The 115,343-nt window shown below is 45.2% G+C and carries 98 protein-coding genes and 1 tRNA gene; 56 read left to right on the top strand and 43 right to left on the bottom strand.

The annotated features are described in order from the left end of the window. The first annotated feature begins 8 nt into the window (after positions 1-8). Complete coding sequence (locus L3C95_RS00500; RefSeq protein WP_236384090.1) at positions 9-2,663, top strand: alpha/beta hydrolase family protein; 2,655 nt, start codon at positions 9-11, stop codon at positions 2,661-2,663. Between the two features lie 109 nt (positions 2,664-2,772). On the opposite strand, the gene L3C95_RS00495 is transcribed toward L3C95_RS00500, so the two are convergent. Then, positions 2,773-3,039: a hypothetical protein gene (locus L3C95_RS00495; protein WP_236384089.1), complete on the bottom strand. Its 267-nt coding sequence runs from the start codon at positions 3,037-3,039 to the stop codon at positions 2,773-2,775. A 657-nt stretch (positions 3,040-3,696) separates the two neighbouring features. Between L3C95_RS00495 and L3C95_RS00490 the strand changes: the two genes are divergently transcribed. From L3C95_RS00490 to L3C95_RS00465, 6 genes are all read left to right on the top strand, one after another. Next, positions 3,697-3,996 carry a hypothetical protein gene (locus L3C95_RS00490; protein WP_236384088.1) on the top strand — a complete coding sequence of 100 codons (300 nt, stop codon included), beginning with the start codon at positions 3,697-3,699 and terminating at the stop codon, positions 3,994-3,996. A gap of 75 nt (positions 3,997-4,071) precedes the next feature. Continuing rightward, the gene (locus tag L3C95_RS00485) at positions 4,072-5,019 is read left to right on the top strand and encodes a helix-turn-helix domain-containing protein (protein ID WP_236384087.1); all 948 of its coding nucleotides are present in this window, start codon (positions 4,072-4,074) and stop codon (positions 5,017-5,019) included. A 95-nt stretch (positions 5,020-5,114) separates the two neighbouring features. Continuing rightward, positions 5,115-5,855, top strand: coding sequence for an SDR family oxidoreductase (locus L3C95_RS00480; protein WP_236384086.1), 741 nt, complete (start codon positions 5,115-5,117; stop codon positions 5,853-5,855). Positions 5,856-5,902: 47 nt separating this feature from the next. Then, complete coding sequence (locus L3C95_RS00475; protein WP_236384085.1) at positions 5,903-6,655, top strand: SDR family oxidoreductase; 753 nt, start codon at positions 5,903-5,905, stop codon at positions 6,653-6,655. A gap of 34 nt (positions 6,656-6,689) precedes the next feature. After that, on the top strand, positions 6,690-7,043 hold the full coding sequence (locus L3C95_RS00470; RefSeq protein WP_236384084.1) for a hypothetical protein: 354 nt from the start codon (positions 6,690-6,692) through the stop codon (positions 7,041-7,043). Further along, entirely contained in the window at positions 7,044-7,442 is a 399-nt protein-coding gene (locus L3C95_RS00465) for a hypothetical protein (RefSeq protein WP_236384083.1), read from the top strand. Between the two features lie 2 nt (positions 7,443-7,444). On the opposite strand, the gene L3C95_RS00460 is transcribed toward L3C95_RS00465, so the two are convergent. Beyond that, positions 7,445-8,005, bottom strand: coding sequence for a flavin reductase family protein (locus L3C95_RS00460; RefSeq protein WP_236384082.1), 561 nt, complete (start codon positions 8,003-8,005; stop codon positions 7,445-7,447). Positions 8,006-8,402: 397 nt separating this feature from the next. Here L3C95_RS00460 and L3C95_RS00455 point away from each other — a divergent pair, with 397 nt between their 5' ends. The 9 genes from L3C95_RS00455 to L3C95_RS00405 all read left to right on the top strand — a co-directional run bounded on the left by L3C95_RS00455 (position 8,403) and on the right by L3C95_RS00405 (position 21,153). After that, on the top strand, positions 8,403-9,395 hold the full coding sequence (locus L3C95_RS00455) for a hypothetical protein (protein WP_236384081.1): 993 nt from the start codon (positions 8,403-8,405) through the stop codon (positions 9,393-9,395). Between the two features lie 236 nt (positions 9,396-9,631). After that, positions 9,632-11,863: a TonB-dependent receptor gene (locus L3C95_RS00440; RefSeq protein WP_262915810.1), complete on the top strand. Its 2,232-nt coding sequence runs from the start codon at positions 9,632-9,634 to the stop codon at positions 11,861-11,863. Positions 11,864-11,903: 40 nt separating this feature from the next. After that, positions 11,904-12,323 carry a thioredoxin family protein gene (locus tag L3C95_RS00435; RefSeq protein WP_236384080.1) on the top strand — a complete coding sequence of 140 codons (420 nt, stop codon included), beginning with the start codon at positions 11,904-11,906 and terminating at the stop codon, positions 12,321-12,323. A gap of 183 nt (positions 12,324-12,506) precedes the next feature. Beyond that, a complete protein-coding gene (locus L3C95_RS00430) occupies positions 12,507-14,720 on the top strand; it encodes a tetratricopeptide repeat protein (protein WP_236384079.1) in 2,214 nt (737 codons plus the stop codon). A gap of 180 nt (positions 14,721-14,900) precedes the next feature. Then, positions 14,901-16,307, top strand: coding sequence for a sensor histidine kinase (locus L3C95_RS00425; protein ID WP_236384078.1), 1,407 nt, complete (start codon positions 14,901-14,903; stop codon positions 16,305-16,307). A gap of 79 nt (positions 16,308-16,386) precedes the next feature. Beyond that, positions 16,387-18,396, top strand: a complete 2,010-nt coding sequence (locus tag L3C95_RS00420; RefSeq protein ID WP_236384077.1) for a histidine kinase dimerization/phosphoacceptor domain -containing protein — start codon at positions 16,387-16,389, stop codon at positions 18,394-18,396. Between the two features lies 1 nt (position 18,397). Next, the gene (locus L3C95_RS00415; protein WP_236384076.1) at positions 18,398-19,837 is read left to right on the top strand and encodes a sigma-54-dependent transcriptional regulator; all 1,440 of its coding nucleotides are present in this window, start codon (positions 18,398-18,400) and stop codon (positions 19,835-19,837) included. A 506-nt stretch (positions 19,838-20,343) separates the two neighbouring features. Then, positions 20,344-20,829 carry a hypothetical protein gene (locus tag L3C95_RS00410; protein WP_236384075.1) on the top strand — a complete coding sequence of 162 codons (486 nt, stop codon included), beginning with the start codon at positions 20,344-20,346 and terminating at the stop codon, positions 20,827-20,829. Between the two features lie 27 nt (positions 20,830-20,856). Continuing rightward, the gene (locus L3C95_RS00405; RefSeq protein ID WP_236384074.1) at positions 20,857-21,153 is read left to right on the top strand and encodes a hypothetical protein; all 297 of its coding nucleotides are present in this window, start codon (positions 20,857-20,859) and stop codon (positions 21,151-21,153) included. Between the two features lie 10 nt (positions 21,154-21,163). On the opposite strand, the gene L3C95_RS00400 is transcribed toward L3C95_RS00405, so the two are convergent. The 3 genes from L3C95_RS00400 to L3C95_RS00390 form a co-directional block, all read right to left on the bottom strand. Next, positions 21,164-22,225 (bottom strand): ATP-grasp domain-containing protein, encoded by a 1,062-nt coding sequence (locus L3C95_RS00400; RefSeq protein WP_236384073.1) that lies wholly within the window; start codon positions 22,223-22,225, stop codon positions 21,164-21,166. A 78-nt stretch (positions 22,226-22,303) separates the two neighbouring features. Then, the gene (locus tag L3C95_RS00395) at positions 22,304-23,056 is read right to left on the bottom strand and encodes a hypothetical protein (protein ID WP_236384072.1); all 753 of its coding nucleotides are present in this window, start codon (positions 23,054-23,056) and stop codon (positions 22,304-22,306) included. A gap of 32 nt (positions 23,057-23,088) precedes the next feature. Next, positions 23,089-24,330: a multidrug effflux MFS transporter gene (locus L3C95_RS00390; RefSeq protein WP_236384071.1), complete on the bottom strand. Its 1,242-nt coding sequence runs from the start codon at positions 24,328-24,330 to the stop codon at positions 23,089-23,091. A gap of 141 nt (positions 24,331-24,471) precedes the next feature. Here L3C95_RS00390 and L3C95_RS00385 point away from each other — a divergent pair, with 141 nt between their 5' ends. Further along, positions 24,472-25,200 carry a YoaK family protein gene (locus tag L3C95_RS00385; protein WP_236384070.1) on the top strand — a complete coding sequence of 243 codons (729 nt, stop codon included), beginning with the start codon at positions 24,472-24,474 and terminating at the stop codon, positions 25,198-25,200. A gap of 156 nt (positions 25,201-25,356) precedes the next feature. Here L3C95_RS00385 and L3C95_RS00380 read toward each other — a convergent pair whose 3' ends face one another. Then, a complete protein-coding gene (locus L3C95_RS00380) occupies positions 25,357-27,810 on the bottom strand; it encodes a glycoside hydrolase family 2 TIM barrel-domain containing protein (RefSeq protein ID WP_236384069.1) in 2,454 nt (817 codons plus the stop codon). Positions 27,811-28,004: 194 nt separating this feature from the next. Between L3C95_RS00380 and L3C95_RS00375 the strand changes: the two genes are divergently transcribed. The 3 genes from L3C95_RS00375 to L3C95_RS00365 all read left to right on the top strand — a co-directional run bounded on the left by L3C95_RS00375 (position 28,005) and on the right by L3C95_RS00365 (position 30,416). After that, positions 28,005-28,078: transfer RNA gene (locus L3C95_RS00375), tRNA-Pro, on the top strand. A 125-nt stretch (positions 28,079-28,203) separates the two neighbouring features. Further along, positions 28,204-29,445, top strand: a complete 1,242-nt coding sequence (locus L3C95_RS00370; RefSeq protein ID WP_236384068.1) for an AAA family ATPase — start codon at positions 28,204-28,206, stop codon at positions 29,443-29,445. Positions 29,446-29,972: 527 nt separating this feature from the next. Beyond that, positions 29,973-30,416, top strand: a complete 444-nt coding sequence (locus L3C95_RS00365) for a hypothetical protein (RefSeq protein ID WP_236384067.1) — start codon at positions 29,973-29,975, stop codon at positions 30,414-30,416. 61 nt (positions 30,417-30,477) lie between these two features. Here L3C95_RS00365 and L3C95_RS00360 read toward each other — a convergent pair whose 3' ends face one another. After that, positions 30,478-31,149, bottom strand: a complete 672-nt coding sequence (locus L3C95_RS00360) for a YceI family protein (protein WP_236384066.1) — start codon at positions 31,147-31,149, stop codon at positions 30,478-30,480. Between the two features lie 583 nt (positions 31,150-31,732). On the opposite strand from L3C95_RS00360, the gene L3C95_RS00355 reads away from it, so the two are divergent. The 3 genes from L3C95_RS00355 (at position 31,733) to L3C95_RS00345 (ending at position 35,126) form a co-directional block, all read left to right on the top strand. Beyond that, positions 31,733-31,894: a hypothetical protein gene (locus tag L3C95_RS00355; protein ID WP_236384065.1), complete on the top strand. Its 162-nt coding sequence runs from the start codon at positions 31,733-31,735 to the stop codon at positions 31,892-31,894. Between the two features lie 270 nt (positions 31,895-32,164). After that, complete coding sequence (locus L3C95_RS00350) at positions 32,165-34,189, top strand: InlB B-repeat-containing protein (protein WP_236384064.1); 2,025 nt, start codon at positions 32,165-32,167, stop codon at positions 34,187-34,189. A gap of 223 nt (positions 34,190-34,412) precedes the next feature. Then, positions 34,413-35,126, top strand: coding sequence for a hypothetical protein (locus L3C95_RS00345; RefSeq protein WP_236384063.1), 714 nt, complete (start codon positions 34,413-34,415; stop codon positions 35,124-35,126). A 54-nt stretch (positions 35,127-35,180) separates the two neighbouring features. Here L3C95_RS00345 and L3C95_RS00340 read toward each other — a convergent pair whose 3' ends face one another. The 4 genes from L3C95_RS00340 to L3C95_RS00325 form a co-directional block, all read right to left on the bottom strand. After that, on the bottom strand, positions 35,181-36,137 hold the full coding sequence (locus L3C95_RS00340; RefSeq protein ID WP_236384062.1) for a nitrilase family protein: 957 nt from the start codon (positions 36,135-36,137) through the stop codon (positions 35,181-35,183). 117 nt (positions 36,138-36,254) lie between these two features. Beyond that, positions 36,255-37,499 (bottom strand): RNA polymerase sigma factor, encoded by a 1,245-nt coding sequence (locus tag L3C95_RS00335; RefSeq protein WP_236384061.1) that lies wholly within the window; start codon positions 37,497-37,499, stop codon positions 36,255-36,257. A 4-nt stretch (positions 37,500-37,503) separates the two neighbouring features. Beyond that, the gene (locus L3C95_RS00330; protein WP_236384060.1) at positions 37,504-37,848 is read right to left on the bottom strand and encodes a YciI family protein; all 345 of its coding nucleotides are present in this window, start codon (positions 37,846-37,848) and stop codon (positions 37,504-37,506) included. Positions 37,849-37,861: 13 nt separating this feature from the next. Beyond that, the gene (locus L3C95_RS00325) at positions 37,862-38,269 is read right to left on the bottom strand and encodes a DoxX family protein (RefSeq protein ID WP_236384059.1); all 408 of its coding nucleotides are present in this window, start codon (positions 38,267-38,269) and stop codon (positions 37,862-37,864) included. Between the two features lie 287 nt (positions 38,270-38,556). Here L3C95_RS00325 and L3C95_RS00320 point away from each other — a divergent pair, with 287 nt between their 5' ends. Further along, positions 38,557-39,786: an FAD-binding oxidoreductase gene (locus L3C95_RS00320; RefSeq protein ID WP_236384058.1), complete on the top strand. Its 1,230-nt coding sequence runs from the start codon at positions 38,557-38,559 to the stop codon at positions 39,784-39,786. Positions 39,787-39,874: 88 nt separating this feature from the next. Here the strand turns inward: L3C95_RS00320 and L3C95_RS00315 are convergent, their stop codons facing one another. The 5 genes from L3C95_RS00315 to L3C95_RS00295 form a co-directional block, all read right to left on the bottom strand. Further along, positions 39,875-42,067: a pyridoxal phosphate-dependent decarboxylase family protein gene (locus L3C95_RS00315; protein WP_236384057.1), complete on the bottom strand. Its 2,193-nt coding sequence runs from the start codon at positions 42,065-42,067 to the stop codon at positions 39,875-39,877. Between the two features lie 45 nt (positions 42,068-42,112). After that, a complete protein-coding gene (locus L3C95_RS00310) occupies positions 42,113-42,841 on the bottom strand; it encodes a hypothetical protein (protein ID WP_236384056.1) in 729 nt (242 codons plus the stop codon). Positions 42,842-43,126: 285 nt separating this feature from the next. Further along, entirely contained in the window at positions 43,127-43,945 is an 819-nt protein-coding gene (locus L3C95_RS00305) for a helix-turn-helix domain-containing protein (RefSeq protein WP_236384055.1), read from the bottom strand. 2 nt (positions 43,946-43,947) lie between these two features. Further along, on the bottom strand, positions 43,948-44,859 hold the full coding sequence (locus tag L3C95_RS00300) for a hypothetical protein (protein WP_236384054.1): 912 nt from the start codon (positions 44,857-44,859) through the stop codon (positions 43,948-43,950). A 1-nt stretch (position 44,860) separates the two neighbouring features. Further along, entirely contained in the window at positions 44,861-45,391 is a 531-nt protein-coding gene (locus tag L3C95_RS00295; protein WP_236384053.1) for a GNAT family N-acetyltransferase, read from the bottom strand. A gap of 139 nt (positions 45,392-45,530) precedes the next feature. Between L3C95_RS00295 and L3C95_RS00290 the strand changes: the two genes are divergently transcribed. From L3C95_RS00290 to L3C95_RS00270, 5 genes are all read left to right on the top strand, one after another. After that, positions 45,531-46,028, top strand: coding sequence for a hypothetical protein (locus L3C95_RS00290; RefSeq protein WP_236384052.1), 498 nt, complete (start codon positions 45,531-45,533; stop codon positions 46,026-46,028). 172 nt (positions 46,029-46,200) lie between these two features. Next, positions 46,201-48,240: a beta-L-arabinofuranosidase domain-containing protein gene (locus L3C95_RS00285; RefSeq protein WP_236384051.1), complete on the top strand. Its 2,040-nt coding sequence runs from the start codon at positions 46,201-46,203 to the stop codon at positions 48,238-48,240. A gap of 18 nt (positions 48,241-48,258) precedes the next feature. Next, a complete protein-coding gene (locus L3C95_RS00280) occupies positions 48,259-49,200 on the top strand; it encodes a WD40/YVTN/BNR-like repeat-containing protein (RefSeq protein ID WP_236384050.1) in 942 nt (313 codons plus the stop codon). A gap of 165 nt (positions 49,201-49,365) precedes the next feature. Beyond that, positions 49,366-50,940: an anti-phage dCTP deaminase gene (locus tag L3C95_RS00275; protein ID WP_236384049.1), complete on the top strand. Its 1,575-nt coding sequence runs from the start codon at positions 49,366-49,368 to the stop codon at positions 50,938-50,940. Next, on the top strand, positions 50,930-51,130 hold the full coding sequence (locus L3C95_RS00270) for a hypothetical protein (RefSeq protein ID WP_236384048.1): 201 nt from the start codon (positions 50,930-50,932) through the stop codon (positions 51,128-51,130). Before L3C95_RS00275 ends, L3C95_RS00270 begins: the two co-directional genes overlap by 11 nt. A gap of 151 nt (positions 51,131-51,281) precedes the next feature. On the opposite strand, the gene L3C95_RS00265 is transcribed toward L3C95_RS00270, so the two are convergent. Next, complete coding sequence (locus L3C95_RS00265) at positions 51,282-52,208, bottom strand: family 16 glycosylhydrolase (RefSeq protein WP_236384047.1); 927 nt, start codon at positions 52,206-52,208, stop codon at positions 51,282-51,284. An 89-nt stretch (positions 52,209-52,297) separates the two neighbouring features. After that, on the bottom strand, positions 52,298-53,137 hold the full coding sequence (locus L3C95_RS00260) for a hypothetical protein (protein WP_236384046.1): 840 nt from the start codon (positions 53,135-53,137) through the stop codon (positions 52,298-52,300). Between the two features lie 65 nt (positions 53,138-53,202). Between L3C95_RS00260 and L3C95_RS00255 the strand changes: the two genes are divergently transcribed. From L3C95_RS00255 to fusA, 4 genes are all read left to right on the top strand, one after another. Next, the gene (locus tag L3C95_RS00255) at positions 53,203-54,351 is read left to right on the top strand and encodes an alginate lyase family protein (RefSeq protein WP_236384045.1); all 1,149 of its coding nucleotides are present in this window, start codon (positions 53,203-53,205) and stop codon (positions 54,349-54,351) included. A 607-nt stretch (positions 54,352-54,958) separates the two neighbouring features. Next, positions 54,959-55,582, top strand: coding sequence for an alpha-ketoglutarate-dependent dioxygenase AlkB family protein (locus tag L3C95_RS00250; protein WP_236384044.1), 624 nt, complete (start codon positions 54,959-54,961; stop codon positions 55,580-55,582). Positions 55,583-55,645: 63 nt separating this feature from the next. Next, positions 55,646-56,389, top strand: a complete 744-nt coding sequence (locus L3C95_RS00245) for a DUF434 domain-containing protein (RefSeq protein WP_236384043.1) — start codon at positions 55,646-55,648, stop codon at positions 56,387-56,389. Positions 56,390-56,929: 540 nt separating this feature from the next. Beyond that, complete coding sequence (gene fusA / locus L3C95_RS00240; protein ID WP_236384042.1) at positions 56,930-59,008, top strand: elongation factor G; 2,079 nt, start codon at positions 56,930-56,932, stop codon at positions 59,006-59,008. A gap of 97 nt (positions 59,009-59,105) precedes the next feature. On the opposite strand, the gene L3C95_RS00235 is transcribed toward fusA, so the two are convergent. From L3C95_RS00235 to L3C95_RS00225, 3 genes are read right to left on the bottom strand one after another with little or no spacing between them, the layout of a single operon-like run. After that, a complete protein-coding gene (locus L3C95_RS00235; protein ID WP_236384041.1) occupies positions 59,106-60,089 on the bottom strand; it encodes a Hint domain-containing protein in 984 nt (327 codons plus the stop codon). Positions 60,090-60,101: 12 nt separating this feature from the next. Then, the gene (locus L3C95_RS00230; RefSeq protein ID WP_236384040.1) at positions 60,102-61,283 is read right to left on the bottom strand and encodes a pyridoxal phosphate-dependent aminotransferase; all 1,182 of its coding nucleotides are present in this window, start codon (positions 61,281-61,283) and stop codon (positions 60,102-60,104) included. A 36-nt stretch (positions 61,284-61,319) separates the two neighbouring features. Further along, positions 61,320-62,903, bottom strand: a complete 1,584-nt coding sequence (locus tag L3C95_RS00225) for a flavin monoamine oxidase family protein (protein WP_236384039.1) — start codon at positions 62,901-62,903, stop codon at positions 61,320-61,322. A 149-nt stretch (positions 62,904-63,052) separates the two neighbouring features. Here L3C95_RS00225 and L3C95_RS00220 point away from each other — a divergent pair, with 149 nt between their 5' ends. Together L3C95_RS00220 and L3C95_RS00215 are read left to right on the top strand one after the other, a co-directional pair. Beyond that, the gene (locus L3C95_RS00220) at positions 63,053-64,024 is read left to right on the top strand and encodes a tetratricopeptide repeat protein (RefSeq protein ID WP_236384038.1); all 972 of its coding nucleotides are present in this window, start codon (positions 63,053-63,055) and stop codon (positions 64,022-64,024) included. A 103-nt stretch (positions 64,025-64,127) separates the two neighbouring features. Then, entirely contained in the window at positions 64,128-64,631 is a 504-nt protein-coding gene (locus L3C95_RS00215) for a hypothetical protein (RefSeq protein WP_236384037.1), read from the top strand. 1 nt (position 64,632) lies between these two features. On the opposite strand, the gene L3C95_RS00210 is transcribed toward L3C95_RS00215, so the two are convergent. Further along, positions 64,633-66,882 carry an InlB B-repeat-containing protein gene (locus tag L3C95_RS00210; protein ID WP_236384036.1) on the bottom strand — a complete coding sequence of 750 codons (2,250 nt, stop codon included), beginning with the start codon at positions 66,880-66,882 and terminating at the stop codon, positions 64,633-64,635. A 347-nt stretch (positions 66,883-67,229) separates the two neighbouring features. On the opposite strand from L3C95_RS00210, the gene L3C95_RS00205 reads away from it, so the two are divergent. Continuing rightward, complete coding sequence (locus L3C95_RS00205; protein ID WP_236384035.1) at positions 67,230-67,790, top strand: hypothetical protein; 561 nt, start codon at positions 67,230-67,232, stop codon at positions 67,788-67,790. An 8-nt stretch (positions 67,791-67,798) separates the two neighbouring features. Here the strand turns inward: L3C95_RS00205 and L3C95_RS00200 are convergent, their stop codons facing one another. From L3C95_RS00200 to L3C95_RS00180, 5 genes are read right to left on the bottom strand one after another with little or no spacing between them, the layout of a single operon-like run. Next, positions 67,799-68,530, bottom strand: a complete 732-nt coding sequence (locus tag L3C95_RS00200; RefSeq protein ID WP_236384034.1) for a metallophosphoesterase family protein — start codon at positions 68,528-68,530, stop codon at positions 67,799-67,801. Beyond that, a complete protein-coding gene (locus L3C95_RS00195; RefSeq protein WP_236384033.1) occupies positions 68,531-68,770 on the bottom strand; it encodes a hypothetical protein in 240 nt (79 codons plus the stop codon). It lies immediately after the preceding gene. 9 nt (positions 68,771-68,779) lie between these two features. Further along, positions 68,780-69,322 carry an RNA 2'-phosphotransferase gene (locus L3C95_RS00190; protein WP_236384032.1) on the bottom strand — a complete coding sequence of 181 codons (543 nt, stop codon included), beginning with the start codon at positions 69,320-69,322 and terminating at the stop codon, positions 68,780-68,782. A gap of 5 nt (positions 69,323-69,327) precedes the next feature. Beyond that, on the bottom strand, positions 69,328-69,873 hold the full coding sequence (locus tag L3C95_RS00185) for an NADAR family protein (RefSeq protein ID WP_236384031.1): 546 nt from the start codon (positions 69,871-69,873) through the stop codon (positions 69,328-69,330). A 3-nt stretch (positions 69,874-69,876) separates the two neighbouring features. Continuing rightward, positions 69,877-70,554 carry an NUDIX hydrolase gene (locus L3C95_RS00180; protein ID WP_236384030.1) on the bottom strand — a complete coding sequence of 226 codons (678 nt, stop codon included), beginning with the start codon at positions 70,552-70,554 and terminating at the stop codon, positions 69,877-69,879. Positions 70,555-70,903: 349 nt separating this feature from the next. Between L3C95_RS00180 and L3C95_RS00175 the strand changes: the two genes are divergently transcribed. The 4 genes from L3C95_RS00175 (at position 70,904) to L3C95_RS00160 (ending at position 73,822) form a co-directional block, all read left to right on the top strand. Then, a complete protein-coding gene (locus L3C95_RS00175; RefSeq protein WP_236384029.1) occupies positions 70,904-71,167 on the top strand; it encodes a DUF6520 family protein in 264 nt (87 codons plus the stop codon). A 180-nt stretch (positions 71,168-71,347) separates the two neighbouring features. Beyond that, positions 71,348-72,184: a hypothetical protein gene (locus L3C95_RS00170; protein WP_236384028.1), complete on the top strand. Its 837-nt coding sequence runs from the start codon at positions 71,348-71,350 to the stop codon at positions 72,182-72,184. 162 nt (positions 72,185-72,346) lie between these two features. Further along, a complete protein-coding gene (locus tag L3C95_RS00165) occupies positions 72,347-72,844 on the top strand; it encodes a hypothetical protein (protein WP_236384027.1) in 498 nt (165 codons plus the stop codon). 12 nt (positions 72,845-72,856) lie between these two features. After that, on the top strand, positions 72,857-73,822 hold the full coding sequence (locus L3C95_RS00160; protein ID WP_236384026.1) for an HTTM domain-containing protein: 966 nt from the start codon (positions 72,857-72,859) through the stop codon (positions 73,820-73,822). A 20-nt stretch (positions 73,823-73,842) separates the two neighbouring features. Here the strand turns inward: L3C95_RS00160 and L3C95_RS00155 are convergent, their stop codons facing one another. Beyond that, positions 73,843-74,511 (bottom strand): DUF1345 domain-containing protein, encoded by a 669-nt coding sequence (locus L3C95_RS00155; RefSeq protein WP_236384025.1) that lies wholly within the window; start codon positions 74,509-74,511, stop codon positions 73,843-73,845. 135 nt (positions 74,512-74,646) lie between these two features. On the opposite strand from L3C95_RS00155, the gene L3C95_RS00150 reads away from it, so the two are divergent. After that, a complete protein-coding gene (locus tag L3C95_RS00150; RefSeq protein WP_236384024.1) occupies positions 74,647-75,891 on the top strand; it encodes a DEAD/DEAH box helicase in 1,245 nt (414 codons plus the stop codon). Positions 75,892-75,906: 15 nt separating this feature from the next. Here L3C95_RS00150 and L3C95_RS00145 read toward each other — a convergent pair whose 3' ends face one another. The 8 genes from L3C95_RS00145 to L3C95_RS00110 all read right to left on the bottom strand — a co-directional run bounded on the left by L3C95_RS00145 (position 75,907) and on the right by L3C95_RS00110 (position 86,686). Further along, complete coding sequence (locus L3C95_RS00145; RefSeq protein ID WP_236384023.1) at positions 75,907-77,106, bottom strand: hypothetical protein; 1,200 nt, start codon at positions 77,104-77,106, stop codon at positions 75,907-75,909. A 371-nt stretch (positions 77,107-77,477) separates the two neighbouring features. Beyond that, the gene (locus L3C95_RS00140; RefSeq protein ID WP_236384022.1) at positions 77,478-79,124 is read right to left on the bottom strand and encodes an NAD(P)/FAD-dependent oxidoreductase; all 1,647 of its coding nucleotides are present in this window, start codon (positions 79,122-79,124) and stop codon (positions 77,478-77,480) included. 179 nt (positions 79,125-79,303) lie between these two features. Next, positions 79,304-80,308, bottom strand: a complete 1,005-nt coding sequence (locus L3C95_RS00135) for a helix-turn-helix domain-containing protein (protein WP_236384021.1) — start codon at positions 80,306-80,308, stop codon at positions 79,304-79,306. A 197-nt stretch (positions 80,309-80,505) separates the two neighbouring features. Then, on the bottom strand, positions 80,506-81,045 hold the full coding sequence (locus tag L3C95_RS00130) for a hypothetical protein (protein WP_236384020.1): 540 nt from the start codon (positions 81,043-81,045) through the stop codon (positions 80,506-80,508). Positions 81,046-81,165: 120 nt separating this feature from the next. Further along, complete coding sequence (locus tag L3C95_RS00125) at positions 81,166-83,805, bottom strand: glycoside hydrolase family 2 protein (protein WP_236384019.1); 2,640 nt, start codon at positions 83,803-83,805, stop codon at positions 81,166-81,168. A gap of 125 nt (positions 83,806-83,930) precedes the next feature. Beyond that, positions 83,931-84,920, bottom strand: coding sequence for a hypothetical protein (locus L3C95_RS00120; protein WP_236384018.1), 990 nt, complete (start codon positions 84,918-84,920; stop codon positions 83,931-83,933). A 12-nt stretch (positions 84,921-84,932) separates the two neighbouring features. Then, positions 84,933-86,066 carry a FecR family protein gene (locus L3C95_RS00115; protein ID WP_236384017.1) on the bottom strand — a complete coding sequence of 378 codons (1,134 nt, stop codon included), beginning with the start codon at positions 86,064-86,066 and terminating at the stop codon, positions 84,933-84,935. Positions 86,067-86,137: 71 nt separating this feature from the next. Further along, the gene (locus L3C95_RS00110) at positions 86,138-86,686 is read right to left on the bottom strand and encodes a sigma-70 family RNA polymerase sigma factor (protein ID WP_236384016.1); all 549 of its coding nucleotides are present in this window, start codon (positions 86,684-86,686) and stop codon (positions 86,138-86,140) included. A 147-nt stretch (positions 86,687-86,833) separates the two neighbouring features. Here L3C95_RS00110 and L3C95_RS00105 point away from each other — a divergent pair, with 147 nt between their 5' ends. From L3C95_RS00105 to L3C95_RS00095, 3 genes are all read left to right on the top strand, one after another. Next, positions 86,834-89,881: a SusC/RagA family TonB-linked outer membrane protein gene (locus tag L3C95_RS00105; RefSeq protein WP_236384015.1), complete on the top strand. Its 3,048-nt coding sequence runs from the start codon at positions 86,834-86,836 to the stop codon at positions 89,879-89,881. 11 nt (positions 89,882-89,892) lie between these two features. Then, the gene (locus L3C95_RS00100; protein WP_236384014.1) at positions 89,893-91,245 is read left to right on the top strand and encodes a RagB/SusD family nutrient uptake outer membrane protein; all 1,353 of its coding nucleotides are present in this window, start codon (positions 89,893-89,895) and stop codon (positions 91,243-91,245) included. 88 nt (positions 91,246-91,333) lie between these two features. Continuing rightward, positions 91,334-91,678, top strand: a complete 345-nt coding sequence (locus L3C95_RS00095) for a hypothetical protein (RefSeq protein WP_236384013.1) — start codon at positions 91,334-91,336, stop codon at positions 91,676-91,678. On the opposite strand, the gene L3C95_RS35060 is transcribed toward L3C95_RS00095, so the two are convergent. Further along, the gene (locus L3C95_RS35060; protein ID WP_236384012.1) at positions 91,672-93,900 is read right to left on the bottom strand and encodes an alpha/beta hydrolase family protein; all 2,229 of its coding nucleotides are present in this window, start codon (positions 93,898-93,900) and stop codon (positions 91,672-91,674) included. The genes L3C95_RS00095 and L3C95_RS35060 overlap by 7 nt on opposite strands. A gap of 113 nt (positions 93,901-94,013) precedes the next feature. On the opposite strand from L3C95_RS35060, the gene L3C95_RS00085 reads away from it, so the two are divergent. After that, positions 94,014-95,453, top strand: a complete 1,440-nt coding sequence (locus L3C95_RS00085) for a hypothetical protein (RefSeq protein WP_236384011.1) — start codon at positions 94,014-94,016, stop codon at positions 95,451-95,453. 599 nt (positions 95,454-96,052) lie between these two features. Beyond that, positions 96,053-96,451 (top strand): hypothetical protein, encoded by a 399-nt coding sequence (locus tag L3C95_RS00080; RefSeq protein WP_236384010.1) that lies wholly within the window; start codon positions 96,053-96,055, stop codon positions 96,449-96,451. On the opposite strand, the gene L3C95_RS00075 is transcribed toward L3C95_RS00080, so the two are convergent. Next, a complete protein-coding gene (locus L3C95_RS00075; protein ID WP_236384009.1) occupies positions 96,448-97,440 on the bottom strand; it encodes a hypothetical protein in 993 nt (330 codons plus the stop codon). The two genes, L3C95_RS00080 and L3C95_RS00075, sit on opposite strands and share 4 nt — an antisense overlap. Positions 97,441-97,548: 108 nt before the next feature. Further along, a complete protein-coding gene (locus tag L3C95_RS00070; RefSeq protein WP_236384008.1) occupies positions 97,549-99,021 on the bottom strand; it encodes a hypothetical protein in 1,473 nt (490 codons plus the stop codon). Between the two features lie 180 nt (positions 99,022-99,201). Between L3C95_RS00070 and L3C95_RS00065 the strand changes: the two genes are divergently transcribed. Both L3C95_RS00065 and L3C95_RS00060 read left to right on the top strand, forming a co-directional pair. Continuing rightward, complete coding sequence (locus L3C95_RS00065; RefSeq protein ID WP_236384007.1) at positions 99,202-99,738, top strand: hypothetical protein; 537 nt, start codon at positions 99,202-99,204, stop codon at positions 99,736-99,738. 80 nt (positions 99,739-99,818) lie between these two features. Next, on the top strand, positions 99,819-100,310 hold the full coding sequence (locus L3C95_RS00060; RefSeq protein ID WP_236384006.1) for a TlpA family protein disulfide reductase: 492 nt from the start codon (positions 99,819-99,821) through the stop codon (positions 100,308-100,310). Here L3C95_RS00060 and L3C95_RS00055 read toward each other — a convergent pair. The 4 genes from L3C95_RS00055 to L3C95_RS00040 are packed head-to-tail and all read right to left on the bottom strand — an operon-like array spanning position 100,297 to position 103,636. Next, positions 100,297-101,292 carry a hypothetical protein gene (locus tag L3C95_RS00055; RefSeq protein ID WP_236384005.1) on the bottom strand — a complete coding sequence of 332 codons (996 nt, stop codon included), beginning with the start codon at positions 101,290-101,292 and terminating at the stop codon, positions 100,297-100,299. The genes L3C95_RS00060 and L3C95_RS00055 overlap by 14 nt on opposite strands. A gap of 38 nt (positions 101,293-101,330) precedes the next feature. Beyond that, positions 101,331-101,879 (bottom strand): RNA polymerase sigma factor, encoded by a 549-nt coding sequence (locus L3C95_RS00050; RefSeq protein WP_236384004.1) that lies wholly within the window; start codon positions 101,877-101,879, stop codon positions 101,331-101,333. Positions 101,880-101,923: 44 nt separating this feature from the next. Then, positions 101,924-103,051, bottom strand: coding sequence for a FecR domain-containing protein (locus L3C95_RS00045; protein ID WP_236384003.1), 1,128 nt, complete (start codon positions 103,049-103,051; stop codon positions 101,924-101,926). 36 nt (positions 103,052-103,087) lie between these two features. Continuing rightward, on the bottom strand, positions 103,088-103,636 hold the full coding sequence (locus tag L3C95_RS00040; protein ID WP_236384002.1) for an RNA polymerase sigma factor: 549 nt from the start codon (positions 103,634-103,636) through the stop codon (positions 103,088-103,090). 438 nt (positions 103,637-104,074) lie between these two features. Between L3C95_RS00040 and L3C95_RS00035 the strand changes: the two genes are divergently transcribed. The 8 genes from L3C95_RS00035 (at position 104,075) to tnpB (L3C95_RS35180) (ending at position 115,070) form a co-directional block, all read left to right on the top strand. Further along, a complete protein-coding gene (locus tag L3C95_RS00035; protein ID WP_236384001.1) occupies positions 104,075-107,338 on the top strand; it encodes a SusC/RagA family TonB-linked outer membrane protein in 3,264 nt (1,087 codons plus the stop codon). A 125-nt stretch (positions 107,339-107,463) separates the two neighbouring features. Then, on the top strand, positions 107,464-108,894 hold the full coding sequence (locus tag L3C95_RS00030; protein WP_236384000.1) for a RagB/SusD family nutrient uptake outer membrane protein: 1,431 nt from the start codon (positions 107,464-107,466) through the stop codon (positions 108,892-108,894). Positions 108,895-110,285: 1,391 nt separating this feature from the next. Then, positions 110,286-110,618 carry a DUF6520 family protein gene (locus L3C95_RS00025; protein WP_236383999.1) on the top strand — a complete coding sequence of 111 codons (333 nt, stop codon included), beginning with the start codon at positions 110,286-110,288 and terminating at the stop codon, positions 110,616-110,618. A gap of 351 nt (positions 110,619-110,969) precedes the next feature. Continuing rightward, on the top strand, positions 110,970-113,540 hold the full coding sequence (locus L3C95_RS00020; protein ID WP_236383998.1) for an alpha/beta hydrolase family protein: 2,571 nt from the start codon (positions 110,970-110,972) through the stop codon (positions 113,538-113,540). A gap of 107 nt (positions 113,541-113,647) precedes the next feature. After that, entirely contained in the window at positions 113,648-113,974 is a 327-nt protein-coding gene (gene tnpA, locus L3C95_RS00015; RefSeq protein WP_236383997.1) for an IS66 family insertion sequence element accessory protein TnpA, read from the top strand. A gap of 104 nt (positions 113,975-114,078) precedes the next feature. Then, the gene (gene tnpB, locus L3C95_RS00010) at positions 114,079-114,360 is read left to right on the top strand and encodes an IS66 family insertion sequence element accessory protein TnpB (RefSeq protein ID WP_236383996.1); all 282 of its coding nucleotides are present in this window, start codon (positions 114,079-114,081) and stop codon (positions 114,358-114,360) included. 158 nt (positions 114,361-114,518) lie between these two features. Continuing rightward, a complete protein-coding gene (gene tnpA, locus L3C95_RS00005) occupies positions 114,519-114,830 on the top strand; it encodes an IS66 family insertion sequence element accessory protein TnpA (protein WP_236383995.1) in 312 nt (103 codons plus the stop codon). A gap of 3 nt (positions 114,831-114,833) precedes the next feature. Beyond that, on the top strand, positions 114,834-115,070 hold the full coding sequence (tnpB, locus tag L3C95_RS35180) for an IS66 family insertion sequence element accessory protein TnpB (RefSeq protein WP_410682211.1): 237 nt from the start codon (positions 114,834-114,836) through the stop codon (positions 115,068-115,070). Positions 115,071-115,343: the final 273 nt, after the last annotated feature.

The raw sequence follows: 115,343 nt of genomic DNA, 5'->3' as shown, positions 1-115,343 counted from the left end.
GGGATTAAATGAAAAAGATAATTTTCTGCATCATATTTTTAACCAGCCTGAATGCTATTGCTCAAAAGATAATAGATGACGATGCGATGATTCACTGGCCTGTTGTAAATTCAGAATATGGGATATCGGGTAACGGAAAATATGTCTACTATACTGTTAGCGAAATGAAATATGATAGCAGCTGTCTTTTTATCTGTAACAATAACGGCAAGGTAATTAGGAAGTTTTATCATGCCGGCAATCCTACTTTCTCACCTCATAGCGATTACATATATTTTCAAGGTAGAGAGAATAAATTGTATTCATTGGATATTGTGAGAAATGTATTGGATTCTACAGAGTGTATAAAAGAATATAAGTCAATTGATTTAGGGGGTGATGAGATTGTTGTATTAAAAAGCTGTGATAATATACTTAGCGTTAAAAATGTGACAGAGCGCTCAAAGTTAACTTTGTCTAAATGTACTAGAACAATTTTTTGTTCGAATGAGAGCTACATGATTGCTCAGTTAAACGACAAGCAGAAGGGACTAGCTATAATCGATCTAGGCAAACTTACATATAAGCTTGTTATTACAGATACAGTATTGGATTTTAATATCAATAAAAACGGGACATATTGCGCGTATTTATCAGAAAGTGTAATTGACGGAAATAGTCAATTAGCCATGCATTTATATGACGTAAAAAAAGGCTTGGATACTATTGTTTTAAAAAGTGATAGTAAACTTCTCGGTAAAAAATATGTTATTAAAAGGAGTGGTTCGAATATTGAGTTTAACTCTGAAGGAAACCTTCTATTTCTGTCCATTACCTCCATTCCTTTGGTTCCCAAAGCATCTGATGACTTCAAATTGGACATATGGAATTATAGGGACAAAATTCTGACACCTGAATTGAACAGAAATTTGCGGGCAAATAATGAATTTCTTGTGTATTGCTATAATATCAGATATCAGAAGAATATAGTGCTTAACGATTCATTGGTATTGGCGGGAAACCATCTTGCTTGCAGACGATATTTATTAATTGACGAAAAGAGGAATTCACCGTGGTTTGACGAATATGAGGATTCAATTAAACTAAAATTGTTAGATTTAAATACTAACATTGCGATCCCATTAAGATTGGGGTTGAAGAGAAGTATACAAGATGTGACTATCTCACCGACTGAAGGATTTGTACTTTGGTTCGATTTTGATGCTAATGCTTGGTTTTCATACAATATCAAAAGCCGCATAGTTAAAAATATTACAGAGTCATGCTCAGCTGAATTTAGGCAACTTCATGCTAGGAAGCGGGGACGGTTGGGAAATTGGGGTATTGCAGCTTGGGGACATGAAGACGAGTTTTTATTACTTTATGACGAATTTGATATCTGGAAAGTATCGTTGGATAAGTCTTTTTCGCCACAGGAAATTTCTTGGGGATGGGGTAAAAAAAGTGGGTTAACTTTAAATATTTTAAGCATTCAACAAAAGTCGCTAAAGCATAATGATTACTTGCTCATATCTGGATATAACCATAAAACAAAAAAGGGACGATATTGGTTCAAGCGGCTGGATATGATGTTAGATATTGATACCTCCCATCTTGAAAATTATTCGGTTGCCACCAGATGGCCATTGGGTATATTCGGGCAGCCTGAAGGCAAAATAATTAAAGCGAAAGAAAAAAACGTGTTTGTTGTTTTAAGAGAAAACTCTACTTCTTCCAAAAATATATCACTTACTAAAAACCTAATAAATTATCAGCCAATATCGAACTGTCATCCCGAGAATGAGTATAATTGGTATAGGACCCAATTATTTACTTATAAATTAGCTAGCGGAGTTGAGGCTCAGGGTGTACTATATATACCCAATAGTTTGAACGAAGAAAAAAAATATCCCATTATATTAAATTATTATGAAATAAAAAGTGATGAAATAAATAAATTTCAGTTGCCAGATTATTCCAGACATAATATAAACATTCCACTTTTTGTTCAAGAAGGTTTTTTGGTATTTATTCCTGATATAATTTCGGAGCAGGGTGAAAATGGGAAGGGGACTTACAATAGCGTTATGGCAGGAATAGAAGCGATTAAACACCTACCATATCTTGATACTACAAGGATGGCTATTCAAGGGCATAGTTATGGTGGTTGGCAAACTAACTATTTAATTACACACACTCAAGTATTTAAAGCTGCAGTAGCGGCTGCGGGCGTAGCTGATTTAGTCAGCTCATATGGGCAGTTAATTTATAACAATGGCGGAACAAGACAGTCTCATTATGAACTTTCGTCGCAAGGAAGTGCCTACGGCTTTGGCGTGACACCTTGGACAAATCCGGAATTATACATAAAGAATTCACCAATCTTTAATATTGGGCGAATAACAACGCCATTACTCATGATGCATAACAGTGACGATTCGCAAGTGCCGTTTGAACAGGCGATTGAGATGTTTACGGCTATGAGACGTGCAGGCAAAAGAGTATGGTTACTTCAATATGAAGGAAATTATAATCATATTCTGAGCGGAAAGGCGGCAATTGACTATCATAATAAAATGTTATCCTTCTTTAAATTATATCTGAATGGTGATAAAATGCCTGAATGGATGTCCAAAACGAACGCTGAACTAATTGCGATATCTCCCAATTGTGGTTTAGAGTAATTAACACTTGGTAGCATCTGGTATTTATAACTGTTTTTTTTGACAAAAAAGATCTGGACTGTATAATATTATTATACAGCCCAGATCCTTTAATAAAACTTAACTTGCCTTACTGTACGGTAGTTGTAATTTTGCCGGTAAAGAAAGTTGTTGGACAAGCATTTCCTGCCAGGGTTGTTGTATAATAGGTAACTGTTGGCAGAAGTGCGTTTACCGTCGTAGTGTAACTTGGATTTGCAGAGCATTTAATTTGTGCTCCTTGTACATATGACAGTACTGGAGGATTAGGATTATAATATCTAGCTTTAAATGCAAATGCACCACCAACTACTGCGAACAATGCAACCGCAGACAAAACGATTTTTGCTTTCTTCATAATAAATTCACCTTTATAAATCAAAAGGCTAAACTTAAGTATGTGAGTTAACGCCTACTCTTTTCTAATGGTTTTCGGCTTCCCCATCGATGACCCACAAAAGGGGCCTGTTCTGGCCAGAACAATATTTTTTATATTAAATAATTACCAGAGTAAGTTCATACCGGATTACAGGTTTCTCAAAGCCATCTCGTCACAGGTCTCCCTATGGCCCAGATATCAAAATATATTATGCGGTGAATCGTTTACGGGTAACAAGTTTGTTTTTCATGAATATCTTCTTTAACAATCGTAATGATAACATGTGTTGAGGTTTAATGGTGAGAGTTTATCAACATCTCTAAATCAAAGATATGACCGACAACGATGCTTTTACTTAGGAACAAAACCTCAAACTTTGGAGATCACGGATAAAAAACAATAGACCCCGAACGTATATATACCAAAAGAGTTCTGTTGCGCAGACAGAACTCTTTTGACGAAAAAAGCTGTACATAGGGCAGTGGTCTACAGGTAACTGTGTATTCTACTGCAGCATACCTGCAAGTTAAATCATCAACAAATCCGCACTGTTACCAGACAGCAATAAAACTTTGGAGATCCTGTCACGTTTCTATGCTCTGCGCTGTCTATATCTATATAAAACGCATAAAAACCATGATAGCAGTAAAAGTAACGTACACCGTAAAACCTTCTTTCGCAGCACAGAACCTGGAGAATATCGCCAATTTCCTGCAGGATTTCCGGAAAATGGGTGCTGACTTCCAATACACCGTCTACACCAGCGAAAACACCTTCACTCACCTCTCCCACTACAAAAACGAAGAAATCCAGGCAGCGGTGTTAGATACACCATCCTTCAAAGCCTTCCAGCAATACCGGGACGACAGCGGTCTTATAATGCCTCCCCTGGTCGAAGTATTAACTCCGGTAGGCAGCGCAAAGGAGGTCTTATGATGATTAGGGGTTATATGTTACAAGGTAGCCCAAACCTTTTGTAACTTTAACCCTATCTAAACCTCCTCCATTACCATGACAAGGCAGAAAGCAACAGACAGGCCCCCCGTTTTTAATAATCTGATCGAGAATTACGAGTATCTCGGGTTACCGGTTGACCTGATCGACCCGAAAAACGACTTCACGATCCATAAATTGATGGACATCCACGGGGACCTGCCTTTTAAATCCTGCGTATACAGGGCGAATTTTTATTCTTTTCTGTTTATAAAGGACGGGGAGGGAAGATATACTACCGACGACCTGGAATTCTGTACGAAGCCTCATACTATATACTTTACCAATCCGGGGCATTATAAGTCTTTTGAATGGCGTTGCCTGAAGGAAGTCTACCTGGTCACCATGAGCGAGTCTTTCCTGAAGGAGAACGTCCACGCCAATATATTCGAGGAATTCCCCTTCCTGCTGGCGGAAACCGTCCCGGCCAGGGTGCTGACGCCGGAAGTGTTTGCGGAATTTGAACCATTATACCTGCAGATATATAAAGAGTACTTTTCAAACTCTCCTTATAAGAATAAGATGATCGGTAACCTGTTTGTGGTGTTACTACTAAAGATAAAGGAATACTTCTGGGAGGACTACAACCCGATCTATGAAGGAAACAGAAGCTCTCAGATCGTGAAGAACTTCAAAAGAACCCTGGAAAGACATTACCGCGAGTTAAGCACTGGGAAGGCCAAACGTGTTTTCAGAGCGCAAGACTATGCCAATGAACAAAACCTGCATCCCAACTACCTGAATAATGTGATCAAAGCGAAAACAGGTAAATCCGTCAGTACCTGGATCATTGATAAAACTATCACTGAGGCTAAATCATTACTACAGAATTCGGCTACACCTATCAAGCAGATCGCCGACCAGCTTGGGTTTGCAGAGACAGCGCACTTCAGTAATTATTTTAAAAAATATACAGATACCACCCCCGTTTTATACAGAAAACACCTCGGCACAGGGGTGTCTTAGGTTTTTGCAACTAATAGTGTAAATCTTGCAATTTTAGGGCGTGTTTATGTTCCATCTTTGTTATGTCAATAACGACAAACAAAAACAAGAGAAACATGAACACGCTAACAAACAAAGTAATCTTAGTAACAGGCGCATCAAGAGGTATCGGCGCTGCAATTGCCCGCAAACTTTCATCAGAAGGAGCGAAAATAATCGTCAACTATGCTGGTGGTAAAGATGCCGCTGATCAGGTAGTTGCTGAAATCAAAGAAAAAGGCGGCGACGCTATCGCTGTACAGGCAGATGTTAGCAAGAGCGCAGATGTAAAAAATCTGTTCGATGCAGCTATTGCACATTATGGCAGGATCGATGTACTGGTGAACAATGCAGGCATCATGCTCCTGAAACCAATCAAGGATACTACAGACGAAGATTTCGACCGTCAGTTTGATATCAACGTAAAAGGCACATTTAATACCCTCCGAGAAGCTGCTACCAGACTGGCCGATAAAGGATCCATCATCAACTTCTCCACTACAGTGAACCGTGTGATGATTCCAACTTACGCCACTTATGTAGCTACAAAATCAGCTGTAGAACAATTAACCCGCGTATTCTCAAAAGAAATGGGCGCCAGAGGTATCAATGTGAACTCTGTTTCTCCTGGCCCAACCAGCACCGACTTATTTATGAATGGAAAATCACAGGAAGTGATAGACCGCCTGGCATCTATGGCTGCTTTTAACCGTCTCGGTAAACCAGAAGAGATTGCAGAAGTAGTAGCATTCCTGGCAAGTGATGCGGCTAGCTGGATCACCGGGCAGAATATAGGCGTAAACGGTGGTATGGCTTAATAAGAACAAAGAAAAATAAACAATAACAATTAAAATAAATGTCAATCATGAATAACTTAAAAGGTAAAGTAGCAATCATTACTGGATCAGCAAGAGGATTAGGTAAAGCCATCGCAGAACGTTATGCTGCATTGGGCGCAGACATTGTGATCAATTATTCCAGAGATAAAGCATCGGCCGATGAAGTAGTAAGTAATATCAAAGCCATGGGTGCTAACGTGATCGCCATACAGGCAGACGTCAGCAAAGTAAAAGAGATCGAACGCCTGTTCGCTGAATCAAAAGCAGCTTTTGGAAAGATTGATATCGTTGTAGCGAATGCAGGTATTGAGCTTGTAGAAACACCGGTAACAGCATTTACAGAAGAACAGTTTGACCGGGTGTTCTCTATCAATACCAAAGGTACTTACTTCACGATGCAGCAGGCTGCAAAACATGTGGAAGACAATGGACGTATCATTTACATCGCCTCCAGCACTACTTCCTTCCCTGTACCAGGTATGGCCGTATATGGCGGTAGTAAAACAACTCCCCGCTACCTGGTGGATATCCTGTCAAAAGAGATCGGTCACAGAGGGGTTACAGTGAACTCTATCATTCCTTTCGCGGTAGACCATTCCGGTATCTTCGTAGATCCCGAAGCATACCCTGAGTTAAGAAAACAACTGCTGGACAGCTGTCCGATGGGCCGACTGGCAGAAGTGGAAGATGTAGCCAATATTGCAGAATTTTTCGCAAGCGATCTGTCTTCTTTCGTATCTGGTCAACACCTGTTGGTAAATGGCGGAGCCACAAACTAAGACTCCGCCCGCCATTCACTTAAAAATAGCAACAATGTTCATCAAAATATTAAATACTGCGCTGGTCCTGGTAATTGTGTTCATGGCCCTGAAGCAGGGATGGGCCATGATCGCCGGTAAACCGGAAATGGCAGCAATGCTGGGTCGCTTTCACTTCAACAGGCCGGCTATACTGATCAATGGGATCGTGACATTGATAAATGCTGTGCTGATCTTATTTCCCAGGACCTTCCTGGCCGGAAACTTCCTCATGGCCGCCGCCATTTTACTGATACTGTGCCTGCAGCTATCTTTAAAAGATCTCAAAGGGGCCGCTATAGAGCTACCATTCCTCCTGATGAACCTGATCGCTATTTTTTTACAGCACCCACTCGCAAAAAACAACTAAATGAAGATCTTGATCTATGCAATGGCAATCGTGATGTGCGCATTGACTGCTAAAGGACAAAGTAAATCTAATACAATGAACACTGATAAACTGACTAATACTACCGTCAAAAAAGCGATCGACGCGCTGCAGTCTGCCGATAGCAATGGCTGGTTCGCCCTCTTTACTGCAGACGCCGCGCTGTATGACGATGGTAATAAAATGAACTTCAGGAGCTTCTTCGAAAAGGCCTTGGGACATGAACGCTTCACCAGCATCGATAAGGTGGAAAACAATGGACTGGATCTCTACGGCAGATTTCATAGTGACCAGTGGGGCGATTTCAAGACCTATTTCAGGTTCCATATCGACGCAACGGGAAAGATCAACAGGCTGGACATAGGGCAGGCCAGCTACTAAGGCTACAGGTTCTGCGGTTTGAACCTGCCCGGGTAGGAAACGTTCTTTCCCGAGATCATGAAAGTTGCCTCCCCTCTGTAATGCACCGTTCGGGGAAATTTTGGAGACGTCGCCACATGGGCCTTGACCACTTCCAGGATAAAGAAGTTATATTTCGGTAACAGGTGTTCGTCAATCACCTTACACTCAAAATTGGCATAGCATTCCTTTATAAGGGGTGCTTTCACCTTTTCCGCCTTCTCTGCCGTCAGATCAAATTGCCTGAACTTATCCACTTCCGCCCCTGAACAGTTCCCGATACCGATAATAGTATCTATCAAGTCATCTGTAGGGATATTGATCACACACTCCTTGCTCTTCCTGATCATCTCAAAGCTGTAGTTCGCGCCTGTAATGAAACAACCGATCATCGATGGCGAAAACTCCATGACCGTATGCCAACCCATTGTCATGATATTCGTCTCATCTTTCCAGCGGGAGCTGACCAGTACAGTAGGTCCTGGTTCCAGGTACTTCCTGATGTCTTCAACTGGGAAATCCTTTTTCTTGTACGTCTTTTTCATGTCCTAAAGTTATCATGAGGTGGTGGGTGGTTGCTAATATTAATCAAACCATTACTTGTCTTATTCACCCCTGGCAGGAGTACAATTACCAGACCAGTATCACGACCAGGGATGATGGTTGTCAGTATCCGCGAAGTGCCCAGGGCTTAGTTTTGTATTACGATTAATTCACATTCAAAACGAGGCTTTTATATCCTATGCCCTATACTTTCCTGCTGACATTATCCATCACGATGCAGGTTCCCATGGCAGAAAAATGATGAAGGATAACAAAAAAAGCAGGCTCCCCGGGCATATTCATCCCGGGGATTTCTTTTTTTTGTGTAAATTAATGGGGCCAACTGAAATTGTTACCCGGCAGCTCAAGAGGGTCCGATTTGATAAGTTAGAAAATGATATGAGAAAAGTACTATTTATCCTATTGATTCCATTCACCGCATTCGCGCAACAGGTTGTTATTACAGGAAAAGTGCCGGATGCTCCGGATAGCATGGATGTATTTGTCTACAAGCCGATCGGAACATATTTCAACTCACTCTATAAACAAAGCGCCGGAAAAGTAACCAATCACGCGTTCACATTGAACGTGCCAATGGACGCAGCTGGTTATATCACCGTAGAGAATAAATACGTAAAGTCCGTCCTCTATGTGGAACCGGGCGATTCAATAGATATTGGCATCAGTCGGGAAGGCAGCACAGGTAAAAAGATCTATGCAGGCAGTAACGCTGCAGGGCATGATCTGTTCAATAATGATACCCCCCTTTCCCCCGACCGGCTAAGCAGCGCGATGGACTATGTCATGGATACGGCAAAATCAGTCAACGGGGCGCTGTGGGGCATGCGTTCCACCCTGTTCGACCTGAAAGCACCTTTACTGGTACACCTCAGAAAAGGCCAGATCTCCGTAGGATTTTACGAAAGTATGGTGACTGCCCTGGAAAGCCGGTTAATATACTACCTGCTCAACAGCGCCGGCAAACGCCTGGAAAATCCCGGCGACAGGAAAAACAAAGCACTGAACGAAAAAGAACTGAAACAGATTGTCCAGGACGCCTCAGACCTGTACGATCCTTTTGATACAAAATACGTTTCCTGCCCCGGTGCGGACCTCCTCATTGCCAAGAAATGCTACCTCATTAAAAAAGGATATGTCAGGGGCGGCGCTACTATGACCGACTTCTGGCAGCGCTTCGACGAGCCGTATAAGCTTTATGCCTACGCCCCTATCAACCTGCATGAGATGATGGCGGGCAACGAGTTCCTGGCCAATATCCCCGACCGTAATAAAGGAAATGGTGCTCAGATAGAACTGTTTTATTACTTCAAAACCAACTTTCCTAAGAGTCTCTACATTCCTGTAGTCCAGGAATTATTGAGCAGGAAATAACAGGATTCGCCTTAAATGCCTTGTGCGTTGCCGATATTTTTAACCGGTACGGATTGATATTCAATTTACTTTCTCTTAAAATTACCAGATTATTGACTTAAGGAGTACAACTTTTCGAATAAATTATTAGATTTGTCTAAAATAATAATTTAGACAAGGCTAAATAATATTGCGAAATGATCCGTACTTCTACTTTTGTGTATATAAAAATATCTTTATTGATATCCGCGGTTTGCATGGCATTTCCGTCGGTCGTGACAGCGCAATCCACTACGGGTACTATCAGCGGATATGTGCTGTCTGACGGTCAACCGGTATACCTGGCAAATGTATACCTGGCAGAAAATAAGGCTGGCGTAGCCACCGACTCTACTGGCTATTTCAGGTTGAACAATGTGAAAGCAGGAACTTATACATTGCGGTCCTCCGCTACAGGCTTCACCTCCTTTTCCAGGAAGGTAACTGTTACCGCAGGTGGAAAAACCTCCGTGCAGATCAGGTTGCAGCAAGACGTTACAAAGCTGAATGACGTAGTAGTGACCGGTACCCTGAAGCCAGTCAGCAGAACAGAAAGCCCCGTGCCGGTAGAAGTGTATACCCCGAAATATTTTCAGAAAAATCCTTCTCCCTCCCTGTTGGAATCCATCGGTATGGTGAATGGCGTACGCCCCCAGCTCAACTGTAACGTTTGTAACACCGGAGATATTCACATCAATGGAATGGAAGGCGCTTACACCATGATCCTGATAGACGGTATGCCTATCGTGAGTGCTTTATCCACCGTATACGGGCTCAGTGGCATTCCTATGAGTATGGTGGAACGCATAGAAGTGGTAAAAGGTCCCGGCTCCTCTTTATATGGCTCGGAAGCCATGGGAGGTATTGTGAACGTGATCACCAAAAATCCGTTAAATGCTCCTCTCGTTAGTGCCGATGTATTTGGTACCAGCTGGGGAGAATATAATGTTGACGCCGCCATGAAGGTGAATGCAGGTAAGGCTTCCGGATTGTTTGGCGTCAGCTGGTTTAACTACCAGCACCCGAAAGATAACAACGGGGACGGATTTACAGATCTGACCATACAAAACCGTATCTCCATCTTTAATAAATGGGGCTTCCGGCGGAAGGATAACAGGCAGGCCAGCATTGCTGCCAGATATGTATATGAGGACCGCTGGGGTGGAGAAATGAGATGGAGTAAAGCCTGGCGTGGAAGCGACAGCATTTATGGAGAAAGCGTCTATACTAAGAGAGTGGAGCTGATCGGCATGTACCAGCTGCCTGTGAAAGAAAAGATCATGCTGCAATACTCCTACAACAGGCATGAGCAGAACTCCTACTATGGTAAAATGCCCTACATGGCTACACAGCATGTGGGATTTGCACAGCTCTATTGGGATAAACAGCTGAGTGAAAAGCATACCCTGCTGACCGGCATTTCCTATCGTTATACCTGGTATGATGACAATACGCCTGGTACCCTTTCTGAGGATGGTAAGATCAACATGCCTGCTAAAACGCCTTTACCCGGCGCCTTTGTACAGGATGAGTGGGCATTTGCCAGGAAACATAAGTTCCTGCTGGGCTACCGCTACGATCATGACAAAAACCATGGTAGCATCCACTCGCCCCGTATCGCCTACAAATGGACGCCTGACGACAATAATACCCTCAGGGCCAGCCTGGGTACTGGTTTCCGCGTAGTAAACCTGTTTACGGAAGATCATGCTGCACTGACTGGCTCCCGGGAGGTGGTCATAGCAGAAGCGCTGAAGCCGGAGAAATCTTACAATGCAAACCTGAACTATGTAAGGAAAATCCCGATGAACAACGCCTTCATTAACCTCGATGCTACCGGCTTCTATTCTTATTTCACTAACAAGATCAACGGCGATTTTGATACGGACCCCAATAAGATCATCTATGATAATCTACGGGGACATGCCATTTCACAGGGTGTTTCCCTGAATGTGGATGCCGTGTTTTCTTTTCCGCTGAAAGTCCTGGCCGGTATCACCTACATGGACGTATACCAGGTGGATGAAAATGCAGCAGGCGTCCCCCTCAAAAGCAGACAAATAGACGCGCCTAAATGGGCCGGTACATTTACGATCAGCTATAGCCTGCCCGCTGGTTTCGGAATAGACCTGACGGGTAACTGGAATGGTCCTATGCGCCTGCCCATACAACCTAAGGACTATAGGCCGGAATATTCCCCCTGGTTCCTGTTGGCCAACGCCCAGGTCACAAAGAAGTTTGCCCGCGGATGGGAGGTATATGGTGGCGTAAAGAATCTGCTAAACTATGTACCCAGGTATGCATTGATGAGACCTTTTGATCCCTTCGATAAATATGTGAACGATCCGGTGAATAATCCTAACGGATATACATTCGATACTGAATACAACTATGCGCCTTTACAAGGTGCAAGAGGATTTCTGGGAGTGAGATATAATCTGTTTAAATAAAATGATACGGAAAGTTTTCATCTGCATAATATATAGCATCTTGCTAACAGTACCGGTCCTTGCGCAACAGGGACCGGTTACCTTTGCCCGTCTGCAGGATAGTATGGCGGTACACCCCAAACCTGTAGTTATTAAGATCTATACCGACTGGTGCAGCTATTGCCGGATGCAGGATATGCAGATCAAACGCTCTCCCGCACTGCAGCAACTGCTGTCTGAAGATTACTACTATGTGACCCTGAATGCGGAAAGCCGTCAACCCATTGTTTTTAACGACACCACTTATTCCTTTATCCCCTTCGGCGCACAAGGCATACATGCGCTGGCGGCAAAGTTAATGCAGCATCACGCGGCTTATCCCGCCTGGATCGTGCTGGATAGTTCTTATCGTATGAAGGCCTTTCACAGCGGCATGTTAAAAGATAAAACCCTGCTTGCGTTGCTACGTACTATTGAATAAATCCCTGCCCTGGCAATTGCCATTTTATCGATTCTCTTGTACATATTATCGAATAGAAATAATTATTAAAAACAATATCGGATTATTGTAACTGCCTACAACCTGCAGGGATAAAAACCATTTAATTTTATGTATAGGCTACCGCTGGTACTCCATTTCATGCTTTTGGGCATACTACACTGTATGGGCCAGCCTGGAACCTCTGTCCCTGTATTACGGTATCAGTTGCTGAACGCCAATGCCGATACACAAAAGATCAATATACTGCTGCAAATTGCCAATGCCTACGTGGACAGGGAAGGTGAGAATAAAGCCGATCTGGACAGCGGATTATCATATATAGAACGGGCCGCCCGGCTCGTTAAGCAGGTGAAAAGTACGCATTGGGAGGCCAGATGTCTCTACGCTTACTCAAAAGTTTACCGGGAAAAAAGAATGCCTGATGCAGGTAAGACAGCTATCCTGAAAGCGAGGACCATGCTACAGGCCGCAGATCTGCCGGCAGACCTTGGGGATGTGCTGATGGAGAATGGCAATTACTATTCAATTGATGCCGAATCACAGCTGCAGGAAAAGATCCGCTTGTATGAGGAGGCGCGTGTACAGTACCATAAGGCCGGTGATAAGAAAAATGAAGCCTATGCCATGAGAATGACCGGCGACTGCTACCATTGCTGGGGAAAATTCAGGGAGGCAGTAAGCATTTTAAATCAATCGCTGGCGCTCTATAAAGAAACAGGCAGCACCGACCTGCAGGGGTTATATGACCTGTTGGGTATTATCGCTACAGGTACGGGCGACTATAGCCTGGGTATGACTTATGGGCTGATGGCCGTAAAAACGGCAGAAGAACAGCATGATAGCAGCCTGCAGCTTTGTACTATTTACAACCGGCTGGGCATCACCTATTATCAGCTGGGCGACTACAAGGAGGCGCTGGAGAGCCTGCGCAAGGCGCTGAAAATTGCCAACCGCTATAAAGACACCGCATCTATACTGATTGTAAGTACGAATATTGTCGGCACTTATCTTGAAACCGGGCAGCCGGAAGCAGCCCTCACATTGCTCAATAATATTGTTGAAATATACCGGCAACCCATCTTCAAAGACCGTCTCTGGATCACTGCCAATATGGTAAAATGTTATACCGCCATGCAGCAGTATAATAAAGCAAAAGCGTTTATTCCAAGATTGCAAAGTCTATCCAGGGAGATGTCGGCATATAATTATTACCAGACGATGATCTACGATGCGTTGATCAAATATTACCTGGCCACGCAGCAATACATGGATGCGTCTTACTACTGCTCCCGGCAGGACGACGTATGTAAACACATAGGACTGATCAATTCGCTGTCCCATAATTACTTATGCTGGTTTCGGGCCGATTCTGCGTTAAAAGATTATCCCGCCGCTATTAAACATTACCAGGAGTATAAAATAATGAATGACTCATTATTTCATGTAGCGAAAGCTGGTCAGATCGCCAGGTTACAGGTCCAGTTTGACATCGATAAGAAAAACAAGGATATCCGGCTGCAACAACAGAATATTGAGCAACTGACCCGGCAGGGGCAGCTGCAGCAATCTGCACTGAAAGATGCAAGGCTTACACGCAATCTGATCATCCTGGGAGCCATCTTACTATTGGTGCTGCTGCTGCTGGCCTTGTGCCGCTACGTGATGAAGCAGCAGAATAACAAACAGCTGCAGCAGAAACAGGAGGAAATTTATAAACAGAACCTCTCCCTGCAGCAGCTGATCACCGCGCAGGATAAATTGCTGGAAGAAAAAGAATGGCTGGTAAAAGAGATCCACCACCGGGTGAAAAACAATCTGCAGATCGTTATGAGCCTGTTGAATACCCAGGCTGCCTACCTGCACGATGCAGATGCCCTGGAGGCCATCCGGGAAAGTAAACACCGCATGCAGGCAATTTCCCTGATCCATCAGAAATTATATCAGTCAGAAAACATGGCCCTGATAGATATGCAAACCTATACCCGTGAGTTGATCGGTTACCTGAGCGATAATTTTGAAGACGTACAGCGGATCTATTTTGATCTGCAGATTGCGCCGGTGCAGCTGGACGTATCCCAGGCAGTGCCGGTGGGACTCATACTCAATGAAGCCCTTACCAATGCCATTAAGTATGCGTTCCCGAAAAATGAACAGGGGACTATTGTTGTGTCTTTGGTGTGCACGCTGGACAGCCAGTTCATACTCAGTGTTACCGACAACGGACATGGTTTTCCTCCCGGATTTAATGTGTTTACGCAAGGAGCTATGGGCACGCGTCTTATGGAAACACTGGCAGAACAACTGGAAGGTACTATCAGCATCCGGCAAGAGCAGGGGGTATCTGTGATCGTGTCATTTAAACAACAAATAGGATAAACGGCATGTATAAGACATTGCCTAAACATAAAAAATGTTGTACTTTTCCTGTTCCTCAGGAAGTCGAGCCAATCTTTAAAATACAATGCCAGCTAGCCGTCCCAATATAAGACAAGATCAATTGGCGCAAATAGTAGAAAACCATAGGTTGTAATAGAGATGTATTAAAATAATTTACTTATGAATAGGCTACTGTTGCTTTCCTGTTGTTTGATTGGTTGCTTGTTACGGTGCGAGGCACAGGGTAAACTATTCCCGTCAGAAGTAATGTTGCAAAGGCTTTTGGATGAAACTCCGGATACAGAGGATAATATTGTGCTGGTGAGGGCGCATACCCGTTATGCACCCTTTATGGGAATGAAAAGCGGTAGTACTGATAGCATAACCATCTACACAGAACTGATCAGATATTATCTGGGCAAAAAGCAATATGAAACTGTCCGGCAGTATTCCGCTGCCCTGGCGGAAGCAGCACAAAGGGATGGAAGGCTGGAAGTACTTGCCCGCAGTTATGCCTCCTGGTTTAAGGCCGATTCTGCATTGGGACGTTATGAGGATGCCATTCTGCACTACCAGTTGTATAAGGCATCACATGATTCCTTGTTTAATATAATGAAGCGGCAGCAACTGAACCAGCTGGAGATCCAGTTTAAAACAGAACAGAAAGATCAGGCGCTGAAACTGAAACAACAGAACATTGAGTTGCTGACACGTGAAGCACAGCTGCAGGAAGCCAAATTACAAAGGGCAAGGTTTATCAGGAATGTGATCTTTGGCGGAGCCGGCATGTTGGTGTTGCTGCTCGTGCTGGGATTCAACCGCTACCAGCTGAAACTACGGAGCAACAGGCAGATGAAAGAACAACAGGATGAGATCTATAAGCAAAATCTGTCGCTGCAGGAGCTGATCAGCACACAGGATAAACTGCTGGAAGAAAAGGAATGGCTGCTGAAAGAGATCCATCACCGGGTGAAAAACAACCTCCAGATCGTTATGAGCCTGCTGAACACACAGTCTGCCTTCCTGAACGATAAAGATGCACTGAACGCCATCAGGGAGAGCAGGTACCGGATGCAGGCCATCTCATTGATCCACCAGAAGCTGTACCAGTCAGAGAACATGGCGCTGATAGACATGCATACCTACATCCATGACCTGGTGATATACCTTAAAGAGGGATTCACGGGCATAAACCGGATTAATTTCGATCTGCAGATCGCTCCCGTAAAACTGGACGTATCACAGTCCGTACCTGTGGGGCTGATCCTGAATGAAGCGATCAGCAATGCCATTAAATATGCCTTTGCCGGTAATGGTACCATCCTGGTATCTCTGCAGCAGACAGGTGAACAGCAGCTGACGCTAGTTGTTGCAGATAATGGCAAAGGGTTCCCGGCCGACGGTGGAACGCCTCATAAGAAGTCAATGGGAATAATGCTGATAAAAACATTAACTGAACAATTGGAGGGAACTTTGAACATACAGAGCCATAACGGTGTAATAATTACTGTCAACTTTAAATACCAGGAAAAACAAGCTTTTACCGGACCGGTAGCATTTGAGGAGGAAATCACGGACTATGCCTGAAAAATATGGGGGCCATATTAGCAGCTGCTATAAGTTGGTACGGTGCTTCTGTTTTGTGATATTATGTTCGTGCCCCACTGTGGCAGCAGCGCAATTTAGTTTGATTGAATCGCTTTCTTCCAGGCAGAAAGTGCAGTATGCTGTTCCGGAAGGCGCCGGAGATGCCTGGATGGAACTGGCAAGAAGATATGATACTTATTCGGAGAAGGAGCTCACACAAAAAATTGCCTGTTATGAATTGGCCATTCCACTGTATAAAATGGCTGCCAACAAGCTCAAACTGGCCATGGCATTGCAAATGCTGGGCGATTGCCACAATCACCAGGGTGTGCTGCCGCCTGCTCTGTCAGCACTGGAAGAGGCCCTTGCCGTTTACAGGGAGATTCAGTATCCCGCATTGCAGGGTATCTATGACCTGCTGGGAAATGTACATAGCCAGCTGGGGAATTATAAAATAGCGCTGAAAAATGGTTTTCTGGCAGTAAGGACAGCAGAAGAGCAGCACGATACGACGCTGATGCTGTGCACCATTTACAACAGGTTAGGACTTACCTTCTATCACCTGGCTGACTATATACAGGCGTTGACATATTTTAAAAAATCATTGGGCGTAGCGAAAAAATGGAATGATACCGCTTCTATTCTTACCCTGCTTCCGAACGTTGCCAGCGCGCTGCAACGCCTTGACCGGCCGCAGGAGGCCATCCAGATACTGGAGGATATGGAGAAACGCTACAACATTACTTCTGATGAAGACAAGGTAACTTTGTCGGCAGGCCTGGCCAACAGCTATATCAGTCTGGGGCGGTATGAAGAAGCATATGTTCGTGTGAGAAAGTTAAAATGCTTATCCTGGAGGTTCGGGGCCAACCATTATATGCAGGATGGCATATATACCGCTATGATCAACTATTTCCTGGCTATAAAAGATTACGGGAAGGTAAAATGGTATGGGGGCAATTACGAGACCTATTGTAAAAAAGGTGGGTATGCTTATGAACTGCTAAATGACTATAGATACCTTTTCCGGGCTGACTCCGCCCTGGGGAATTATCCTGAAGCGATTGTCTATTATCAGCAATATAAACAGCTGCAGGATTCTCTCTACGGGGAAGAAAAAACACGGGAGATCGCGCAGCTGCAGATGCAATATGATATGGAAAAAAAAGATCATGACCTGTTGCTGAAAGAACAGCATATACAGATACTCACCCGCCGGGGACTACTGCAAAAGAGTGACCTGCAGCGGGCCCGCCTGGAAGGAAATGTGATCATAGGCGGCACACTGATGCTGGTCATATTGCTGGTGTTGGGGTACAACCGTTACCAGCTGAAGCAGAACATCAACCGGCAGTTGCGGTTACAGCAGCGCGAGATCCGGGAGCAGCATAACTCCCTGCACGTCCTGCTCTGTACACAACGCAAACTGGTGGCAGAAAAAGAATGGCTCGTAAAAGAGATCCACCACCGGGTGAAAGATAACCTGCAGATCATTATGCGGCTGCTGAATGCGCAGGCGGCTCACCTGGACGATGAAAATGCCCTGGCGGCCATTCGGGAGAGCCGGCATCGCATGCAGGCTATTTCTCTTATTCATCAGAAATTGTATTCGTCAGAAAGTATGGCCGTCGTTGAGATGGATAGATATATCAGGGAACTTGTTGCATATTTTGAGGATAGTTTTGCCGGATTACGGCAGATTTCTTTTGATTTGCAGATAGCAGATATATATCTGGAAGTTTGTCAGGCGGTGCCCATCGGCCTGATCCTAAATGAGGCCATTACGAATTCATTCAAATATGCATTCGCTGCCGGTAGTGAAGGCGCCATCTCAGTTAACCTGCAGTATATCTCAGCAGATGATATCCTGCTTTCAGTGAAAGACAACGGGAAAGGCCTGCCGGTGGATTTTGAGAAAAGAAAAAATGCCTCCATGGGCATCATTCTCATGGAAACATTAAGCGAGCAACTGGAGGGAAAACTATCCATTAAGAATAAGGATGGAGTGTCCGTCGTTCTGATATTTAAACCACAACTTAATAGGGAAAAAATTCCCGGCTTACTGAAATTAGTAAACAAAACTGCTTAGTATGGAAGAAAAAATTATGATCGTAGAAGACGAGTTGATTGTTGCGGGCGATATACGATTAACGCTGGAACGAGCCGGCTATAAGGTTTCAGGCGTGGCCCGTTCTGTACACAGGGCCCTGGAGATCATAGAAACGGAAAGACCGGACCTGGTATTGCTGGACATCTACCTGAAGGGAGACCTGACAGGTATAGATCTGGCTGTTGAACTGAATAAAGCAAACATCCCCTTTGTATATCTCTCTGCCAATTGCAACCGCCAGGTGCTGGAAGCCGCAAAAGTGACCCAGCCCTATGGTTTTATTGTGAAACCGTTCCGGGAGAAAGACCTGCTGGTGACACTGGATATTGCCCGCTACCGTTATGAGCATAACCGTGCGCTGAAAGTACAGCCGGGTAATGAAAAGCAGGCAGAATCTCCGCGCTTGCCAGCATTCCAGCCAGATAAAGTGGTGGAGGCGCAGCAAGATGCCCGGCCGCCTATTCCCAATTTTGAAGGCATTATCGGACAAAGTGCGCCGATGTCACGTGTATTTGAACTGATCCGCCAGGTAGCACCGCTGGACACCTCTGTGCTGATATTGGGAGAAACAGGTACAGGTAAAGAAGGCGTGGCAAACTGTATTCATAAATTATCTCCCCGCAAAGCAAAAGCATTCATTAAAGTGAATTGTGCCGCCTTGCCTACTCACCTTATAGAATCTGAACTCTTCGGCCATGAGAAAGGCGCTTTCACAGGTGCATTGGAGAAAAGGATCGGGAAGTTCGAAAGGGCCGATGGCGGTACTATTTTCCTGGATGAAATAGGCGATATGCCGGCAGATCTGCAGGTAAAACTACTGCGTGTATTACAGGAAAAGGAAATTGAAAGGATCGGTGGTAACGGTCCACTGAAAGTCAATGTGCGCATCATTGCGGCTACCAACCGTAACCTGGAGAAAGAGATTGCTGAAGGGCGCTTCCGCCTGGACCTGTATTACAGGTTGCACGTGTTCCCCATCATGCTGTCAGCCCTGCGTGAGCGTCGGGAAGACATCCCGCTGCTCATCAATCATTTCGTGCGCTTATATGCTACCGCCACAGGAAAGATGGTAGAAGGCGTAGCGCCGGTTGCATTGAAGCAACTGATGGACTACAGCTGGCCGGGCAATGTACGTGAACTGCAAAACCTTATAGAAAGAAGTGTATTGCTGGCTCGTGAGAATACAATTAAGGAAGTATCACTGCCGGCGTCTTCTAAGAAAGAAACAGTGGTGGTGGCTGGTGAAACAGATATTAAGACAATTGTGGAATTAGAAAGAGAACACATACTTAGTGTACTGAAAAAGTGTAATCACAAGATATCAGGTCCGGGAGGCGCCGCAGAACTATTGAATCTGCCGCCTTCTACACTGGCCTCAAAAATGAAGAAACTTGGTATTGTGAAGAGACATACTTTATAGTGCTTCCCATAAAAAGTACAACAGAACATGTAATTAGGCAATTGACATTCAGGCGTTAGGAGGGTAGTTTTGTAGAGAAATTAACAGACAGTAAAAGACAGGGATCAACAGACAGAAAATTCATAGGTAAAGAGGATGAACACGTGATTTGGCAGTGTGTGACGGGAGTCAATCAGGAGCTTATAAGGATAGTGAGCAATCTGTAGACGATAGGCAATAGTTCATAGAAGATAGCGCTTGGAAATGAACAACAGCCCAATCAGACATAGTTAAATAGCCAGGAATATTCATCGGAGATTTACTATGGACTATTAGTCTATCGACTATGGAATGCGATGCGTAATGTGATGAGCTGCGGCATTATTTTCAAAGTATATCCTTCCTTTTATTCATACAGTGGAGCTTGATTGTTAATGGCCGTTTCTCTCCAGGAACGGTCCTTTTTTTACTTCAGGCTGCAGGGGTTGTTCGTATATTTGCCTTGAGTAACCCTTAATATGGATGATATGGAAGACAAATCTATTATTGCCGACAAGCTTGATGACCTGGAAGAATTACTGCTGCCAAGAAGAAGGACACTGTTAACCTGGTGGTTGAAGATATTCAGTTATTTCTTTTTATTCGCCGGAGTAGTTGCCCTGGCACTGTACCCACTGATGTTCCTGATGGGAAACGACTATCACGTGTCTTTGTACGGATTGGAGAGTTCGGATAAGCGTTCTTTTATCACGTTGGCAGTAGTGGTATTGTTCGTCTTAAAAGGTGCAGCCTCTTATGGTCTATTGCAGGAAAAGGACTGGGCCATTGAAGTGGGGTTGGTTGACGCGGCAGTGGGTATCCTTGTTTGTCTGTTCGTAGGTTTGTACACAATGTTCGGTACCGGCAGTTATATCGCTTCTTTCAGACTGGAACTTATTTTATTAGTTATCTATCTGATCAAGCTGTTGAAGATGCAGGCAATATGGAAGAAAAGCCCTGCTGGTTACAAATAAATATTTCTATCACCCAAAATAACAGATATGGAACACCATTATGACACTGTTTCGAACGCTATTAACGCGTTAAAAGGACAAGGATATACCGTCGATTTTAACCTGGAAGGAAATTATCTCGTAAATGAGGGAAACAAAATAGGTGTAAATGATTTCAGCATTGTAGACGTATATCGTTATGAGGGCAATACTGATCCATCTGATGAGGCAGCGGTGTATGCCATCGAATCAGCCAACGGTATAAAAGGTATACTGGTAACAGGATATGGTGCTTCCGCAGACGCCTTTACCGTAGAAATGCTGGAAAAACTGAAGGTCAAATAATTTCAGATACTTACATACGCCATTGCTGTCGCAGCATATTTATGAGCAGATCCGGAAAGCTCCAGCCTATTTTCCTTGCTGCTAATGCAGACAGACTGTCTTGATCCTGTCTGTGCGGACGCGCAGCTCCGGTCATATTAGGTTTCATATTCAGATCAAAGATGAAATAATTCCCCTGTTCATCCTGCCGGCAATCTATTCTCACAGGCGCTTTTGCGCCCACCAGGGCGGCAGCAGATTCACACTGTTTGCAAATAGCAATGATCTTTTGTGATTGCAGCTGGGCATCGTCCAGTACCCTGCTGTTGTGGACAACGGCAACAGTACCGTTGTAAGGGGCTATGCCGTTCTGGTGATTAAACCGTTCCACGGCAGGCAGGCTCCAGTAATTGATCTTTTCCTGGCAAACGCCTTTAATCTCATATCGGCCGGGTGGCATGACCGTAATGGTCACTTCCTGCCCCTGCAGGTACTTCTCCACATAAACAGCGCTGCCGTATTTTTCTCCGCTCAGCATCTCCCGGAGGATGGTATCCAGTTCCTCCTGAGTATTGGCAACACGTACACCTTCACTTCCCCTGCCGCGTATAGGCTTCGCCACTACGGGAAAGGAAAAGTTTAACTGATAGTCATACAGGTTGTCCTGGCTGATCAGTACGGCAGGCGGGATGGGTAGATTGTTCTTTTGCAGTAGTTTATTGGTTGTCCATTTGTCGTCGTACAGGTCTGTATTATGGGGCAGTTGGCCAACAGCGGCAATGCCCTTCTTCAGGAACGCTTCCACCGGGTGCCCGTTATATAAGATCGTATTCAGCCATAGTACCTGTGCGCCTTTAGCCAGGGCGTGCAGTATGCCGGCTTCCGTATCAGGAAATACCCAATCAAGATCAATGGAAAGTTGTGGGTGGATCACAGGAGTACTTACGAGCACTTGTTTTTCGCGTAGCGCATAGGCAATATCCGCCCCGCTATCAGAATATCCGCCGGGTTTCATAGGCTTGAGAATGCCATTCCGGGCTGGTGGCTGCTGCGCCTGATAGAGGAGGGCGACTGGGGTTCCGGTTATTGACATGGTCATCTTTTTCAAACGTGTTTATAACGTGAATGTATAAAATTTTACATTCACCTGGCAGCAGTGGCGACAGTCGTATCAGGGTTGTGCAAGTCTTCTTGCCAGTCTTTCATACCTGGCCGGCTGCACAAATATCAGGCTGTTATGATCACTGTACCGCACCAACCGCTCTTTTATATCAGTGCTCATCAGTATTTTGTTCAGTAAGAGGTAAATAGCGGTGTTGTCTGGTGTGCAGCCTTTGGTATTGGAGAATGTAACGGTATGCAGTGTATTGTCCAGTTTGGCGTAGATCGTATACTTGGTCTCAAAGGTGGAGATCTGTTTGAAACCATAACAGATCTCCAGTTTGATATTATTGTCGGCCAGAATGCCGCGCATGGCAGTCGTGATAAGATCACTGTAGTTAACAGGTTCGGCGATGCATTCGTCAGAGAGAGGCGCAAAAACCTTGTTGTATTCCAGCACAGCAATTTCCGGAGAAGCCGCAGTACTTTTCAGGTATTCACCGGGAGCAACCAGTTCCTTTTTGAAGGTTTCCATATCATTGGCAATACGGATATATTCCTGTATGGTGTATTTTGATTGCAACACCGGCATGGCTTCACGATCGCTTTCTGTCGTGCTCCTGCTACTGGTCAGTATCTGTTGCGGCCATGTTCTGGCGATATTACGCTTTAATACATGGAATTCTGCCTCTGTGACCGGATGGCGGGTGTACTTGTAGTTACCAATATCTACATTGATCTTCAGATCGAAGTTCTTATTGGCAGAATGCCTGTTGCATTGAAAACTCAATAGTGCAAGCAGAAATAAGAAAGTCTTTTTCATAGGATATATGGCTGACCGCAAGATAACATCTTTTAGTGAATGGCCACAGCCTCACTGCTTTCCTGTAGTAAAACAGGATTAGTGATCTGTGTACGTCCTGCCAGCAGCATGGTGAGTGACAACACAGCAGTAGCAGCCATGATAACGGTCATCGGCACAGCAGTGGTCATATCAAACAGGCTGCTGATCGTAGAGGCAAGTCCGCCAATACCCATCTGCAGAGCGCCCATCAACGCCGCCGCACTGCCTGCGTTCTTTTTAAAAGGTGCAATACTGAGCGCAGATGCATTTGGATTGACAAATCCGAGGCAGCTCAGGAAAAGGAACAACATGATAATGGTAGAACCTAATCCCAGCCATCCCATATATGTGCCGGCAGAAAAAACGATCCCGACTAATGCCTGCCCAAGCAGGGCAACACGGATGATCTGTTCACTGCGGAAATAGCGTATGGCCAGGCTGTTCAACTGGCTGCAGCCAATTAGTCCAACGGACAGGCCGGCGAAGATCCAGCCGAAATGCTTTTCTGATACATGGAAAATATCCATGAATACTACCGGCGAAGAAGATACATACACAAATAATCCGGAGAAGGCGAGGGCACCAGTCAGCGCATATGTATAAAACTGTGGTTCCCGCATCACTGCCCAGAAACCATTAATAATGGGGCCTGGTTTCAGCGACATGGAGGTATCCGGCTGATGACTTTCCGGCAGAAAGAAAATACAGGTCAGCATCAGAAAAAGTCCCATAAGTCCCAGCGCCACAAATATCATCTGCCAGCCCCAGGCCGCCGTGATATACCCGCCAATGGTCGGCGCCAGCATGGGAGAGGCACTTACTACCAGCATGAGCAGGGCAAATACTTTCGCACTGTCTTTTATCGGGAAGAAGTCGCGCACCATGGCTACAGAAGCTACCGCAGCAGCGCAACTGCCTACTGCCTGAATAAAACGCACTGCCACGAAGAAGTCCAGTGATTTAGCAACGATACAGCCGGCAGAAGCCAGGATGTAAACCGTCAATCCTGCATAAAGCGGTTTCTTTCTGCCAAAACGGTCCAGCAGCGGACCATAAAGTAATTGTCCGGCAGATATACCGATGAAATAGCTGGCAAGAGAAAGTCCTATCCTGGCTGTGGTCGTGTGCAGGTCTTCTGCAATGGCCTGGTAGCCGGAAAGGTACATATCAATCGAAAATGGCCCAAGCGCCGTCATTGTTCCTAGTATCAGTATCAGCGACCAATACTTCCGGCTCGTCATATTAGCTTCCATTGTTCATATTTAAGGTTGCAAAATTATTTAAACATATCGGGAAATTTCAATCTATCTATTTCTAGATAGGAATGGAGCAAACAGGACAAAATACTGGCATTACTCTTGCCGCCTCCATCATCTCATCAACCCACTTCTTGTATGCTTCGCGATGAACCCGGGCAGCGCAGCCTTAAAAAGAATCTGATGCTGGCTTCCTCTACCGCTTCTGTGGCCGGAATGACCAATGTGGTAGGGGTAATGGCCTTCTTATCTTTTGTCTCGAATGTCACCGGCCATGTTGCTACCCTGGCAGGAAAGATCACGGAGCAGGATATGGCGGAAGTATACACGGTGCTGTATTGGTTATTCATGTTCTTTTTCGGCGCTTTCGTTTCCAACTTTATTGTCAAATCCCTGGACTACAGAAGCGCTTATTTCGCACACTCGACACCGATCGTGCTCGAGATCATTATTCTGCTGGCAGTGGCCATTTATGGTAATGATGTGTATAACGGCAGTGATTTACAGCGGGAGGCGATCACGGGAGCGGTACTGTTCTGTATGGGATTGCAGAATGGCCTGGTGTCGAGGATTTCCGGTGGATTAATCAAAACATCCCATCTTACTGGCCTGATCACAGATCTGGCGGGTGAATTGTCTGATCTATTACATCCGCAGGTGGAGAATACCCGTGTATTGAGAGAGAAGATCTACATCCGTGTAACGGTGCTGGTATTTTTCATTATAGGAGGGATATTGGGAGGGTATCTGTTTAACGCGATAGGGATGGCTACTTTTTTTGTGATCCCTATGGTACTGCTTACAATCCTCCTTTATGACATATACCCGGTATTGTTACACCGTCTGAGGAAGTGGTGGATTACATGAGAGAGTAGGGTAAAATTATACCAGTTGAACGGAAATTCAACTGGTATAATGGTCAGATTTATGTCAATTTTGTCAGTCAGGCTCCGGATGATCACTGCCCGAAGCTCGAGAGAACAAGCAGAGAAGAAGCAGAGAAGACGGAGAGAACAAGCAGGCTTATTTTGCCCGGATGTTTATTTTAGCCGTTTTAAGCCCCTCACCCTCGATCTGGATGCTTATGTCGCCTGGTCGTCCATTTGCTCTTAAAATGGCTAATCCGCGTCCTCTGAAGGTAGTCAGCGCCGGTTGCTGGAAACTGGCGGGACAATTTGGACAGGCGCTACCGGCAGCTGCCAGTGTGGCTTGCCCGTTGACGGTGATCTTTAATGGTAAATTCGCATTGGGTACAATTCTTCCCAGATTATCTACAACATCCACATTCACATATACCAGTTCGTTCGCATCAGCAGGAATCTGTGTACGGTCGGCCGTTAGTTTGATGCCTTGTGGCGGATTGGTAAGTACAAGCGTCTTCACACCGATCTCATTGCCTTTGCTGTCATATGCAAAGGCTGTCAGCACGCCGGGCGTATAGGGAATGTCAAAGGTTGCTGTCAACGGAGTACTGTCTGATACGGTTTTTGTCGCCACCCGGAAGTCGTTCAATACAAGTTCAACTTTCTCACCTCTTGTAAAGACCCTTACCTGCATATTTTTACCGTTCATGCCCGGCCATGTCCAGGAAGGTACTTCGTCGGGCCATCCCCACCAGCTCACTTTTTCTTTCATTCCCTCAGGGATGGGCGTATGTACCAGCATTTCCACATTGCTTCTTCCCCATACCACATCCCGGAAGTAGGATTGAGGTTTTTTATTACCGATCAGGTCTATGTCGCCACACCAGGCATTGAACCAGGGGAACGTAAGCCTTCCCTGTCCCTTGCCGGTATATGTGCTATGCCCTATGCCTGCTTCTCCCAGGTAGTCCATTGCTGTCCACACGAAATCGCCTATCACAAAGGGAAGTCCCTGCACCTGGTTCCAGGCATGATACAACTCTGCCGGAACGGTTTCTGAGCCATACATCACACGGCCGGGTACACGTCTTTCGTCTATCGCATAGTTACGCCATTGGTAGTTATATCCTGCCACGTCCAGCAGTGAGAAGGAAGCATCTGTGGCGGTCCATTTATAGGGCCTTTCCCAAAACTCATTTTCTGCTTCTGTAATAGCGCGGGTGCTGTCCAGGCGGCGTATCTCTTTCACCATCTGGCGGGTGAGCACGAGTCCCGCACTATCTGCCCGTTCAGGTATCTCATTCCCTATACTCCACATGATGACACTCGGATGGTTCCTGTCGCGCAGTATCATGCTTTGCACGTCGCGTTGCCACCAGGCTTTAAAGAACCGGTGATAGTCCTGCGGATGTTTCTGATTCATCCACATATCAAAAGCCTCGTCGATCACCAGCATACCAAGCCGGTCGCAGGCCTCCAGGAATTTTTCAGAAGGAGGGTTATGGCTGGTGCGGATAGCGTTGAACCCGTAAGCCTTCATCAATTCCACTTTCCTTTCTTCCGCCCGGTCAAAGGCAGCAGCTCCCAGCAGGCCGTTGTCATGATGCAGGCAACCGCCTTTCAGCAGTACTTTCTCACCGTTGATGGTCAGTCCCCTGGTGGCGTTTATACTGATCTTCCGGATACCTGTTTTTATTGCAAGACGGTCTGCGGATGCGCTGTTCTTTATGTTGGTGGTATCGGTTAGACTGATCTCTGTGCTGTACAGGTAGGGCCTTCCCGGCGACCATAATGCCGGGTTATTGACAGTGAGTTGTTTAATGACAGTGGTGGTGTCGCCTGCAGTAATGCTGACAGGCTGTGACGCATATGCCACTACCTGGCCGGTACTGTCCTTCAGCCGGATCTGTAGCATGCGCTGTGCGGTAGCTGTGCCGCTGCCTGTCATGGCTGTGGCTATTTGTACGAGGGCTTTTTGTTTGCCAGCTTCCTGGCAGGTGATGAACGTGCCCTCTTTTATCAGGTGCACAGGAGGAGGCATCAGCAGATGTACATGCCGGTAGATACCTGCTCCGGTATACCATCGTGAATTGAGGCCCTCATTTTTTACCCGGACTGCCAGCACGTTCTTTTGTCCGGGAGCTGCCAGGTACGGTGTCAGGGCGTAGGTGAAGGGCGTATAACCATAGGGGTGGTTGCCCAAATGATGTCCGTTGATCCAGACGTCGCTGTCCATGTATACTCCCTCAAAGCGGATGGCAACGGTTTGTCCGGCGGGAAGAGCCGGCAGGACGAACTGTTTCCGATACCAGGCGGTGCCACCCACAACGTAGGCGCCGTGCTCCTGGGCCGGGCTGTATTTGTAGAAAGGACCGATGATGGTGCTGTCGTTCTGTCCGGGGAGATCTTCAATAGCCCAGTCATGCGGAAGGTGCAGCGTCCGCCAGCCAGCATCGGGATAGTTGGGCTGTTCTGCGCCGGTCAGACTGTCTTTTTTGAATCGCCAGTTGTCGTCGAAAAGCTGTTCCCTAACCAGCGGCAATTTTTTTGTTTGTCCATAGGATTGCAGGGCGAGCGCCAGGCTGCCCAGCCAGAATAGTTTAGCAAGGCTCATAGTATTCTACATTTTTCCAGTGTGGGCGCGTGTTTCCGTCTTTCCGGAAATGCGTCTCACTGACCGCGGCCGAAAGTTATTTTAAAAAATCTGATATTTTTTTTGAATCATTTTTGGTTATATCAAAAAATCATCTACCTTTGCAATCCCAAACATCGAAAGCGATGGCAACAAAGCGAGATGTTTAACGGGTTCGGGGCGTAGCGTAGCCCGGTATCGCGCCTGCTTTGGGAGCAGGAGGTCGCAGGTTCGAATCCTGCCGCCCCGACAAAAAGGAGATCAGAGATGATCTCCTTTTTTGTTTTTGCCTATTTCGAGTCTACGATTTTTCCTAATTGAGGTATATTTGGTCTACACCGGTCAGGGAAAAATTTAAGATGTTAATCTGTACGAATGGAAAAAATCAAGATTCAGAATTTCGCAGGTATAAAGGCGATGGAATTTGAGTTTAATTCCATCAATATTCTTATTGGTCCTCAGGGATCGGGAAAGAGTGTTACTGTGAAATTGCATTACTTTTTCAAGGATTTTTTCAAAGAATTGAGGAAGAATGTAGAGGAAGAAGAGTCTGAACAGGAACTTGACAATGCGCAGAAAGAGAAGTTTATTAAATTTTTTCCCAGAGACACATGGTCAGAGGGCGACTTCGACATTACTTATTTTGCCAATGATATTTGGATCTCTTTAAAACAAGTAAATAATCAAATTAAGCTTGAATATTCAGAGAACTTAAGGGAGGCAATTCATAGAATCAAGAAAAGGTATTCGGAAGGAAAAATTGAAAATAACGAGCTGGACATCCACAGGGTGTCCCGTGAAATAGATTTGCGGGAAGGAGTTAGTGGATTGATAAAAGAAGAAATTGGAAATAGCCCAATCCATAATCAATTCTTTATACCTGCTGGCAGAAGTTTTTTTGCCAATATTCAAAAAAGCATCTTCTCATTTTTAAATGACAATAGGTTCCTCGACCCGTTTCTCATTGAGTTTGGTGCTACCTATGAGGTCATGAAAGGGCTTCTTGTAAAATCTGAGGAGTCCGTAGACAAGGAGTTTGATAAAATTAGTGCCTGGATTTTAAATGGTGCTTACGTCAGAGAAAATAATAAAGACTATCTGATACATAAGGACAATCGTAAAGTTAACCTGTCAAATGCGTCTTCAGGCCAACAGGAAACACTACCTTTAATATTGATTTTAAAAGGTTTAAATAGTTTGCGGTCCAGCTCCAATGGCGAAATGGCCACTATCTATATTGAAGAGCCAGAAGCCCATTTATTTCCTGATGCACAAAAGGCAATTGTACAGCTGCTTGCACGTGTTTTTAATAACAAGCGGAACGACTTCCAGATATTTGTGACCACGCACAGTCCTTACATTTTATCTTCTTTTAATAATTTATTGGAAGCAGGAAGATTAAGCGAGTTGAAATCAGAGAAAGCTAAGGATATCGCGAAAATTGTTCCGGCAGCTGAGCAATTAAAACCTGGGTTATTAACTGCCTATTCTTTAAGTAATGGCAAAAAGGAAAATCTTATTGATAAAGAAACTAACCTCATTATACAAACGATACTAGACAATATTTCAAACGATATAGCAATAGAATTCGGGAAACTTTTAGATATCGAGTTTTAATGACAAACACAAATTGTAGGTTAACTTCCAATAATAAGATCTTCACATTCAAAGAGCAAAGAAGTGAGCTTATTTTAAAAAACGCAGATCAGGTAGATTCAGTCAAAAATCCATGTGGATGGTTGTGAAATAACTGAGGGCCTTCGGTGTGATTATCTCCATCTGGCTAAGGAGATTGAATTCTACATTGAGTTAAAGGGACAGGATTTGCTCCATGCTATAAAACAGCTGGAAAGAACTATTAGTTTATTAGGCGCCAAAGACAAACAGCAAAAGAGAATGTGTTATATTATTTGCACGCGAAGCCCATTGGCGTCAACAGAAATACAGCAACATGATCGTCAGTTTCGGGCAAAGTTTAATTCAAAGCTGGTGATCAAGTCAAGTCCTTATACTGACAGTTATTAAAGTTGTAGCGGTTGGGGGGGCGATAAAGTACAATTGAAAAAAATATTTATATATTCCATCCGGAAGACTATTTTCGGTACGCATTGTAATCGCATTATCACCTATATCAAACCTTTAACATGACAAATATCTTTAAGCCGGATTACGAACATTGGGAAGGGGTAGCGAAATATAAGATCTACCTTCTAAGGTTATTGTATGTATTGATGTTCCTTTTCCTTGGGAAGGATGCATGGATTTTTATAGTTAGGCATAAAGGGGCATGGGACCCAGCTCAGGCAATGAACTTCACTATCTGGGCATCTTATTCAGTATTGTCATTTTTCGGAATCCTACATCCGCTTAGAATGCTACCTATCGTGATGCTCGAAATACTTTATAAAACGATTTGGTTGATAATAGTGGCTTATCCACTATGGGTGTCAAATCAGTTAGCAGGTTCACCTGCTGAAGGAATGACGTTTGTTTTTGCACTGGTGGTGTTGCCGATTATTGCAATGCCGTGGAAGTATTTTGTAAAGAAGTATGTTCTTGTGCTTAGAAAGAATGGCAGTCAGGGATGAATGACACAGCCCGGCATGTGTTAAATGCCGGGCTGTTTCTTATATAAAGTCCTTCAGAAAATTATTTCTTCACGGCTTTCAGGTTAAAACCGATTTCAACATCTTTGCTGATTACCCAGTTTTCAGGGCTACCTTCCGTTTTATAGTTGATACCCCATGCAGTTCTGTCTATCACAAATTTTGCAGTAGCGGTAACGTCGTTTTCTCCAACAGTGATCTGTGCAGGGAAAGTGATGTTCAGGGTGCTGTCTTTCAGGGTCAGGTTACCACTGATAAGATTAGTAGCGCCAGGAAGAAGACTTTTCTCTTTGGTGCTATCGTACGGAGTAACACCGGTGATAACGAATTTAGCTGTAGGGTGGTTAGCTGCATCGAAGAAGTCAGGGCTTTTCAGATGGCCATCCAGATCAGTTGATTTTTTGTCTGGCTCTGTAACAGATGACGGATCGGTGGTCAATGTGTTCAGGTTTACATCAAAGCTACCGCCGGTAACAGCTCCGTTTTCAACGTTGAGACTACCATCTACGACTTTGATGCTTCCAAAGCGTGGCGCAAATCCACCTTTGTGTGTAGCACGCCAGCTAACGGAAGTGGCGGTTGTGTCAATGGTGTAAGCGACGCCAGTGGCTGCCGCAGCTTCTTTCTTTTCTTCTGTTTTCGCCTGATCTGTGGAGGCGCCACCACATGCGGCCAATGTAAGCAGCAGGATAAAAGCGGGGACTGTTTGCTTCATATATTTGAGTTTACGTTAAAAATGAACTGGTATGCTGTCCCAAATTAAGTAATTGAATTTAACTAACAAAGCAGGAAGCTACTATCCTAAGATGCAACGAATAATGATACAACTCATCCCTTCGTGTCCTGGTTCTGTATTTCAAAGATAAATTTATTGACCATTACTGTCGTTACCGGGAGTCTAGATAAGCAGTGATCCTGCAATGTTAATACAACATAATCAGGCTTATGCCATAAATTAAATTTCTCCTGCATCTGATAAAATGCATTAATAATAACTGGTTCATTCTAAAAGAATTATGCCCGCAATTTTCATTCTGTATGCAAATTATCAGTATATTTAACATCAGACTGACCTCAAAATGCAAAGACTAAGAAAACCATATTTGTACACTAATTAATCAACCTTGAATACCATTATCTAACGAGACCTTATCTGATAACCGCACGGCAATAGCCAGGTGCTTTTAATAAATCATGACTACTAATAAACCATACGCAGCAGCAGTGATGCTTGCTTTGTAATGCTATTGCCCTGTTTTCACTTTTCGCATCATGAATGATCAAATCATCCTTTAACAATGAAGGAAATCCTGCAACAAAGGATATGGCCGCTAGCCGTTATTATCGCATTGATCATTCTTATTGGATTGATAATGGCTCGCCGCAGAGCCACTAAAACAGTCGTCGATTCGCCTAAGCAATCATCTGAAATTTCCACGCAGCAAAAAAAGAAGAAATAATAGGAGGGTAAAAAATGAAAGGAGAAGTTACGGCCCGTTTCCGGGCTGTTTCTTTTTTATATAGCATGTAGCTTATACTGTCTGAAACCCTGCCTGCACATAAATAATTCCGGCAACGATTGCGTAAATAAATTATCAGCAGGATAAGAAAAACCAACAAAAATTAAGGAACTTGACGCTGTGAACAATTACGTTGCCCGGGCACTATGGCATTTTAACTGCCGTTCCACTTTATGAGTTTTTTTTAACCAATATCATAAAACAAACCCTATGCAATTAAATCGCTTACTCTCAGTGGCGCTAAGTGCCGTCGTATGCCTTGCCAGTTTATCCGCGCATAGCCAACAATGTGCTGTCGTTGGCTGGGCAAGTCAAAATGGAGGTGTAACAGGCGGCGGAACAGCTGCTGCCACAGTTGTTACCAATTACAATGATTTTAAAACCGCTGTTACTTCTGCTGCTGTAAAGGTTGTCCATATATCGGGTACCATTACTTTCCCGGCCGGCGGACGTATCAGTTTTCAGGACCAGTCAGGAAAGACTATTTATGGTTTGCCTGGCTCCAGATTAGTATCAAGTGATCAGACAAAAGATGGTTCAGGTCTGTTAAGCGTAAAAAGATGTTCGAATATCATCTTCCGGAACATCATATTTGAAGGCCCCGGTGCTTATGATGCCGACGGTTGGGATAACGTAACCCTGGACGCCAGCACAAATATCTGGGTAGATCATTGCGAATTCCAGGATGGTATGGATGGTAACCTGGATATTAAAAACGCGTCGGATTATATTACTGTAACCTGGTGTAAGTTCATTTACAACAAAACACCAAGGCCCGATGGTCCGGGTGGTTCAGACGATCACAGGTTCTCTAATCTCTTTGGCTCCAGTGATGGTGCTACCGGCGACAGAGGGAAGCTGCGTATTACTATGCAGCACTGCTGGTGGGCACAAGGCTGTAAGGCCCGTATGCCAAGAGTGCGGTTCGGAAAGGTGCATGTGGTCAACAACCTTTTTAATAGTACCGTTGCATCACAATGTGTGATGGCTGGCTTTGAGGCAGACCTGCTGATAGAAAGCAATGTCTTTGAAAATGTTGCCAGCCCCATAGATCTGATGGATAATACATTTACGGCTATCACTTCCAGGAATAACACTTTTACCAATACCTCCGGCAATACTGCCGGTAGTGGTACGGCATTTACACCTCCTTATTCGCTGACAGTAACACCTGCTGCGCAGGTAAAAGGCCTGGTTACAGCCAGTGCAGGCGCTACACTGACAAGTAATTCCTGTGGTGGTACGAATCCCAACCCTGATCCTACCACGTATACACTTGCTGTTACTGCAGTACCCGCTGCTGGTGGTAGCATAACAGGCGCCGGCACTTATGATTCCGGTACTGTGGTGACTGTAACCGCAGTCCCTGCATCAGGTTATACTTTTACAGGATGGAGTGGCGCAGCCACAGGAACATCTTCCTCCGTCAGCATAACAATGAACAGTAACAAATCTGTTACTGCCAATTTCCAGGCACAGGATCCAGGTGGTTCCGGCACTATCAGGATTGAAGACAATGCTACCACTGCCCAGGGCCTTTGTGCATACGAAGGTTCCATCAGCAATAATAGTGGCGCCAGCAATGGCAGGGTGATCAACCTGACCAATTCTGCTGGTAAAGGCGTGGATTGGAGGGTGACTGCGCCTGCTGCAGGTACCTATACGCTGACCTGGCGTTATGTGAACAGTAGCAGCAGCAACGCATATACTATGGCGCTGATAATAAACGGTGCTACGGTTAACAGTTCACAGTCGTTCCCAAGAACCAGCGGCAGTACAGTATTTGCGAACGCAACAGCGACAGTGTCATTAAATGCTGGTGCTAATACTATCCGGCTGCAGTCAGTAGCATCGAGTGCTACTGCCGATATCGACTGGATTGAAATAACAGGCAATGCGCCATCAGCGGCCAATTGTACCGGTACAACAGCCAGTACCCTTGCTATGTTGCTGCCCGGTAATACGACTGAAAGTCGGGAACTCACAGGTATCTACCCTAACCCGACAAGCAGTAACGCTACTATAAATGTGACATTAGGCAAAAATGAGCAGGCTGCTATAAGGATTTATGATGCACAGGGCCGTTTGGTAGAGAATGTTGGTATTGTCAGATCTGTTGCCGGTGGCACACAGAAGGTAGTCCTAAATCTAAGCAACAGGACACCAGGATTGTATTATGTAACTGTAATAGGTAACAAAGGATTGAAATCCAACTATAAACTGGTTGTGAAATAGCCTATTAGTCAGATGAAAGGAAAGGCCGGGATAGATCAGTTCTACTCCGGCCTTCCTTTTATTGTATTGATAATAAAGTGAAAATAAGCCTGTATTTATCCTGTTCCACTTTTTTTAAAAAAAATCTGCTGCCCCGTAGGAGTTTTCCAATATCCCCTGTCTTACTGTAAAATATTCACCAATTCACCTTTAAAACAAGTTCAAAGTTAAAGCCAATCGAACCATGAAAAAGATGCTGATTTTATTAGTAATGTGTACCTGTGTATTCGCCTGCAGTAAAGATGACAATGACTCTCCTGATTCCAGAAACGCATACCAGCCAGGCGATATGGTAACAGTAGACGAAACTGTTATGTACACCGGTAATACTCCTATATATGACAAAGCACTCATTAAAGATTATTTGACTCGCAGGGGGCGCGCTTCGGCCTACATATTAGATGCTGCTACCGGCTCAGGGGCTCATCTATCCTCTTATACGCTGGAATTCCAGGGCGAGAAAAATGTATTACTGGGAAATATACAAACAGAGATCATCAGTAAGAATGATACATTAATGATGCTGGCAGCGGTAGATTTTAAGGAAGATAGTCCAAAGCCTAATAACAATGTGGCTGATTCAATTATTAACCTGGTACAACTAGACGGTCCGGCGTCAGAGTGTCCGACTTATTACACTGATCCCTGTAAGTATAGAAAGAAATACCCGGTGAGGATCATAAATGGCCAATATTATCTTGCATATGTAGTGGCAACGGCCACTTCAACCTGGTGGAAGCCTTCGCCGTTTGGAGTACCGATGGAACTGACCGACTTAAGTCACCTGGCCGGACCAGCTATGCTTTTTAACAGTAAAGTGATTTCCAAATTGAGCCAGGAAAACAATAGAGACACACTTGTGGTGCAGATACTGCGCCGTCCTCTAACCAAGCAATAGAAACAGTGATAATGAATCAGGTCGCCCGTTTCCGGGCGGCCTTTTTTAATGCCTTTATTCTTCGGAAGGCTGCATCCATACCACTTTTTGTACTGCTTTATGGGGTGCAGAAAGAATCGCTCCATACAAGTCTGTTCGTCTTGCATTCCTGTAACGGTGGCCGCCAGCCTGCCTGAGTTTCTCTGGCGTAAGTGTGGCAATCGCGATGTCGTCACCTAAACGCCTGCACTCTGCAATGACATCTCCGAATGGATCAAGGATCATAGAGCAGCCGTTCTTCAATTGGTCGTCATCCATGCCAATAGGATTTGAGAAGATGGCGTAAATGCCGTTGTCATATGCCCTGGCTGGCAACCATTTCATTAACCAGCTGCGGCCTTTTAATCCGTCGAATTCCGCACGCAGAGTCGTCGGGTCTGTCTCCCGGGTGGCCCATAGCGCAGGATCTACAAAGCCGGCTCCCGGCCGGGTGGAAGGTGTGCACATCGTTACATGCGGCATGAAAATAATATCGGCTCCCAACAAAGCAGTAGCCCGGACATTTTCAATGACATTATTGTCATAGCAGATCAATATGCCGCATTTCCATCCCAGCAGGTCAAACACAACATATTCGTCGCCAGGTGTAAGGTGTGGATTAATGAAAGGATGCAGCTTGCGATATTTAGCCAGCAAGCCCGTTTTATCTACACATACATATGCTTTGTACAGCTTACCGTCATCTGTTTTTTCAAACAGTCCCGCCAGGATCGCAATATCGAGTTCTTTTGCAATGGCAATTAAAGCCTGTATGCTTTCTCCATCGGGAATAGATTCAGCAATGTCAGTTAGTTGTTGCTTGTCCAGATGCCGGGCAAATGTATAACCTGTGATAGAGCATTCATGAAAAGCGATCACCTGCGCACCCTGTGATTTTGCCTGTGCGGAAAGGGAACGGATGACACTGAGGTTATAAGTTTTATCGTTGCTTCGGTTTTCAAACTGTGCAGTAGCTATTTTTATTGGCAGCATGTGGAATGATTGTGTTGTGTAAATTAATACATATTTTGTTGGCGGATAAAATTGATTACATATATCATATCATAAAAAAGGGCTTTATTTTAGCCCACAGTCAATCGGCTGAGTAAATCACCCGGAAGACTTCAACCACTCTATCTCCTTCAACAACGTTCGCTTCTCCGCCGCTGACTTAGTCAGCTCAATGGCGCTATTATAATGCATAACAGCTTTATCAACATCCCTGTCTGCATATAAATATCCCAGCAGAGAATGATAATAACTATTACTTTCCAGCTGTAACTTTTCTGCTTCTATAATACCCTTTTCGTACCCATACACTTTGGCAAAAGCAAAGGTCCTGTTCAGGGCAGTCATAGAAGAATATTCCAGCAGAATAAGTTCATTGTACAGCTGCAGAATATGTTCCCACTTTTTATCGTCTGTAGGTGTTGTATGCCAGTAGGCAATACCCGCTTCAAGATGATATTTTGAAACTTCGTTCCCTGAACAGGCATTCACCAGATAGTAATTCCCTTTGTCAATCAACTCTTTGCTCCACAGATTTTTATCCTGTTGTTCAAATAGTATAGTGTCGCCCGCTTCATTTTCCCTTGCATCCAGCCTGGAGCTCTGATAACACATCAGCGCAAGAAGTGCATTCACTTTTGTAGTATTGGTTAATGGATGTTCTACCAGCATCAGCGTAAGCCGGATAGCTTCTGAGCACAGCTCTTTCCTTATAACATGATTATTAGATATAGAGAAGTATCCTTCATTGAATAGCAGGTATAAAGTTCTGAGAACCGTCTCGAGCCTGGACTGAATAGCCTCTTCCTGTAATGTAGTGATCTTGAAATCATCATTACGGAGATTGCTCCTTGCCCTTAGTAAGCGCTTCTTGATAGTTTCAGTTTTCGCAAGAAAAGCGTTCGCTATCTCTTCTACACTGAACCCACAGAGGATTTGCAATGCCAGGCAGATCTGAGCCTCAGGTGAATTAGCCGGGTTGCAAACAGCGAAGATCATTGCCAGCTGACTGTCATTGAATAGCTGCTGTGTAAATTCAATATCGGGTTCAGATTGCTGGTCTGCGGTTTGAATATTTCCCCTGACCTGCGTTTCAAAGATCTGCTGTCGCTTGAGAAAGTCTTTGGTTTTGTTTTTTGCTACGGTGTAAAGCCAGGCTGTAGGATTGGCAGGTATGCCATTTACACCCCAAAGCTCTGTTGCCTTCAGGAATGTTTCACTGACAATATCTTCAGCTATCTCTATATGCTGCAGGCCAAAATGACGGCATAATACGGCCGTCATTTTAGCGTACTCCAACCTGAATAAGTGAGGCAAAAGCTGTTGCGATGTTGCCTTTTCCTTCATAGCGTTAATTGCTGTTATCGCGTTTTATCACTTCCCTGACCTCCACATTACCGCCAGATTGCAGAACAGGATTGTTTTTAGCCAGTTCTGCTGCGTCGTCGAGACTATCCGCTCTGACAATCACATAGCCGGCCACAAATTCCTTGATCTCTGTATAAGGGCCGTCAGTTACAACATTGCCCGGTCTAACGGTCTTAGCACTGACAGGCGACAAAGAATTACCTTTGTCAACCAGTTTGTTTTGAGACGCAATACCCGCCAGCCAGTTCATTCTTTCCTGCATCTGCTCCGGAGATGGCTTGAAATCAGCATTGTTGCTGGTCCTGAAGATTAATACAAACTCTTTCATTACAATAGATTTTTTATTGTTCCCCTTTATGACGATCGAAAATACGGGATGGGGACAAGTGAGCTGTCCTGCAAAAGTAAACGTAAGAAATGATTAAGACCAGCAGTCCTATAACAGGTGATATGAAACTAACCGCCGGCGCCTGAATGGCGGAAAAGGAGATAATAGCGCATATGACATTGATGCCAATCCCGGCGTAAGCCCATTCCTTTACCCTGGCGGGAAGAGGTGCCAGTATTACCACACCACCAAGTATCTTAAATACCGCCAGGCTTATCCTGAAGTAACGGGGATACCCCATCACATGGACGGTGTCAATGAAAAAAGGCAGCGCCAACAGGCCCCAGGCGCCCAGGATGGAAAACATGGCCACAAAAACGGTCGTTGCCAGATAGATAATTTTGTCTGTTCTCTTTGTCATAATATAAAATTGTATTCCTGCCTATGACGATCGGAAATGCGATACGGGGACACATAACATAATTGGTGAGACAATCTCCCCAGCTTTGGTGACAACCTCAACTGCCTTTTATTCGAATCTTTGCATCATCAGATAATTATGATCAAAGGTGAACTATGAGCTACATGAAACAATCATCCCTTGATATGGTGTTTCCGCTGAAGAAAGAGCAGGTGCTGTTACCCGGCGAAAGTGAGTATAATAAAGAGATGCAGATATGGAATGGCGCAGTAAAACACTAGCCAGCCATGATCATACGGCCTTATAATTCCAGAGATGTGCAGGCTGCCCTCTGGCTGGCCCGGGAGAAGAAAATGCAGGTATCAGTACTGGGAGGAGGACATGACTGGGCCGGACGCAGCCTGAACGAAGGCGGTATTGTGATCAGCATGGGCAGAATGAACGACATTAAGATAGACCCGTTGCAGCATGTTGCGAGAGTAGGTGGAGGTATTAAGGCCAAAGAGCTGATCGCCGCTGCCGCTCCTTATAAGCAGCTAGCCGTTACAGGAAGCATCGGTATGGTAGGATTTGCGGGCTTTACACTGGGAGGTGGTTATGGCCCCTTAAGTCCTTCCTACGGCCTGTCTATTGATAACTTGCTGGGAGCAGAGCTGGTACTTGCCGACGGCAGTATTGTTTATGCCAGTGAGACTACCTATCCCGACTTATTCTGGGCCATACGTGGTGGTGGCGGGAACTTTGGCGTAGTGACTTCTCTGACCGTTCGCCTGCATGACGCAAAACCTATCTTATCCGGTCTCATATGCTTTCCCTGGTCGGAAGCTGAGACCATCCTTCAGCGGTATGCAGCATTTATAAAGCAGGCGCCCGATCAACTGTCATCGTCGATTGGACTGCTCCCCGCTCCGGATGGGTCGCCGTTGTTATTTATCGCCCCCACCTGGTATGGGGAAATTTCTGAAGGACAGCGAACCATCGATCAGTTCAGGGAAATGGGCACAATAGTCATGGAGCAGGTCACACCTATGGCATACGGAGACGTCTTGGCCATGTTTGATCAACATGTAGTAGTGGGGCGTCATACTAGCATACAAACAAGATGGATGGCTGATCTGTCGGCAGACGTGATCGGGGAAATTGGCATAGCCGGCAATGAGCGTACCTCTCCATTCTCCATGATGAACTTCCAATACTTTCATGGTGCGTCAACACGCGTGGCATTGGCCGATACAGCTTTCGGATTACGAAAGCCGCATTTTATGATAGAAATTCTTTCCATTTGGGAGCCGGACGATGCTGCCAATGCGCAGCGTCATATCCAATGGGCGGAAAAGCTGTCTGCGAAGATGGGTAAGGATAAAGCCGCGTTCCCGGGTGGTTACCCGAATATGCTGGGGCCGGAAGAATACGATCAGATTGATGAAGCATTTGGGACGAACCTGCCCCGCCTTCAGCTGCTTAAGCAGCAGTATGATCCCGGAAGAGTGTTCAATGGTATCTCAATCCCTCAATAATAGTTTGATAGTTTTAAACGACAAGTGAAAAGCCACATCGTTTTGATGTGGCTTCTCGTTTTTATGGCACCCTTGTTAACCGATCCTTTTATGCTTCTTCCAGCGCGCCTACCAGCTTCTCTACCTGCTCCAATACTGTCTGACGCAATACCTTCACCAGCTCTGGGATGAAGTTACCTTCTGAAGTATCTGTCAGCCACGGGTTCATGGTAGTGGAAATCAGGATATTCACCGGCTCATCGTTGTCGATGGATAGGCCCAGGCGTTTTTTGTAGTCATCTACAAATGACTTACCATATGATTCATTATCAAACTGTGATTGTGTTAAATACATCGGTGTCCTGGACGGATGATCGTGTTCGCCCGGAGAAAGACTCAACGCCTCGAAGATATTCAGGTTGAGTTCATTCAGTTTATCCACACTCTTGTTAAGCACTCCGTTTTCTTTGAAGTTGAAAGTGTAGGTAATAATGATCTGGTCACTGCCCAGTTCCGGCAATAATGCTACTGCCTGCGGATTGGCCATGATCTCTTCATTGGTTTTCGGTACGATCTCTTCCTTGATGAACTCATATTGCTGCTTTATCTTATCTGGCCCTTCGCCGTTTTTCTCTGCCGGCAGCCGCTGGAACGGTACAATGATGAACGGATCGTCCGGTTCTGCCATCGTGATAAAGGCACTATACAGGCGTTTGCTGTTGAACAGACATTTACCAAGGATCTGACCATAACCGCTCTGGTCCAGCGGAATTACCTGGTGGCTCATATAAGCAGCGGCTGCAGCAGCCCCTGGTTTGGAGCCTTCCAGTCCGTAGATGCCTACGGTCGGATCTACACCGCCGTGATAAACCACCGGTGCTGCGAATGCTACCAGGTTACGCATGGCGCCGTTTTTATAACAAAGACCACCTGCGGGATAAGGAATATATCCTGCTTTATGTGGATCGATGGTAATAGAATCCGACTGATGAATATGCGCATACTGTTCTGTTACATAAGCATTCATCGTGAGTGTAGGCGTGTACAACACAAATCTGTTGGATATCTGGCGTTCCGGTTTCCGTAGAATGGCAGTAAAATAACCACCCCAGGCTGCGTCAGAATGGATAACGAAGTTCAATCCCTGTTTCCTGAACTCTTCACGTACCTCTATGATATCCTTCAGTGGATCTACCGCACTTTCTTCTGTGGTGCCTATCACAGCCACTACCATCAGTACAGGCATGCGATTGTCCAGCGCGTTTTGTAGCTCTTCCTTTAAACGGCCTATATGCAGCCGTGCATTTTCGTCCACATACACCTTGATCAGGTTATTGGCGCCGATACCCAGTACTGCAGCCGATTTAGGCCATGAATAGTGACAGGTGGATGCCGCCATCAGTACAGGCGGTTTGATACCACTGTCAACGTACTTATTGACACCGTCGAAGCCGATATTCTGGATGCTGTAGCTCTCCATAATATCGTTGAGCAGGTCCAGGCTGATATGAAATTCTGCGTTTAATCTGTCCGGCAGGCTAAGTACCTCATCAACGGAAAGGTTCAGCAGGTCCCAGCTGCTTGCTTCGGCAATAGTAGTAACAGAGCCGTCGGCGAGCCTTATTTTCAGCGCGCCCGCTTTCTGCAGTAAAGGTTCATTTTTAATGGCAGCAGCCAGGCTGATAGCATAATACTTCAGGTTGCGTGCAGCCCACATGGCTTCATTATTGGCAATGGAGCCATCGCAGGTAATATGTCCCCAGGCCTTAGGTCCCAGTGTCGTTTCATCTGAAATATTATATCCCAGCATCTTGCATAGTTCGTCACCAACGATCATTTCGAGCACGGTGGTAACGGGCGATGCTTCAGCGGCGACGTTATTAGGGTTGTACAACATCGTGCCGAAATAACCGGCCATACTGGGCAGGGTGGTATCCCAATTCATATGCGACTGCCAGCGATAACTCCAGAAAGGTACGGAACCTTTCAGCTGCTGCAGCAATACATCCAGTTTTTCTTTCAGTACTCTTACCGTTTCCTGGTATTCCGGTGTTTGTTTCATTTCTTCTGTCACATATACCGGATCGTTCGGATACAGGTTCTTACGGTCGTTGCAGTGATTGTCCAGCGCGTGACGGATCAATGTCTGCAACAGTTCTGTATTTTCCGCTTTAGGCCCCAGGAACCAGCCGGCGAGGTCGTCGGAACCGGTTCCCTTTACCTTAAGCTTTGACAATAGTTCTTCATGTTGCTGCGTCAGGTTACGTGCAAAGCGTTGATGCGAGGTTAAAGGTTGTTTCATGACAGTGACGTTTGAATGGATGTGAATGTGATAATGGTTTCCTGATTATACATAGAAGCCTTTCGCAGCCGTTTGTTCGGCCGGCATGTTTACGATTTCTGTGTCAAAGAAAATATCCTCACCTACATGTAATTCATACAGATCTTCCTGGCCCTGGAAGGTTACTTTATAACTGCCCGGGGCCAACGGTGGTGTGTCTGGCATAGGGGTAGACGGTATGCCTATAAAGCCTACATTGGCGGAGATGGCCAGCTGCTCAGCGGGGAGCCAGTCAGGCACTTTGTCGAGCGCGATGATGCTCAGGAAGTCTTCTTCTTCCGTCAGGTAGTGGTCAAGAAAGGCTTCTTTTTCATTCCCGAAAATGATATAGGTCAGATCATCAGGATAAGGGATCGAGTAATCGAAATGGCGCGCATATACAATTCTGGTGATCGTTGTGGTTACATTGTGGATAAGCGGCTCGTCCTTGTTGGGGTCCGCAGGCATGCCCCTGAAAATGTCTGCCTGGAAATTTTTGGTTATGCCCAGCATGACATCAGGAATAGTGAACAGATCGGTTTGCAGGTTGCCTAGTACATAATAATTACCGGGATTGGTCTGCCGGTCATTCAGATAGGCTGCTTTCGCTTCAGGTGAGATGGTGATTTCCAGCGTTACCTGGTACATGTGGTTCTCCATATTGAACATGGGCAGATGGCATATGTATAATGCTTCTGTACCATTCAATATAAACCCATGTTGATCCGGGGTGTTGATAATGGAGTTTTTCATCATTAAATGGAATTAAAGTGGTTTGGACGATGTGACTGCGTGTGAGAAAAAAGTCTTCTTTCCGGTTGGTATATACCGGCATTTAGCTCAAGGATGTTGCGTCGACGCGTTATACGTTTTTTATGTACGAATAAATAGCTTAAAAAAAGAAATCTGGTAAACGTTGATGTTGATAGTGACCTGTTGTTTATGGTTTCTTTGAGGTGTAAAGAGAATAAAGCAATTCGCAGTTGTATTGTTAAGTTAAGGTATATTTCTAATTCGTAAAAATATTTTTCATCAGGTAGCTTATACCAAAAGGGATGGCGGCCGTCCCGTTATTTGCCTGCTGTCTTTAGCAAAATGGGAAAAATCAGTGTAGCCAAAATCCTCACAGTAAAAATGATAGCCATGTTTTTTATATGCTATTAACGCCTGTTTTAGCCTGCTGATCCGTTGGCAATATTTAGGCGTAAAGCCGATATACCTGAGAAAATCCCTTCTGGCTGATGCATAACTGATCCAGTTGGCCTGACATATTTTTTCTATTTCCTTTTCTCCTTTTAGTTGTAAGAAATGGAATGACTTCATCAGCTGATGCAGCCGTTGTAGTTTCAGATAGTGACGGTCATTGACCAGGCGTTTTAGCAGCACCTGCTGAAATAACAGTATCCTTTCCCTGAAACTGCCCGCTTCCATTAACTGTTCCAGCGGCAGCTCCTTTTTCCATAAACAGGAAAGGTCTGCATGTGTATTGACAAATGATGTGGCTTCTTCTCTGAACAATAAGGTGGCAATGCCGGGCCTTAATTTCACAAAGAAGGTATGCATGCCTCTGGTATAAATACCGGTATGTAAGACCGACGTGTGTCCCAGCAGGTGAGCATGACTGAACACGGCGGGAGTTTCACTGCCATCCTTTAAAGAATACCAGGACTGTTCATTCAGATTAAACGCTATTAGCGTATTGGAGGAAGGCAGGCCATTGATGTAAAAGTCAGCCGCATGAGGATGGGTGCTTATTTCGAAATAATAGTCAACATACTCCTCAAAGGGAGCGGCCGGATAAGCTATTTTAAAAAAATGGTCTTTGGCGTCTTCTGTTAAAAGCTGGCCTCTCTTTAGCATACTTACATTATTTGACTAAGATAATCGATGCCCAAACCGGATATAAAACATCGTTCCTTTTTATTCTCTAATAGCTGTTGTGTCCAGTTGACGAATCCTCCATCCGCAATTTCTATTTCTTCTCCATGTACATGGATGACGGCTTTGTATTGTATTCCCTGGTAGTAGTCATTAGGCGTTGCAGCTGTGTCTATTACAACCGGGAAAGTATTTTTAATGTCATTAAAGATCCTGTCTGCTAATTGACCTTCCTGTCTATATCCAGCCCTCGGCTGAAGTTTAAAATATTGTACTTCGACCTGGAAGACCTGCAGCAATACACTTTGTAATGCCAGAAAATGTTCCCTGATAGCGTTTATTTCGAAAGTGAAACTACCCGTATCCATGCCTGCACTTACAAAACCGGCAACGGTGAAATGCGGACTATGCCCTTTGACCTTCACCGGCGGCGTGCGCACGTGCCGGTGGGTGGTACAGTATTTCAGCACATCAGCACTTCTCTCTTTTTTCTTCTGATCAGCTATATGCAGGGCTATAGCGTTGGTCGCATCAGACAATACTTCCGTGCCCCTTGTCGCACTGACAATTTTCTTCTGGCTGACGGGTGCAACAGCGGCACAGGTACCCAATACTGAAACAGGCGATAATTCCAGGGGAACGAATCCGCATTGCTGTAGATGTTGGAGTGTATTCAACTCTTTCGTCCGCAGTTGCAATACATCCACAGCTGCCGGCTGTACGAACCGGTTCAGACGATATTGCTGTAATAGCTTTGATGGCGTTAGCTGACCGGCTTTCCGGTCAAATACTTCCAGTAACAGTGAGTTGAGTTCCGACCCCGACAGCTCTTCCGATAGGATGCTGACAAGATCGACGCCTGTTCTGTCTCGTATTTTTGCTAAGATCTCCTGCATGTCAATATTTTAATAATGCATAAAAATGCTCGTCAAATAATTCGTTATTCTTTAATACAGCTTTCTTTTTGATACCTTCCAGCACAAATCCATTCTTTACCAGCGCCGCAGCTGAGTACAGGTTATACGAAAACACACCCGCATAGATACGGATAATGCCTGTCTGACTGAAAGCATGCCGGCACATAAGACGGATCGCTTCTGTCATAATGCCTTTATGCCAGTAAGGTTCTCCCAGCCAATAACCTATTTCAGCAGTATGCCGGTACACATCCTGCTGTGGTACCAGGCCGATGACACCGGCAAAGGCATCCTCATAACAAATGGCCTGGCAATATCCCCACGCTCCTTCCCGGGCCTTTTCGATGTAAAAAACTGCATCCTCCCGTGTATAAGGGTGCGGAAATACATTCCTTAAGTTACGGGCAATTGCCGGATTGTTAGCCAGCACAGACATCACATCTGCATCCGCCGGTTCGAGGTTCCTTAAATATACACCATGTGCTCCCTCGATGATCGTAGTGATTTCCATGCATCAAAAATCGTCATTTCGTTCCTTTGTACTGGTGTAAGAAACTTGCAATTTTCACGAAGCCTTAACGCCAATCCTGCCGGCTAGATAAGAATATTTGAATTATTTCATTTAATTTTCGCCCTCAATTTTTATTTAAATGCGAAACCAGCTTATTACATTGGCAGCCTGTCTGTCCGTTTTTTCATTCACTGCCTGCAAACATGCGCAGAAAGCAGCATCTACCACATCTGTACCAACAACAGCAGAGGAACTTGTTACCACCATGTCTGTACCTGAAAAAGTAAAAGTGGGTAGCCCTGTTATGCTGAAATTTACCGTGAGCAATAATTCCGGAAAGGAATTGCAGTTCTGTAAATGGCATACTCCATTCGAAAAGTTCATGAACTCTTACTTTGACATCCAGGACAGCAAAGGCGAACCTGTTCAGTACAAAGGGATTATGGCAAAAAGGATCATGCCTCCTCCCGCAGACGCCTATATCAAAGTGCCTGCAAAGAACAAGGTATCCGCTGAGATCGACCTGCTGACCGGTTACAGGATCACTGCTCCCGGCACTTATAAAGTGACCTACCAGGATAGCGGTATGAGTGGTCTTACCAAAGTAAATGAAGTAACATTCACTGTGACGGAATAACGCCTCACCTTGATAATCAGAAGGTCCGTGAAGTATTTCACGGGCCTTCCGTATTTATAAGAATAGCAGGCCCGCCACTCATAAATTCTGCGCTGATAAACAGGCAATTATTTATATTTTAGTTCTTAGCCGAGGAGTACCCGCCCTCTTACTTTTATTCCAAGAACGCTATATGAAGAACATTGCTATTATTCCACTACTCGTTACGGGCCTCTCTTTCACCGCTGCAGGTCAGGTGAAGAAAATACACAAAATGGTCCCTCAGGTCCGGCAGTATACCGGCAACCGTGCTCCGCTCTATCAGAAGCCATACATCGAATTGCCTCTAGGCGCCATTGAGCCACAGGGATGGCTTAAAACAATGCTGATCAACCAGAAAGAAGGCGCTACCGGTCAGCTGGATAAGCTTTATCCACTTGTAATGGGCCCGCGCAATGGCTGGCTCGGTGGTGATGGCGACCAGTGGGAACGTGGCCCTTACTGGATAGATGGGCTCCTGCCGCTGGCCTATATTCTGAAAGACACGATGCTGATTGCCCAGGTGAAACCCTGGGTGGAATGGTCTATCAAAAGCCAGCAGCCGGATGGATATTTTGGCCCCTCCCACGACTATCCTTATGAACCCGGTATACAGCGCGATAATAGTCGTGACTGGTGGCCGAAGATGGTGATGCTGAAAGTGCTGAAACAATATTACACAGCTACCGGCGATGAGCGGGTCATTTCCCTGCTGACCAATTATTTCAGGTATCAGCTGAAACAACTACCCACCTTTCCGCTCGATCATTGGTCTTTCTGGGGCAGGTTCCGTGCCGGGGACAACCTGATGGTGATCTACTGGCTGTATAATATCACCGGCGATCAGTTCCTGCTGGACCTGGCGAACCTGATGCACAAGCAGACCTTCGACTTTACAGAAGCTTTTCTGCATAGTGACATGTTACACCGTCCCGGCAGTATTCATGGTGTAAACCTCGCACAGGGCATGAAAGAACCGCTTATCTATTATCAGCAGCATCCGGATAAAATATACCTGGAGGCCACTAAAAGAGGCTTTGACGATCTGCGAAGATATAATGGCATGGCCCATGGCCTGTACGGCGGAGATGAGGCATTGCATGGCAATAACCCCACACAGGGATCTGAACTCTGCACGGCTGTGGAAATGATGTTCACATTGGAAAGTATACTGGAGATCAGCGGTGATGTGAGTTATGCCGATCAGCTGGAGAAGATCGCATTTAATGCCTTGCCTTCTCAGATAGCAGAAGATTTTATTCAGCGACAATATTTCCAGCAGGCCAACCAGGTAATGGCTACCCGGCACACCCGCAACTTTGACGTGAACCATAGCGGCACTGACCTTTGTTATGGCTTACTCTCCGGATATCCCTGCTGTACGTCCAACATGCATCAGGGCTGGCCTAAGTTTACGCAGAACCTCTGGTATGCTACGGCCGACAAAGGCATTGCCGCATTACTCTATGCGCCAAGTGAGGTGACTACTTATGTGGGCGATCAGACGGTAATCTCTTTTAAGGAAGAGACCAGTTATCCGTTTGGAGAATCGATCCGTTTTACATTATCCACCGGAAAGAAAAATGCAACCGTGACATTCCCTTTTCATCTGCGCATTCCTGCCTGGTGTAAACAAGCTACAGTAAAGATAAACGGGCAAATATGGAAAGACGTGGAGGGTAATCAGATTGTAAAGGTAGACCGTACCTGGAAATCAGGTGATGTCGTGGAACTATTGTTACCCATGCAGATCTCCAAAAGCAGATGGTATGAAAACTCCATGTCTGTTGAGCGTGGGCCTATTACATACGCATTGAAAATAGGGGAGGAAATAAAGAAGGTGACAAATGATAAAGACCCGATAGAATATGGCGCTGGTTATTATGAAGTACGGCCTACTACTCCGTGGAACTATGGACTGATAGAAGTACCTGACGATAACCTGCAGGAGAATTATATCGTGGAAAAGAAGGATAGCACCGTTAACTTTCCATGGGATCTGGAACATGCACCAGTATTGATCAGAACAAAGGCTAAACGCATTCCTTCCTGGAATTTATACAATGAAATGAGCGGGCCGATCCCCTATAGCATGACGTACGGATTGGAGACCGGTGAGGCTGAGGATATTATACTGGTGCCTTATGGCTGTACAAAATTGAGAATATCGCAGTTTCCCGTAGTTGGCAGATAACATTACAAATTGTACGACATGAAATATCTGGCATTTCTATTTGTGTTGATCATCACCATACAAACAATACAAGCACAAAATACATCACCCGCTGCCGGGAGGATCTACCGCTCTGTTGATCAGGGGGAAAGCTGGCAGCGTATAGATAGTGGTTTTCCCGCCGCTGCTGTTGTAAATGATTTTGCCTTTCATAAAGGGATGTATTTTGCGGGTACGGAAGCGCATGGTATGTATGTAAGCAAAGATCATGTGCGTAGCTGGACGAAAACAGGAACCGGGCTTCCGACAAATATCAAGATTGATGCTGTGGAAGGAATAGGGGATGTATTGGTATTAGGCAGTAACCAACACGGTATTTATATTTCTGCTGACAATGGTGCTAGCTGGCAGGCCTCGAACAATGGACTGACAAATCAGACCGTACGCTGCCTGTATGTCTATAACACAATGATATTAGCAGGGACTAACGGAGGAATCTTCATTTCCCGTAACAGCGGAAAATCCTGGAAGCCTGTTTTCACCGACAGGCAGATCAACGGTTTAACATCACTCAACAGTAAGCTCTACGCAGGTACTAACAAAGGCCTTGTATTATCTGTGGATAATGGCGATAGCTGGCGCTCAATATACGATGCTCACACTTTGCATAATGTTTCCAATGACGGCGAATACATATTTGCGCTTTGCTATGGCCCTGTTGTATTGAAAACAAAAGATGACGGTGCACACTGGATACAATCGGATAAAGGGTTACCGGATTTATATACTTTCCAGTTGCAACGGACCGGAAAAAGATTGATCGCTTGTCAGTGGGATGGTGTATACAAGTCTGATAATAATGGCAGCAGTTGGGAGAAGACCAGTAATGGACTACCTCCGAAGGCTGCGTTTACGGAGTTGTTAATAACAAATGATGGTATAATTGCCGCCGGGCCATCCTTAAAAAGATTAAGGGAGTAATCAACTCCGTAATGCCCGTCTGTTCACATTGACTCCATGCACATCAACAATGTATTTATACTGCTGTGATATTGCCTAAAATAAATTAATAAATGAATGTTATGATTTTGTGGTTATAGCAACAGATTATAATAGTCAACAAATTTATTATTTAAAATTAGTCATATGGCAGAACCTGCACTTAAGATCGTTGAGTCGAGTGATGAAACTAGTAATATAAGGAAAAAGGAGGAGGAAAAGGAATTGAAAGAAAGAATATCTTCCACTCATACAGAAGAGCTTATAATAGGATTGTGCGGTCCGATTGGAACAGATATTCATTTCGTGGCAGACCAGTTTAAGCGTATTTTGGAAAACGAGTATAATTACGAGTGTCGTATTATTAAACTCAGTTCGATTATCAGGAAGAGGGCGCAGGCAGGTCTTGTTACTACGGTTGCCTCAAAATATGCAGAGCTTGAGGCATTAATCAATATGGGGAATGATTTTAGGCAACAGAATGGGGCCAATATATTGGCGCAATTAGCTATTAGCGAGATTGCGGCCCACCGGGAGAAATTGAAATTAAATGCGCAAGACGATACATTTAAAACAAAAAGGGTGTGCTATATTGTGGATTCTATAAAGAACCACGAAGAGTTGGAGCTATTTCGGCTCATTTACTCGGAACTTTTTTACTTTGTCGGTGTTTTTTCTAATGTTCATACACGGGAGAAAATGCTTGAAAAAATGGGATTAAAAAAAGAGGAGATATATAATCTTATCGACAGAGATTCAGGCGAGGAATTGAAGTTTGGGCAAAGAGTATCCGAAACATTTGTTCAGGCCGACTTTTTTCTTCGCCTTGAACAATCTCATCCTCCTGTTATTGTAGCTAAAATATCACGGTTCTTAAATTTAATATTTAATTCAGATATCGTAACTCCCACAGGTCATGAGACTGCTATGTATCAGGCATTTGCCGCGGCGGGTAATTCAGCATGTTTGAGTAGGCAAGTTGGCGCCTCAATCATAGATGAAAAAGGCGAAATCATCTCAGTCGGTTGGAATGATGTACCCAGATTTAAAGGAGGAGTATATAAATCAGTAGCCGGGGATCCATTAGGACAGGACGATCATAGATGTATGAATTTCGAAGGAGGTAAGTGCTCCAATGATGAAGAGAAAGCATTAATACGCGATGTTTTGGTCAATGAACTTGTGAAAAGAAATCTCGTTAAGAAGGAAGATATAGCAGAGGTAACTAATGTTATAAAAGGTTCCCGTTTAAAGGAGTTGATTGAGTTTTCAAGAGCTGTACATGCAGAAATGCATGCCATTATTGAAGGTGGTCTGAAAGGCGCTCAAGGCATGAAAGGTGGCAAGTTATATTGCACAACATATCCATGTCATAATTGTGCCAGGCATATTGTCGCCGCTGGTATTACCGAGGTTTATTATATTGAGCCTTATCGAAAAAGTCTGGCGCTTAAATTGCACTATGATTCTATTACAGAAAATGAAACGGAACTTAACAAGTTGAGAATTCTTTTATTTGATGGGGTTTCTCCGAGGCGGTTTCTTGAACTTTTTAGGATGTCTTCCGGTCATATAAGGAAGGACCAGGGGAAAAAAGTCGTAACAGAGAAAAAAAGCGCTTTGCCAAAGAAAACTATATCTTTGCAAGCAATTCCGATTTTGGAAAAAGAGGTTATTAAAGAGTTGAAAAGTAAGCATTTAATTAAAGCTGATGAAAGATAAGAAGGATAATATCAGTAATATTGAAGAGTCCAGACAGCGTTTGGACCAAGACGATACTGTAGACAAAGAATTGAATAGTCACAATACTCTTACCAGTTCCACGGTGAAAAAAACATCTGAGGCTAAGATTATTCGGATGGATACAGATGCCTACTTGTATAGAAGTATTCTCAATAGGCGGATGGAGTAATCAGTAAGTTAATTACTAGATATAAAACATTGAAACCTGCTAACAAGCAGGTTTTTTATTGCTTTTAGCATGGGTCTATCAGGCCCATAACGAAAGTACTAATTTCAGGGTAAGACAGCCGGCAACCACCCCGCCGGCTGTCTTATATTAATTACTTAGCCGTGTACACTCTCACCCAATCTACATAAGTATCGCCCAGTACAATTTTGGACGTATCTATTGTGCCAAACTGATCACCGCCAATAGCTGCATTCAAAGTAATGTGCTGCTCTCTGTTAAAGAACTTCGGAATGAATTTACCCGCTTCTGTAGAAGATACCAGCCTCCTGGTAATACTACCATCAAGCAGGAAGGTAACAGTATCTTTTTGCCAGATTGCTTCGTATACATGATAGCAGGTGGTCAGATTAGTCTGTGACTTAACATAGGTCATGGAAAGTGTATACTCATGGTCAGGCGTACCTGGCGTGCTGCCATACCAGATGTTGGTGTTATAGAAATCCTTTTCTCCAAATCCTTCCAGGATGTCCAGTTCTCCGTTGGTAGGCCATTCGCCGCCGTACGACCAGAAGGCAGGCCACATACCGAAGCCCAATGGCTGTTTTATGCGGGCTGAGATACGTACTTTCGGAGTAGTTGTAGAAGCTTTGAAATTATAATGAGATTCAATTCTGCCGGAAGTAAAATTGAATGTTTTCCTCGTAGGATTATCGGGATCGGTAGCCCCGGTTACTCTTTCCCTCACAGGTTTAATTAATAGCTTGCCATCAACAATACGGAGGTTTTTGGGTGTATACAGCTGTAGTTCGTTATTATAGCCACCACTGTTCCAGCGGTCCCATTTGGTACTGTCAAGCATATTGAAGTTGTCTTCAAATACTTTCGTATAACCCTGGGCTTTTAATGCAGCTTCATCCAGATCGTATTCGCAGACGCCTGGTACTGTTACTGTGGGTGGCTCAGCTGCTGCGAGAGCTGTTTCATGTTGTAGATTGGGTGGTGCATCATTCTTTTTTGAACATGCCGTAATACCTACCATTGCCAGCAGGCAATAGTTTAATAAGTGTGTTTTTCTCATGGTTATCTTTTTTTTGTTCCCGAACGGGTGTTTAAGAATTAGACAACACCGATTCAACATACTTTGATACCATGAGAAAAAATAACACACTACAAATAGATAGCTACCTTATATAAATACCATCCCCCACCAAGCGATCTTAACATCATCACCTTGTCCGGATTTAAGTCAGGCAGGTATTTTTTATGCGGCGTATAAAGATATCCTACCTGGTCGTTCAGTATATGAAAGTCGATACATTCAGCAGGTAGGAACCCACCGGTGGTGACATTACTGATTAGTAAAGGGCTGTATATAGGTGTTCGTGTGTTTACTAATGTAGGTGTTTCTGTTTCGGGAGATTTTGACGTCTTATTTACTTCTTTCAACAGTTGATTAAAGGTTGCTTTATGGCGATAGAAATGCGCCACAAGACTATCGTCTGGTGCTAATTTCAACCGCAGACTGTTCAATATAAAAGAGAACTCTTCTTTACTTTTATACGGAGCATACTCCTGATGTTGGTATATGGTGAGAAGACTATCCAGCTCATTCGCGGTGATTGCTTCCATTTCGTTCTTCATGCGCTCATGCAAACGTGCCAGCGTAGGTGTTGCCAATGCATACATTTTCCATCGGGCACTGTCTTTGGTAAAATAAAGGTACTTGTCTGTTGCTTTGCCGTTGTTGTTCGCAATTGTCATTGCAACGACTGCCTTTTTCGCTGATTGCTGGATAAGCAGGAACGAAGTATTTAGCTCATTAGGGAAGTCCTGTCCATTTGGATGACCGCTATAGTCACCGGTGCTGTGTTTCGCAACAAAATCGGGGGACACTGTCGGATTAAAGATCGCTTTTGCTACATCAAGCGGCTGAAGCGCCTGTCTTGAGCAGGAGGATAAGCATACAATGCAGGCAGTCAGGATAAATATAGGTAGTCCTTTTCTCATCCGGGCAAATTAGGAAAAATTATCACAGGAGTTTTGTATTATGTAGGACAGAATGTTGATAACCCATGAAACACGTTACGATTTTACTGATAATACTCTTATGCAGCGCATTTAATCCACCGGATAAAGCAGTTGTTAATGTACTGCGTGAGCAGATACTCAAAGAAGCTGCCTGGGCAAAGCAACAAGCGCCGGCAACTGTAACAGCAGCAACCTGTACACGCAGTGCAGGCAGCAAGCATGATTTTTACTCTGAGGGCGATTATTGGTGGCCCAATCCCGCTCATCCCGATAGTCCTTATATTCAGCGCGATGGTATGACCAACCCCGATAACTTTGTGGCCCATCGTCATGCAATGATCCGTTTTAGTCGTATCATCGGTGCACTGGCATCTGCTTATCGCATTACCGGCAATACTAATTATGTGCGTGAAGCCCTCCCGCATTTAAAGGCATGGTTTACTGATACCGCCACTTTAATGCATCCGAACCTGCAATATGCACAGGCTATCAAAGGAAGATTCACCGGCAGGGGTATTGGTATCATTGACGCCATTCACCTGATGGAAGTAGCTCAGGGTGTAATGGTCATGCAAAAGGACCGCGCCTTCGATAGGGAATTGGCGAAAGGTATCCGGACGTGGTTTGCTGACTACCTCCATTGGCTGACAACCCATCAGTATGGTAAGGATGAGATGAACGCAAAGAATAACCACGGCACCTGCTGGGTGATGCAGACAGCCTGCTTTGCCCGCCTGATCAACGATACTGCTTTATTGCGCTTTTGCCGGGACAGGTACAAACAGGTATTATTGCCCAACCAGATGGCCGCCGATGGCAGTTTCCCGCTGGAATTGGCCAGAACGAAACCTTATGGCTATTCCCTGTTCAATCTCGATGCCATGGTCACCATCTGCCAGATCCTGTCCGATAAGGAAAATGACCTGTGGGCCTACCAGTTGCCGGACGGTCGTAGTATCAAAAAAGGGATTGCTTTCCTGTATCCTTATATAGTAGATAAGGGAAAATGGCCCTATAAAAAGGACGTCATGTATTGGGATGAATGGCCGGTGGCACATCCGTCCCTGGTATTCGGTGCAGCAGCTTATCAGCAGCAGGAGTGGTTTGGTACCTGGAAAAGATTGGACCATCAGCCCTCCAATGCGGAAGTGGTGCGTAACCTTCCGGTACGGCATCCGCTGATATGGTTATAACGTAATAGCAAGGAACATGGATATAAAAATGGTCATCTTAATTATTGCCATCATTGTCTTGGTCATATGGGATGCACGCACTAAGCTCAAGAAGCAAAAAAGGCATAGGGAGGAGGAGAATTAGGTGTCAGCAATGTATGATATGAGGTTGCAGTGTGCAAAATTGGTATTTTACTTTGCCAGCGCCCGGATAGTACCTCAACGAATTAAGTGGAAGAACTAAAGGAACCGGCGGTGTCAGGTGGAAATCCCTGGCCTCCGTTGTTTGAAGTATGCTGATGCGATCTACCAGGGGTTTAATAGATAAAGAAAGCCCAACACGCCTTCAAAATGCCCAATAGCAAAAAACTTCAAAGAACGCAGCCAGGGATTCCACCTGATAACCGCTTATCAGCCGGTTCATGCTGTTATGAAGAGCCTTTTTGACACATTCCCGGCCAATATCGGTGGACGAACAAGGGACGAACAAGCAACGAATCTCGGACGGCGAAGCGACGGCCAGGCAAGTAGTGCCAAACTGGCATAAAAGCGGGCTTATTTCAAGTGCCTTGATATTGAAATGCTAAAAATTTTAGTATTTCGGTCTTAATTCCTACCTTCGTACCCTATGCAACTTTTTGATGATTGTGAACTGTTTGATGAGGGGAAAAGGCGTTTCGTAGACTTCCAGCTACCCGGTGCAGAATTGAGGCTTTGGGAGCAGTTTTTCACTAAGGAAGAATCAGATAGATACTTCAAAATATTCAAAGACACCACCCCCTGGCAGCAGCGAACCCGGAAAATGTATGACAGGATCCTGCCGGATCCCCGTTTAACCGCCTATTACGGAGGCACAAATGGCTTCGAATGGACGCCCGAGCTCCTGGCTATCAAAGCCAGAGTTGAGGCAGAGTGCGGCATCCAATTTGACCGGATATTGCTCAACTACTATCGGGATGGGAATGACTCCGTCTCCTGGCACAGCGATACTTTACCGAAGGATGGCCGGCATCACCCTATCGCTTCTGTTACCTTCGGGGAAACCAGGTTGTTTAAGGTTAGACCAAAGAACCACGTAGGTACTTCCCTCCTGGACATTCCCTTAACACATGGCAGCTTCCTGCTGATGGGAGAAACCATGCAGGACCTTTACGAACATCATATTCCTAAAACTTCCAGAAAGATCGGGGCTCGTATCAACCTCACCTTCCGTATATCTGAGCCTGGAAAACCTGTTTATTACGTTAGTTAACTGCGCAGGTCCTAAATTTGAGAAAAATGCCGTATCTGGCGCCGAAAATTATTACTCCCTGCTATGGACGATAATGCACTACAAACTGAAAGGAATCAGGATAAACATCCGGAAGACAATACACTATTCGGTAATCCGATCGTAAAGGAGCAACTACGGCAGGGGCTGGAAGATATGTATTATCTACTCAGCAGGGATTATCCGTTAAAAGCATCCATCTCTCTCGTTGGCAACAGATATAATCTGATCAAACGCCAGTTGCTGGCACTGCAGGGCATGTGTTGTTCCGAACAGCAACTACAGATCAGAAAAAAGAAAGAACTGCATGCCGATCAATTAAGAAACAACACCATTTATATTGATGGATTCAATCTGTTGATCCTGTTAGAAACACTTTATTCCGGCGGTTTTGTATTTAAAGGTTTGGATGGATGTTACCGCGATATCTCATCGGTCCATGGAACCTATAAAATGATCAATCAAACCGGTGATGTGCTGGTATTGATAGGCGAGATGTTACGCAAACTCGAAGTAGAAAAAGTGATCTGGATCTTCGATGCTCCTGTTTCTAACAGTGGAAAGTTGAAAGGCTTTTGTTATGAACTGTCAGAAAAACATCAATTCCCCTGGGAAATCCATCTTGATAATTCACCTGATAAATTGCTGATAGCAGGTGATAAAATAGTGTGTAGCTCAGACGCCTGGATATTGGATGAATGTGCTGCCTGGTTTAATCTGGGTGCATGGATCATCAATAGTGAAAAGGACAGACAGTTGAATATTGTTGACGGTCAATTACAGTTGTAGTTGAAACCATCGCCTCTGCATGCACTTGTTTTTTATATCGAAATTCTTCGTACATTTGTGCACGAATTTTAAAAGCATTAATCACAATGACAAACATTCTTTCATATCAATCAGCGTTCAACGCAAGTGCTGCTATCAGGGCAGTAATTGCAAGCACCTGCATTGTCTTAATTAAGGACGGGGAGGCAGATCCTTGCCCGGATATGAGAGGTTAATTATTGTGTCTGAATATTCTTCAGAGGCCTCTTCATCCGAAGGGGCCTTTTTATTTGTCTCCCCCTGCTTCTTCAGCCAATTTACGTTTAGTTGTATGTTAATAGCAGTTACATAAAACTGCTACACGGGGTACGTGTATCCATTAACTAGACAATATTCTATTTTCAATAACAACATTTATAACACGCAATATGATAGCTATTATCAAAACATTGACAATATTCTTTACACGGCAAGTCCGGTAACGTATAGTGCTATGCATATTGCAGCAAGCCTTCCGTTACCAGAGCGGAAGGCTTTTTTATTGCTTTAAAATCATTAGAAATGAAACGACAGGAACTATTCAGAAATATAGGGATCATGGCGCATGTGGATGCCGGTAAAACAACCGTTACAGAACGCATGCTTTATTATACAGGGCTTACACACAAGTTAGGTAGTGTTGATGAAGGAAACACCGTCATGGATAGTGATCCGCAGGAAGAAAAACGTGGTATCACCATTTCTTCTGCAGCCATCACTACCTGGTGGCAACTTGATGGTAATAAATACCAGGTGAATATTATAGATACTCCAGGCCACGTTGATTTCACTGCCGAAGTGGAACGTTCCCTGCGTGTGCTGGATGGCGCCATCGCCGTGTTTTGTGCGAAGTCGGGTGTACAGCCGCAGTCGGAAACAGTGTGGCTGCAGGCTAACCGTTATCATGTGCCACGTATTGTGATGATCAATAAGATGGACAGGCAGGGTGCTGACTTCCGTCGTGTGGTGAAAGAGATCCGTGATGTGTTACATACCAATGCGGTGCCAGTACAATTGCCGATTGGCGCGGAAGATGCTTTCTCCGGTGTCATTGACCTTCTCACCATGAAAGCTTATGTATGGGATAGTCAGGATGGTAAAACATACATTGTCACCGATATTCCTGCCGACATGCTGACCGAAGCGGAACAGGCGCGTGTTAATTTGCTGGAAGAACTCTCATTATATGATGAGCGCATTTTTGAAAGCTACACCACTGATCCCGCTACAGTATCTGCAGAAGATATCTATCGTGCCTTGCGCAGTGCCACCTTACAGATGCAGGTCATCCCTGTACTGGCAGGCGCCGCCTATCGCAATAAGGGTGTACAGCCATTGCTGGATGCTGTGGTGCGTTACCTACCTGCTCCGGCTGATGTGCCCGAAATACATGCAACCAGTCAGGAAACAGATGAAAGTCTGCAGATCGCCACTACGGAAGAAAGTCCGTTTGCTGCGCTGGCCTTCAAGATCATCTCTGATGATTATGCCGGTAAGCTGACGTTTGTGAGAGTGTATGCCGGTACTTTACGTACGGGTGATGCCGTATGGAACAGCCGCACGGGCAAGAAAGTGCGTATCAGTCGTCTGATGCGTATCATGTCTGACAAGTATGAAACTGCAGATGTGATCAGTGCCGGCGATATTGGTGCCGTAGTTGGATTGAAGGATGTGCGTACCGGCGATACCCTGTCTGATGCTGACAGACCGGTGTTGCTGGAGAAGATCAGCTTCCCTGAACCGATGATGGGTTATGCTATCGAGGCGAAGGTGGCTAAAGATGTGAACAGGCTGGGTGAAGCACTTGCTAAGTTGGTGGAAGAAGATCCTACCTTGTCCGTAACAGTGGATGCGGCTTCCGGTCAGACTATCCTCAAGGGAATGGGTGAATTACATCTGGAAGTGGTGCTGGAAAAACTGGCCACCAATTATCAGCTGGAGGTCAATAAAGGACAACCACAGATCGCTTACAAAGAAGTGTTCACCAAAGCTGTGCAACACAAAGAAGTGTATAAGAAACAGAATGGTGGCTCGGGCAACTTTGCTGAGATCGTGTTTGAACTGTCGCCACGTGAAGATGGACAGCCAGGGCTGGAGTTTGTGAATGAGGTTACCGGTGGTGCTATTCCCCGCGAGTTCATTCCTGCTGTGAAGAAAGGTTTTGAAGAAGCGATGCAGAACGGTGTGCTGGCGGGTTATCCTGTACAATCCATGCGGGTGCGTTTACTGGATGGCGACATCCATGAAAAAGACTCTCATGCGCTGGACTTTGAACATGCAGCCTTAATGGGCTTCCGTGTAGCAGCTGCGAAAGCGGCGCCCCGCTTACTGGAACCTTTCATGAGTGTGGAAGTGACCCTGCCGGAAGAACATACCGGCGCTATTACCGGAGACCTCAACAGGCGTCGCGGTGTGATCAAAGGAATGGAAATGAAGGCGAGTGCCCAGTATATCAAGGCAGAGGTGCCCTTGTCTGATCTGTTTGGATATGTGACCACGTTGCGCACCCTTTCTTCAGGAAGAGCTGCTGCATCTGTCACGTTCCAGGATTATCAACTGGTGCCTAATAACGTTGCCAGTAAAGTGCTGGTGGAACACTAACAAAAAGAGCCCGTCTTGCCTTCTGGCGGACGGGCTCTCTTCATCAGGTATCTTTTATATGCTTCCAGGGGACGCCGTTTATTTTACTACATCTCTTCTATTTCTGTAGCACCATGATGTTGTTCATCATAAAGGCATCTCCCCCTTCTGCTACGATGTTGTAAACAGCCTGCTTGCCTCCGGCGGCTTCGGTCTTATTTACAACGGTATATGTGACGAGTGTTTTGGTGTGTTCATCCATGCAAAGCAGCTGATCGCCCGTTGTTACAGCTCCCATCTGCTTTTTACCTGCAATGGTCAGTACGGGATGATTAGGTGTTGCCTGCAATACCTTGCCTGACAAGGTCACCACATGTATACCTGCCTCTTCCTGTTCTGTGGCATGCATGACCAGCAAGCGAGTGATGGCATAGTTTTCAGCAGTATGCTTTACCAGCTCTTTTACGCGAATGGTGCTGGTCTGGTGCGTTGCCGCATCGGGACTGATGATCTCATCTCCCGGATGGATATCACGCAGTTCTTTCTGCGTGCCATTGGCCAGTGTCACCAGCTGGTCGCCAGGAAAACAGATATCCGTACCATAAGTGCCGGCTTCTTCTTTCACATCCTTGCCTGCGTTCATGGCCTTGTATAACTGATAACTGAACTCTTTAGATAATACATAAGACAGTTTCAGTACGAAGTTCTTCTCCACTTTGTCAATGGCGTGAATATCCTCAAAGTATTGGTTCCAGATATCAGCATTGCTGTTGAACAGCGGCATCACGGCTGTATACAGCTTGCCGCTTTCGTTCGTGTAAAAGATCATGGTAGCAATGTCCTGCATACTGTCTTTCGCTACCAGGCGGTAGAGGTCTATTCTTTTTTTCTGACCGTCATCACCCGTAATGAAATAGGGCTTCCGCATCTCATAGCGGTCCAGTATATAGGCATTGTTGAACTTTACATAGGTATCATTGTCCAGGTCTTTTACCGTAAAGGTTTTGGCTTTCACATATTCAGCAGTCGTGATGGGGCGTGATTGTGCCATCGCCTGCAATATGCAAACAGCAAGTAATAATGTCAGCAGATATTTTTTCATACAGTCTGTTAATTAAGATAATTCCTTGAATGCAGCCGCAAATGCCTGCATTTCATCCATGCGTCCGATGCTGATCCTGCACCAGTCCTGATTGTTCATTTTCCAGTTACGTAATCCTACGCCCCGTTTCAACATCTCTTCCGCAAAACGTTGCCCGTCCATTTTGAGCGGGAACATCACGAAGTTGGTGTAAGAAGGGATGTAGCTGTAGCCTTCTGCTTTGAGTGTATCATACAGGAACTGTTTGCTCTCTGTTGTCTTCTTCACTATTTCCTGCATATACGCCTGGTCCTGATAACTGGCCAGTGCACCGCTGATGGCAGGCGCTGAAAGGGCTGCCCAGCTGCAGGATGTATGGGGCTGCAGTTTTGCAATAGTTGCCGGCTGCGCGACAATATAACCCAGGCGCAGTCCTGCCAGTCCGTATACCTTAGAGAAAGTACGTGCCACGATGATGTTCTGTCCTTTCTTCACACTACTGATCAAAGTGGTGGCAGCAGCATCCGGTAGATAATCGATATAAGCCTCATCGACAAATACCGTCACTTTCTGTGATACGCGTTCACAGAATGCTTTCAGCTTGTCTTTATCTACAATTGTACCTGTCGGATTGTTGGGATTGCAGATGTACACCAGTTTAGTCTCCGGGGTGATAGCTTTCTCTATCGCATCCAGGTCATGTGTGTATTCTTTGGTCAGCGGAACCTTGATCCATTTGGCGTTTACCTTTTCACACCGGTTCGGAAGGTCATCGTAAGTAGGATCGGCTGTCACGATGTTGCCACCGTCTCTGCACAGGCTGACAGCAGTGCCTAAAAGCAGCGGAGAAGAACCAGAACTCATCATCAGCATGTCAGGCGTGATGCCCTCATATGCACAGATCTTTTCTTCCAGTTCCGGCATCAACCTGATGGGATACTGGTAGCTGGTCAGCATGCTGTCCATAATAGCCTTTTTGGCATTAGGGGAAGGGCCGAACGGATTCTCGTTGGCAAACAGTCTGGCTTTCAGGTTGGCAGGCAGTTTTGGGCCGATAGCAAGGTCATTGGCATAGGCCGTGCTATTACTGGCAACAGGGATGGCAGGTGCTGCCTGCAACCGGTTCAGGGCTGGAGGAAGCATTGTCAATCCACCGGTAAACAGGGCCGTGGTCTTCAGCCAGTCACGCCTGTTCATGGAGTTGGTGGTACTCATAGCAATTAGTTTTGGTTGTAAAAAATATCTATTGCATTAACTGCCTGTGGCAGTAGGATAAGTGATACGTTGATCTGTTACCCTGGCATGAATGTCAGCTACCGTTCTTCTTGCCGATTCGAAAGCGCCGGCCATCCAGGCATTGAGGTAGGTGGTATGTTCACCCGCGAAGTACACCTGTTTGTCTGCTTGTAACAGACTCTTATAAAGTGTCTGCCGGTTGGCGCCGTTATACAATGCCCATCCTCCCATACTGTAAGGCGTTTTATGCCAGCTGACAGAGAAAGAGGTCTCAAACTCTTTCATGTATTGCGGATGTATCAGGCTGCCTTTCTCCAGCGCCAGTTTCTCCCGTTCCGCATGCGTTAGATTGCCTGTCCGTTTCGCTTTCTCATGAAAATTGTAGTAGCCCAGCAGGATACCCTTTTTACTGAGATAGTCGTAGGAAGGATAGAAGATCTGCGTCAGTTCATTGTTGGTATGCGTGATACCGCCAAAGATCTGTTCATCTTCTTCCCAGAACCTTCTTTTGAACTGTAAACCGATCTTACCCGTGATCATATATGGTACGCGATCAATGGCGCGGCTTACATCGGAAGAGAAGTTGTGCTGAATGTTGCTCAATACGGGTAGTGGTAGTGTACAGATGCAAAGGTCGGCCTGTAGTTCGTGGCTGCCTTTGTTGTCTTTATAGACGATCTTCACGCCTTCCGGCTGATTGAGAATATCAGTTACCTCACATCCGAAGCGGATCATCTTGCCTACCCGCTGTTCAAAGGCCTTTGAAATGTTGTCCATACCGCCGATGGCCTGGAACATAGTCATCTGTAACTCATACGTATACTCCGCCACGTTATAGAAGTCGGGATCTGCCAGTCCGGAAGAAATGATGTCTGCCAGCCGGTGAGGATCGCCTATCTTGCCTGGTTTATCGCCAGCGCCGGGGGCTTCAACAAAACCGCGCCTGTCTGATGCTTTATATAGTTTGTCAATATCCAGTCCTCCTTCTGCTCTCAGGTATTCCAGGACCTTTTGTGTATCCTCTTTAGTCAGGGCGGTATCAATCTTTTGTTGGTCAATTGCTTTGGCCAGCAGTTCGCTCGTATAGCCACGCAGGTCGTTATGGATCTCGCGGGCCCTGATCTTTTTATTAGAAAGAGGGCCTTTCCCTTCACTGAAGAAGTAGGTGGCTTCGTTTACATTATTGTATACCTGTATGGGTACGCCGAGTTCCCGGCAATAGTGCATGGTCAGCTCATGATGATGCGGAATGCGGGATGGGCCTGCATTGAAATACTGATCACTGTCGAAAGCGGCTGTCTGCGGAGTGATATCTGTTTCATGATGAACGGTACCCTTACGGATACTCCAGCATCTTCCGCCTGCCCGGTTACGTGCCTCTAAGATGGTACACTGATATCCAAGCTTTGTTAACTCATAAGCGGCTGTCAGTCCTGCCAGTCCTGCACCGAGGATGATGATACGTTTACCGTTTCCATTTCCCTCCAGGTCAAAGGCATGAGCGGGTGCTTTTTGTAACATTCCGAGTGCCAGCATAGCGGGGTAGGCAGCAGCTACTTTCCCAGTCTGGGATAAGAATGCTCTTCTTGAAATTGACATTTGGTTGATATATAGTAAATCCTGAATACTTCGCTTCCCATTGTAAATTAGAAATAATTAGCGAGTGTTCCCGGGAATTTATTCAAATGGTATTATAAATAATATGTATATAATTTGTATATCTTGCGGAACAATTCAGTTTTTCGGATATGGGCTTTTTCGCTAATTTATTTGGCCTTAAAAACAATAAGAATGGGCAGGCCACGTCTGCTCCGGCATTGACAGACATAGAATTATTTGACAAAGAATTCCTGGCAGCCGCCGCACGTTATACCAGCAGACCCAAGGAAGAGATGAGCATGCGGGTCCGCTCGGAAGAAACTAATGAAGTGATCCCTTTTGCCATCGCTTTTCCTGAGGAGTTTGAAGCCTGGAAAGAAGTAAAGTCCATATGGGACAGAAGAGGGATCATCTACAAGATCCTGGATAATTCCATTGGAGAATCTATGAAGCTCTGGCAGGTAATTGAGCGTTACAATATAGACCGTTATCCCGAACATGCCCTGAAGATTGCGGCAGAACATGCTACCGGTCCCGATCTTACAGATGCCAATTTTCATATGGCAGTGGCGAGGTCGTATTTTATCCTTACTAAATATAAAGAGGCGGAAGAGCGTGCACAGAAAGCGCTGCACCTCGTACCTAACCATCTGAAAGCAAAGATCCTCCTGGGCGATATCTGGCATTATACACATAAGGAAGAACGGGCACACGAATTATATAACGAAGTACTGCGTGTCAGGCTTTTTAATGATAACCGGAAGTCGCTGAGTATGCAGGAGCTGGTGAACTTCGAACACGACCTGCTGCATTCCCCCGTATATGCTATTGCGTTGCTGAAATCGGAGCCGGCGGTTACTGAGGCCACCTGGGATACAATGGCTGGTGAGTTCTATCATTATCCTCATTTCAGGGCCGCACATGCCTATTATCTCATCCAGAAGGGTGAGCATATGAAAGGGTTTGCCAAGCTGATGGTGCTGAGCAAGGAAATGCCCTGGTTCAAAGAAGGAGTGATCAATAGTTATAGTCTGATGCAGCAATTAGGACTTGAACCTCAGATGGGTGCAGATAAAGCCCGCCTGGAGGATATCATCAGGCGTGAACACTGGACGGTGTGATGAAGTTACATTGGCTATTTCTCTGAGATCCGCCAAGGGCGAGAAGATCACTATTGAAAACTAGCGCTTTATAAGGCTAGTAGAATTATTGTACCTTTCCCTCATGAAGATGCGTAAATATCTGCAGGAGGGAAAGTCAGAGAATTACCAGGATGCTGAAGACAAACAATTGTTGAAAGCTGGTGAGGTAGCCACTTTATTATCCAGGAAATTCAATACTAAGATCAGTGCGAAGGAAATCGAGCCTTTTGCATCAGAATGGCATCATGCAGGGGTATTCAAGAGTGGCAATGGATTAAAAGGCCGTCGTGTTTATTTCTTCAAAGAAGCGGATGTTGATAAGGTCACGTTGGAAAAGATCCTGGAGAACAGGGCGAAGGCTGCGAAAAAGCCAGCACCCGACCATCGTATTGTGCAGGGCTGGTATCCGCAATATTTCAGGATGACAGATCCTGTAACCCGTAAAACATTTTCAAAACCTTTCGTAGGTATCTATAAAGGCCCGGCTTCGAAAGCGCCTAAAGGATTTCAGGCGCTTTCAGACGATGCTTTTGCAGCAGCTGAACAACAGCGCGGAAGGGTACTGAAGCCGGGTGAGCAACTATAATTTATTGTTTGATGATCCTTAAGGTTTCATTGTTGCCATCTCTTTCCACGCGGATGAAATACACCGCTTTCACAAGCCTGCTACAATCAACGCTCAATTGATGAAGTCCTGCAGGATAAACCTTGTTAGCCAGCGTATTCATAAGCGCGCCATTAGCGTCATATAACCTGACAGCTACCCTTGTTTCCTGTTTGTTATAAAAGCTAACAGTAGATGTGTTGACTACCGGATTAGGATAAACACGCGCCGCTTCGTTCACTGCTGTGGATACATCTCTTTTATAAGCCACTGTACCGAGCGTGCTGGCGCTACATGCACCTGCCGAAGGACTGTTACCAGTTACTTCCAGCCAATCTATGATGGCAAATTCAGTCGAGGATGTCGTTTCAATCCGCACGGTATTGGTACCGGCTGCAAGTGTTGCCGTCACTGCCGGTGTAGTGGTCCAGGCTGACCAGGAGCTTGTCTTAGGGAAGGATACACTTGCTACGGCTGTGCTGCCATTCACCAGCAAGCGTGCAGTAGTAGAAACAGTGGAACCTCCATTGGCATATCTCCATACAAATGAGTACGTTCCTGCTGATGGAACGGTAATACGATAATTCACGCCCTTTGCAGTGGAGTTTGACAGGTTGATATAATACCCGCCATCTGCGCCGCTGTAGCTGTTCTGGCGACTACCATCTGCGCCGCAATAACCACTGGTGGCGCTAGCTGCATCGTCTATGCGAAGTGTATTGCCGCCGCCGCCATTGTTGGCGATAAAGTTGGCCGTCACTGCGATGTTGGAATTAACAGTAACTGTCGTGGTAGTAGATGTGCCACTGGCTGCACCACTCCATCCTGAGAAGGTGTACCCGCTGGCAGGTACCGCCGTCAACGTAACTACAGTACCTGCGGTATAAGACGAAGCGTTTGGATTGGCTGTTACTGTACCTCCTGCAGCAGGAGCCGCCGTAATGCTGAGAGTATATGTGCCTGGATTGCTGGTGCTGCCTGATTCACGTGCGCCGATATCCGGAGCGGAGCCTGTATAAGTGATGCCAGGAGCTGTAACACCGGTATTGATTAAATCACTGCCGCTGGCCAGTGCTAGAAAATTACCCAGATTAGGACTACCATCTGCGTTCTTACCAACGCTGGGCGAAGTGGAAATGAAATCCGCGCTGCTCACTACCAGGCTACCGCTGTTGGTGCTGACATTGTTCTTCCACCATACGTTGCTGGATCCCACTTCAGTGCCGATAGATTTGTCGCTGGAACCGGCATTAAAAGACAGATTATTCCTGTAAGTGGCTGTGCTGCCATCCCTGAAATTGAAATTGGATTCCGCATTGTTGTAACTCGTATTGTTGGACACTTCGATATTGCCAGGATTATTGTTGTCAGTGATACCATGATGGCCATTATTGAAAGCCACACAACGGCGGATAATGTGATTGACCGCAATACCTGAACCGCCCAGTTTAAAACCATTCTTATCACCATTACCGGACGTACTGCCATTGCTGAGCGTACCGTTGCTGTATGACACACAGTTTTCCAGTGTTACAGCACCGATAGGGCCTGTATCACTTTTCGCATAGAGGTCCCATCCATCATCAATGTTGTGATGAGAGATGCAACCCCTGAATACATTGCCCGTACCGCAGGTTAGTTTAGCTGCAAATCCGTCAGCATCTTCATTGTCCGGATCCTGGTTGTCAAATGCTTCACAGTTGAGGATCAGGTTGTTGGAAGGCCAGGAACTGATAGTGGTGTTGGACGTAACATAACGACTTAATTGCAGGCCACTGTCATGGTTTTTGCTGAAGATGCATTTTTCGATGATGTTGTTATTGCCTGCCAGCAACATCCCATTATCACCAGCACCTGTGATGGTAATGCCTGTAAAATGCCAGTAGTCGCCATCCAGTACCAGTCCGCGGTTAGCGTCTGCGACTGCTTGTCCGGAGAAGTCGAGCACAGGTACTTCGCTGCCATACGCTACAACGTTCTTGTTGGCAGATGATGTACCATTGTTGGTAGCAGCAATGATTACAGATGCAGAAAAACTGTAAGTGCCTCCCCGCAGATAAATAGTGCCGCCCGCAGGGATCGTAGCGAGTGCATTGGTAAGTGTTGTGGGAGCATTGATACTTGTACCAGGGTTAGACGCTGAGCCGCCGGGAGCAGCATACAGCGGGGTTTGCGCATAAGACATGCCTCCTCCCAGAAGGCATGTAAATGCCAGTAGTATTAGTGTTTTCATAACGGGGTTTTATTTGTTACTGAAATTACACGATTTGATACGTGAGCCGATCAGAAGATGGCGTAATTATTTACGCAAACGTTCCCACTCTAAAACGGACAAAAAACATAGTACTCCTTACTATCGTAGGTGTGACGTGCCTTTCGCTGATAGTATGAAATTCAATAAAAAAGATACTAAAACGTTGAGAACTAAAGTAATTGTTTGAGAAAGCGTAAATAAAGTAATACTTTAGTATCAAGAATTCATGTGAGATGCAAAAGTCCCTTTATGCCTTATGTCTCTTTTTGTTGCCGGCATGCTATTCCACTATAGAGTCTCCCAGGGAAAAAGAAACAGCCACTGGCATGAATAATACAGTTGAACCTGCCATCGACACCGGTGTCATGATACTTTCGTCTCCGCCGGAAGATGCCCAGGTCATTCCTGACACTGTCCGCGTAGAGGGATATTTCAATGGAGATACCAGTCGCGACATTGGGTATGGCGTGTTTTACGGCAGGATCAACAGCGACAAGCCACATGAGGAAGGGATGGAAGTGACAAGCGAAACGCAGTATGTTGTCCGGTTCCAGGATAACAAGATAAAACCAATGCCGGTAGTAATAGGCAGGCATATCAGATTGGTGAACGAAGGGGATTTGAATGGGGACGGTGAAGATGATATCTCTGTTTTCGTACAATCCATGCATGCCTGCATGTATACATGCAGCACCTGGTCTTATATAGCAGGAAGGTGGGTGAGGATCACCGAATACTGGGACATACCTACTGCCTGCGATTACCTCAGTGATGAAGACCTGGAGAGCAGGATCGAAATGGAAGACGGTGAACTTTACTATTATGAAACAGACATCAATGACAAAGATTTTCCACTGGTGAAAAAGGAATTAACCTTGATAAGATAATTAATTGCTTAGCGGTTCCTTCCTTTTTCGTTTGGATAAAGCTGTTGTACAGGATCACTCTGCCAGAACTTTTTAGTATCAATATCCATTGCCGTCAGTTTCCCATAAAAAGCCGCACCCGTATCTACATTCCACACATTACAACCATTCATGGGTACATCTACATCGTAGTTGATGGTAGGTGTATGACCAATAAAGATCTCGTTGAAGACTAACAATCTTTTAGGAAACAACTTGGAATCTCTCTTGATACGTTTATCCATCGTAATAGCCATTTCCCAGAGGGTTCTATCCCAGTGATAACTGGTATCATATCTTTCCATGGCAGGGCCATGCATGGAAGTAAAACCAGCATGTATGAACAATCTGTTTTCCGAATCGATCACATAATCTCTCATCCGGTTATAAAAAATGATATGCGCATTCTTCTGCGACTGACTATAGCCTTCGTAACTGGCCACTGTTTCTCTGCCTCCATTGAATTGCCAGGTCTGGTCAGGGAATCCTCCCATCAGCCATGCCTCGCACCAGGCGTCATGATTCCCTTTGATGAAAATGCACTGGTATTGTTTTTCCAGTTGCATGAGGTAATCAATGACCTGTGCAGATTGTGACCAGCCATCCACATAATCTCCCAGGAAGATGAGCTGATCATCCGCTTTCAGCTTGATCTTTTCAAGCACTTGTTCCAAAGCTCTCAGTGCGCCATGTATATCCCCAATTACAAACGTCCGCGCCATTTACCTGTAAATTTTGGCCTGCAAGTTAACAATCAACTGGTCAATTGCATCTCTTTTGGCCAAAACATTTAGCCATTCGGCGGGAATTGTTTCCCAGCCATAGAGTAATCCTGCCAATCTCATCCCTGTAACCTGCTCGCATAGCATTTCACTCCTGGAGCAGAATTCCACCGGCACGCCCAATGCATCGCCGGTGGCTACTCCCAGTAGTGCGTCTTTAATAAAATTCCTATTGGTCATTGGTCCTGTTTAGAAATTGATATACTTCGCCGGCACATGATCCGTCAGCCAGACACCATTGTCTGACAGATAGAACAGGAACCCATCCCTATGCATTGCCCCGCTGTTAATATTGAGGATGACAGGTATGCCGCGACGACTACCTACTTTCACCGCTGTTTCCCTGTCACGGCTCAGGTGCAGGTGCTGACGGCTCATCCTTTGCAGTCCTTCTTTACGGATGCTGTCAAGGAATTTTGATACTGTTCCATGATAAAGGTATTCCGGTGGTTCCTGCGGATCCAGGCCCAGCGATATATTCACGGAATGTCCCTGGCTGGCGCGTATTTTATTGCCATCCACACTGAAGGAATAGCGTTGCTTATCATCTGTCTCCACTACTTCTTCCAGTTGGTCGAAAGAAATGCGATGTCCGTTGGCATTCATTTTAGCGATCAGTTCATCTACATCTGTCCAGCCATTTTCGTCGAGTGTGATGCCGATCACTTCAGGCTGATGTCGTAGGATCAGGCTCAGAAATTTACTGATGCCTTTCCTTTGTTTCTCGTTCATTGTATTTATTGTTTTAGTTGGTCCCTGACTTCCATCAGGGCATATCCGAGGAGATTATGTCCCCGCCATAGAGTTGGGTTCTCCGCGTCTTCATGATTAGCGCCCATACCTATTCCCCAGATGCGGTCCAGCGGACTTGCTTCTACGATGATGGTGTCGCCGGTGTTGAGCAGGAATTCTTTCATTTTGGGATATTGAGAGAATTTCAGCAGATTCCCTTTCATTACGATCTCAAATTTTTTCGCATCCCAGGTGGCGGGATCAAAATGCTGCACCAGCCTGCCCAGTTTTTTTGCATCTGCAGGGGAGGGGGCTTTCAGTATTTTTTCTTCTGCAGCAGCATCGTTGAACAGTCTTGCTTTTTCGGCCATCATCCAATGTTCTGCTGTAGGGTAAACATGCTGCTCGTCTTTGAAAGCGGCTGGCCACCATTGGCTGAAGCAGCTTTTAGTGACATTGCCGGGTTCTCCTCTGTGTCCCCAGAAGAAGGTGTAGGTTAACTTTTCCTTGGCCTTATATCGTTTGATCAGCCAATCATTATTGTATTTCATAGTTTAGATATTTATCTGGAAGCTGTTCTTCTTTAGTTTTTTATTGAATTTATAGAGATCAGGGTGTCTGTTCTGGGATCCTTCTCTTTTCTTCCCGGTGTTAATAATATATTCAGAATCGAGGATCTTCCTTCTGAAATTGCGGCGGTCAATCGTCGTATCCAGGATACACTCATAGAGTTCATGCAGCTCCGGCATAGTGAACAGATCATCCAGCAACTCAAATCCCACTGGGAAATAAGTGATCTTCGAACGGAGTCGCTGGAGTGCCTGCTGGAAAATGATATCGTGATCAAATCCCAGTGCAGGTAACTCATTGATGGTGAACCAGCTGACATCATTAGCCATACTACCTGCAGCAATCGCCACCCGGGAGGGATTGACGAGTGCATAGTGGGCCACTGATATCGCCCGGCCACGGGGATCGCGGTCTGGTTCATCAAAAGAGTATAACTGTTCCAGGTAGACATCATCCATTCCCAGTTTTGTTTTCAGCACCCTTGAGCAGGTATCCTTAAAACGTTCTTCCATTTGCAGGAAGGCGCCAGGCAGTACCCAGCGGTCTTTAAAGGGTTCTTCCTTTCTGTTCAGGAGTAAAACGGACAGGTTCTGTTTACTGTAACCAAATACGACCAGGTCCACTGCCAGGGAGGGGTTCTGATAACTATGAAAGGGTTTCATTTACTCTTTGTGTTAATCTGACGCAAAGATAGTAAATAATCTATTATCAAATTCACAACTGCTGTGGCGTAGCAGCAGACTATTATATCTTCGTGACTACAATAAAGGAAAGACGGCCTTTTATCATCCATGAAAATTTCGGTACCCTATTAAATGTTAACCCCGTCACGACACAAAATGTAAACCCATGAAAAGGAAAAAAGTAAAGTGCTCATTGTTACCACAGGCAAACTTCGATAAGCATGCATTCATCGTAAGGAAACCGATACTAAGATATTGACGGCAGGTATGCTGTTAAGACAATCATCCTGTTGTTGCCCCCTTTCACCTACAAAATCAAACCACAAAAATGAAAAATCTAAGATTCGCGTTAATGGCAGTGGCCGTTACCCTTGCTGCCGGAACAGCGGTAGCCACCAGTTTACAGAACAAGGCTGAACGTGCTGAAACCAAGTACTACAAGACTAGTACAGGCGAGTTTGCAGTAGCAGGCATTAAGGATTATGACTACGTATGTGCATGGGACCATTTCGGCACCTGTACTTATACGTTTGACGCCGCTACCGGTACTTACAAACCCAGTGAGGCTGGTAAGATCCTGTTCCTGCGCTAAGAGCAGTAGAATGTAAAGTTATGAACGGATGGGCTGCATGTTTTGTAGCCCATCTGTTGATTTTTCCATTGTTTGCGTATTTATACGTAGTAAAACAGGAGTTTTTGCGATTGACGGGCAGGGTTAATTGATTGAATTTTGTGTCATCGAATTATTCATTAACCACAAACCCCAAAGAAAATGCGTAAACATCTCCTGTTTACAGGCGTGGCTGCAATAGCTGCCCTGTCACTGTTCTCCTGCAAGAAAGACCAGCAGGCTACCCCTCAGTCATCTATTGGTTCCACGACTGAAACCGGCGCCAGACTGAATGGCACGGACGAACTGGATGCAATCCTGAAAGACCTTTCACCGGACACCTATCTGTTGGCTTTTGATGGATTACCCGCTAACAACTACATTACCAAAGCCCGTTACGGCAACCTGTCTGACGAAACACAGTTCTTTGGCCCCGGTGGTCGTCCGCCATTCCCCGAACTGGCTAAGATCGGTTATGAAAGAGTTCCTTTCCGGAAGATCTGGATCAAAACCTGTCCTACCATGATCCCCATCCTGGATGTCGCTTCCCGTGCAGCATCACTGGCGCAGAAAGTAGATCCAAAACAGCTCTTTGATCTGGGCGTATATGAAATAGGTAGAGGACAACAACTGCTTGCTACCAAATCATTCCTGGATGCCGGTGCACGTTTATTGCCCGACGTAGTAGACCAGAAAGTGATCGGACAAACAACGCTGTCTAAATTCCGCCTGTCAATACCTGCCGGTATACTGCCTTACTTTACCCGTGGTTTCTATGGCACTGCTGATATTACCCAGGTACCCTCCGCCGGCGCCCGCCTCACTATCTACAACGGCCTGAAATGGGAAGATATCCTCAGAAGAAGGTTCCCCAACCTGATCGGTTGTTTCGATCCTGAAATCCTGAAAGATATCCGCGCCAATTTCGCCCGCCTGGATACCCGCTTTGAAAAGCTGGCCGTAGAAGAAGTAGCTGGTGGCGCCATAATTGGGTTCTAACTGATTGCACGCTTGATTCAGAAATAGCATCCGGTGAATGACGGCCTTCCCGGTGCTATTTCTGATGATTTCAACAGATCATCATACATCCGGCGGCTGCCACGCCAATGCCCCTTCGTAAGGCCGTCTTTGTAGCATCCATCTAATTTTCAATCACCTGTCATGATAACGACAAAACATCTCTGCTGGATAGGTATCGCGCTCTTCCACCTCACGGTAGCCGCTTTACATGCTGCTCACCTGGAAGAATGGACACCACATAAACCCTGGTGGCTGAAACAGATCACCACCTATGGCGATTATACCGGCAGCGGAAATATCTTCAGTTTTTTCGCACCCAATATCGGTAATGAAATAGCTGTGGTGTACACCCTCGCAGATGACACACAACAGCGGGTAACCCGGCTGGAAAGTACCAATACGGAATGCAACCGCCGTATACAAACCATCTATAATTTCTTCAGTATAGAAGAGGCCCAGTCACTGCTGGCAAAGAGCTGTGCCGCTTATATGTTACGTCAGCATCCTTCGAGCCAGATGGTGCGGGTGACCGTCATCGGCAAGCAGGTACCGGATATGGCTGCTTTCCGCGCAGGCGCTACGCCAAAGTGGGAGCCATTCCTGGTGAAAGATTTTAAAAAAACATCCCCAAAGATTTAAAACGTTGCCACTATGTTTACCCATTTTAAACGTTTTTTCCTGGCTCCTTCGACTGGCGAGCCACTGGCATTTTTCAGAATAGCGATCGCTCTGCTGGGATTAGTACAGGGCGGCTGGCTGGCCGGAAGTATTACCCTGTTGTATGGTGCCGACGGACTGGTACCCTGGTCTATCAGCAGTGGTATTGTAGACCCTTATATGCCCCAGTTATCCTGGTTGCAGCCATTGGTACATGTAACAGGCATTGCTGCTGATACCTGGGTATATGTGCTGATGGGAGTTTACTTATGCAGCCTGACCTTATTGCTGTTAGGGAAATTTACCCGCTATGCGGCCTTTATAGCGTGGGCATTACAGTTTATGTTCATTAATACCGGTTTCATGGGCGCATACGGCGTGGAAACGTTTATGCATATTGCCTTGTTCTATTGTATTATCATGCCGGTAGGAGCCGTGTATGCCTGGGATACCTTTTCCCTACATACGAAACCCGTATCCAGTGAATGGAATACACTGGCAATCCGGGTATTACAGCTGCACCTCTGTCTTGTATATATTGCTTCTGGTGTTGAAAAGGCCATGGGTATACAATGGTGGAATGGGGAAGCTATCTGGCAGACGCTGATGCAGGGACAGTTTGCCCGTTTTGATATGCGCTGGATGGCCAATTATCCCCTGTTGGCCAAAGTGATCGGATGGAGCACATTGTTTCTGGAAATAGGCTACCCATTCTTCATCTGGTGGCGCCGCAGCCGCCCCTATGGCTATCTTGCCATTGTACTGATGCACCTGGGCATTGCCGTCTTTATGGGATTACAATTATTCTCTTCCATCATGATCATATTCAATACCGCCGCCTTTGGCTGGCCTTACCTGCAACAGGCGTATCGCTCCCTTGTACAGCCATTGCGGGAAAGGAACCGCCTGCGCAGGGCCGGTCAGCTGGCTACGCAGGCATTCTGGAGTCATTTTGAATAACAGGACTGCCATTGGCGTCATTAACCCCTCAGGCCTGCCACCAGGTTGATGGTCAGCGCTACCACGAAAGTATTCAGGCCAAAGGCCAGGAGGCCGTGCAGTAACGCTGTACGGCGCAGCTTGCGGGCGCTGATCTCCACGTCCGACACCTGGAAGGTCATCCCGATCACAAAAGAGAAATAGGCAAAATCCAGGTAGTCGGGTTCCGGTTCTTTCGTGAATTCCAGGCCGCCTGCCTGTTTTTGCACGTTATCTTCATCGTCGTCATAGTAAATATGGGCATAGTGAAAGGTAAACATGGTATGCACCATGCCCCAGGAAAACAGGATGCCAGCTATGGCTACCGGTATATATAGGAATTTGTCTGCTTGTTTTGACTCGTCAGATATCATAAGTAACAATACCATCAGCATACTGGCAAAACAAGCCAGCAGGATCACGATGAATACAAATGTCCGGCTGCCGTCCTCCTTTCTGGCATATTTCCGGATCTCGTCCACGCTGCGGTTAAAGAACACGATCCAGCAGGTGACGTTATACGCAAGGGCAAATACATCCCACACCAACACAACACGAATGAGCGGGGTTAAGGATGCGAGCTGTGTAAGCAGGTATGCCAGGCCTGCTATACCTATACTGATCAGTATGCGGTGTATCGGGTGCAATCTGACAAAGAATTTGCCTTTCATGAGAATGAATTATCATTAAATATAACTATTACAATTTGTAAGCCAACACATAGGGCTACTAACGCTGAATCAGTAGGTATGATCCGCCTGAGCCCTCCTTTCGCCAATGTCAGTTGCTAGCCTTATCTTTGCCGAATGAAGTTTGAGCAGTACCATATTTCCGAAGAGATTAAGAGAAGTTTAGCCGAGTTGGGTTTTAAGCGTCCTACGGATATTCAATTTAAGGCAATTCCTTCCATCCTGAAGGGAGATGATGTATTGGCCATTGCGCAGACAGGAACGGGTAAAACAGCCGCTTTTGCTATTCCAGTGCTGCATATGCTGCAAAGGTTCCATCTCCGGAAAACGAAGGGGGAAGTGCGATGTGTGGTAATGGTACCGACCCGCGAACTGGCTGTCCAAATCACGGAAGTATTTGTCAATATAGCTAAATACACAAAACTCAACATATTAGGGCTGCATGGAGGCGTAGACGAGACGCCACAGCTGAAAAAGCTGGCCCAGGGCGTGGATGTACTGGTTGCCACACCAGGCCGCATGTTCGACCTGATCAGCCGGGGTTTTATTGACCTCAGCCAGACAGGTATCCTGATCCTGGATGAGGCAGACCATATGCTGGACCTCGGGTTCATCCGGGACATCCGGGATGTGCTGAAACACCTGCCCCGTAATCACCAGACCCTGTTCTTCTCTGCGACTATCGACGAGGAGATCAAGGACCTGGCCTATTCAGTTGTAAGGAACCCTATCAGGATCCAGATCTCTCCGCAGGACCCTGTGTCTAAAAACGTACAACATGCCGTTGCCTTTGTGGAGATGGACGATAAACGTTTCTTCTTGGAAAGACTGGTGAAAGAGTTCCCTGAAAATAAGATCCTCGTGTTCGTGCGCACCAAAGTGCGCGTGGAAAGGGTAGTGGCTGCCATGGAGCGCGTAGGCATCAAGTCTTTGGCCATGCATGGCGGCAAGGAGCAGGATAACCGCCTGCAGGTGATGGAAGAGTTCAAAAAGGGAGATATCAAACTGCTGATCACTACAGATGTGAATGCCAGGGGGATTGATATTCCTGATGTAGATTATGTGGTGAATTATGACCTGCCGGATGTGCCGGAAAACTATGTACACCGTGTAGGGCGTACCGGCCGCGGTGTAAAGAAAGGACAGGCAGTCTCTTTTTGCAGCGAGGAAGAAAAGCCGGTGCTGGAAGCCATCCAGACTTACATCGGTAAGGAGATCACCGTCATGAAAATAGACAAGAATGATTACCGGGAAACGATCAGTTTCTCTGAAGATATCCCGAACGATAACTGGCAGTTGTTGCTGGATGAGCATAACAAGCAGCAGGAAATGCTGAAGAAAAAAAAGAAGAAGAAAAAGTAAGCCATGTATAGTGGCTTACAACCCTTTTCTCAGTTGCCAGGTTTTCCTGACAAGCGCATGCGCCAGGTCCTCCATCTTTTTTAATGTTTCCTGGGAGATATGATAGTAATTTGACTGGAAGAGACTTCCTTCAAATGCTTCCTTTTTTTGAACAGAGAAACAGAGTGCTACCAGGCGGAATACATCCTGCATATTCCTGTTCTCTATAATGCCCGCTTCTTTTAGGATCTTGAAAAGCGCTGCCAGCTCCGGCAGTGTCAGATTGGTTTGTAACTTGAAATTTTCAGGTAGTGTTTTGAACTTTTTCACACTTTTGGATGACTGACGTTTCATCCCCGACTGCCGGTATTTACTTTCCACCTGCAGCCATTCCTTCAACAATGCGATAATAGACGGTGCATCATGACTATAGGCCAGGCCTTGTTTTACAGGTATCTGGCAGAGCGTTTTATGAATGAAAGACAGCAGGTCCAGTTGTGTGTGCGTGTCTGGCAGTTCTGCCAGCTGCTGACTGATATAAGACGTGCAATAGTGATAATAATCCGTGCTGTTGAAGTTGAGGGAGAACAGCAATTGCTGTAATAACCCGTGTTCCAGTGTATTATCCTCCTGCGACCAGTACTTAAGCAATGCCTGCTGCAGTTCGCGGAGGAAGTCCAGCTGGTAGTGGTTCATCTTATTGGGCACTTCCGGCAGGAACGCATCATACAGGCTCAGTATCATCATCTGCAGTTCCCGGCAGCTTTCATCACTTTCATTGAACCAGCTGCGGATCACAGAAAGACCGGGAGCGATGCGTTGCCGCATCAGTTCCCGGTACACGTTTGGCGTAACCGCCATCTTGTTATAAAACCTGGCATAGGTAAACATGAGGTAAAGAATGAGATCTTCCAGTTGATGGCAGATGTCATTACAGAGGTAGCGCCATTCGTCGTATTCCACCGGGGCAGATGTTTCTACTTCCAGCCAGCTGAAAGGTACGTCGTTGCAAAGCGCCGTGATCTTTTCCTGGCAGGTACTCACATATTTATGGAGGGTTTGTTCGCTGACGCCTGCAGCCAGGCATTCTTCAAAAGCCAGGGTAATATTTTCTATAGCGGCCAGGGATTGTTTATGCATGGAACTGGCTATTTCATAAGCTGAGGGATCGTCTGGACGTGGCGGGTGCTGCATACTGTCCAGCAGTTGCTGCAGCGGTAACAATGGCGTTCGCATGTAAAATGAATTAGGGATTGATAAATCTGGCATCAGGAAATTACGTCTACGAATTAAGCATCATGCCTAATACTTAATTCCTGATCAGCCATCTCTTGCTGTTGCAGGAAAATGGCCCGGGTGTGGTGTTTACCGCTACCAGGCCAATAGTCCTACAGCCGGGTCAACGATCAGCGTAATCGCGACGCTGAAGGAAACAGTGGCATGAAGCGCCGGATCAATTTGCGGTTACAAAAGGGAAATTTAATTCTGTTAACCTCGCATTAACTTATTTCAATGTTGAAAGGTGTATCATTACATCCTGATTGAATTTTTTAGTCTGTATACATGTAGCCGGGCACTCCTGTCCGGCTAATTTTTTATACAGCTGATCAGGCGGTTTGTCCCGTTTTTTCTTCGTGATACTCCTGTTCCGTATTGATGGACCAGATATTCTCCTTCCCGGTTTCACCAGCAATGATATTGTCTACTGCCACCATCGCGGTAAGCATGGAGTGGTCAGCGTTATTATACTTGTGCATACCATTCCTTCCAACGAGGAAGAGGTTCGGGAAGGTATTCACATATTGTTTCACTTCATCAAACCTTTCGTAGGCGCCGAAATAAGCAGGGTAGGTTTTTTCCACGCGCAGTACAGTAGAATCGAGCACGTCATTCGCATTGGCCAATCCTATTTTCTGCAGTTCGCGGATAGCGAGAGCAGCGATCTTTTCATCCGGCAGTTTCCAGAAGTCGTCTGTTTCATTACAGAAGAATTCCATACCTACCCAGGCGGTGTTAGGATCTTTCACCAGGTAGGGGCTCCAGTTGTTGAACAGCTGCAGGCGGCCTACTTTTACGTCTTTTTCCTGTATATAGATCCACGTATCTTTCAGCTGTAAAGGCTTCCATTTACCGGTTCTTTTGTCCTGTTCTGAGAGGTTCTGGAGCAGGATGCCTACGGTGATGAAATCGCGGTATTGCAGTCCGGCTGCCACTTCGCGTACATTCTGTGGTATGTCTGCATCCATGCTGGCGATGAGCTCTTTTATAGGCATGGTGCTGAAGAAAAAGTCCCCTTTTAATTCTACGGTCTGGAGGTCTTGTTTGTTAAAGGCCTCTACGGCGGTTACTTTACCGTCTTGTGTATTGACAGAGATCACGTCATGGTGCATCAGGATGGTACCGCCCATTTCCTGTACCTGGCGGGCCACTTCTTCCCACAACTGGCCGGGGCCGAGTTTAGGGTAGAGGAACTGCTCTATCAGGCTGGTTTCGGTATCTTTCTGGGCGATGTCGCCTGTTTTCTTTTTCTTCTTCTTTACGGCCGACTGCACAGCGTGTTGAATAGCCTTGCGGATGCTCACGCCCTTGATACGTTGTGCGCCCCATTCCGCCGGAATTTCGTGACAGGGTACGCCCCACACTTTCTCCGTATAGTCGCGGAAGAACAGTTTGTACAGTGTTTTGCCAAAGCGGTTGATCATAAAGTCTTCCAGGCTGTTCTCCGGTTTACGGGGAGAGATCTGGGCCTGAAGATAGGAAACCAGGATAGAGATGGTGGTGCCTATTCCCAGTTTCCTTAGTGTATCGATAGAAAGCTGTATCGGATAAGTAAAGAACTTCCGCAGGAAGTAGATGCGGGAGAGGCGTTCCCTGACCAGCATTACTTTGTCGGCGTTGCCCGAGGTAACGCTTTCGCCGGGCGCAACCTGCCTGGATTTATTCTGATAGCTGATGGTGAACTGTTCACTGCCTGTTTCCTGGGCAGGGAGGATGTTTAGCCACCAGTTCATAACACGGTCTGATTTCGAAAAGAAGCGGTGACCGCCAATGTCCATGCGATTACCTTTATAATTAATGGTCTTTGAGATACCACCAATATCTCCTGACTTTTCCAGTATAACCGGAATGATGTCGGATCTTTTTAGTAGTTCGTATGCGGCCGTTAATCCGGCGGGACCAGCTCCTATAATGATGGCTTTTCTTTTTACAGGAACCTGGCTATCTGTTTGTGGTATTAATATGGGTTGATCCATGGGCTAACTTTTGGAGAAACTCTAAAATGGTAGTATACAAGTTTTCGTTCTTTTCAAAGGTAGGTGTGAAGGCGGGAAGAGAACTTAGGAGATTGGGGGAAAAACTTTGGAGGGAAGGGTATAGCGGGCACAAAAAAAGCTCCTGGCGGAGCTTTGTGGTAAACAACGCAAAATGAAATTTACATGTTTCTGCGCAATGCAGTCAGGTTGCAGCCGTAGTACTTTTCGAAGTCCTTTACCATCTCTTCTACGTTTGGATAGCCGGAAGCGCCTACTGCGTCCTGCAGGCTACATGCTTTCTGCATGAATAGGTGATAAAGCATCATCATTTTCTGCATGTGCAGGAAGGGAACGAGACCGAGACTAAATTGCGCCCGGAACCCCTGCGCCAGCTTCAGCCCCGACATGTTGAACATTTTGGCGAGTTCCTGCACTGTGTGGTTGAGCTGCGGATGCTCGGTCAGGTAGATGAAGAGCTGGTGAAAAAGGGCTGCCTGTTCCTCCGTATAAGGCGCAATCTGGTCTGCGATCGCATCCTGCTGGGCGAAGTTGAGGAAGAGGTCCAGGCAACAGCGCTGCAGGAAATAGGCGGCAGTGGTCTCGATGTACCGGCATGACAGGATGTTCTGGATCAGCATATTACAAACAGCATTGATACGGTAAGGCTGTTCGTTAATGACGCTGGATGTTCTTTGCACCCTTTTGTTAGCGAGATAGTAAAGACCCGGATAGTGTTGTACGAGCAACATCAGGTCTGATGGCAGTATATTGATATGGAATGAAAGCACTTTCTTACCTCCCGGCATGGGTATACGCGGCATGTGGGAGTAGAGGTTGAACAGGTTGCACTGTCTTTCCCCCAGGGTAAATACATCTGGTGTTTTTGGTGACACCGCACGCAGGGTATCTTCATACATGAAGTGCAACGCCCAGAGGTGGAAGGGTGTATAGGGGCGCAGTACAATGTCTTTATGGGCAAATACATCGTGCAGCCACAGGGAGAAAGGCCCCAGCCGGACATGCTGCGACAGCATATTATAATCGTCATCCTGCTCATAATATAAGCCTGCATATGGTATGATAAGCGGCAAATATTCGGTTGGTATCTTCGCTGCAGGAAAATAGTCCTGGTCAAGGCGATCAATCAACAGCAGTTTGTTGTGTTCAAATACGGTCGGATACATAATCGCGTTTTAACGGTCTATTTTGATTCAACACATGAACTACAAATAAGCCAGGCAATCCGCTATCAGCGTGCATGAGGGCTGGCGACATGGGAACAATGCATAATCGTTGAGCCGGTTTCGTTGGTGTTCCAATGGAATGGTACAACGGTAATCGCTATTATGAGCTAAGCTAAGAAATTGGAAAGGGAAGTTCGTTAATGAGATGTTAACGAAGGCGAAAAATTCTTCAAAGTGAGGCTGGATACGAACAAATGCACTTCCTGCAAGGCTTTCAGGATCAGTTCTTCCTGCCGCCCGGGGATGGTGGCAATCGGTAATATTGTCTTGTTGCCCGCTATCAAAGGTTCCTCTGCTGTATAATGATTGAGCAGCTGGTCTTCGTAATGATTCCAGGCTTGTATGGTAGGGACGACGATGTGAATGTGGAAAGTTTCCAGGGGATTTGCTACTGCGGAATTGAAACTCCCGTGGATATACAAAGGTGGTTTAAAATCACGATAAGTTAGTTCCAGGCCCTCTATATCCGACCAGCGATTATCTCTTGTCAGCTGACAAATACTTTTTTTAATCTCACGAATGCGTTTCGCCTGCGCATTCATGACATGTTTGTTATATGCTTCGTAAAACTTGATGAGTGTATCAATTCTTTCAGCATTATTATGGAAGTAGAATGCCCAGTCCTCAATAGGGGTTTTGTCAAAAGTATCGAGCAGTTCGGTATAGTGAGCTATCATATGAGGATGGTGAAAGTTGGTTCACTGCTAAACTAATAAATGAAAAATAAAAAGAAGTTAATATGAGGTTAATGTACAAAGGGTGCATCTGGTATGAGATGCGCCCCTTGCGTGAGTTATTTAGTTCCAGGTTTTTTCACCTTTTTTCATTTTTTCGAGAGTTTCTTTGAATACCATGTCCCGTGGGTCGGAGTCCACGGCTTTTTGTTCCCACTTTATTGCTTCTTGCTGATTACCTAATTTATGCAGCAGATTTGCATAGGTGTCCATCATCATTGCTGCCTGTTCTTCTTCCAGACTGTACTTACTCCATTGAAGCGCAGATTTTAGTAGTAAAGTGTCTGATACATTTTCAAACACTGCCCAGGCAAAATCATTTAACATGCCGCTAGGTACACTTTTTCTGTATTTATCGATTAATGTAGATGCAGCCGGGACAAAGTTGTTCCAATCTTTATGGTTTATGTAGTGAATGGCTTTGGCATGCAACAGCATTTCTTCACCAGGAGATCCATATTTAGGTACAATTTTTTTTTCTAAATCGTTCCAGTCTGGATTTGCATTAGGTCCGGAAACAAAATCTTTAATTTCGTCATTGAATATCGCAGACTTTATCCTGCTTCTTACCCTATCATCACCTATTACATCACCTGCTTTCTGTTGATTGTTAAATAAGATATTAAAGCCTGGATCCTTTGTCGATCTGGTAAACCGATTGATGAAAGTCATATTCCTGAATGTAAACGGATCAGACATACTGTTGATGTATGCTGCGCTTAATTCCGGCGTGTTTTTTTCATCTTTTAAACGTGTCGACATGAGCGTAAGATCCCTTAGGAACTCCGGATCTTTTTTGCCATTTCGGAATTGTTGTAACAGAGAAACATACTGCAGATCCGGATCGGCAGTGTCGGCTACCTTAGCTTGAAATACGCCAGGAGCAGCCGTATAATTTCCTGCCTGTGCTAATATCTGGCTGTGAATCTTTCTAAGATCTTCATCAGATATCTTGATCACCTCACGATCATAGGTCATCATGCCATTTTCTTCTGTTTCCACATCAAACGGTTCGGTGTAGATCGAGCCTGACAAACCTCTTTCTTCGAGAGATTTCAAACTTTTTACCATGGAGTCGTACTTCAGTTTGAATGCACTTGCAGGTACCTGGATATATCCCCAGCCTTCCATGTCATTCCATTGATGTTTTAGTGTGGCTACTCTTACACCACCCCATTCACCCAGTACACGCGCTTTGCCCGGCAATGCAGGTGGAATGCCAGGACCAGGATAATCATGGATGTCTGTCAGATCGCTGCTTGCCCATTTTTGAGCGTCCTCGGGAGCACCACGGTCATAGTTTTCACCAGAGTGACCATTCACTACACGTGACGGATCTGTTTCTTGCATCCATTCCGTCAGGCGCTTCTGGTCATAACGCTCCCAGCCCTCATTAAACAGTACCCAGATAACGATACTTGGATAATTGTACAGCTGCGCAATATTTTCCTTGTTTTCTTTTTCAAATGCATTTCTGGCTTCAGGTTTATTGTTCGCACAAGTGACCATATCCTGCCATACCAACATACCTGTTCTGTCAGCATGATAATACCAGCGTGCCGGCTCCAGTTTGATATGCTTACGGATAGTATTATACCCCATATTCCTGATAGCCATAATATCAAACTTCAGGGCTTCATCTGTAGGAGCAGTGTACAATCCCTCCGGCCAGAAACCCTGATCTAATACACCTAAATGATATGTGTATTTGTTGTTCAGGAACAGGCGCTCCACCCCTTTCTCATCCTTCTTCACTTCTATTTTACGCATGCCGAAATAACTGCCGATGGTGTCCACCACTTTACCCTTGTACAGCAGCTTTACATTCAGATTGTACAAGTATGGCTGATCAGGGCTCCATAGCCGCGCATTGGGCACCGGCAATAACAGCTGTGTGTTAGGCTTGCCTTTTACTTTCTTGCCATTAGATGCAACGGCTTCCACGGAATAATCACCTTCCTTACCGGCAGTGATCACTTCCAGTTGTAGATTGCCCTTGTCAATATCAGGCGTAATACGGATGTTGTTAATGTAAGCAGGCGGTACGGTTTCCATCCATACCGTCTGCCAGATACCGCTGCTGGCGGTATACATTATATTCTGCGGGTTCAATACCTGCTTGCCATGAGGATTGATACCCTGATCGGTAGGGTCAAATACGGATACTTCGAGTTCGTTATTGCCATCTTTTAATGCATCAGTAATATCGAAAGAGAAGTTTTGATAGCCGCCAGTATGGCCGCCAATTTCTTTGCCATTGATATAAGCAGTAGCCTGCCAGTCAACCGCGCCAAAATGTAACAACACGCGTTTGCCGCCTGTGATGTCAGGTTTGGTGATGGTGCGTTTATACCATAAACGCTGCGTCGGTAGAAATGGTTTTTTAACACCGGACAGGGCCGATTCTATAGGAAAAGGTACCAGGATCTGTCCGTTGAACTGTGTAGGCCTGGCGGCATCTTTAGGGGTGATAGCGTACTCCCATAATCCATTTAAGTTCTGCCATTCATTCCTGACCATTTGTGGCCGCGGATATTCGGGCAGGACGTTTTTGGGATTTACTTCTTTTGCCCATCTTGTTTGAATACTGACAGGTTGCATCTGCCAGGTGGAATTGGAGTTATTGGGTGTCTGCGCGTAGATATATCCCTGCGTTGCACACAACAATGCGATGGCAGCCGCTGCTGCATTCAATCTCTTCATGGTTGGTTTTTAAGCTGTACGGAATGATTGTAGGTCCCCGACCTCGACAGTCTGACAAAATGAGGCCCGGGATACAATAGTTGCGTTCCAGGAGGAATCGTAACAGCTTTTTCCGAGATTGATTTTTATCTTTTTATTTTGAACGCGTAATAAGCTTCCACTTGTTTCACCATTTCATCCACCGTTCTAAAACCAGCAGTTTCAGCGATAACGGGCAGTGAACCGTTCTTTTTATGCAGCAGGGTATAAGTGAACATCATCCGCTGCATATGGCTGAAATCTTCTATAGACATAGCATAATGCTGCCGGAATCCCCTGGATAGCTCTGCCGCAGGCAAGCGGAACCACCAGGATAAGTCTTCCACTGAATACGTCTCGTGTGGTTGGTCCACCAGCAATTGAAAGATCTGCCGGTAAGTTTCCCGGTGTTCAAGACTGCTGAACAGGAAGGGCTCATGTGCCTGGGCCTCTCTTTGTGCATAGTTCAGCAGCAGGTCCAGGATGCAGCGATAGTGGAAGGTATGCGCCTTCTTGCCTGTATAACGGCAGGTCAGGATCCGCTGTATGAGCAGGTCGGAAACAGCACTGATCGGATGCGGATGCTCATTGAGCGCACAGCTTGCCGCCGGCGAGGAACGGCTCAGTAATTCCCTGAGTGCAGGGTATTGCTCCATGAGCTTAGGGAAGAACTCAGGACGAATGTTGATGTGTACAGACAACACTTTCCTGTCGGCTTCCATGGGAACAGGATGTAGCCCCGGGTGCAGGTTGAACAGGTTACATTCCCGTTCTTCGAGCAGATAAGGGGGATTCTCTTTGCCTTCGATCATGAGACTGTCTTCATACATAAAATGCAGGGTCCAGATATGAAAGGGCGTGTATGGCAACAATGTGATCCTGTCCTTCGCAAAAATGTCGTGCAGCCCTAGTGAAAAGGGACCGGCGGCAATATGTTGGGAGAGTATCTCACATTCCTCATCTTCCCGGAAATACAATCGTGCATAAGGGATGATGAGTTTCTGGTACTCCAGTGGCAGACAGTTGGCCGCAATACAAGACTGCCTGTCTTTTTCGATCATTAAAAGCTTGTTAGCTTTGAATAATGTTGGGTGCATAACCAAAGTTGTTTACGGACGGTATAATAAGTGCAGAATGGTGTTTCCGTTTTTGAATCTATAATCTATGTTGTTAAGTGTCTTTAATCGTTCGAGGAACTTCTCCAGTGGCATCCCCTTTTCCAGCCTGGAGGAATATGTTTTCTCAGCAGTGGCCTTTGAGTCGATGATCACCTGTATACCATAAGTACGTTCTATCACATCGCCGATCACTGCAACCGGTGTGTTCTCAAATACATAGTAGCCGCTCTTCCAGGAGAATACTGTATGGGCATCGAAATCAGCGGCTTTAGGTCTCACACCTGGCTGATACTGTACCGCCTTACCTGGCTGTAATAAGACATCGCCATCATTCGTGAGCATTTTAACAGCGCCCGATTCCAGCGCTACTCTTACCTGGCTGCTGTCATATGTGTTTACGTTAAACGAAGTACCCAATACCTGTACAGTGCTCTTCGGTAGATGTACGCGGAAGGGCTTTTCTTCATTTTTAGCTACGTTGAAATATGCCTCTCCTTTCACTGTCACCTCCCGGCTGTCGCCAAATGCAAGGGGCATTTCCATGGCGGATGTCGCATTGAGCGTCACCTCTGTACCATCCGGCAGGCGAACGGTGTAATCTTTCCCGGGGGGAACAATTAACCTGGCCATCTGCGAACGCTTAGCTCCCGACCAGGATAGCTTTCCATCTTCTTCCAGGAAAGTGATCCCATTCACTTTCTGTTGCTGCCCGCTGCCCAGACGGACTAACTGTCCATCGGGCAGCTGCAGTGCAACAGATTTGAGGGCGAAAGAAGGGATAGGCGCCGGCAGAACAGCTTCGTTCTCCGGCCGCATTATCTTGTGGACTACCGAGAGCACCAGCAGCGAGGCTGCCAGGCTCAGGGTGGTCCCGATGAATAATTTGCGCCGTTTACGCTTCCTGACAGTAGCAAATACCTGCTCCACGGGAAGATCATCATGCAGACTTTCACGGACCGATTGGATATAGCCACCCGTCAGTTGCCGGTGCATGCGCTGCCAGATGGCATATGCTTCCGGTTCCTGTTCGAGGAGGGTTTTGAGGGTGATACTGTCTTCAGGTGAGATGGTGCCTGTTATTTCTTCCAGTACCAGTTGTTCAATATATTCTGGATCTACCGGCATGATACTCTCGGTGAAAATCTGATTCACTATATAGTAGTCGCCGGTCCTAAAAAAGTACTGGGTAGAAAGGGTTAATTTTTTGGCAAATGTTGGCGGAGTATCTTCAGGGCTTGTTGCATGTGGTTCTTCGCCGTCTGCACCTTTATGTTCAGCGCAGCCGCGATCTCTTTCATTTGTTTCTTTTCGATATAGGACATAATAAAGACCTTCCTGCTGGTCGGGCTGACAAGGGCCATAGCAGCCTGCAACTGGTGACCGAGCTCTTTGGTCTCTAATGGAGAAGTGCCGGTAATGCTGGCGCTCAGAGAAGCATACATTTGCTGGCGGTTGTCACGGTTGGCCTTTTTCCTGATCACATCTGCACAACGTTGTTTTACGGCCCCGATCAGATATGCTTTCACTCCCGTGTTGATTTGAACAGAGGCATGGTGGTCCCACAACCAGATCAACACTTCCTGGGCCACATCTTTGGCCTCGTCCGTGTCATCAAGTATCGAGAAAGCCTTTAAGAAGAGCAGATCAAGAAAACGATCATACAGCACAGTATAAGCGGCCTCGCTTCCCTGCCGGATGAGGAGAAATAGTTCGTCTTCTGAGTAGTTATTAGTCACTGAATTCATAACAAAGACTCTATTTTCTTTATGAGTAAATGTAGAGAATTTCAAACAGGCTCGAGTTAATAGCTTGTTAAGGGGCTAAAAATAATCTGCATGAGTACTTTTTGCTATCCAACGCTACTTATATGATAACAGCCACAACATTGTTTTATGGGAATGCCCAGACCTGCCAAACGCAGTATATTCCTCCTGATATTGCTTACCTGTTGTTTGTACCAGGTAAAGGCACAGCACTATACCCGGAAAAAAGTGACTATCATGGGCCAGCAGCTTACCCTTAAGTATATCTTTTCCGAAATTGAAAGGCAGACCGGGTATTACTTCAGCTACGATCCCGCAAAGGTGGACGTAAACCGTACTTTGGATGTTGACTTCCGGAACGCTGCTTTGCCTGACGTGCTCAGGGGCATTCTGAAAGGTAGTTATACCTGGAAGTTCGATGAGAAATCCATCAATGTAGAGAAAGCCACGCTGGCAATGGGGCCTGTCATTCAGCCAATGGATATGCCCGATTCACCCATATTGATCATGGGGAAGGAGCTGGATGAAACGGTCGTTATCGGCTATGGCACCACGACGCCACGATTCAATACCGGGAACGTTACCACCGTCAAAGGCGACTTTATTGCCGGCCAGTCAGGCACTAACCTGTTAATGGCCCTGCAAGGCAGGGTGCCCGGTATGTTGGTTACCCAAACCGGCGGTGTGCCGGGTATGGCCATGAAAGTGCAGCTCCGCGGACAAAACAGCCTGGTGAATGGTACACAACCCCTTTTCGTTATTGATGGTATTCCTTTTAACCCTGTGGTAACCGGCGGACTGGGTTCGCAGATCTGGGGCGATAAGGCCTCTGCCTTCAACTTTATCAATCCGGAAGATGTGGAAAGCATAGATGTGCTGAAAGATGCCGATGCCACTGCCATTTATGGCTCCCGCGGCGCCAATGGTGTTGTGCTGATCTCCACCCGCAAGGGCCAGCCAGGGAAAACACAGCTGACCGTCAATGTGAACCGGGGCTTCGGACAAACATCCCGCAAAGTGAAACTGCTCAATACTCAACAATATGTAGGCATGCGCAAGGAGGCATTCAGGAACGACAGCGTCACGCCTACGGAAAGGAATGCCGTTGACCTGTTAAAATGGGATACCACCCGTTATACCGACTGGCAAAAGGAATTGATAGGAGGGACAGCAGCTGTGACCAACGCCCAGGCATCCGTAACTGGTGGCAATAATAGTTTCCAATACCTGCTGAGCGGTCATTTCCGCCGGGAAACCACCGTCTTTCCCGGCAATTTCGGAGATACCCGGGGAGGGATCCATGTCAGTACCAGTACCACAGCTGCGCACCAGCGCTTCAAGGCCATCTTTACCGGCAGTTTCCTGGCCGATAAAACATCCTTGCCAGCGCTTGATTTCACCGGCCAGATCACACAACCACCCAATGCGCCGCCGGCTTACCTGGAAAATGGCAGCCTGAATTACGAGTGGGTGAATCCATACATTGCCCTGGTAGGGCCGCTTTTTGACGCCCATGTGAAAAATCTGCTGGGTAACGTCGGCCTGGAATACCGTTTACTGCCCGGCCTCACGCTCAAGACCACCATGGGCTATAACTGGCTCACAGGTAGATCTGAAACCATCCTTCCCATTGAGATGTATGCACCTGCTGAGCGGCACATAAAAACAGGCTCGCTGCATAAATACGATTATGAGGCCATTTCCCGCATTATTGAGCCCCAGATGACCTACGAGCTCCAGGCAGGGGCATTAGGGCTCGAATTGGTGCTTGGAGGCACCCTGCAGGGCTATAATGAGACCCGGGAGAACATCAATGGCGATGGGTTCAAAGACGATCTCCTGATCCGCAACATCCAATATGCAGATACGGTATACGGCAAAACGGAAGGCGCGGTTTACCGTTATGCCGCCCTGTTTGGGAGAACGAAATTGAACTGGAAGAACCGTTACCTGCTGAACCTCAGCGTACGCCGGGATGGCAGCAGCCGGTTTGGTCCGCGGAAACAGTTTGCCGTCTTTGCGGCTGCCGGTGCAGGATGGATCTTTTCAGAAGAGCCTTTTATGTCTTCCTTGCGGCGGGTGTTGAGTTTCGGTAAACTGCGCGTGAGTTATGGCACCACTGGCAATGACCAGATAGGCGATTACCAGTACCTGGACCAGTATAGTGACGTGAGTGGTCCTTACCAGGGCATCGTAGGTCTGCAGCGCAGTCGCCTGTTCAATGCAGATTTCGCCTGGGAACTGACACAGAAATCGGAGGCAGGACTTGAACTGGGCTTTCTGCAGGATAAGGTCCTGTTCTCTGCCAGTCATTTCATTTACCGGTCTTCCAGGCAGCTGGTCCCTTATCCCTTGCCGGATATTACGGGCGCCAGCAGCATTATTGGCAACCTGCCTGCGGTGATCCGGAACAGCGGTTGGGAGTTTGTATTGTCTACCCGGCAGATCCGAAAAAACAAGTTTGAATGGGCTTCCTCATTCAATATTTCCTTTGGTCGCAATAAGCTGGTGCAATATGCAGATCCTACCCTCTCGATCCTGGGCACTGGTGGTTTTGTGGAAGGAGAACCTTTATCGCAGCATTATGTGGCTACTGCCATGGGCGTGGATCCTGCTACAGGAAGCTACCTCTTTGCCGATTCGAGCAATAAGCCCGGACCGGCGAATAAAGCGGCAGAACGCCTGTCGGTCAACAGTGTGCCTGTTTTCTTCGGCGGCTGGCAAAACACGCTGCGGGTGGGCCGGTTCCAGCTGGAACTCCTGTTGCAGTTTGCAAAGCAGGTGGGGATGAATACCACTTTCGATCCCGACATTATGCCGGGACACCAGCGAAACCAATATGCAGTGGTGCTATCCCGATGGCAAAAGCCGGGCGACATAGCCGACCACCAGCGGTTTACGCAGAATGGTAATCTGCGGGAAGGATATCAGAAGGCCAGAGAAAGCAATCTGGGATATGAAAATGCCTCATTTGTTCGTTGTCGTTATATGGAAGCTGCCTGGTTATTGCCGGAAAAACTGCAGAACAGGCTACACCTGCACGACAGTAAGGTGTATATACAGGCGCAGAACCTGTTCACCCTGACCAGCTATCATGGGCTGGATCCTGAAACGCAATCACGCACGGCCTTACCTCCTTTGAGGATGTTATCTGCCGGACTGAAAATATCGCTTTAAACCTTTAGGGAATGCAAAGGAAAATATTATTGCTCTTCTTCCTGCTGCTTTATGGTAGCTGCCGCAAACTGCTGGACCCCGGAGAACCGGTGGATGGCGGCACTTCTGGCACCATCTATCAGTCTGATACCAGCGCTGCTAAAGTGCTGACAGGATTGTTCTATAACATGAGCAATGATGGCGCCTTCATGGGCGCAGAAGGACTTTCCTATCTATGCGGCCTCTCTGCCGATGAGTTCCTGTTACAACAGGAAGATGAATTGCCCCTGATGATGTATAGAAACCAACTGACGCCTGATGCCGTACCCCTATGGAGATTGTTGTACTTATACATCGGCCAGGCCAATGGCGCTATTGAAGGACTGGCAGCTTCCACCCGCCTTACCTTTGCGGTCAGGCAACAATTAGCAGGAGAAGCAAAGTTCGTCAGGGCTTTCTGTTACTTCTACCTGGTGAATCTTTTTGGTGAAGTACCACTGGTGACCGGCACTGACTACAAGGTCAATGCTACCCTGCCCCGCACACCGGTTGTGAAGGTGTATGAACTGATCATAAAAGACCTGGAAGATGCTGCCTCCTTGCTGCGTACAGACTATGTACAGGCAAATATCCTGACTGCTACGTCCGATCGCTTGCGGCCCAACAAATGGGCAGCTACTGCTTTACTGGCCCGGGTACATTTGTACCGGAATAACTGGCAGGCAGCTATCGCAGCTGCAACGGCTGTTATTGACAATAAAGGCGTTTACGATACAGTAGCATTGTCCAAAGTCTTCCTGAAAAATAGCAAAGAAGCCATCTGGCAGCTACAACCGGTGAATAAGACTTTTACCGATGATGCCATGTTGTTCATAGAACAGCGCCCTGTATTCGCAGCACCGTCATTCATGCAGACATTGGAAAAAGATGATCTGCGTCAACAATACTGGCTGGGTAGTACAAATGATCATTATCCTTACAAATACAAAGCAACAGACCCTGCAAAGCCGGTAACAGAATACCTCATGGTATTACGTCTGGCAGAACAATACCTCATCAGGGCAGAAGCCAGGTTACATTCGGCCGACAAGGACGGGGCACTGAAAGACCTGATGATGGTCAGACAGCGGGCGGGTTTACCAGCGCCGAAGATCAATGGCACAGGTAAACTGGATGATGCGATACAACATGAAAGGCAGGTGGAATTGTTCTCTGAATGGGGCCACCGTTGGTTAGACCTCAAACGTACCCATAAGGTCAATACCGTCATGAAGGATGCCGCTGCAGCGAAAGGCGGCGACTGGAAAAACTATCAGCAATGGTATCCTATTCCTCAAAGTGAGATATTGTTAAACCCGAACCTGACACAAAACGAGGGGTACTAAGAATAAACGCTGTCTCCAAAGTCCTGTTTTTTGTTCCTAATTCTTTTCCATTTTAGTTATTCTACCTTTAATTCAAACACTTTATGTTATGAAAAAGGCCAGGATTATTTTAACTATGATTGCCTTGTTTGCACTTTTGGCGGGGACAATGTCATTCAAGGTCAAACGGCGGCAACTGAATAATCTCTATTACCGCACCACAGGTAATTTCTCCCAGAACGGAGCTTCAAGAAACCTTACCTATGCCACATTATCGCCCTATCGTACCTTCCGTACGGACACATGGGAGCAGCCGGTTAATGTGCCTATACCTTTGTATACAGGCACTACCCAATCTACCACTACTGTCGGTGGCGCTTTTTACTTTATTACCGTAGTATCAGGACCTGCATGGTCTACCTGGCTAGGCATCTACGATGACAATGGTCAATGATCTTTCATCCAGTCCGGAGCCGGTTTACCTTTCAGATAGTGGTCGAAGAACTGTTGCTGCCGGACGGTGAAATCCAGTTTCTGCGGATCGCGGAATAACTGATGTCCTTCATCCTTATACTGGATCAGCCATACAGGTCGTTGCAACCGCCTTAAAGCGGTGAACAGCTCTATACCTTGCGCAAACGGTACGGCATTGTCGTTGTCGTTATGCATCAGCAGCAGGGGCGTATGTACCTTGTTTGCACGGATGACGGGGGAGTTTTTGCGGTATAGTCGGGGTCTGTCCCAGGGTGTAACACCCATCTTATTTTGTCCTTGTTCGTACAACTGCTGCATGGCAGTACCTGTGATTTTCCGGATAGCCCCATACCCACTGAAGAAGTTGACCGGGCCTGCACTGGCCTGCGCGGCGGCGAACAGATCGCTGTGCGTGATGATGTAGTTGGTGATATATCCACCGAAACTATGTCCCTGCAATCCCATTTTCTGCCGGTCCACCCAAGGGAAGGCAGACAGGTACTTTGCTGCCCGTAACACTGCTTTGGCAGCACTGCTGCCGGGACGTCCCTTTTTTGTGCGGATGTCAGGGATGCATACAATGTACCCGTTGCTGACATAGGTCGCTACATTGAAACTGCCTTCACTTAATGCAGGCGGCAGGTACCTGTGCAGGTAATCCTTGCTCCGTTCATAGTAGTGGAAGATGATCGGGTATTTTTGCTGCGGATTGAAATTGGCTGGTTTGTACAACAGGCCAGCTTTCGTTAATTCCACCGTCAGCCAGTTATACGCTGCCTCCGGCCGGATGTTGGTAAGCCGGGTAAAACGACTAAAATCATCTGTCAGTAACAGATTCGGGCTTTCTGTAGCCTCCATGCGTGACAGCAGGTAGATAGTGGTATCCTTTGCTTTAAGGGGTTTGTATTGATCCAGTGGATATTGTGGCCAGTAGTATAAGCAGTCATCCATCGTACAGGGTGCCAAGCTGTTGTGGCGCCATCTCCAGAAACCATTTTGTTTTGTTTTTGTATCAAAGGCTACGAATATACCGGGGAAGAGCAGGCGGAAAATGGTATGCCTTTGTTTGCCTCCTGTCATGTTCACAGCAGGCTTTTGCCCTGTTGGATCTACCTGCCAGACGTCAACAGCCGTATGGATAAAAACGGCGCTATCGCCCGCCGTCCATTGTGCCACTTCAATTCCTTTTAGCAGATCGCGTGTATGGCCTGTTGCAATTTCATAACAACGGATATAGTGACTGGAAGGATCGAGCCATGTCATAAATCTTTCGCCGGGTGAAATAGCTGGCTGGATGAGCAGGTTGTCTTTATTCGCCGCGATGGCTTTTCTTTCGCCGGTGTGGGTATCTACGAGATAAAGCGTAGAGATCACCGTTTTATTCCAATAATATTCCTGGTAATTAAGACTGTTTTGGGTAATGATATACCTTCCACCATCCTGGTAGGCGATCTGTGTACCCGGTACATTGACAGACAGTACCTGCGCATCTTCCAGCCGGATGACGACCGTAGTCAGGACAGGTGGAGGCCTTTGCAGATAGTAATCGTGATAATGCCAGATCCTGATCTCGTCCCTCGAGGGTAGTTTAGCGGGCAATAACTGACAGATGATCCGCTTCCTATCCCTGGAAAACTGTAAAGGACCAGTGCAGCTGTCGTGTAATGTCCTGACGCTATCCACATCCGGCTGATAATACCTGAGGGTGCGGCCGGTGATAAACGCCAGCTGTTGCCCGTTGAAGGCTATCTGGCTGACTTCTCCCGTATGAATTGTATTACTGCGACCGGTATTGAGGTCCATCCAGATCAGCGTATCCGGTTTTTGCAATAGGAGCTGGTGTTGTTCGATGGTATAGTGGATCACATCCGGCAAATAGGTGATACTATCTGCCGAGCAAACCGCCAGCGTATCTCCTGGTAGCTGGAAGAAAAAGCTGTTACCCGAAAAGGCAGGATTGAATCCACGTGGAAATTCACGGTGCAGTTTATCATCTGCCGAACGCAATACCAATACATCTCCCGTTGCGGGTGAGCCATACTGATACCACACATATTGTCCATCGTTCCGGATGCCGTAAGCAGGGGACAGCCTTGTCCAGGTAAGGTAACTATCATTGGTAATAAGCGGTTGTTGGGCCCACGCCATGAAATGGCAGCAGCAGAGCAGCACAGGGATCGATATGCGTTTGGTGGCTAACACAGCAGTGCTTTAATGTTGTCTAATTTAGCATTTAACCACTAATTTTAACTGCTTTCAAAAATATTCTCTATCTCCAAACCTGGTTATTGGCCCGGCCCTATAAATTCCTCCATATGATGAGAATGCGTTTTAAGAGATATGTATACCTGGCGATGTTCACCATGTTGCTGCAGTTTGTTGTTTTCAAGTATTTTTATCCGTTCCCTAATTTCATGCAGGATTCCTACAATTATCTCCGTAGTGCCTATACCAATGCAGATGCGAATATGTGGCCGGTAGGTTATGCAAAGCTGATCCGCTTTGTTGGTTTCTTTACCCATTGGGATACTGCGCTCGTCCTCATACAATACTGCTTTTATCATATCTGCGCGCTGTATTTCTTTTTTACCATCCTTGATCTGACAACAGTTGGGAAATGGTCCCGCAGGTTGATCTTCGCCTTTCTGTTCCTCAATCCAGCCATCCTTTACCTGAGTAATTATGTAACCAGCGATGTGTATTTTATCGGTATCAGCCTTATCTGGATCTCCCAGTTATTCAGATTAGTGTACCAGCCTTCCAAATGGTTATTGGCTGCCCATTTGCTGGTGTTGCTGCTCGCTTATACCGTCAGGTACCACGCATTGATCTATCCGGTAGTCAGTATTACCGTTATAGTCTTTTGTCCTTTTACTGTACGCGTTAAGATAACCAGTGGTCTGATCATGGCCGGCATGATCGGCGGCTTTATGCTATACACTACGGGGCAATCTGAAAAGGTAATGGGCACGCGGCAGTTCTCCGCCTTCAGCGGCTGGCAGATGGCGAATAATGCCGTACATGCCTATGCGCATATGCCGGAGCGGCCTCCTTTGCAGGTACCTCCGCAATTTGCAGCTATCCATCGTAAGGTGAATGCGTACCTCGATTCACTGCAACACATCCCTATGTTCCAGCGACCCGATGGCCCTTTAATGGCTTTTTACCTGTGGGATGCAACATCGCCGTTACAACCCTCCCCCGGTGCGGTAAACATAGCCGATAATGCCGTTCATCTCCGCCAGATGGCAGCGGTGGCGCCATTGTACAATGATTACGGCAAATACCTGATCAGCCAATACCCGATACCCTATTTCCGCTATTTTCTACTGCCGAACTTTTTCCAGTATGCATATCCACCTGTGGAAAACCTGGGTGTGTACAACGACGGGCGAGATACCGTATGGCCTATTGCACAGACCTGGTTCCATTATCCTTCTAATAAGATCTATACCGTTTCCAATAAACGGGAGCTGATCCTGTTCGATTATTATCCTGCACTCATGGTCTTCATTATCCTGTTGTTCATTTCCGGATGGATCGCGTATTACAGCGTATCCGGTCCTTCCTTTGCGGATATCAAATTCCGGAGTGCTTTAAGAATAGGCACGTTTTACTGGATCGTGCATTATGGATTCAGCGTGCTTGCTTCACCGGTGGTGTTGCGATATCAGCTGTTTAATATGATATTGGGGGTCGTGTTTGGTGTGTTGCTGTGGGAAATTGTTTTTTCGGCTGGTAAAACACGTGGTTGACACCGGCCGGTGCTCGATGACGTTTTGTTAATGACGTTTTGTTACCCGGGGGGCCTGACCCCGGATTTCACCCGTTTCTCCGGGGTTTCAACCCTGTCCCCGGGGTTGAAACCCCGCGCTACAAACACGAGGCTCCTAACGGAGCCCTATTATGTTTTGTTAATGATGTTTTGCCATCCCTATAGTATGTATTCGGTACCAATCCGGTACCAATGGCCTCATCTTATGTTCATCTTACGTTCAAAACGTAGGATGAACATAAGATGAGGCCATTGGTACCGGATTGGTACCGGATTGGTACGGAATAGATACATGTTTGTTTGAAGACCGGCTTTATCTTCCATAATGTGCTTAAGATCCGGTTGACATTCGCTCAAGATAGGCTCATCCTCCCTTAATCTTCCGTTCCTGAACGGAGGATTAAGGGAGGATGAGCCTATCTTGAGCGAATGTCAACCGAACCAATTACAAAGGTTGACAGTGAAAATTCGGACGAGCTGGAGTGGCAGGGCGGGATGTGGATAAAAAAACTTTCTTTCTTTTCATCCTTTTTGGTTGTAAAAAGAGACTATATATAGTGGGGACATAAAACTAACTACATGAAGAAGAAATTGAACTACACCTTAGATATGAAGAAGCGAACCCAGCATGGCATTTCGAATGCCATATTGCTCATTACGTTGTTGTTGATACCATTGCTGCACAAGCCTGTGCCTACTCAGCAGGGATCTGTGAGGATCATTTTTGAAAAGCAGCGGACAGGCGGCCTGGATACACCACCACTTACCATTAACCTGAGCGTAAAAGACGGACTTATTCCCGTGGGCTGTACAACACTACTGATGCTACTTTTTTTCTATGTGAGGAGAAGGGAGAACGGTATGCTGGGAGAAGAATTAGTCGATTGCGATATGGCGATGGACGATGCGGACGTACTTGCGGCATGGAATGACGTGAAAAAACGGCTATTATCGGATGATGATGCCGGGGAGCATTAGTTTCGCTGAACGGATATCTTAAAATTATAATATTGTTCTACGCTGGCAATCATACTCTCTGTATCCATTGCTACAGCAGCAGTTATTTCACTGAAATCACGGTCCTGCTGCATTAGCAGGTCGAAGGCCTTCATCATCTTCAACATATGGCTGCATTCCTCCAGTGTGATGGCAAAAGTGTTCAGGAAACCAGTCGCAAGTTCCCTTTCCGGGATTTCATACATCCAGGATATTTTATGTATATCGTAGTAGATGTTTGTACGTGTCTTCATGTACTCGAAAATCCTGTGGTACACGTCATAGGTGTCTACATCGTCATGGTACATGGAATTGTCTTCAATGGCGTGCTGGCGACAAAAGATGTTAAACAGGTCAGTACAGCAACGCTCCAGGTATAAGGTAGCCTCCTGCCTCAGGTAACGGCAGGTCAGTATTTTGGCAACAAGCAGGTTGCTGACTGCATTGATCGTGTAAGGGTGTTTGTTGATAACCCGGTTACCAGGAGAGATTTTACTAAGCTTTTGAAGCAGGGTCGGATGGCTCTTTGCCAGTTGGGACATATGTTCGGGGAGTATGTTCAGGTGGAGAGATACTGCCTTAGTACCGGCTTCCAGTGTAAGATGGCTCACCCCTTGCCGCAGTAAAAACAGATTACAGGTATCTTCTTCCAGCTGAAAGGGATATGCATGCGGCATCCTGATGCTGAGACTACTTTCAAACAGGTAGTGTAAGCTATATATGGGGTATGGAACAAATGGACAGATCACCTGATCGCGATAGGCTGTGGCATCATGTACCCATAGCGAAAATTTTCCCAGCTGCAGATGCTGGGAAAGCACATAAACATTAGCGTGCTTCCAGTAATGGACCCCAGCATAGGGTAATAGTAACTGCAAATATTCTTCGGGTATCCGTGCCGTATTCGTATCTGACGAGCGCTTACCTTCCAGCGGCAGCAATTTGGCATTTCCTGGTGCTAACGGTGACATTGAACTTTAATGGATGTTTGCAGTATAACAGTCGAGGTTGAGCAATGGTTCGTTTTTTGTCTCCTCCGGTCATATTAATTTTGCTATACTGCTTAAAGGCCTGTGTGATCATTCTTTTTTCGTCGCTTCTTTTATGAGGTATTCCATGAAAAGGAAGGCAAAAGAAGTCATGACCAAGATCGGGAATAACTGAAACCGCAAGGCAATGGGCGAGGCAAAGATGCTGAACCCGAAGTTTGTTAGCCAGAGGCAGACCACGAGCAATAACCCTTTACCCATCAGCGGCTGCTGTTTGTAACCCTGTAGCAGAACAAACCCGATCATTCCCAGGAAAAAGATCACGTTCATCGTACCTACCAGGATGGGGTAGAAGTTCAAAATATCTACCTTGAAGTCTTTGAACTTCGTGGTGATCTTATTGCTTTTGTATTCGAACCACATCTGGGCAATCGGATGCACGCTGTCTACGCCGGTGCTGTAGAACTCAAGGAACTCAATGGGAGGGGCGTAATACTTCAATGCATTCGGTAGCAAATAATACCTGGCGAATGTCATCGGATATTGTTTGATGATGTATTTGCCATATTCTTCATACAGGGGAGATACGCTGGCCCAGCGTTTGAGCTCGGGGGCTGTGGAGTCCTTTTTGAACTGATCTTCCATGTATTTACGTAGGGGCAAGCCGGGGGTCCACATATAGACTGTACTCGCCATCATCATTTCAAACGGGTATTTAGGATTGTTAAACGTACTATCAAAATACTCCCGGATCATTTTGTCCAACACCTGGTACTTTTTGGGCACAGGCTTTCGCTGATCTTTCGGAACAAACTTATATGCATACATGGCATTGTTCGCCATTTGCCAGCCTGTAAAAGGGGTGAAGATCCGCTTCTTGCTTATTTCGTAGTATTTGCTCTTGTTGTATTCAATAAAGCTTCCTATTAATATGACGCAGATTACTAATCCCAATACCTTTTGCAGGATGCTTTGTTTGGATAGCAGGAATGCGATACCAGCAATCAAAGGGTAATAGAGTGCATTATATCGCACTGTGAATGCCAGGAACAGTACCAGAGCATGATAGATCATTAGCTTGCGGGAAGGGCGGTAAATGATCCATAGCAATATCGTGAACCAGGTGATGCTCAATGACAGGAATAATGTATCGCTGGATACATAGTTCGCCAGGTAAAGAAACACCGGATTAAACAGCATAAAGCCGAATAATCCGATCCGGGTATACCGGTGTGGATTATAAAAATAAAACAGTGTAAATACCAAAGACAGCAGGCTGGCCTGTAACATTACATATTGGAATACAACCAGCGCTGTATCTGAATGTGTAAATACGCTGAACAGGCGTATGAACATAGAGTAGCCAACCGGATAGGTATTGATAGCCAGGTTCTGGTGCGCTGTTTCCATGTATGCATAGGAGTCCCCATTAATGTAACTCGCAAAGGGATAGAGATATTTGAAGAACATTAACTGGAGAATGATCCCGATAATGGCAGTCCAGACGTAGGGGCGGTTATTGGGATCTTTGAAAATATATTCTTTGAGGCTCGGGTTACTCATGGGGAGCTTGATTGTGGTTAACGGGTTTTTTAAAGTTATGCGGTATACCGGGAGGAATAGTTAGGAGATAGGGAGAATTTGTGTTGAAGGATTGCACGGAAATTTTTAAGGTAGCGTGTTAAAATCTGTTAAACAATGACGGTGTGATGAGTACCAAATAATTAATTATCCGACAGGGATATGAATTCAAAAAATATGGTGAACATCCCTAATGCTAAGACCGGTCACTATACGGACTTGCTTCAGAAAATAACCTCTTACCAGGACCGGTTATCGGTACGCTATGTACTTGAAAAACTATTGATTGCAGATTCTCAGGCCATTGCTATAGACCACGACACTATGAAGGAGTATTTAAGCTCCTGTACCATCCAGTTGTTGCTCATCAATGATTTCATTCTCAGGCATGAGACGCCTTCGGGTACATACTATGAGTTGAGCAATGATGAGCTGATTAAAGAATTGGAAGGGTATGCGGGTATTGCTCCGAATAAGGAAATTTTTGATAACGAGCCGCTTGTGCAGATCACACTGAAGACCTGGAGGAAAAGGCAGGACCGGCTGGCGCGCGACCAGCGTATACATCGGCTGTTTATCCAGATAAGAAAGAACCGGCAAACGCAAATGAAATCTTTTCTTTATGAGGTGATTGTGCCCATTGTGTGTATCCTGGCACTGGCGGGTCTCATCTTTGGCGTGACACATCTATTGGAGTAATAGCAGGCATGAATACGCTATCTCCTAACTATTATCCCGGTTAAAGAAGTTATATTACTCCCGTTAACCATCTATACGATATGAAACAGCTACTCCTTTTGTTTGCCCTTGGTCTGGCCAGCTGTACCCAAGCACCTCATGCCGACAATATGCCAGCAGATCCGAAAGCATTGCCACCGATTGTATTGCTGAAGGGAGATACTGTATCGAAGTTCAGTACTGACAGTCTTGCTAAGGGGCGCCCTACTTTGTTATACTTTTATGGTCCTGCCTGTAAGCCCTGCGATACCATGTCGCAGAAAATGGTAGCCGCCATGGATACCTTGAAAGATATCAATATCCTTTTTATCAGTGCCGGCAGCTTTCATGATGTGAAGCTGTACCAGGAGAAATATAATGTGGAGCAATTCCCTAACGTGAAACTGGGATTGGATTATAATAATACCTTCTTTCGGTACTATGGTGGGCAGGCATATCCATTGCTGGTGTTCTATGATAAGAACAAACAAATCAAACGGGCGAATTACGGTTCGCTGCCATTGGACACCGTTCGTGCGATCATTGATAAGTAGTGCTTCTCACGCAGGCGTAGTAGTCCTTTAACTGAACGAGCATATTTGTTACATTCGGATACTCGCTGATGGCGGCTATTTTCTCAGCTGGCGTATTCGCTTTCTGCATCACATCATAAATGTGCATCATCCTGCACATATGCATGAACTCATGTATAGTGAGTGCAAAATGTTGTTTAAACTCAAACGCCAATTGTTTGCCGCTCACTTTAAATATATATCCCAACTGCACAAGCGTATGTTTAATAAAAGGATGTTCCTGCAGGTAGTTGAACAGCCGGTGGATCTTATCGGTATTCAAAACACTCTGTGACATCAATGGCTGGCTGGCCAGCGCTTCCTGGGCTGCAATGTTCCTCAACAGGTCTATACAGGCGCGGAAGAGAAAAGGGTATGCCCTTTTTGTTTCATATCTGCAGGAAAGTATTTTCTCCACCAGGAAGTCGCATACCAGGTTATTATGGTATGGATATGCATTGATAACGCCAGGTCCGGTAGGTGTTTTGTTGGCCAGGATCTCCAGGCTGGGGAATTCCTCTACCATGTCCTTTAATACATCCTGATCGATGTTGATATGGAAAGACAGCACCTTCTTTCCTTCAGCGATGGGAATGCGGTGCATTCCTTTCGGCAGATTAAAAAGATTGAATTCCTTTTCTTCCAGCAGGTAACTGGGGGCAGCCGGATCTTCAAAGTGGAGACTATCCTCATATAGGCCATGTAAACACCACATGTGCTCCGGTATGGATGGGCATAGCACAAAGTTCTTCTTTGCCCAGATGTCGTGTATCCATAACGAGAATGGCCCAAAGTCAATATGATGAGATAAGATATCTGCTTCTGCATCCTCCCGGTAGCAATGCCCCGCTGCAGGTATCAGCAGCGATTGGTATTCTTCCGGGATATCGGTGGAAGATACATAATTGGGGTTTAGTTTTTCAAGGAGCAGCAGCTTATTTATGCTGGTTGGTGAGGTATCCATGGTTTGGTTATTTAATGCCTGTAAATAGAAGGAATGGTTTATACAACTTCCACTTCGCGTAAACGTGTACGGATCACTTTCAATGCACGACTCACCTGGTTTTTCACTACTTGTGGCTGGATGTTCATATCCTGTGCAATCTCTTTATGACTCCAGTCCTGCAGATAAAGCAGTTCAAATACTTTCCTGCATGCCGGGGCGGATACGTGTCTGGCGGCTTCCCGGATCTGTTGTCCCAGTTCTTTATTCTCCAGGTTCCGGGGTACTGCACTTTCCGGTGAGGTATAGTAGGTATGCGATACAAACCTGCGGGCTACCTCATTGCGCCGGCATTTGTATGCATACTGTAGGTGTACTGCCCTGTACAGATAATGCTTCAGGGATATGCTGATAGAAAGCTCCCTGCGCCGTTGCCACAAAGATGTAAAGATCTCCTGTACGATGTCTTCCGCCTCTTGTTGGTTGCGTACCTTCTGGTATGCTTCCATCAGCAGTTGCGGACGGTACCGTTTGTAGAGTGTAGCGAAAGCGGATGCATCGCCCTTTTTCACAGACAATAATAGTTCTTCCTCGTGAAATAACATCATTTTACATTCAAAACTGCATGACAAAATTTATAGACCCTGTAACGCTAACGTATGTGTAAGACACTGTCATTATCAAAGTAATAATCAAAGTGTCCTGTGAATTTTAAATCATCCAGGAAGTGCTGCATAGGCCTGGATTTGTCGATATAGCCGGTAAAACGGCGTTGGCCAGTGTTGGCGTTGTCGTAAATAATATTTATTCCGTACCATCTTTTCAAAACATTGCACATTTCGTCTATAGTCGTTGCATGAAATACATAGGTACCCTCTCTCCATGCTAATAATTCTTCCGCATCAAAACGCACAGCCTGCATACGTTGACCTTTCTGGTATCGTACTGCAAATCCTGGTTTCAATAAGAGCGTGGTGGAATCAGCTTTCAGTTTGATGGCGCCTTTTATGAGTGCGATTTGTTCGTGGGCGTTATCGTAGGTGTTTACGTTGAACTCGGTGCCGAGTACTTGTATGGTGCTGTTAGGCAGGTGTACGATGAATGGCTTCGTTGGGTTGGTGGCAACTTTCAGGTAGGCTTCTCCTTGGATGGTCACTTCGCGGGTATTGCCGGTAAATGCTACCGGAAATGCCATCTTTGAAGCTGCGTTCAATTGTACTTCTGTGCCGTCGGGGAGTTTGATCTTATAGTCCTGCCCGGTGGGTACGGTGATCATGGCCATACCTTTACTACCGCCTTTAAGGGAAACCTGTTTCTCTTGTGCGTTTAGTGTCACTTCTCCTACGGTAACATGTTGCTGCGCGCTGCCCAGGTTGATAACTTCACCATTGGGCAGCTGCAGTGCAACAGTTTTTAGGGGAGACAATCCATGGACAACTGCCGTAGGCGGTGGTTGCTTTTTTGGCTTGAATGATATGTAGATGCCGGAGGCCACTGAGGCCAGGAAGGCAAGACTAAGCGATGAGCGTACAATGACCCGGATCCATTTTCTTTTACGGATCTTAGCCCATACTTTTTCAATAGGCAAATGTTCGGGTAACAGGGCCAGGAAGGCCTGCTCCTCAGGTCCCGAAAACTGTTCGTAGATGGCATTTCGGATAATAAGTGCTTCCGGTTCCTCTTCGAGCAGTTTTTTGAGGGTGGCACTGTCTTCGGGGCTAATAATCCCTCCCAGTTCGTCCAGTACCAATTGTTCAAGTTGGGTTTCATCTATTCGCATGATAATCGTATAGTCGGAGAAACCAGCAAAAGGTACTTACGACAAACTATGTTTCAGATTTTCCCGCAGCACTTTTAGTGCCCGGTGAATGTGGTTCTTTACCGACTGGACGTTGATGTCCATCTCACAGGCGATCTCCTTCAGGCTTTTTTTGTGCAGGTATAATTGCTCGAAGGCCTGCCGGCTAGCCGGAGTAATGTTGTTGATAGCAGCCGCCAGCTGCCTGCCGAGTTCCTTATTTTCTATGGGAGAGGTACTGGTATAGGTGTCAGCCAGCCAGGTATATTCCAGTTTTTTACCACGCGTACTGGTCTTTTTGCGGATCAGGTCTACGCATTTGTTCCGCACTACCTGTACCAGGTAGGCCTTCAGGCATTGCGGCACTTCCAGGGAATTCTTTCTTTCCCATAACCAGAAAAACACTTCCTGCACAATGTCATTCCCTTCATCTGCGTCGTGTAAACGGTTATAGGCCTCCACATATAATCGTTTGCTGTAACGGTTAAAGATGGCATTGAAGGCTGTTTCGCTACCGCTCTGCAACAGCTTGAAGAGATGTTCGTCGTTGTAACCGTCTAGATGCATACTTCAACAGAAATATAGTGATACAATGAGTTTCGTTGGGACCTCAAGGGATAATAAAAAGACATCTGGGGTGGAACAATGAACGTACTTTATACGCTTGCTAAGCTACTGAATCTCAATTTGCGGGAAGTTAATGCGGTGTTAACGTGGGCAGATTTTTTCCCACATGAAGAGGTTTAAGTTTTTGTTAAATTTCTTTGGGTACTTTTTGATTTTCATTGCGACCCACATTTGGGAACTGACTCATTTCAGATTAGCTAACCAAGACATTTTACTGTTACAACGGAGATAAGGAAACGCGTAAGTAAAACCAACCATTATTCATTTTTAGGCTAGCGTTATTTATTGGACTATGTCATGTGGTGAGGACTGTGTGTGCACGTCTGTTTCTCAACGATGCTTATTGCTATGCTTTAAAACCAAAATCAACCAACTGTTATGGACATCTCTACGCCTCGAAGCAACCTGGTGGTCAGGTTTCTTTCCGTGTTTTTATTGTGTTGTAATTCTTTGTATGCTTCCACTGATCAGACAGGGAAGCAGAAGGTTACCGTGGTTGGAAATGATGTGACGTTGGAGACGGTGTTTAAGCAGATAGAGAAGCAGACAGGGTTGAGGTTTATGTATGCGGTGGATGCGGTGGATGTGAAGGAGAGGGTGACAGTGGCGTTTGATAAGGTGATGTTGGATGACGTGTTGGAGAGCTTATTAGGGAAGAAAGGGGTTGAGTGGGTGTATCGGGAGGAAACCATTTCGCTCAAGACAAGAGGAAAAAACGGAGGATCTGAAGCTATGATCGCCGATCCTACAAGCAGTATTTCTGGGCGTATACTTGACGCGAAAGGGGAACCGGTCCCGGGTGCGACCGTGGCTATTAAAGGAAGTAAAAGAGGTGCTAAGGCAGATGCAGACGGCAATTTTATACTATCGGGAGTTAAACTTGATGATGTATTGCTGATTAGTTCAATCGGTTTTGAAACAATTGAAGTGACAGTTAAGAGCAGAAATATCGTTGTGAGGATGAGACAGGTTATTGGGAACTTAGATGAAAGAATAATAATCGGATATGGCACGACAACAACGAGATTAAATTTGGGTAATGTTACATCCATAAAGGCTGATGAGATTGTAAAAAACCCAGTTTCTGATCCGATTTTAGCATTGCAAGGAAGAGTACCTGGTTTAGTGATTAGTCAAACAACAGGGTTAGCCGGAGGTAGACTAAATATCCAAATCCGCGGAAGGAACAGTATTGACAACGGGACTCAACCTCTATTTGTGGTTGACGGAGTGCCTTACCAACCAACAATAACAGCTCCTTTGGGAGGAAATTATGGCGCGCTGGGCAATGTTGTGTCAGCATTAAATTTTTTGAACCCTGCTGATATTGAAAGTATAGACATACTTAAAGATGCGGATGCGACTGCTATATATGGTTCTAGAGGTGCAAATGGTGTTGTCCTAATAACGACAAAGAAAGGACGGATTGGCACCACAAGAATTGATGTTAATATTAGTCAAGGGATACAGAATATAACAAGATGGAAGGAGATGCTGAATACGCCTCAATATTTGGAAGTGAGGCGTGAAGCGTTTAAAAATGACAATATTTTGCCCGATAGTAAAAATGCTCCCGACTTAATGTTGTGGGACACTGCACGATATACCGATTGGCAAAAGGTACTTGTGGGAGGAACAGCACAGTATTCAGATCTACAGGCAAATGTATCTGGTGGCGTTACCACGGTCCAATATTTATTAGGTGGAAATTATCATAGAGAAACTACTATATACCCAGGTGACTTTGCAAGTCAACGTGGGGGAGGGCATTTCAGTATTATTGGGAACTCTCAAGATCAGCGATTTAAAGCGGCTTTAACCGGAAACTATATTCTTGGTCGAAGCAATTTTCCTGGAGGCGATTTCGCTCGACAAACTAATCTTCCTCCAAATGCACCCGCTGTATACAGTTCAAATGGTGCGTTGAATTGGGAAAATTCTACGTGGGAAAACCCCTATGCGCAATTGGAGGGAAAAGTATCGGATAGTAGAACCGTAAATATGGTAACAAATATTGACCTCAGCTATCAAGTACTTCCCAATTTCATTATAAAGGGAAATATTGGTTACAATGAATTAAGGCTTAATGTATTTAATGCGACTTTGATTGCAGGGGTTGATCCTGCTTTGCAGAGGAATGCTAGAGCTTCTTCTATCTACGTAAATAATAAAACAGGAGCTTGGATATCGGAGCCACAGGCAAGTTATTCTTTGAATTTCGGTAAAAATACTGTTAACATAATTGGGGGAGCCACATTACTTATGAATAAGGAAGAAAACCAAGTAGTTGGTATGAGGGGAATAAAAGAAGACGCACTGGTGCGTAAGCCAGGAGCAGCTACGTCTTTTTCTGTTACTAACAGTGGTATTCGATACAAATATGCAGCCTTCTTTGGAAGGGTCGGCTACAACTTTAGTAATAAATACCTTTTCAATTTAACATTCAGAAGAGACGGAAGTAGCCGTTTTGGCCCTCGGAAAAGATTTGCAAATTTCGGCTCGTTAGGCGCAGGATGGATATTTTCTGAAGAAAAGTATATTCAATCCAATGTTCCCATTCTAAGTTTTGGTAAAGTGAGGGGGAGCTATGGAATTACTGGTAATGATCAAGTTGGGGACTACAGATACTTGAATCAGTATGAATTCTCCGAGCAGCCATATGCGGGCGAAAAAGGACTTAAGGTAGCGGGATTGTACAATCCTGATTTTACTTGGGAGCAGACTAAAAAATTTGAAACAGGTTTGGAACTTGGTTTTTTGAAGAATAGAGTATTTTTTGCAACAAGTTATTATGTGACCCGTTCCAGTAACCAATTGCTCCTATTGGCATTGCCAATTATGACTGGCGATTATTCTGTTACTGGAAACCTTCCTGCAACCATCAGAAATACAGGGGTTGAGTTTGTCGTAAACTCCGAAAACATCAAATTAAAAAAAATTGAATGGTCGACCTCCTTGAACTTAACTGCCGCAAAAAGCAAATTAGTTTCATACAATAAAGATTATTATAGTAATAATTATGTCAGAGAAGGCGGATCACTCTCTAATAAATATTTGTACAAATCTTTAGGAGTTAATGAAACGACAGGAGATTTCCAATTCGCAGATGCTGAAGGGAAGCCCACTTATGATTATCAGGCCGATATTTATGCGGCCTCAGTCGATCTTAATCCTAAATTTTATGGTGGTATTCAAAATCATTTTCGGTACGGAAGTTTCAGCTTGGATGTGCTGTTTCAATTTGTTAAGCAAACCGGGTTCAAGGGGCTTTACAGTGGGGAGGCATTGCCCGGAACCGGATATAATCAGCCCTTAGAAGTGCAGGACAGATGGCATAAGCCAGGAGATGCTTCTTTTTTTCAGCGTATGAGTCTTTCATCGTTCTCCAGCTATAATGCATTTCTTTCTAGTGACCAAGCCTACGGAGATGCTTCATTTATACGTTGCAAAAATATTTCGTTCTCTTGGATTGGATCAGATAAAATACTTCGCTTATTTCATTTAAAGGGGTTGCGGATTTACCTTCAAGGGCAAAATATTTTTACCGTTACAAAGTACAGAGGATGGGATCCTGAAACCCAGACAGCGATCTCCATTCCGCCACTAAGGGTATTAACTATGGGATTACACGTTACGCTATAGACGTTTAGCTTGTACATGAAAATTTGTCAAACTATATGGTGAATTTATTCGATTAGTGTACGAAATCGCATAAGCGTGTCTTATAAAAGGTAGGTCACTTACAATATGTAATTAAAAGAAAAAAAATGAAAAAAATAAAATATTGTTTTTTGCTGGCAAGAGGCATCTTTTGCTTAACCATGATCATACTATTTCTCGCTTCTTGCAATGAATTTTTGAATGTTGGGGATCCTCCAGATAAAGTTGTAGCACAATATGTTTATGAACATAATAGTTCTGCTATAGCGGTTCTTAATGGTATCTATTTCGATCTACAGAGCGACAATGGATTAGCTCAAGGGCGTTCAGGTATAGCTTTTAACACTTCTCTCAGTGCGGATGAATTCGAAGTGCCGGGGAGTCTTTATCGCGGTGCATATAGTAACAGTGAGTTCCCAGATTTTTGGAGCAGAATATACAGCTTCATATTTCGGTTAAATGGCGCGATTGAAGGATTAGAAGCAGCAACCTTATTAACACCTGCCATAAAAAAACAGCTGACTGGAGAAGCGCTATTTGTGAGAGCATTTTGCTATTTTTATCTAGTTAATTTATATGGTGATGTACCATTACTAACTACGACAGATTACAAAATTAATGCTAATACTGGCCGTTCTCCTGAAGAACAGGTTTATAGCCAAATTATTGAGGATCTACTGCATGCCGAAGAATTTTTAAGTGAAAATTTCGTTGGCAGTGATGTGGAGAGTATAAGTGATGAACGAAGTCGACCGTGCAAATGGGCCGCTTCAGCTCTTTTATCCAGGGTATATTTGTACGTTAATAAGTGGGCTGATGCTGAAAGTAAAGCAAGCGAAGTCATTAACAAAAAGCAGCTATTTGATATAGTTCCCTTGAAGAACGTTTTTTTAAAGAATTCAATGGAAGCCATCTGGCAACTTCAACCGATTTCCAGTGACGGAGTTTTCCTACACGTGAGGGATGCCGAATTGTATGTTCCTTCAAATGGAGTCCCAAATGAATTTGAAAATCCCGTTATAGCCAGTCGTTTTCTAATGTTGAAGTTTGAAAATAAAGATCTTAGGAAAGAAGAGTGGTTGAAATTAGATTCCTCAAATAGTGCGAAATATTTCTTTTTTTACAAGTATAGGACAAAAGATATCGATGCTGAGGTCAGTGAATATATAATGGTATTTAGATTAGGAGAGGAGTATTTAATCAGAGCAGAGGCGAGAGCACAACAAAATGATATAATTGGCGCCCGGGCCGATCTTAACTTGATTCGAAACAGAGCTGCGTTGCCGAACACGGAGGCCAGCGATAAAAATGGCCTTTTAGATGCTATAAGTAGAGAGAGACAAGTTGAGTTGTTTATTGAGTGGGGGCACCGCTGGTTTGATATTAAGCGAACAAATGATGTAGACAAGGTGATGATGGAAGTATGCCCTCAAAAGGGAGGAGTATGGAAGTCATATAAGCAATACTATCCGATTCCAATATCTGACTTACAATATAATAAAAATCTGAAGCAGAATGAAGGATATCCTTCATTATAGATCCAAATGTAACGAATCGTTTAGAGATCTAAATTATTTGACATATTCCCCCAAATTAAGTGGATAGCAACCTTACATTCAAAAATAACTTAGAGTAGCACTTTTAATAGGAATTTCTCAAATTCGGTAGACGTAAAATTGGAATTGAAAAACGATTTTACGTTGATGAATTTGAGATATTCTTATTGAATATACTGTAATTTTGGTTCATAGGAAACTAAAGATAGAGATTGGTCGCAAGTGAATAGGCGAGTAATATTTCCAGTTCAAATGTTTAAACTTGAGATAGTTCAGATTTAGTCCGACAGCTTGTTCAATATAGCACATGCTTGATCTGGCGCTTATTTGAATCTTTATTCCATTTGGAATGCTCCCAAAGGGCAAAGGAGATTTAAAAGAATAAAAAAATCATATTTAACTTGGGGACGCTAGAAGTGTCTAATGATTTGAACCTGTAAGGATAACTAGTAGCAATTACAAGTAATTATACTTTAATGTTGATAAAGATATGGTGTATATGAAGTGAAGACATATATATCCGGTCTTCGAATTTTTAAAACTACCCGATTTTAGTGGGAGTATCTAATTTTTTGTGTAAACCCCTTCCCCATTGTTTGGAACCCTGCCGGGATGGGGAAGGGGGAATGGCGCGGCGGCAGCGCCTTCCCCGGTTTCTAAAGCCGTTGCGAAGTATGACCAAATAAGCCGTTGAACACAAGGAATTTTATAGTCTCGATTTAGTTGTGCCCATTTTTAGTTGGTTTTTTTGTAGTTATTCATGTCCCCACTTATATAAGGGCTATATTGTTCAAGATGAAACAAGAAGAAATGTAAGTAACATCTAAATGCATTGCTGTTTAGGCCTCCATGATTTCGATATCTCAACCTAGTCTCGTTAAATATAATGTCGGCACTGGGAGGTCGCCCGGTTTTTTTATATCCGTTCGTGTTCGTATCGTCCGGCTAATATGGGTGGCTCCTTTCTCAAATATAATCGCTTTATTAATCAAAAGTAATTCGTTCTATGTTGATAGCAATTCGGCTGTTTTTACCGTCTTAAATAAGGAATCAGACTAATCAATCAGCAGTAGATTGTAATTTACCATTGTCGCTGTCTCCTATATAATGTATGCTATGTCCTAATATATCAAGTCAAGTATATGCCTACCTTTGGTTTGTAATAATATGCTAGTTGTTGCTTGGTGATGGTGGATTTAGTAAAGCATTTTCTCAATACCGTTCTCCAAATAGTTAATGTTTTTATTTGCTAAAATATTCGGGCCCAATACTCGAATAGAGGTCAACGTCTACTACCTTTATTTGCAGTTTAGTATAAAGATAGACGAATAAAAGAAGGTTAGCTTTTTATTACCCAAAAAAGCATTATCATTATGAAAAGAGCAAAAATTATTCTTTCTGTGATTGCATTGTTTGCGGTTGTAGGCGGAGCGTTCGCTTTTAAATTTAATACACGCAACGTTTGGAAGTACACATTTACAGTAACCTTACCACAGGGTGTATACTCCAGTACCCAATCTTTCTGTACAAGTACGAATCCAACCCGCTTCTTCACGGACGAAGGTATATTGACAATTGCAAGTACTTCCACTGTGAAACCTGGTGCACCTTCTACAATTACGCTGACAGATGGTCTGGGACATACATTGACAATTCCATTGACATCTTGTTCAACGATACAAACATTTACGACAACAGTAAATTGATTCATTAGCTTTTTTAGAAGCTAAATTAAGAGTATATGGTTAATTATATTGACTGTATACTCTTAATAGTTTATACATACGGAGAGGGAATAGTTATTAGGGTTCTCAGTTACTTTTGTATGCAAAACATATAGATGGTTATATGTTTTTTTTCTTTTTGTGTCACTGTGATGGATATGAAACCGCATGTAATTTGAGGTTGCTGATGTTACCGTGCACACCGTTATGCAACTATGTTAATGTGTATTTACATGCATTAAAAATCGGAATATAATGCGGATTTTATTTCTCTGTTTAATTTCATTTACATTCTTACTTAAGAGCTCTTTGGGTCAGAAGCCTGGACTAGGAATGGACGCATTGGAAAATTGGACAATGCTTAAGGCTTATAATATATCCGGTAATGGGAAGTATGTTTGGTATAGCTATGCTAATCAAAAAAAAGGATACGAACTTGTGCTTGAGTCTTTAGATAATAAATGGCAAATGACGTTTAAAAATATGAGCACAGGTCAATTTACACGAGATTGTAAATATTTTATTTTCTATACAGATACGTCTGTTGGTGTATTAGACTTGAAGAGCAGAAAATCTTTCCATATAATAGGGGCCAGAGAATTTAGTACTCCTAAGCTGGGGAATGGTAGGTGGATTTGCTGTAAGACTGAGAAGGGATTTATCTTATGCGATGTTAGAACCCAGATAAAGAGAGCGTACGACGGCGCAACGGATTTTCAGTTTAATAATATGGGGACTGCAGCTTTAGTAAATACAGGTGGTTATTTAAAGTGGATAGATTTACAATCAGCGGTTGAAAAAGTACTAGATAACGGAAGTGACGATATTCGATATTCTAGTTTTGACAATAGCGGCGAAAAGTGTTGCTTTCTTAAACTGAGAAACGGAATTTATGAAGTATTCTATTATCATGACAAAAGAATGGATAAGGCCGAATTGCTGATTTCGAGTGATATGCTTGGACTTGATAGCACTCTAAGAATTAGCGGCAAAGATGCACCTTTTTTTAATAAGAATGGAAAGCGGATTTTTTTGAAACTAGAGCAACAAGTTTTATTAGAAAGAGATACCACTGTTATTGCACCCAATCTTAACATATGGTCATATTCGGACAGATATTTACAGTCAAATCAGAAGTACCATAGTGATGGAGAAAATACGCGGCGTTTTACAGCCGTGTTTGACATCGGTGAAAAGAAACTTTTAAGGTTAGAGGACGCAGATTTTTCGCTAGTTGGGACTACAGGGGATAATTATGTGATTGTTAAAAGAAACACAAATGAGGGTGAAGCTTATTGGGCACCGGAAGAATTTCCAAGTTACAAATTGATTTCTCTTTCGAATGGAACTGTTATTACATGCACAAAGGCAGCAAGTAAAAGCGTAAATGTAATGTTGTCCCCAAATGAACGTTTTGTGCTAAGTTATGACACGCTTAGTAAACATTATTATAGCTACGAAATTTCGACTGGAATTTTAAGAAATATTACAGGAGAATTTAATGTCCCACAAGCGGCTTATGAGAATGGGAGACCGATGCATTTTCAGTATAATTTTGAGGGATGGTTTGCTGACGGCAATTATTTGTTAATTCAGGACCGGTTTGACTTGTGGCAGGTTGATATGTCAGGAAAAAATCGGGCAATAGCTTTAACCGGTGGATATGGTAGAACTAACGGTGTGGCAATGAGGATCGCTGTTTCAAAAGCGCAACTGCTCAATATGCGGAATAATGATTCTGTGGTGGTCACTGCTTTAGTGGATAGTAGTAAATATAATGGTTTTATAAAAGTAAAATTGGGGAAGATTAACGCAATTGAGAAATTGAAATCTGAACCTTATATCTATTATTTTCCGGGTATATTTTCTGAGCAGCCTAACTTGCCTATAAAAGCGGATATGGTTGAGTTCTATGTACTCCAGAGACAAAGCGATACTACAGCTCCAAATATATTCGTGACCTACGACTTTAGGCAGTTTGATCAGATTTCCCATCTAGCCCCCCATCGGTCGTGGAATTGGTTGGTTGCTGAGTTGGTACATTGGAGAAACTATGATGGCAATCCACGAATGGGCCTTCTTTACAAGCCGGAGAATTTTGACTCTAAAAAGAAGTATCCAATAATTTTCCATTATTACCAGATAAGGAGCAATGAGCGATTTAAATTTTTGTCTCCATCGATGAGCTGCGGCGATCTAAATATTCCATGGTACGTTAGTAATGGTTATTTAATATTTGTTCCAGATATTCATCAACATACAGCATATACAGGGCGTAGTGCCTTGAATTCTGTTTGCTCAGCGGTTGATCATCTAATTACCCATTATGAATGCATCGATACTGCTCATATGGGATTACAAGGACATAGTTTCGGGGGATATGAGACGAATTTTATAATAACGCACTCATCTAGATTTGCTGCCGCACAATCTTCATCTGGACAATCAGATCTTATAAGCTCTTATGGAGGACTGGGCTTCGGTGATGAAAGTCTTGCTCCTATGACAGAAGTAGGGCAACTCAACATGGGGAACACCCCATGGATGCAGCCTCAAACTTACATAGAGAATTCGCCTATTTTTAATGCACACAAAGTTGTGACGCCGCTGTTATTGATGCATAATAACTTCGATGGAGTTGTACCCATGTCCCAAAGTATTGAGTTTTTTACTATATTACGCCGGTTGAAGAAAAAGGTGTGGTTGTTAGCATATGACAATAATGGTCATACGCTCGAAATCGGCAGTCCAGAAAGTCTTGATTTCTCAATTCGGCAAAAGCAATTTTTTGATTACTATTTAAAAGGCGAGGGTGCACCAATATGGATGACTCGCGGAATGCCTTTTTCTTTGAAAGGGAAGAGATCGGGCTTCCAGTTAGAGTACTTAAATTATAAGCCTTAAATCTGTACATTACTAAAAGAAGCTTGAGGACGCTACGGAGTAATGATTCGGTCCTGACCATCACTGAAATGTATTGAAATGTACAGACTTTTGCGAAAAATAAAATAATGCAAAAGACCATTGTTAAGGGAAATGAGCGCCCTGCCACCAAAGCAGATAGGATGAAAGAAATTGTCAGCAACTACCCATGTTCTGGCAAAACAGTTTCACAGTACTGTGCTGCCCATAATATCAAAGAGAAGACGTTTTATTACTGGCTTCGTAAGTACAGAAATGCAGAAGTGCCGGTATTAAATAAGCCAACGATTTTACCTGTAAATATTGGTTCGATCGCTGTGGGTGGTGAATATCAGCCACTATTTGCAGAGCTTTCGGGCATAAAGATCTATCAGCCTGTTCCGGCAGAATATTTACTGGCGCTAATAAATCGTTGATTGATGTTATCTCTGGCAGGGTATAATTTCTATTTGTATACGCACAACACTGATATGCGGATGGGTATAAATGGGTTATCCGGGATCGTGCGTAATACGGGATCGTGCGTAATATTATGGATCAGGATCCGTTAAACCGTGGCGTAATTTATCTTTTCTTCAACGTCAGGCGCACCCAGGTCAAAATGCTCGTCTTTGAAGGCGACGGCCATGCACTTTACCATAAAAGATTAGCTCAGGGTACATTTGGCACGCCTGTATATGATCAGACCACACAATCAGTGACACTGGATAAAAAAGATGTGATGCTCATCCTGGAAGGAGTTGAGATTAGATGCCGAAAAAGATATGAGCGGAAAAATACAGGCATAAACAAACCATTATAACATCTACTGCGTTTATATAGCCGTAACCGCGACAACAACGCCGTGCGCCCCGAATTAATAACTTCCATAACAGATGCTTTACAGTATACCCCCGAGATAGAGCGTCTTTTTAATATCCCATTATCAAAATAATATTGCGACTCATAAATTACGAGCAAATGAACCGCAATATTTTACGACGGGGGAAACGTGATCTGGAGCAAATCAGATATCTGTTAGAACAAAAGGTACATGAAAACATCTCCCTCAAGGATTTCTGTAGAATGCATGAAATCAGTGAAGCTACCTATTACAATTGGAAAAAGCGAACAGTTGTAAAATCCGAAAAGATACCAACCAGCTTTATTTCAAGTGTAATAAAAAATGATCCTGTTGAGGATATGCTATTTGTTGAAATAGAAAAGCCAGGAGGAATCACTATCAGGATTTTTAGACAGATGCCTGCTGAGTTCATAAAATCCCTATGTTAATCTATGTTGCACATATCTTCCTCCAACCGTTATTTACTTTGTAGTGAACCTACTGATATGCGAAAATCCTTTCATGGGCTTGCTGCTATGGTCAAATATTGCATGGACGGTGATGTACTGAATGGGGATATTTGCATATTCGTGAGCAAGCGAAGAAATGCTATCAAATTATTGAGTTTCGAAGGCGATGGTTTTGTATCCCCACGAGCAACGGCATCTTCCCTTAATCATCGGAAGTGACTAGTTTGCGCTCATTATGAGCCAAGATTTATCACAACCAAGGGCAGCATCAGCTGTGCGTCTGTCTATCACTGAAAAGAAGCGACTACTTTCTGAATGGCAGCAAAGTAACCTGAAGATGAAAGTATGTTTGCGCTCATTATGAGCCAAGATTTATCACAACCAAGGGCAGCATCAGCTGTGCGTCTGTCTATCACTGAAAAGAAGCGACTACTTTCTGAATGGCAGCAAAGTAACCTGAAGATGAAAGTATTTTGTGAACAAAAGCAAATA

This window comes from Chitinophaga filiformis, assembly GCF_021646545.1.
Taxonomy (GTDB): Bacteria; Bacteroidota; Bacteroidia; order Chitinophagales; family Chitinophagaceae; genus Chitinophaga; species Chitinophaga filiformis_A.
This window is presented reverse-complemented; position numbering and strand designations above follow the sequence as displayed.

What these genes read in the sequence shown, in the direction of transcription:
- L3C95_RS00235 (WP_236384041.1), bottom strand. Translation starts at nt 60,089, where the DNA reads ATGAAAAAATATCTGCTGACATTATTACTTGCTGTTTGCATATTGCAG.
- L3C95_RS00395 (WP_236384072.1), bottom strand. Translation starts at nt 23,056, where the DNA reads ATGAAAAAGACTTTCTTATTTCTGCTTGCACTATTGAGTTTTCAATGC.
- fusA (WP_236384042.1), top strand. Translation starts at nt 56,930, where the DNA reads ATGAAACGACAGGAACTATTCAGAAATATAGGGATCATGGCGCATGTG.
- L3C95_RS00335 (WP_236384061.1), bottom strand. Translation starts at nt 37,499, where the DNA reads ATGAAGGAAAAGGCAACATCGCAACAGCTTTTGCCTCACTTATTCAGG.
- L3C95_RS00085 (WP_236384011.1), top strand. Translation starts at nt 94,014, where the DNA reads ATGATGAGAATGCGTTTTAAGAGATATGTATACCTGGCGATGTTCACC.
- L3C95_RS00135 (WP_236384021.1), bottom strand. Translation starts at nt 80,308, where the DNA reads ATGTATCCGACCGTATTTGAACACAACAAACTGCTGTTGATTGATCGC.
- L3C95_RS00265 (WP_236384047.1), bottom strand. Translation starts at nt 52,208, where the DNA reads ATGAGAAAAACACACTTATTAAACTATTGCCTGCTGGCAATGGTAGGT.
- L3C95_RS00100 (WP_236384014.1), top strand. Translation starts at nt 89,893, where the DNA reads ATGCAAAGGAAAATATTATTGCTCTTCTTCCTGCTGCTTTATGGTAGC.
- L3C95_RS00070 (WP_236384008.1), bottom strand. Translation starts at nt 99,021, where the DNA reads ATGAGTAACCCGAGCCTCAAAGAATATATTTTCAAAGATCCCAATAAC.
- L3C95_RS00305 (WP_236384055.1), bottom strand. Translation starts at nt 43,945, where the DNA reads ATGCTAAAGAGAGGCCAGCTTTTAACAGAAGACGCCAAAGACCATTTT.
- L3C95_RS00300 (WP_236384054.1), bottom strand. Translation starts at nt 44,859, where the DNA reads ATGCAGGAGATCTTAGCAAAAATACGAGACAGAACAGGCGTCGATCTT.
- L3C95_RS00470 (WP_236384084.1), top strand. Translation starts at nt 6,690, where the DNA reads ATGTTCATCAAAATATTAAATACTGCGCTGGTCCTGGTAATTGTGTTC.
- L3C95_RS00430 (WP_236384079.1), top strand. Translation starts at nt 12,507, where the DNA reads ATGGGCCAGCCTGGAACCTCTGTCCCTGTATTACGGTATCAGTTGCTG.
- L3C95_RS00025 (WP_236383999.1), top strand. Translation starts at nt 110,286, where the DNA reads ATGAAAAGAGCAAAAATTATTCTTTCTGTGATTGCATTGTTTGCGGTT.
- L3C95_RS00205 (WP_236384035.1), top strand. Translation starts at nt 67,230, where the DNA reads ATGAATAATACAGTTGAACCTGCCATCGACACCGGTGTCATGATACTT.
- L3C95_RS00295 (WP_236384053.1), bottom strand. Translation starts at nt 45,391, where the DNA reads ATGGAAATCACTACGATCATCGAGGGAGCACATGGTGTATATTTAAGG.
- L3C95_RS00145 (WP_236384023.1), bottom strand. Translation starts at nt 77,106, where the DNA reads ATGCGAACGCCATTGTTACCGCTGCAGCAACTGCTGGACAGTATGCAG.
- L3C95_RS00315 (WP_236384057.1), bottom strand. Translation starts at nt 42,067, where the DNA reads ATGAAACAACCTTTAACCTCGCATCAACGCTTTGCACGTAACCTGACG.
- L3C95_RS00175 (WP_236384029.1), top strand. Translation starts at nt 70,904, where the DNA reads ATGAAAAATCTAAGATTCGCGTTAATGGCAGTGGCCGTTACCCTTGCT.
- L3C95_RS00380 (WP_236384069.1), bottom strand. Translation starts at nt 27,810, where the DNA reads ATGAGCCTTGCTAAACTATTCTGGCTGGGCAGCCTGGCGCTCGCCCTG.
- L3C95_RS00460 (WP_236384082.1), bottom strand. Translation starts at nt 8,005, where the DNA reads ATGAAAAAGACGTACAAGAAAAAGGATTTCCCAGTTGAAGACATCAGG.
- L3C95_RS00495 (WP_236384089.1), bottom strand. Translation starts at nt 3,039, where the DNA reads ATGAAGAAAGCAAAAATCGTTTTGTCTGCGGTTGCATTGTTCGCAGTA.
- L3C95_RS00095 (WP_236384013.1), top strand. Translation starts at nt 91,334, where the DNA reads ATGAAAAAGGCCAGGATTATTTTAACTATGATTGCCTTGTTTGCACTT.
- L3C95_RS00390 (WP_236384071.1), bottom strand. Translation starts at nt 24,330, where the DNA reads ATGGAAGCTAATATGACGAGCCGGAAGTATTGGTCGCTGATACTGATA.
- L3C95_RS00330 (WP_236384060.1), bottom strand. Translation starts at nt 37,848, where the DNA reads ATGAAAGAGTTTGTATTAATCTTCAGGACCAGCAACAATGCTGATTTC.
- L3C95_RS00185 (WP_236384031.1), bottom strand. Translation starts at nt 69,873, where the DNA reads ATGAAATACAATAATGATTGGCTGATCAAACGATATAAGGCCAAGGAA.
- L3C95_RS00320 (WP_236384058.1), top strand. Translation starts at nt 38,557, where the DNA reads ATGATCATACGGCCTTATAATTCCAGAGATGTGCAGGCTGCCCTCTGG.
- L3C95_RS00270 (WP_236384048.1), top strand. Translation starts at nt 50,930, where the DNA reads ATGAAAGATAAGAAGGATAATATCAGTAATATTGAAGAGTCCAGACAG.
- L3C95_RS00170 (WP_236384028.1), top strand. Translation starts at nt 71,348, where the DNA reads ATGCGTAAACATCTCCTGTTTACAGGCGTGGCTGCAATAGCTGCCCTG.
- L3C95_RS00385 (WP_236384070.1), top strand. Translation starts at nt 24,472, where the DNA reads ATGCTTCGCGATGAACCCGGGCAGCGCAGCCTTAAAAAGAATCTGATG.
- L3C95_RS00115 (WP_236384017.1), bottom strand. Translation starts at nt 86,066, where the DNA reads ATGCCGGTAGATCCAGAATATATTGAACAACTGGTACTGGAAGAAATA.
- tnpA (WP_236383995.1), top strand. Translation starts at nt 114,519, where the DNA reads ATGAACCGCAATATTTTACGACGGGGGAAACGTGATCTGGAGCAAATC.
- L3C95_RS00440 (WP_262915810.1), top strand. Translation starts at nt 9,632, where the DNA reads ATGGCATTTCCGTCGGTCGTGACAGCGCAATCCACTACGGGTACTATC.
- L3C95_RS00195 (WP_236384033.1), bottom strand. Translation starts at nt 68,770, where the DNA reads ATGACCAATAGGAATTTTATTAAAGACGCACTACTGGGAGTAGCCACC.
- L3C95_RS00370 (WP_236384068.1), top strand. Translation starts at nt 28,204, where the DNA reads ATGGAAAAAATCAAGATTCAGAATTTCGCAGGTATAAAGGCGATGGAA.
- L3C95_RS00080 (WP_236384010.1), top strand. Translation starts at nt 96,053, where the DNA reads ATGAAGAAGAAATTGAACTACACCTTAGATATGAAGAAGCGAACCCAG.
- L3C95_RS00400 (WP_236384073.1), bottom strand. Translation starts at nt 22,225, where the DNA reads ATGTCAATAACCGGAACCCCAGTCGCCCTCCTCTATCAGGCGCAGCAG.
- L3C95_RS00060 (WP_236384006.1), top strand. Translation starts at nt 99,819, where the DNA reads ATGAAACAGCTACTCCTTTTGTTTGCCCTTGGTCTGGCCAGCTGTACC.
- L3C95_RS00180 (WP_236384030.1), bottom strand. Translation starts at nt 70,554, where the DNA reads ATGAAACCCTTTCATAGTTATCAGAACCCCTCCCTGGCAGTGGACCTG.
- L3C95_RS00045 (WP_236384003.1), bottom strand. Translation starts at nt 103,051, where the DNA reads ATGCGAATAGATGAAACCCAACTTGAACAATTGGTACTGGACGAACTG.
- L3C95_RS00350 (WP_236384064.1), top strand. Translation starts at nt 32,165, where the DNA reads ATGCAATTAAATCGCTTACTCTCAGTGGCGCTAAGTGCCGTCGTATGC.
- L3C95_RS00245 (WP_236384043.1), top strand. Translation starts at nt 55,646, where the DNA reads ATGGACGATAATGCACTACAAACTGAAAGGAATCAGGATAAACATCCG.
- L3C95_RS00165 (WP_236384027.1), top strand. Translation starts at nt 72,347, where the DNA reads ATGATAACGACAAAACATCTCTGCTGGATAGGTATCGCGCTCTTCCAC.
- L3C95_RS00035 (WP_236384001.1), top strand. Translation starts at nt 104,075, where the DNA reads ATGGACATCTCTACGCCTCGAAGCAACCTGGTGGTCAGGTTTCTTTCC.
- L3C95_RS00130 (WP_236384020.1), bottom strand. Translation starts at nt 81,045, where the DNA reads ATGATAGCTCACTATACCGAACTGCTCGATACTTTTGACAAAACCCCT.
- L3C95_RS00250 (WP_236384044.1), top strand. Translation starts at nt 54,959, where the DNA reads ATGCAACTTTTTGATGATTGTGAACTGTTTGATGAGGGGAAAAGGCGT.
- L3C95_RS00480 (WP_236384086.1), top strand. Translation starts at nt 5,115, where the DNA reads ATGAACACGCTAACAAACAAAGTAATCTTAGTAACAGGCGCATCAAGA.
- L3C95_RS00340 (WP_236384062.1), bottom strand. Translation starts at nt 36,137, where the DNA reads ATGCTGCCAATAAAAATAGCTACTGCACAGTTTGAAAACCGAAGCAAC.
- L3C95_RS00050 (WP_236384004.1), bottom strand. Translation starts at nt 101,879, where the DNA reads ATGATGTTATTTCACGAGGAAGAACTATTATTGTCTGTGAAAAAGGGC.
- L3C95_RS00485 (WP_236384087.1), top strand. Translation starts at nt 4,072, where the DNA reads ATGACAAGGCAGAAAGCAACAGACAGGCCCCCCGTTTTTAATAATCTG.
- L3C95_RS00210 (WP_236384036.1), bottom strand. Translation starts at nt 66,882, where the DNA reads ATGAAAACACTAATACTACTGGCATTTACATGCCTTCTGGGAGGAGGC.
- tnpB (WP_410682211.1), top strand. Translation starts at nt 114,834, where the DNA reads ATGTTGCACATATCTTCCTCCAACCGTTATTTACTTTGTAGTGAACCT.
- L3C95_RS00255 (WP_236384045.1), top strand. Translation starts at nt 53,203, where the DNA reads ATGAAACACGTTACGATTTTACTGATAATACTCTTATGCAGCGCATTT.
- L3C95_RS00425 (WP_236384078.1), top strand. Translation starts at nt 14,901, where the DNA reads ATGAATAGGCTACTGTTGCTTTCCTGTTGTTTGATTGGTTGCTTGTTA.
- L3C95_RS00345 (WP_236384063.1), top strand. Translation starts at nt 34,413, where the DNA reads ATGAAAAAGATGCTGATTTTATTAGTAATGTGTACCTGTGTATTCGCC.
- L3C95_RS00040 (WP_236384002.1), bottom strand. Translation starts at nt 103,636, where the DNA reads ATGCATCTAGACGGTTACAACGACGAACATCTCTTCAAGCTGTTGCAG.
- L3C95_RS00200 (WP_236384034.1), bottom strand. Translation starts at nt 68,530, where the DNA reads ATGGCGCGGACGTTTGTAATTGGGGATATACATGGCGCACTGAGAGCT.
- L3C95_RS00360 (WP_236384066.1), bottom strand. Translation starts at nt 31,149, where the DNA reads ATGAAGCAAACAGTCCCCGCTTTTATCCTGCTGCTTACATTGGCCGCA.
- L3C95_RS00220 (WP_236384038.1), top strand. Translation starts at nt 63,053, where the DNA reads ATGGGCTTTTTCGCTAATTTATTTGGCCTTAAAAACAATAAGAATGGG.
- L3C95_RS00120 (WP_236384018.1), bottom strand. Translation starts at nt 84,920, where the DNA reads ATGCACCCAACATTATTCAAAGCTAACAAGCTTTTAATGATCGAAAAA.
- L3C95_RS00150 (WP_236384024.1), top strand. Translation starts at nt 74,647, where the DNA reads ATGAAGTTTGAGCAGTACCATATTTCCGAAGAGATTAAGAGAAGTTTA.
- L3C95_RS00105 (WP_236384015.1), top strand. Translation starts at nt 86,834, where the DNA reads ATGGGAATGCCCAGACCTGCCAAACGCAGTATATTCCTCCTGATATTG.
- L3C95_RS00160 (WP_236384026.1), top strand. Translation starts at nt 72,857, where the DNA reads ATGTTTACCCATTTTAAACGTTTTTTCCTGGCTCCTTCGACTGGCGAG.
- L3C95_RS00410 (WP_236384075.1), top strand. Translation starts at nt 20,344, where the DNA reads ATGGAAGACAAATCTATTATTGCCGACAAGCTTGATGACCTGGAAGAA.
- L3C95_RS00465 (WP_236384083.1), top strand. Translation starts at nt 7,044, where the DNA reads ATGAAGATCTTGATCTATGCAATGGCAATCGTGATGTGCGCATTGACT.
- L3C95_RS00055 (WP_236384005.1), bottom strand. Translation starts at nt 101,292, where the DNA reads ATGGATACCTCACCAACCAGCATAAATAAGCTGCTGCTCCTTGAAAAA.
- L3C95_RS00075 (WP_236384009.1), bottom strand. Translation starts at nt 97,440, where the DNA reads ATGTCACCGTTAGCACCAGGAAATGCCAAATTGCTGCCGCTGGAAGGT.
- L3C95_RS00225 (WP_236384039.1), bottom strand. Translation starts at nt 62,903, where the DNA reads ATGTCAATTTCAAGAAGAGCATTCTTATCCCAGACTGGGAAAGTAGCT.
- L3C95_RS00355 (WP_236384065.1), top strand. Translation starts at nt 31,733, where the DNA reads ATGAAGGAAATCCTGCAACAAAGGATATGGCCGCTAGCCGTTATTATC.
- L3C95_RS00020 (WP_236383998.1), top strand. Translation starts at nt 110,970, where the DNA reads ATGGACGCATTGGAAAATTGGACAATGCTTAAGGCTTATAATATATCC.
- L3C95_RS00365 (WP_236384067.1), top strand. Translation starts at nt 29,973, where the DNA reads ATGACAAATATCTTTAAGCCGGATTACGAACATTGGGAAGGGGTAGCG.
- L3C95_RS00490 (WP_236384088.1), top strand. Translation starts at nt 3,697, where the DNA reads ATGATAGCAGTAAAAGTAACGTACACCGTAAAACCTTCTTTCGCAGCA.
- L3C95_RS00325 (WP_236384059.1), bottom strand. Translation starts at nt 38,269, where the DNA reads ATGACAAAGAGAACAGACAAAATTATCTATCTGGCAACGACCGTTTTT.
- L3C95_RS00500 (WP_236384090.1), top strand. Translation starts at nt 9, where the DNA reads ATGAAAAAGATAATTTTCTGCATCATATTTTTAACCAGCCTGAATGCT.
- L3C95_RS00405 (WP_236384074.1), top strand. Translation starts at nt 20,857, where the DNA reads ATGGAACACCATTATGACACTGTTTCGAACGCTATTAACGCGTTAAAA.
- L3C95_RS00455 (WP_236384081.1), top strand. Translation starts at nt 8,403, where the DNA reads ATGAGAAAAGTACTATTTATCCTATTGATTCCATTCACCGCATTCGCG.
- L3C95_RS00230 (WP_236384040.1), bottom strand. Translation starts at nt 61,283, where the DNA reads ATGAGTACCACCAACTCCATGAACAGGCGTGACTGGCTGAAGACCACG.
- L3C95_RS00140 (WP_236384022.1), bottom strand. Translation starts at nt 79,124, where the DNA reads ATGGATCAACCCATATTAATACCACAAACAGATAGCCAGGTTCCTGTA.
- L3C95_RS00280 (WP_236384050.1), top strand. Translation starts at nt 48,259, where the DNA reads ATGAAATATCTGGCATTTCTATTTGTGTTGATCATCACCATACAAACA.
- L3C95_RS00310 (WP_236384056.1), bottom strand. Translation starts at nt 42,841, where the DNA reads ATGATGAAAAACTCCATTATCAACACCCCGGATCAACATGGGTTTATA.
- L3C95_RS00125 (WP_236384019.1), bottom strand. Translation starts at nt 83,805, where the DNA reads ATGAAGAGATTGAATGCAGCAGCGGCTGCCATCGCATTGTTGTGTGCA.
- L3C95_RS00065 (WP_236384007.1), top strand. Translation starts at nt 99,202, where the DNA reads ATGAATTCAAAAAATATGGTGAACATCCCTAATGCTAAGACCGGTCAC.
- L3C95_RS00285 (WP_236384051.1), top strand. Translation starts at nt 46,201, where the DNA reads ATGAAGAACATTGCTATTATTCCACTACTCGTTACGGGCCTCTCTTTC.
- tnpA (WP_236383997.1), top strand. Translation starts at nt 113,648, where the DNA reads ATGCAAAAGACCATTGTTAAGGGAAATGAGCGCCCTGCCACCAAAGCA.
- L3C95_RS00155 (WP_236384025.1), bottom strand. Translation starts at nt 74,511, where the DNA reads ATGAAAGGCAAATTCTTTGTCAGATTGCACCCGATACACCGCATACTG.
- L3C95_RS00275 (WP_236384049.1), top strand. Translation starts at nt 49,366, where the DNA reads ATGGCAGAACCTGCACTTAAGATCGTTGAGTCGAGTGATGAAACTAGT.
- L3C95_RS00215 (WP_236384037.1), top strand. Translation starts at nt 64,128, where the DNA reads ATGAAGATGCGTAAATATCTGCAGGAGGGAAAGTCAGAGAATTACCAG.
- L3C95_RS00190 (WP_236384032.1), bottom strand. Translation starts at nt 69,322, where the DNA reads ATGAACGAGAAACAAAGGAAAGGCATCAGTAAATTTCTGAGCCTGATC.
- L3C95_RS00260 (WP_236384046.1), bottom strand. Translation starts at nt 53,137, where the DNA reads ATGAGAAAAGGACTACCTATATTTATCCTGACTGCCTGCATTGTATGC.
- L3C95_RS00415 (WP_236384076.1), top strand. Translation starts at nt 18,398, where the DNA reads ATGGAAGAAAAAATTATGATCGTAGAAGACGAGTTGATTGTTGCGGGC.
- L3C95_RS00290 (WP_236384052.1), top strand. Translation starts at nt 45,531, where the DNA reads ATGCGAAACCAGCTTATTACATTGGCAGCCTGTCTGTCCGTTTTTTCA.
- L3C95_RS00030 (WP_236384000.1), top strand. Translation starts at nt 107,464, where the DNA reads ATGAAAAAAATAAAATATTGTTTTTTGCTGGCAAGAGGCATCTTTTGC.
- L3C95_RS00475 (WP_236384085.1), top strand. Translation starts at nt 5,903, where the DNA reads ATGAATAACTTAAAAGGTAAAGTAGCAATCATTACTGGATCAGCAAGA.
- L3C95_RS00110 (WP_236384016.1), bottom strand. Translation starts at nt 86,686, where the DNA reads ATGAATTCAGTGACTAATAACTACTCAGAAGACGAACTATTTCTCCTC.